General features: G+C 63.1%; 113 protein-coding genes and 1 tRNA gene (1 of these 114 running past the window's edge). 66 read left to right on the top strand and 48 right to left on the bottom strand.

All coding sequences use genetic code 11. The features are described 5' to 3' along the window. Positions 1-13 carry the 3' end of a hypothetical protein gene (locus FHS75_RS03485; protein WP_179406311.1) on the top strand. Its footprint begins 194 nt before the window's first position, so 13 of the gene's 207 nt are visible here — the last part of the coding sequence; its start codon lies beyond the left edge, outside the window; it ends in the stop codon at positions 11-13. A gap of 4 nt (positions 14-17) precedes the next feature. Here FHS75_RS03485 and FHS75_RS03480 read toward each other — a convergent pair whose 3' ends face one another. Then, positions 18-1,544, bottom strand: a complete 1,527-nt coding sequence (locus FHS75_RS03480; RefSeq protein ID WP_179406310.1) for a TadA family conjugal transfer-associated ATPase — start codon at positions 1,542-1,544, stop codon at positions 18-20. Positions 1,545-1,684: 140 nt separating this feature from the next. Between FHS75_RS03480 and FHS75_RS03475 the strand changes: the two genes are divergently transcribed. Next, positions 1,685-1,972: an HNH endonuclease gene (locus FHS75_RS03475; protein ID WP_179406309.1), complete on the top strand. Its 288-nt coding sequence runs from the start codon at positions 1,685-1,687 to the stop codon at positions 1,970-1,972. On the opposite strand, the gene FHS75_RS03470 is transcribed toward FHS75_RS03475, so the two are convergent. From FHS75_RS03470 to FHS75_RS03435, 8 genes are all read right to left on the bottom strand, one after another. Next, on the bottom strand, positions 1,969-3,486 hold the full coding sequence (locus FHS75_RS03470) for an ArnT family glycosyltransferase (RefSeq protein ID WP_179406308.1): 1,518 nt from the start codon (positions 3,484-3,486) through the stop codon (positions 1,969-1,971). The two genes, FHS75_RS03475 and FHS75_RS03470, sit on opposite strands and share 4 nt — an antisense overlap. Further along, on the bottom strand, positions 3,483-5,021 hold the full coding sequence (locus tag FHS75_RS03465) for a hypothetical protein (RefSeq protein WP_179406307.1): 1,539 nt from the start codon (positions 5,019-5,021) through the stop codon (positions 3,483-3,485). The genes FHS75_RS03470 and FHS75_RS03465 overlap by 4 nt, the downstream gene beginning before the upstream one ends. Positions 5,022-5,155: 134 nt before the next feature. Then, positions 5,156-5,413, bottom strand: coding sequence for an ATP synthase F1 subunit epsilon (locus FHS75_RS03460; RefSeq protein ID WP_179406306.1), 258 nt, complete (start codon positions 5,411-5,413; stop codon positions 5,156-5,158). A gap of 20 nt (positions 5,414-5,433) precedes the next feature. Continuing rightward, positions 5,434-6,891, bottom strand: a complete 1,458-nt coding sequence (atpD, locus tag FHS75_RS03455) for a F0F1 ATP synthase subunit beta (RefSeq protein WP_179406305.1) — start codon at positions 6,889-6,891, stop codon at positions 5,434-5,436. A gap of 24 nt (positions 6,892-6,915) precedes the next feature. Continuing rightward, a complete protein-coding gene (locus FHS75_RS03450; RefSeq protein ID WP_179406304.1) occupies positions 6,916-7,785 on the bottom strand; it encodes a F0F1 ATP synthase subunit gamma in 870 nt (289 codons plus the stop codon). Between the two features lie 4 nt (positions 7,786-7,789). Continuing rightward, entirely contained in the window at positions 7,790-8,098 is a 309-nt protein-coding gene (locus tag FHS75_RS03445) for a putative quinol monooxygenase (RefSeq protein WP_179406303.1), read from the bottom strand. Continuing rightward, entirely contained in the window at positions 8,098-9,627 is a 1,530-nt protein-coding gene (atpA, locus tag FHS75_RS03440; RefSeq protein WP_179406302.1) for a F0F1 ATP synthase subunit alpha, read from the bottom strand. Before atpA ends, FHS75_RS03445 begins: the two co-directional genes overlap by 1 nt. Positions 9,628-9,657: 30 nt before the next feature. Continuing rightward, a complete protein-coding gene (locus FHS75_RS03435; RefSeq protein ID WP_179406301.1) occupies positions 9,658-10,212 on the bottom strand; it encodes a F0F1 ATP synthase subunit delta in 555 nt (184 codons plus the stop codon). A 232-nt stretch (positions 10,213-10,444) separates the two neighbouring features. On the opposite strand from FHS75_RS03435, the gene FHS75_RS03430 reads away from it, so the two are divergent. Together FHS75_RS03430 and ada are read left to right on the top strand one after the other, a co-directional pair. After that, entirely contained in the window at positions 10,445-10,921 is a 477-nt protein-coding gene (locus FHS75_RS03430) for a DUF1203 domain-containing protein (RefSeq protein WP_179406300.1), read from the top strand. Then, entirely contained in the window at positions 10,921-11,964 is a 1,044-nt protein-coding gene (gene ada, locus FHS75_RS03425; protein WP_179406299.1) for a bifunctional DNA-binding transcriptional regulator/O6-methylguanine-DNA methyltransferase Ada, read from the top strand. The genes FHS75_RS03430 and ada overlap by 1 nt, the downstream gene beginning before the upstream one ends. On the opposite strand, the gene FHS75_RS03420 is transcribed toward ada, so the two are convergent. The 3 genes from FHS75_RS03420 to FHS75_RS03410 are packed head-to-tail and all read right to left on the bottom strand — an operon-like array spanning position 11,961 to position 16,364. Beyond that, positions 11,961-12,581, bottom strand: a complete 621-nt coding sequence (locus FHS75_RS03420) for a glutathione S-transferase family protein (RefSeq protein ID WP_179406298.1) — start codon at positions 12,579-12,581, stop codon at positions 11,961-11,963. The genes ada and FHS75_RS03420 overlap by 4 nt on opposite strands. 14 nt (positions 12,582-12,595) lie before the next feature. Beyond that, on the bottom strand, positions 12,596-14,164 hold the full coding sequence (locus FHS75_RS03415) for a cryptochrome/photolyase family protein (RefSeq protein WP_179406297.1): 1,569 nt from the start codon (positions 14,162-14,164) through the stop codon (positions 12,596-12,598). Between the two features lie 34 nt (positions 14,165-14,198). Continuing rightward, the gene (locus FHS75_RS03410; protein WP_179406296.1) at positions 14,199-16,364 is read right to left on the bottom strand and encodes a primosomal protein N'; all 2,166 of its coding nucleotides are present in this window, start codon (positions 16,362-16,364) and stop codon (positions 14,199-14,201) included. Between the two features lie 128 nt (positions 16,365-16,492). Between FHS75_RS03410 and fsa the strand changes: the two genes are divergently transcribed. From fsa to FHS75_RS03395, 3 genes are read left to right on the top strand one after another with little or no spacing between them, the layout of a single operon-like run. Next, positions 16,493-17,146: a fructose-6-phosphate aldolase gene (gene fsa / locus FHS75_RS03405; RefSeq protein WP_179406295.1), complete on the top strand. Its 654-nt coding sequence runs from the start codon at positions 16,493-16,495 to the stop codon at positions 17,144-17,146. Positions 17,147-17,157: 11 nt separating this feature from the next. Next, positions 17,158-18,975, top strand: a complete 1,818-nt coding sequence (cobT, locus tag FHS75_RS03400) for a cobaltochelatase subunit CobT (protein ID WP_179406294.1) — start codon at positions 17,158-17,160, stop codon at positions 18,973-18,975. Positions 18,976-18,979: 4 nt separating this feature from the next. Further along, positions 18,980-19,642, top strand: a complete 663-nt coding sequence (locus FHS75_RS03395) for a nitroreductase (RefSeq protein WP_179406293.1) — start codon at positions 18,980-18,982, stop codon at positions 19,640-19,642. A 27-nt stretch (positions 19,643-19,669) separates the two neighbouring features. Here FHS75_RS03395 and FHS75_RS03390 read toward each other — a convergent pair whose 3' ends face one another. After that, positions 19,670-21,220, bottom strand: coding sequence for a hypothetical protein (locus tag FHS75_RS03390; protein WP_179406292.1), 1,551 nt, complete (start codon positions 21,218-21,220; stop codon positions 19,670-19,672). Positions 21,221-21,418: 198 nt separating this feature from the next. Between FHS75_RS03390 and cysS the strand changes: the two genes are divergently transcribed. After that, positions 21,419-22,870, top strand: coding sequence for a cysteine--tRNA ligase (gene cysS / locus FHS75_RS03385; protein ID WP_179406291.1), 1,452 nt, complete (start codon positions 21,419-21,421; stop codon positions 22,868-22,870). A gap of 15 nt (positions 22,871-22,885) precedes the next feature. On the opposite strand, the gene FHS75_RS03380 is transcribed toward cysS, so the two are convergent. Further along, a complete protein-coding gene (locus tag FHS75_RS03380; protein WP_229735474.1) occupies positions 22,886-23,251 on the bottom strand; it encodes a hypothetical protein in 366 nt (121 codons plus the stop codon). Further along, positions 23,241-23,429 carry a hypothetical protein gene (locus FHS75_RS03375; RefSeq protein ID WP_179406290.1) on the bottom strand — a complete coding sequence of 63 codons (189 nt, stop codon included), beginning with the start codon at positions 23,427-23,429 and terminating at the stop codon, positions 23,241-23,243. The genes FHS75_RS03380 and FHS75_RS03375 overlap by 11 nt, the downstream gene beginning before the upstream one ends. A 104-nt stretch (positions 23,430-23,533) precedes the next feature. Between FHS75_RS03375 and FHS75_RS03370 the strand changes: the two genes are divergently transcribed. The 7 genes from FHS75_RS03370 to FHS75_RS03340 all read left to right on the top strand — a co-directional run bounded on the left by FHS75_RS03370 (position 23,534) and on the right by FHS75_RS03340 (position 28,046). Then, the gene (locus FHS75_RS03370; protein WP_179406289.1) at positions 23,534-24,181 is read left to right on the top strand and encodes a S24 family peptidase; all 648 of its coding nucleotides are present in this window, start codon (positions 23,534-23,536) and stop codon (positions 24,179-24,181) included. Positions 24,182-24,242: 61 nt separating this feature from the next. After that, on the top strand, positions 24,243-24,908 hold the full coding sequence (locus FHS75_RS03365; RefSeq protein WP_280526241.1) for an MBL fold metallo-hydrolase: 666 nt from the start codon (positions 24,243-24,245) through the stop codon (positions 24,906-24,908). 140 nt (positions 24,909-25,048) lie between these two features. Then, complete coding sequence (gene rpmF / locus FHS75_RS03360; protein WP_179406288.1) at positions 25,049-25,228, top strand: 50S ribosomal protein L32; 180 nt, start codon at positions 25,049-25,051, stop codon at positions 25,226-25,228. Between the two features lie 24 nt (positions 25,229-25,252). Further along, a complete protein-coding gene (plsX, locus tag FHS75_RS03355) occupies positions 25,253-26,317 on the top strand; it encodes a phosphate acyltransferase PlsX (protein WP_179406287.1) in 1,065 nt (354 codons plus the stop codon). Beyond that, positions 26,314-27,285 carry a beta-ketoacyl-ACP synthase III gene (locus FHS75_RS03350; RefSeq protein ID WP_179406286.1) on the top strand — a complete coding sequence of 324 codons (972 nt, stop codon included), beginning with the start codon at positions 26,314-26,316 and terminating at the stop codon, positions 27,283-27,285. The genes plsX and FHS75_RS03350 overlap by 4 nt, the downstream gene beginning before the upstream one ends. A 105-nt stretch (positions 27,286-27,390) precedes the next feature. Beyond that, positions 27,391-27,690 (top strand): integration host factor subunit alpha, encoded by a 300-nt coding sequence (locus FHS75_RS03345; RefSeq protein ID WP_179406285.1) that lies wholly within the window; start codon positions 27,391-27,393, stop codon positions 27,688-27,690. After that, complete coding sequence (locus FHS75_RS03340) at positions 27,687-28,046, top strand: MerR family transcriptional regulator (protein WP_179406284.1); 360 nt, start codon at positions 27,687-27,689, stop codon at positions 28,044-28,046. Before FHS75_RS03345 ends, FHS75_RS03340 begins: the two co-directional genes overlap by 4 nt. Position 28,047: 1 nt before the next feature. Here FHS75_RS03340 and FHS75_RS03335 read toward each other — a convergent pair whose 3' ends face one another. The 4 genes from FHS75_RS03335 to FHS75_RS03320 all read right to left on the bottom strand — a co-directional run bounded on the left by FHS75_RS03335 (position 28,048) and on the right by FHS75_RS03320 (position 33,747). After that, positions 28,048-28,602 (bottom strand): SixA phosphatase family protein, encoded by a 555-nt coding sequence (locus FHS75_RS03335; RefSeq protein ID WP_179406283.1) that lies wholly within the window; start codon positions 28,600-28,602, stop codon positions 28,048-28,050. Then, on the bottom strand, positions 28,602-31,319 hold the full coding sequence (locus tag FHS75_RS03330) for an ATP-dependent DNA helicase (protein WP_179406282.1): 2,718 nt from the start codon (positions 31,317-31,319) through the stop codon (positions 28,602-28,604). The genes FHS75_RS03335 and FHS75_RS03330 overlap by 1 nt, the downstream gene beginning before the upstream one ends. A 61-nt stretch (positions 31,320-31,380) precedes the next feature. Further along, the gene (locus FHS75_RS03325) at positions 31,381-32,820 is read right to left on the bottom strand and encodes an amidohydrolase family protein (RefSeq protein WP_179406281.1); all 1,440 of its coding nucleotides are present in this window, start codon (positions 32,818-32,820) and stop codon (positions 31,381-31,383) included. Positions 32,821-32,877: 57 nt separating this feature from the next. Then, positions 32,878-33,747: a mechanosensitive ion channel family protein gene (locus FHS75_RS03320; protein WP_179406280.1), complete on the bottom strand. Its 870-nt coding sequence runs from the start codon at positions 33,745-33,747 to the stop codon at positions 32,878-32,880. Positions 33,748-33,862: 115 nt separating this feature from the next. Here FHS75_RS03320 and FHS75_RS03315 point away from each other — a divergent pair, with 115 nt between their 5' ends. Then, positions 33,863-35,461 (top strand): lysine--tRNA ligase, encoded by a 1,599-nt coding sequence (locus tag FHS75_RS03315; RefSeq protein WP_179406279.1) that lies wholly within the window; start codon positions 33,863-33,865, stop codon positions 35,459-35,461. A gap of 13 nt (positions 35,462-35,474) precedes the next feature. Here FHS75_RS03315 and FHS75_RS03310 read toward each other — a convergent pair whose 3' ends face one another. After that, positions 35,475-36,158, bottom strand: coding sequence for a prolyl hydroxylase family protein (locus FHS75_RS03310; protein ID WP_179406278.1), 684 nt, complete (start codon positions 36,156-36,158; stop codon positions 35,475-35,477). A gap of 117 nt (positions 36,159-36,275) precedes the next feature. Here FHS75_RS03310 and FHS75_RS03305 point away from each other — a divergent pair, with 117 nt between their 5' ends. After that, entirely contained in the window at positions 36,276-36,824 is a 549-nt protein-coding gene (locus tag FHS75_RS03305; protein ID WP_179406277.1) for a cytochrome b, read from the top strand. A gap of 68 nt (positions 36,825-36,892) precedes the next feature. Here the strand turns inward: FHS75_RS03305 and FHS75_RS03300 are convergent, their stop codons facing one another. Beyond that, positions 36,893-37,786, bottom strand: coding sequence for an RcnB family protein (locus FHS75_RS03300; protein ID WP_179406276.1), 894 nt, complete (start codon positions 37,784-37,786; stop codon positions 36,893-36,895). A gap of 174 nt (positions 37,787-37,960) precedes the next feature. Between FHS75_RS03300 and FHS75_RS03295 the strand changes: the two genes are divergently transcribed. Beyond that, positions 37,961-38,530: a pyridoxamine 5'-phosphate oxidase family protein gene (locus tag FHS75_RS03295; protein ID WP_229735473.1), complete on the top strand. Its 570-nt coding sequence runs from the start codon at positions 37,961-37,963 to the stop codon at positions 38,528-38,530. Here the strand turns inward: FHS75_RS03295 and FHS75_RS03290 are convergent. Next, positions 38,527-38,793 carry an acylphosphatase gene (locus FHS75_RS03290; protein ID WP_179406275.1) on the bottom strand — a complete coding sequence of 89 codons (267 nt, stop codon included), beginning with the start codon at positions 38,791-38,793 and terminating at the stop codon, positions 38,527-38,529. The genes FHS75_RS03295 and FHS75_RS03290 overlap by 4 nt on opposite strands. A 7-nt stretch (positions 38,794-38,800) precedes the next feature. Further along, the gene (gene ettA / locus FHS75_RS03285) at positions 38,801-40,480 is read right to left on the bottom strand and encodes an energy-dependent translational throttle protein EttA (protein ID WP_179406274.1); all 1,680 of its coding nucleotides are present in this window, start codon (positions 40,478-40,480) and stop codon (positions 38,801-38,803) included. Between the two features lie 120 nt (positions 40,481-40,600). On the opposite strand from ettA, the gene FHS75_RS03280 reads away from it, so the two are divergent. From FHS75_RS03280 to FHS75_RS03265, 4 genes are all read left to right on the top strand, one after another. After that, positions 40,601-41,143 (top strand): peroxiredoxin, encoded by a 543-nt coding sequence (locus FHS75_RS03280; RefSeq protein WP_179406273.1) that lies wholly within the window; start codon positions 40,601-40,603, stop codon positions 41,141-41,143. A gap of 111 nt (positions 41,144-41,254) precedes the next feature. Then, positions 41,255-42,382, top strand: coding sequence for a peptide chain release factor 2 (gene prfB / locus FHS75_RS03275; protein WP_179406272.1), 1,128 nt, complete (start codon positions 41,255-41,257; stop codon positions 42,380-42,382). A gap of 19 nt (positions 42,383-42,401) precedes the next feature. After that, on the top strand, positions 42,402-43,181 hold the full coding sequence (locus FHS75_RS03270; protein ID WP_244958962.1) for a class I SAM-dependent methyltransferase: 780 nt from the start codon (positions 42,402-42,404) through the stop codon (positions 43,179-43,181). A gap of 32 nt (positions 43,182-43,213) precedes the next feature. Next, positions 43,214-44,620 carry an NAD(P)H-dependent flavin oxidoreductase gene (locus tag FHS75_RS03265; RefSeq protein ID WP_179406271.1) on the top strand — a complete coding sequence of 469 codons (1,407 nt, stop codon included), beginning with the start codon at positions 43,214-43,216 and terminating at the stop codon, positions 44,618-44,620. A 42-nt stretch (positions 44,621-44,662) separates the two neighbouring features. Here FHS75_RS03265 and FHS75_RS03260 read toward each other — a convergent pair whose 3' ends face one another. Continuing rightward, entirely contained in the window at positions 44,663-45,967 is a 1,305-nt protein-coding gene (locus FHS75_RS03260) for an ammonium transporter (RefSeq protein WP_179406270.1), read from the bottom strand. A gap of 75 nt (positions 45,968-46,042) precedes the next feature. After that, a complete protein-coding gene (locus FHS75_RS03255; RefSeq protein WP_179406269.1) occupies positions 46,043-47,062 on the bottom strand; it encodes a 2-hydroxyacid dehydrogenase in 1,020 nt (339 codons plus the stop codon). An 81-nt stretch (positions 47,063-47,143) separates the two neighbouring features. On the opposite strand from FHS75_RS03255, the gene FHS75_RS03250 reads away from it, so the two are divergent. Next, the gene (locus FHS75_RS03250; protein WP_179406268.1) at positions 47,144-47,617 is read left to right on the top strand and encodes an SH3 domain-containing protein; all 474 of its coding nucleotides are present in this window, start codon (positions 47,144-47,146) and stop codon (positions 47,615-47,617) included. A gap of 6 nt (positions 47,618-47,623) precedes the next feature. Here the strand turns inward: FHS75_RS03250 and FHS75_RS03245 are convergent, their stop codons facing one another. After that, positions 47,624-48,814: a thiolase family protein gene (locus FHS75_RS03245; RefSeq protein ID WP_179406267.1), complete on the bottom strand. Its 1,191-nt coding sequence runs from the start codon at positions 48,812-48,814 to the stop codon at positions 47,624-47,626. 211 nt (positions 48,815-49,025) lie between these two features. On the opposite strand from FHS75_RS03245, the gene FHS75_RS03240 reads away from it, so the two are divergent. From FHS75_RS03240 to FHS75_RS03125, 24 genes are read left to right on the top strand one after another with little or no spacing between them, the layout of a single operon-like run. Continuing rightward, positions 49,026-49,400, top strand: coding sequence for an NADH-quinone oxidoreductase subunit A (locus FHS75_RS03240; protein WP_179406554.1), 375 nt, complete (start codon positions 49,026-49,028; stop codon positions 49,398-49,400). After that, the gene (locus tag FHS75_RS03235) at positions 49,397-49,957 is read left to right on the top strand and encodes a NuoB/complex I 20 kDa subunit family protein (RefSeq protein WP_179406266.1); all 561 of its coding nucleotides are present in this window, start codon (positions 49,397-49,399) and stop codon (positions 49,955-49,957) included. The genes FHS75_RS03240 and FHS75_RS03235 overlap by 4 nt, the downstream gene beginning before the upstream one ends. A 10-nt stretch (positions 49,958-49,967) precedes the next feature. Next, positions 49,968-50,819 carry an NADH-quinone oxidoreductase subunit C gene (locus FHS75_RS03230; protein WP_179406265.1) on the top strand — a complete coding sequence of 284 codons (852 nt, stop codon included), beginning with the start codon at positions 49,968-49,970 and terminating at the stop codon, positions 50,817-50,819. Positions 50,820-50,830: 11 nt separating this feature from the next. Further along, a complete protein-coding gene (locus FHS75_RS03225; RefSeq protein ID WP_179406264.1) occupies positions 50,831-51,382 on the top strand; it encodes a hypothetical protein in 552 nt (183 codons plus the stop codon). Then, positions 51,379-52,593 carry an NADH-quinone oxidoreductase subunit D gene (locus FHS75_RS03220; RefSeq protein ID WP_179406263.1) on the top strand — a complete coding sequence of 405 codons (1,215 nt, stop codon included), beginning with the start codon at positions 51,379-51,381 and terminating at the stop codon, positions 52,591-52,593. Before FHS75_RS03225 ends, FHS75_RS03220 begins: the two co-directional genes overlap by 4 nt. Continuing rightward, positions 52,593-52,781 (top strand): hypothetical protein, encoded by a 189-nt coding sequence (locus FHS75_RS03215; RefSeq protein WP_179406262.1) that lies wholly within the window; start codon positions 52,593-52,595, stop codon positions 52,779-52,781. The genes FHS75_RS03220 and FHS75_RS03215 overlap by 1 nt, the downstream gene beginning before the upstream one ends. A gap of 38 nt (positions 52,782-52,819) precedes the next feature. Further along, positions 52,820-53,020: a hypothetical protein gene (locus tag FHS75_RS03210; RefSeq protein ID WP_179406261.1), complete on the top strand. Its 201-nt coding sequence runs from the start codon at positions 52,820-52,822 to the stop codon at positions 53,018-53,020. Further along, on the top strand, positions 53,013-53,186 hold the full coding sequence (locus FHS75_RS03205; RefSeq protein WP_179406260.1) for a hypothetical protein: 174 nt from the start codon (positions 53,013-53,015) through the stop codon (positions 53,184-53,186). The genes FHS75_RS03210 and FHS75_RS03205 overlap by 8 nt, the downstream gene beginning before the upstream one ends. Continuing rightward, positions 53,179-53,847, top strand: a complete 669-nt coding sequence (locus FHS75_RS03200; RefSeq protein WP_179406259.1) for a complex I 24 kDa subunit family protein — start codon at positions 53,179-53,181, stop codon at positions 53,845-53,847. The genes FHS75_RS03205 and FHS75_RS03200 overlap by 8 nt, the downstream gene beginning before the upstream one ends. After that, entirely contained in the window at positions 53,847-53,987 is a 141-nt protein-coding gene (locus tag FHS75_RS03195; RefSeq protein WP_179406258.1) for a hypothetical protein, read from the top strand. Before FHS75_RS03200 ends, FHS75_RS03195 begins: the two co-directional genes overlap by 1 nt. A gap of 18 nt (positions 53,988-54,005) precedes the next feature. Then, the gene (nuoF, locus tag FHS75_RS03190; RefSeq protein ID WP_179406257.1) at positions 54,006-55,310 is read left to right on the top strand and encodes an NADH-quinone oxidoreductase subunit NuoF; all 1,305 of its coding nucleotides are present in this window, start codon (positions 54,006-54,008) and stop codon (positions 55,308-55,310) included. Then, entirely contained in the window at positions 55,307-56,035 is a 729-nt protein-coding gene (locus FHS75_RS03185; protein ID WP_179406256.1) for a hypothetical protein, read from the top strand. The genes nuoF and FHS75_RS03185 overlap by 4 nt, the downstream gene beginning before the upstream one ends. Then, positions 56,028-58,046, top strand: a complete 2,019-nt coding sequence (gene nuoG, locus FHS75_RS03180; RefSeq protein WP_179406255.1) for an NADH-quinone oxidoreductase subunit NuoG — start codon at positions 56,028-56,030, stop codon at positions 58,044-58,046. The genes FHS75_RS03185 and nuoG overlap by 8 nt, the downstream gene beginning before the upstream one ends. Further along, entirely contained in the window at positions 58,043-59,089 is a 1,047-nt protein-coding gene (gene nuoH / locus FHS75_RS03175; RefSeq protein ID WP_179406254.1) for an NADH-quinone oxidoreductase subunit NuoH, read from the top strand. The genes nuoG and nuoH overlap by 4 nt, the downstream gene beginning before the upstream one ends. Then, positions 59,086-59,571, top strand: a complete 486-nt coding sequence (gene nuoI, locus FHS75_RS03170) for an NADH-quinone oxidoreductase subunit NuoI (RefSeq protein ID WP_179406253.1) — start codon at positions 59,086-59,088, stop codon at positions 59,569-59,571. Before nuoH ends, nuoI begins: the two co-directional genes overlap by 4 nt. 15 nt (positions 59,572-59,586) lie before the next feature. Continuing rightward, positions 59,587-60,204 carry an NADH-quinone oxidoreductase subunit J gene (locus FHS75_RS03165; RefSeq protein ID WP_179406252.1) on the top strand — a complete coding sequence of 206 codons (618 nt, stop codon included), beginning with the start codon at positions 59,587-59,589 and terminating at the stop codon, positions 60,202-60,204. 12 nt (positions 60,205-60,216) lie between these two features. After that, entirely contained in the window at positions 60,217-60,522 is a 306-nt protein-coding gene (nuoK, locus tag FHS75_RS03160) for an NADH-quinone oxidoreductase subunit NuoK (protein ID WP_179406251.1), read from the top strand. Between the two features lie 4 nt (positions 60,523-60,526). Further along, positions 60,527-62,593 carry an NADH-quinone oxidoreductase subunit L gene (gene nuoL / locus FHS75_RS03155; RefSeq protein ID WP_179406250.1) on the top strand — a complete coding sequence of 689 codons (2,067 nt, stop codon included), beginning with the start codon at positions 60,527-60,529 and terminating at the stop codon, positions 62,591-62,593. Between the two features lie 4 nt (positions 62,594-62,597). Next, positions 62,598-64,142 (top strand): NADH-quinone oxidoreductase subunit M, encoded by a 1,545-nt coding sequence (locus tag FHS75_RS03150; protein ID WP_179406249.1) that lies wholly within the window; start codon positions 62,598-62,600, stop codon positions 64,140-64,142. After that, entirely contained in the window at positions 64,142-65,605 is a 1,464-nt protein-coding gene (nuoN, locus tag FHS75_RS03145; protein WP_179406248.1) for an NADH-quinone oxidoreductase subunit NuoN, read from the top strand. The genes FHS75_RS03150 and nuoN overlap by 1 nt, the downstream gene beginning before the upstream one ends. 17 nt (positions 65,606-65,622) lie before the next feature. Then, positions 65,623-66,351, top strand: coding sequence for a biotin--[acetyl-CoA-carboxylase] ligase (locus FHS75_RS03140; protein WP_179406247.1), 729 nt, complete (start codon positions 65,623-65,625; stop codon positions 66,349-66,351). Between the two features lie 8 nt (positions 66,352-66,359). Beyond that, positions 66,360-67,139 carry a type III pantothenate kinase gene (locus tag FHS75_RS03135; protein WP_179406246.1) on the top strand — a complete coding sequence of 260 codons (780 nt, stop codon included), beginning with the start codon at positions 66,360-66,362 and terminating at the stop codon, positions 67,137-67,139. After that, entirely contained in the window at positions 67,136-68,776 is a 1,641-nt protein-coding gene (locus FHS75_RS03130) for a ribonuclease J (RefSeq protein ID WP_179406245.1), read from the top strand. Before FHS75_RS03135 ends, FHS75_RS03130 begins: the two co-directional genes overlap by 4 nt. Then, positions 68,773-69,063 carry a DUF1467 family protein gene (locus tag FHS75_RS03125; protein ID WP_179406244.1) on the top strand — a complete coding sequence of 97 codons (291 nt, stop codon included), beginning with the start codon at positions 68,773-68,775 and terminating at the stop codon, positions 69,061-69,063. The genes FHS75_RS03130 and FHS75_RS03125 overlap by 4 nt, the downstream gene beginning before the upstream one ends. A 5-nt stretch (positions 69,064-69,068) precedes the next feature. Here FHS75_RS03125 and FHS75_RS03120 read toward each other — a convergent pair whose 3' ends face one another. Beyond that, positions 69,069-71,954 (bottom strand): coiled-coil domain-containing protein, encoded by a 2,886-nt coding sequence (locus FHS75_RS03120; RefSeq protein WP_179406243.1) that lies wholly within the window; start codon positions 71,952-71,954, stop codon positions 69,069-69,071. A 69-nt stretch (positions 71,955-72,023) separates the two neighbouring features. Here FHS75_RS03120 and FHS75_RS03115 point away from each other — a divergent pair, with 69 nt between their 5' ends. From FHS75_RS03115 to FHS75_RS03100, 4 genes are all read left to right on the top strand, one after another. Then, positions 72,024-72,320, top strand: coding sequence for an Hpt domain-containing protein (locus tag FHS75_RS03115; protein WP_179406242.1), 297 nt, complete (start codon positions 72,024-72,026; stop codon positions 72,318-72,320). 67 nt (positions 72,321-72,387) lie between these two features. Beyond that, positions 72,388-73,596, top strand: a complete 1,209-nt coding sequence (locus tag FHS75_RS03110) for a hypothetical protein (RefSeq protein WP_179406241.1) — start codon at positions 72,388-72,390, stop codon at positions 73,594-73,596. A 23-nt stretch (positions 73,597-73,619) separates the two neighbouring features. Continuing rightward, positions 73,620-74,588 carry a hypothetical protein gene (locus FHS75_RS03105; RefSeq protein ID WP_179406240.1) on the top strand — a complete coding sequence of 323 codons (969 nt, stop codon included), beginning with the start codon at positions 73,620-73,622 and terminating at the stop codon, positions 74,586-74,588. Positions 74,589-74,590: 2 nt separating this feature from the next. Next, positions 74,591-75,985: a sensor histidine kinase gene (locus tag FHS75_RS03100; protein WP_179406239.1), complete on the top strand. Its 1,395-nt coding sequence runs from the start codon at positions 74,591-74,593 to the stop codon at positions 75,983-75,985. Position 75,986: 1 nt separating this feature from the next. On the opposite strand, the gene FHS75_RS03095 is transcribed toward FHS75_RS03100, so the two are convergent. The 3 genes from FHS75_RS03095 to gltX are packed head-to-tail and all read right to left on the bottom strand — an operon-like array spanning position 75,987 to position 78,937. Continuing rightward, on the bottom strand, positions 75,987-76,184 hold the full coding sequence (locus FHS75_RS03095) for a hypothetical protein (RefSeq protein WP_179405674.1): 198 nt from the start codon (positions 76,182-76,184) through the stop codon (positions 75,987-75,989). A gap of 5 nt (positions 76,185-76,189) precedes the next feature. After that, positions 76,190-77,473, bottom strand: a complete 1,284-nt coding sequence (locus FHS75_RS03090) for a citrate synthase (RefSeq protein ID WP_179406238.1) — start codon at positions 77,471-77,473, stop codon at positions 76,190-76,192. A gap of 18 nt (positions 77,474-77,491) precedes the next feature. After that, a complete protein-coding gene (gltX, locus tag FHS75_RS03085) occupies positions 77,492-78,937 on the bottom strand; it encodes a glutamate--tRNA ligase (RefSeq protein WP_179406237.1) in 1,446 nt (481 codons plus the stop codon). A gap of 28 nt (positions 78,938-78,965) precedes the next feature. On the opposite strand from gltX, the gene FHS75_RS03080 reads away from it, so the two are divergent. After that, positions 78,966-81,161, top strand: a complete 2,196-nt coding sequence (locus tag FHS75_RS03080; RefSeq protein WP_179406236.1) for a ComEC/Rec2 family competence protein — start codon at positions 78,966-78,968, stop codon at positions 81,159-81,161. Positions 81,162-81,247: 86 nt separating this feature from the next. Here FHS75_RS03080 and lexA read toward each other — a convergent pair whose 3' ends face one another. From lexA to FHS75_RS03035, 9 genes are all read right to left on the bottom strand, one after another. Next, on the bottom strand, positions 81,248-81,940 hold the full coding sequence (lexA, locus tag FHS75_RS03075; RefSeq protein WP_179406235.1) for a transcriptional repressor LexA: 693 nt from the start codon (positions 81,938-81,940) through the stop codon (positions 81,248-81,250). 69 nt (positions 81,941-82,009) lie between these two features. After that, a complete protein-coding gene (locus tag FHS75_RS03070; RefSeq protein ID WP_179406234.1) occupies positions 82,010-83,224 on the bottom strand; it encodes a molybdopterin molybdotransferase MoeA in 1,215 nt (404 codons plus the stop codon). Continuing rightward, the gene (moaC, locus tag FHS75_RS03065) at positions 83,221-83,694 is read right to left on the bottom strand and encodes a cyclic pyranopterin monophosphate synthase MoaC (RefSeq protein WP_179406233.1); all 474 of its coding nucleotides are present in this window, start codon (positions 83,692-83,694) and stop codon (positions 83,221-83,223) included. The genes FHS75_RS03070 and moaC overlap by 4 nt, the downstream gene beginning before the upstream one ends. Then, positions 83,687-84,475, bottom strand: a complete 789-nt coding sequence (gene trpC / locus FHS75_RS03060) for an indole-3-glycerol phosphate synthase TrpC (protein ID WP_179406232.1) — start codon at positions 84,473-84,475, stop codon at positions 83,687-83,689. Before trpC ends, moaC begins: the two co-directional genes overlap by 8 nt. Further along, entirely contained in the window at positions 84,472-85,446 is a 975-nt protein-coding gene (gene trpD / locus FHS75_RS03055) for an anthranilate phosphoribosyltransferase (RefSeq protein ID WP_179406231.1), read from the bottom strand. The genes trpC and trpD overlap by 4 nt, the downstream gene beginning before the upstream one ends. Next, entirely contained in the window at positions 85,443-86,027 is a 585-nt protein-coding gene (locus FHS75_RS03050) for an anthranilate synthase component II (RefSeq protein WP_179406230.1), read from the bottom strand. The genes trpD and FHS75_RS03050 overlap by 4 nt, the downstream gene beginning before the upstream one ends. Beyond that, complete coding sequence (locus FHS75_RS03045; protein ID WP_308420077.1) at positions 86,024-86,602, bottom strand: phosphodiester glycosidase family protein; 579 nt, start codon at positions 86,600-86,602, stop codon at positions 86,024-86,026. The genes FHS75_RS03050 and FHS75_RS03045 overlap by 4 nt, the downstream gene beginning before the upstream one ends. Before the next feature lie 332 nt (positions 86,603-86,934). Next, positions 86,935-88,452: an anthranilate synthase component I gene (gene trpE, locus FHS75_RS03040; RefSeq protein ID WP_179406228.1), complete on the bottom strand. Its 1,518-nt coding sequence runs from the start codon at positions 88,450-88,452 to the stop codon at positions 86,935-86,937. A gap of 10 nt (positions 88,453-88,462) precedes the next feature. Next, the gene (locus FHS75_RS03035; protein ID WP_179406227.1) at positions 88,463-90,406 is read right to left on the bottom strand and encodes a peptidylprolyl isomerase; all 1,944 of its coding nucleotides are present in this window, start codon (positions 90,404-90,406) and stop codon (positions 88,463-88,465) included. Between the two features lie 187 nt (positions 90,407-90,593). On the opposite strand from FHS75_RS03035, the gene tpiA reads away from it, so the two are divergent. From tpiA to FHS75_RS03020, 3 genes are all read left to right on the top strand, one after another. Next, positions 90,594-91,358: a triose-phosphate isomerase gene (tpiA, locus tag FHS75_RS03030; RefSeq protein WP_179406226.1), complete on the top strand. Its 765-nt coding sequence runs from the start codon at positions 90,594-90,596 to the stop codon at positions 91,356-91,358. 88 nt (positions 91,359-91,446) lie between these two features. Next, on the top strand, positions 91,447-91,854 hold the full coding sequence (gene secG / locus FHS75_RS03025) for a preprotein translocase subunit SecG (protein WP_179406225.1): 408 nt from the start codon (positions 91,447-91,449) through the stop codon (positions 91,852-91,854). 117 nt (positions 91,855-91,971) lie between these two features. Beyond that, the gene (locus FHS75_RS03020) at positions 91,972-93,603 is read left to right on the top strand and encodes a CTP synthase (protein WP_179406224.1); all 1,632 of its coding nucleotides are present in this window, start codon (positions 91,972-91,974) and stop codon (positions 93,601-93,603) included. 254 nt (positions 93,604-93,857) lie between these two features. On the opposite strand, the gene FHS75_RS03015 is transcribed toward FHS75_RS03020, so the two are convergent. After that, a complete protein-coding gene (locus tag FHS75_RS03015; protein ID WP_179406223.1) occupies positions 93,858-94,328 on the bottom strand; it encodes an Hsp20 family protein in 471 nt (156 codons plus the stop codon). 155 nt (positions 94,329-94,483) lie between these two features. On the opposite strand from FHS75_RS03015, the gene grxC reads away from it, so the two are divergent. The 7 genes from grxC (at position 94,484) to FHS75_RS02980 (ending at position 99,180) form a co-directional block, all read left to right on the top strand. Then, positions 94,484-94,747, top strand: a complete 264-nt coding sequence (gene grxC, locus FHS75_RS03010) for a glutaredoxin 3 (protein ID WP_179406222.1) — start codon at positions 94,484-94,486, stop codon at positions 94,745-94,747. 3 nt (positions 94,748-94,750) lie between these two features. After that, complete coding sequence (locus FHS75_RS03005) at positions 94,751-95,587, top strand: carbon-nitrogen hydrolase family protein (RefSeq protein ID WP_179406221.1); 837 nt, start codon at positions 94,751-94,753, stop codon at positions 95,585-95,587. An 8-nt stretch (positions 95,588-95,595) separates the two neighbouring features. Next, positions 95,596-96,069: a DUF1178 family protein gene (locus tag FHS75_RS03000; RefSeq protein WP_179406220.1), complete on the top strand. Its 474-nt coding sequence runs from the start codon at positions 95,596-95,598 to the stop codon at positions 96,067-96,069. 54 nt (positions 96,070-96,123) lie between these two features. Beyond that, positions 96,124-96,200: transfer RNA gene (locus tag FHS75_RS02995), tRNA-Arg, on the top strand. Between the two features lie 116 nt (positions 96,201-96,316). Beyond that, entirely contained in the window at positions 96,317-96,601 is a 285-nt protein-coding gene (locus tag FHS75_RS02990; RefSeq protein ID WP_342355999.1) for an FtsB family cell division protein, read from the top strand. A gap of 105 nt (positions 96,602-96,706) precedes the next feature. After that, positions 96,707-97,786: a pyruvate dehydrogenase (acetyl-transferring) E1 component subunit alpha gene (gene pdhA, locus FHS75_RS02985; RefSeq protein ID WP_179406218.1), complete on the top strand. Its 1,080-nt coding sequence runs from the start codon at positions 96,707-96,709 to the stop codon at positions 97,784-97,786. After that, complete coding sequence (locus FHS75_RS02980; RefSeq protein WP_179406217.1) at positions 97,783-99,180, top strand: pyruvate dehydrogenase complex E1 component subunit beta; 1,398 nt, start codon at positions 97,783-97,785, stop codon at positions 99,178-99,180. Before pdhA ends, FHS75_RS02980 begins: the two co-directional genes overlap by 4 nt. Before the next feature lie 13 nt (positions 99,181-99,193). Here the strand turns inward: FHS75_RS02980 and FHS75_RS02975 are convergent, their stop codons facing one another. The 6 genes from FHS75_RS02975 to FHS75_RS02950 form a co-directional block, all read right to left on the bottom strand. Further along, positions 99,194-99,871 carry a TadE/TadG family type IV pilus assembly protein gene (locus FHS75_RS02975; protein ID WP_179406216.1) on the bottom strand — a complete coding sequence of 226 codons (678 nt, stop codon included), beginning with the start codon at positions 99,869-99,871 and terminating at the stop codon, positions 99,194-99,196. Next, positions 99,871-100,455: a TadE family protein gene (locus tag FHS75_RS02970; protein WP_179406215.1), complete on the bottom strand. Its 585-nt coding sequence runs from the start codon at positions 100,453-100,455 to the stop codon at positions 99,871-99,873. Before FHS75_RS02970 ends, FHS75_RS02975 begins: the two co-directional genes overlap by 1 nt. After that, positions 100,452-102,389 carry a TadE/TadG family type IV pilus assembly protein gene (locus FHS75_RS02965; protein WP_179406214.1) on the bottom strand — a complete coding sequence of 646 codons (1,938 nt, stop codon included), beginning with the start codon at positions 102,387-102,389 and terminating at the stop codon, positions 100,452-100,454. The genes FHS75_RS02970 and FHS75_RS02965 overlap by 4 nt, the downstream gene beginning before the upstream one ends. An 81-nt stretch (positions 102,390-102,470) precedes the next feature. Then, positions 102,471-102,911 (bottom strand): TadE/TadG family type IV pilus assembly protein, encoded by a 441-nt coding sequence (locus tag FHS75_RS02960; RefSeq protein ID WP_179406213.1) that lies wholly within the window; start codon positions 102,909-102,911, stop codon positions 102,471-102,473. Further along, positions 102,911-103,372 (bottom strand): TadE/TadG family type IV pilus assembly protein, encoded by a 462-nt coding sequence (locus FHS75_RS02955; protein WP_179406212.1) that lies wholly within the window; start codon positions 103,370-103,372, stop codon positions 102,911-102,913. Before FHS75_RS02955 ends, FHS75_RS02960 begins: the two co-directional genes overlap by 1 nt. After that, positions 103,369-104,961, bottom strand: coding sequence for a TadE/TadG family type IV pilus assembly protein (locus tag FHS75_RS02950; RefSeq protein WP_179406211.1), 1,593 nt, complete (start codon positions 104,959-104,961; stop codon positions 103,369-103,371). The genes FHS75_RS02955 and FHS75_RS02950 overlap by 4 nt, the downstream gene beginning before the upstream one ends. A 138-nt stretch (positions 104,962-105,099) precedes the next feature. Between FHS75_RS02950 and FHS75_RS02945 the strand changes: the two genes are divergently transcribed. Together FHS75_RS02945 and FHS75_RS02940 are read left to right on the top strand one after the other, a co-directional pair. After that, positions 105,100-105,765 carry a hypothetical protein gene (locus tag FHS75_RS02945; RefSeq protein WP_179406210.1) on the top strand — a complete coding sequence of 222 codons (666 nt, stop codon included), beginning with the start codon at positions 105,100-105,102 and terminating at the stop codon, positions 105,763-105,765. 32 nt (positions 105,766-105,797) lie between these two features. Next, a complete protein-coding gene (locus FHS75_RS02940; protein WP_179406209.1) occupies positions 105,798-106,268 on the top strand; it encodes an EF-hand domain-containing protein in 471 nt (156 codons plus the stop codon). A 1-nt stretch (position 106,269) separates the two neighbouring features. Here the strand turns inward: FHS75_RS02940 and trmFO are convergent, their stop codons facing one another. After that, complete coding sequence (gene trmFO, locus FHS75_RS02935; RefSeq protein WP_179406208.1) at positions 106,270-107,604, bottom strand: methylenetetrahydrofolate--tRNA-(uracil(54)-C(5))-methyltransferase (FADH(2)-oxidizing) TrmFO; 1,335 nt, start codon at positions 107,602-107,604, stop codon at positions 106,270-106,272. Positions 107,605-107,672: 68 nt separating this feature from the next. On the opposite strand from trmFO, the gene FHS75_RS02930 reads away from it, so the two are divergent. After that, positions 107,673-108,341 (top strand): lysoplasmalogenase family protein, encoded by a 669-nt coding sequence (locus tag FHS75_RS02930; RefSeq protein WP_179406207.1) that lies wholly within the window; start codon positions 107,673-107,675, stop codon positions 108,339-108,341. A 2-nt stretch (positions 108,342-108,343) separates the two neighbouring features. Here the strand turns inward: FHS75_RS02930 and gyrA are convergent, their stop codons facing one another. Continuing rightward, the gene (gyrA, locus tag FHS75_RS02925) at positions 108,344-111,142 is read right to left on the bottom strand and encodes a DNA gyrase subunit A (RefSeq protein WP_179406206.1); all 2,799 of its coding nucleotides are present in this window, start codon (positions 111,140-111,142) and stop codon (positions 108,344-108,346) included. 299 nt (positions 111,143-111,441) lie between these two features. Between gyrA and FHS75_RS02920 the strand changes: the two genes are divergently transcribed. Continuing rightward, positions 111,442-112,737 carry a hypothetical protein gene (locus FHS75_RS02920; RefSeq protein WP_179406205.1) on the top strand — a complete coding sequence of 432 codons (1,296 nt, stop codon included), beginning with the start codon at positions 111,442-111,444 and terminating at the stop codon, positions 112,735-112,737. Positions 112,738-112,768 lie beyond the last annotated feature (31 nt).

Below are 112,768 nucleotides of genomic sequence, written 5' to 3'. Positions count from 1 at the left end.
GTTCGCCGGCTAATGCGTCAGAGGCAGGCTTCCAGGTAGGCCTGGTCGAAGCCGAACTGGCGGGCCTTTTCCAGCGTGTAGGGACGCAGGCCCGATGCGCGGAACTCGCCGAGGATCTTGCCGTCTTCGGTTTCGTCCAGGTATTCGAACTTGAACAGTTCCTGCGTCACGATCACTTCGCCTTCCATCCCGATCACCTCGGTGATGTTGGTCGTGCGACGCGAACCGTCGCGAAGGCGCTTCACCTGGACGATGAGGTCGACCGATTCGGCGATCTGGCGGCTGATGGCTTCCTTCGGGATCTTGATGTCGCCCATCAGGATCATGTTTTCCATACGACCGAGGCATTCGCGCGGGCTGTTGGCGTGAAGCGTACACATCGAACCATCGTGGCCGGTGTTCATCGCGGCGAGGAGGTCGAAGCATTCGGCGCCGCGAATCTCGCCGAGGATGATGCGGTCGGGCCGCATACGCAGGGCGTTCTTGACGAGGTCGCCGATGGTGATTGCGCCCTGGCCCTCGAGGTTCGGAGGCCGCGTTTCGAGCGGCAGCCAGTGCGGTTGTTGCAGCCGGAGTTCGGCCGCGTCCTCGATGGTCAGCACGCGCTCGCCCGGATCGATCATCTTCGACAGGGCGTTGAGCATGGTCGTCTTACCCGAACCGGTACCGCCCGAGATGACGACATTCATCCGGCACGCACCCGCGATCTTGAGCGCCGTGCACATCTTCTCGTTCATCGAGCCGAAGTCCTTGAGCATGTCGAGGGTAATCGGCTTTTCGGAGAACTTACGAATGGAGATCGCCGTGCCGCGCAGCGAGAGCGGGGGGACGATCACGTTGACGCGGCTGCCGTCCTTGAGGCGAGCGTCGGCGAGGGGCGTGGTCTGGTCGACGCGGCGGCCGACCTGGTTCACGATCCGCTGCGCGATCTGGAACAGGTGCTGTTCGTCGCGGAACTTGATGGTCGAGACCTGCAGCTTGCCCTTCTTTTCGACGTAGGTCTGGTCGGGTCCGTTGACCATGATGTCCGACACGTCGGGGTCGTTGAGCAACTCCTCCAGCGGCCCGAAGCCGAGCAGTTCGTCGATCAGCACCTTTTCCAGAGCGAACTGCTCGCGCCGGTTGAAGGTGATCTTGAGCTCGGCGAGCACCTCCATGATGATCGGCCGGAATTCTTCGGACAGCTCTTCCTTGGTCAGGGTCGCCGCCGCTTCGGGATCGACGCGTTCGAGCAGGCGCGGGAGGACCTGTTCCTTGATCTTGTGGACCGAGGCTTCGAATCCCGATTGCTCGCTCAGATCCTCGTGCACGGCATTGGCGCGGTCGTGCAGTCGGGTCATCGCATCCGACAGGATCGGCGGCATCGCCTCTTCCTGATCGGTTCCGGCACCGGGAATCGGCGGGAACTGGTCGCCCGGGACCGGAGGCTTGGCGGCGGGTGCTTCCGGTTGCGAGCCGCCCTTCATGGGCCGGGCGACGCCGAATGCCGGACGCGCGCCCGCTCCCATGCCGCCCACGCCGTTGCGTCGCCCGAATGCACTCATCTTGAGACCTGCCTTCTCGTCGGTACCGGCGCCGCTTCGCAACGATGCACGATGCAACGCCCTGGTTCGAAGGGCTTTGATAAGGTTGAAACTTTGATAACTCCCTAATGGGACGGGCGCAGCAAGCCTACGGAGTAGCCATGTCGGAAAAGCCCGATGCCGCCACCTGCTGGCTCTGCGAGCGGCCGCTCGGCCTCAGGATCGAATGGCACCATCCGGTTCCCAAGAGCCGCAAGGGGCGCGAGACGGTGCCGGTGCATCCGATCTGTCACCGGAGGCTCCATGCGAATTTCAGCAATGCGGAACTGGCGAGATTCGGAGGCGATGCGGCCTTTGTGCGCAGACAGCCTGCTATCGAGCGCTTCCTGAAATGGATTGCGAAGCGACCGCCGGACTTTCATTCGCGTACCGCCAGGCCCAGGCGCTAGTCCCTGCCTTTTGCGCAATCGCCATAGATTTGCACGTCGTAGCGCGAGTAGTAGTCGATTACCTCTCGCGTAAACCATAGCCGGCAACCTTCGACGTAGGCGTTCACTTTCCGCGAGGTTTCAAGGTTCAGCGCGCCCTCCGGAAACTCGGCCGCCTTGATGACGACGCTCGGACGCCAGTCAAGGATGCGGTCCGTTTCCTCGCCCGTGTCGAGATGGCTGACGTCGTTCTCGGGGCGGTGAAACAGGTGCGCGGGAAAGGTGAGCGGACTCGGCGGATGGGAGCCGGCGAGCGTATTGAGGTAATTCGGTCCCTGGTAGACGAACAGCCGAGGGGCCGCGTCGCGGGCGCGAATTTCGTCCACGATCCGCGCCATCGCGGCACGGGATTCGCGATGCTTTGCAAAGTCGTGCGTCGGTCCGACCATCCATGCAAAGACGATGACGAATATCGCAAAGACCGGTCCGGCCCTGCGCCATTCCAGCGCAGGCGCTGCCATGACCGCCAGCGGCAGCATGAGGGGCAGCGCATAATGATCGATGTAGTTCGGCACCAAGGCAAAGCCCACGAACGCGGCTGCCAGCCACCCGGCGAGAAACGGCCGGTACGGCGCGTTGCGCAGCAGCGCAAGCCGGGCGATGGCCGGGAGCAGCGCCGGGCTGGCTATGATGGCGAGAGCGCGTAATCTTGCCGCCGCGTCATTGTCGGCATCGTAGGCCTTGTCGAGGTTCGAGGTGACCAGAGCGTGCCAGAACTCGGCGAAATGCCCGATACCTGCATAAAAGAGCGCAAACAGGACCATCGGTGCGGCGCCGGCCGCGGCAAGCCGAAACCCGGACCTGAACAGCGCGGCAGGTGAGACGGCGCGGCTTAGCTGCCAAAGGACAAAACAGCCCAGAAACACGCCTTCGACGGCGGCAGTCAGCTTGAAGGTGATCGCGAATCCTGCGCTCGCCATCGAAAGCCAGACGCGTGGCGGGATCCTGCCTTCTCGCAAGTCTCCGATACCGCTCATTACGCCGAGTGCGGAGAGGGCTACGAACAGATTGTAAAAAACCGGCGCCTGTCCACCCCCGCCACCGAACAGCGGCAGCATCGCGAGGTATAGAAGGCCCGCGAGTATGGCCCCGACCCGGCCTGCGGACCGCTCCGCGATCATGTTGACGACGAATGCGGTCGTCGCCGCGAACAGGGCCGCCGCGAACTGGTACGCGACGACTGCGGACGAGAAGGCGGCGATACCCGCGTAGGTCAGGAACAGGCCGGGCCCCTTGCGATCCCACATGTCGACGTAGGGTAGCAGCCCTTCGTGCATGCGCTGGCCGATCGTGAAGTACAGCAGCTCGTCGCTGTGGTAATTTGTATCGCCGAACATCGCGACGCGCGTCGCCAGAGAGGCGAGCAGGAACAGTGCGAACTGCGCCGCGCGCGACGCGAACGCCCGCGAAACGGCAGCGCCCAGGTCGAAGCCGGACTGACGATCCACAGCGATGTCCTGTGCAGCGGCGGTCATCCGGTCTTTCCTTCCGAGCGTCCACACCCGGTGTGGACCGTGATTTCATACGGTCCCCGCAAGTCCTGCAAGCGGTGGTCGAAAGAGACCCGGCACCGCGCCGAGATATATGCGCGCACAAGGGCCATCGTCTCGGGATTGTAAAGGTCGGCTCCCTCGCGCTTCCTCCAGACAACGGTCGTCGGACGGGCGGCCAGCATACTTTGAAACGCGGTCGCCGTATCGACATGGCTGACGTTTCGCTCGGGAAGGTAATTGGTGTGCAGCGGGAAGATCAGCGGCGATACGGGGTGGGAGCCGGTCAGCTGGTAGAGGTAGACCGGACCATCGAAAACGAGCAACCGGGGCGCGGGATCGGCTGCTTCGATGCGGGCCGCAAGCGCTGTCATTTCACTGGCGGAGCGGAATCCGCGACCGAAATCGGTGACGGGAACGGCGGATAGGTAGAGAGCTATCAGCCCCGCAGCTACCGTCGGCCCGACCATACGGCGCGAGAAAAATGCGGCGCCGGCGAGGGAAAGCGGGACCAGAAGCGGCAGGACATAATGGTCGATCAGGTTGGGTACCGCGAGAAAACCCGCCGCAGCCGCAGCCAGCCAGCCGTAAAGGAAAGGAAATTGCGGGTGTGCTAGTTGTCCGAGCCTGTGCAGGCTCAGGACGGCAACGACCAGCAAGGGCGCAAGCTCGATCGCGAAGATCGCCAGCCTCCCGGTCCAGTTCCCGCCCGCGTCGTATTGCTTTGCAAGGTTGGCCGTCACCATCGCGTGCCAGAACTCCGCGAAATGACCTTGGAGCGCAAAGAACAGTGTGAAGGCCAGCATCGGCAACGCCCCGGCGAGCGCGAGCCTTGCTCCGCGCTTCACGAGGCTTGCTGCCGAGAAGCCGGAGGAGCGCAGTAGCCACAGGATGTAGAGGCCGAGAAAGCCGCCTTCGAATATCGCGGTCTGCTTGAAGGAGATCGCGATCCCGGCGAGCACCATCGCCAGATAGCATGCGTGATCGATCCGACCACGGCGGAGTTCGCCGCTCTTGCGAAGCACCAGAAGCGCCGAGATCGCGATGGCGAGGTTGTAGAAGACTGCCGCCTGGCCTCCGGCGCCGCCGAATTGCAGGATCGCGGCTGCATAGACCGTACCTGCTGCAACAGCGCCGAACGCCGAAGCGAACTCGCGCGCCAGCAGGGCAATCACATAGCCGGTCGCGGCAACGCTCAGCGACGCGGCGACATGAACGACGGAGATCGAGGACGATATCGCAGCCAGCAGGTAGAAGAACGCAAAAAGCCCGGGTGGCTTCCGATCCCACAGGTCGACGTAGGGGAGCATGCCATCATGCATCCGCTGCCCGACGAGGAAGAACAGAAGCTCGTCCTCCTGGTAGGAAAGATCGCCCAACGTCCACAGCCGGGTGAGGATCGCGAAGGCAAGGAACCAGACAGCGGCCCAGGCGCGCCAGGCGCTCGCGCGATCGGACGGGAGCCGTGCATGCCGGAGACCGCCGCGCCCGTCGCTCGATATGGCGGCCGTGCCTGCCAAATTCCTTAACCCCCCGGAGCCGGATCGGCTCGTCCGGGAATGGTTAATAGGCGGCAAATCTTGCCAAACCGGAAACGAATAAAGGCGCCGTCCGCTTCCGGACGACGCCTCCCGAATTCACAATCTGACGACTGTCAGCCTTCGACCTGCTCTGCCAGAACGGTCAGCCCGCTGGCGCTGACTTCTGCGAAGCCGCCCTGGACCTGGATTTCCTCGGGCGCACCGTTCTCGGTCTTGTAGACCTTGAGCGCGCCGTCGCGGATCGTGGACATGAAGGGCGCGTGGCCGTCGAGCACGCCGAACTCGCCCTCGGCGCCGGGAACAACCACCATGTGGACGTCCTCCGAACGAACGAGCCTGGCCGGCGTGACGAGTTCGAAATGCAATGCCATCGTGTCGTTATCCCCGGTAATCAGGCTTCGTCGGCGAGCTTCTTGGCCTTTTCGACCGCTTCGTCGATGCCGCCGACCATGTAGAACGCCGATTCGGGCAGGTGGTCGTACTCGCCATCGACGACCGCCTTGAACGACTTGATCGTGTCCTCGAGCTGGACGAACTTGCCCGGAATGCCGGTGAAGACCTCGGCCACGTGGAACGGCTGCGAGAGGAAGCGCTGGATCTTGCGCGCGCGCGCGACGGTCAGCTTGTCCTCTTCTGAGAGCTCGTCCATGCCGAGAATGGCGATGATGTCCTGCAGCGACTTGTATTTCTGCAGCGTCTCCTGAACTTCGCGAGCCGTCTCGTAGTGTTCGTTGCCGACGACGCGCGGCTCGAGCACGCGGCTCGTGGAATCGAGCGGATCGACCGCCGGATAGATGCCGAGTTCGGAAATCGCGCGGCTCAGCGTGGTCGTCGCATCGAGGTGGGCGAACGAGGTGGCAGGTGCCGGGTCGGTAAGGTCGTCGGCCGGCACGTAGATGGCCTGCACCGAGGTGATCGAGCCCTCGGTCGTCGAGGTGATGCGTTCCTGCAGCTGGCCCATGTCGGTCGACAGGGTCGGCTGATAGCCCACGGCGGAAGGAATACGACCGAGCAGCGCCGAAACCTCCGCGCCCGCCTGCGTGAAGCGGAAGATGTTGTCGACGAAGAAGAGCACGTCCTGGCCCTCCTGGTCGCGGAAGTACTCGGCCATGGTCAGGCCGGAGAGCGCGACGCGCGCGCGCGCGCCCGGAGGCTCGTTCATCTGGCCGAAGACCAGCGCAACCTTCGATCCTTCGGAAGTCGCGTTGCCCTCGGCGTCCTTGGCGATGACGCCGGCATCGAGGAACTCGTGGTAAAGGTCGTTGCCCTCGCGGGTACGCTCACCAACGCCTGCGAACACCGACACGCCGCCGTGGCCCTTCGCGATGTTGTTGATCAGTTCCTGGATAAGCACGGTCTTGCCGACGCCCGCACCACCGAACAGGCCGATCTTGCCGCCCTTCGCGTAAGGGGCGAGCAGGTCGATGACCTTGATGCCGGTGACGAGGATCTCGGCTTCGGTGGACTGGTCGATGAAGGCAGGGGCCTCGGCGTGGATCGGAGCGGAAAGCTGCGCGTTGACCGGGCCTCTTTCGTCGATCGGGGCGCCGACAACATTGAGAATGCGGCCGAGCGTTTCCGGACCGACAGGCACCGTGATCTGGCTGCCGGTGTTGATCACGTCCTGGCCGCGGGTAAGACCGTCGGTGCCGTCCATCGCGATGCAGCGGACAGTGTTCTCTCCGAGGTGCTGCGCAACCTCGAGGACGAGTTCCTGCCCGTTGTTGTCGGTGGTAAGTGCCGTGAGAATGGCCGGCAGCTCGCCTTCGAAGGTCACGTCGACGACGGCGCCGATGACCTGGCTGATCTTGCCGGTGGTGGTCTGGTTGAGCACGGGTGCGGTGGCCATGTTCGTTTCCTTGCCTTCGATGCCTTAAAGCGCTTCGGCGCCGGCGATGATTTCAACGAGTTCGGTGGTGATCGCGGCCTGGCGGCTGCGGTTGTACTGGATGGTCAGTTTGCTGATGAGATCGCCGGCATTGCGCGTGGCGTTGTCCATGGCGGTCATCGAAGCGCCCTGTTCGGAGGCCTCACGCTCGAGCAGAGCGCCGAAAAGCTGCGTCTTGACGTAGCGCGGGAGCAGCTCGGCCAGGATTTCCTCCTCACCCGGCTCGTACTCGACGACGGCGCCGGTATCGGCGGCGCTTGCGGGCGCGGGGACGGGGATGAGCTGCTGGACCGTCGGGTCCTGGGCGAGCGCCGACTGGAAGATCGGATAGACGAGATGCGCGACGTCGAATTTCGCACTTTCGAACATCTCGATCAGCTCGGCCGAAATGGCCTCGGCTTCCTCGAAACCCGGCGTGCGCACGTTGCTGGTATCGAATTGCGCGGCGATCTGCTTTTCGTAGTCGCGCTTGATCGGCGCGCGGCCCTTCTTGCCGACGAGATAGAATTCGACAGTCTTGCCGGCCGCCATAAGTTCGCGCGCCTTGGCCTTCGCTGCCTTGACGAGATTGGCGTTGAGACCGCCGCACAGGCCCTTGTCGGTATTGACCACCACGAGCAGATGCTTCTGGTCGTTGCCGTTCCCGGCAAGCAGCTTGGGCGCGTCGTCGCCCGAGACCTTCGCCGCGAGCGAGGCCATGACCTCGGCAAGCCGCTCGGCATAGGGGCGCGCGGCCTCGGCCGCCGATTGCGCCTTGCGCAGCTTGGCCGCCGCGACCATCTGCTTGGCCTTGGTGATCTTCTGGGTCGACTTGACCGAGTTGATCCGGCCCTTGAGTTCCTTGAGACTTGCCATTTCCTCAGCCTTCCACCGGCTCGTTCTGCAGGGTGCGGGCGATCGTCACCTGCGGCGGAGCGGTCAGCCAGCCGGGCAGCTTGCCCAGCAGGTCCTGCATGAAGTCGCTGGCGACATGAGCATCGAGCGCGTCCTGCGAGGACCACTTCTCGTACAGATACATCACCGGATCGTCATTGGCCGCGAGCGTCACGTCGATCATCGCGCAATCGGGCTTGGCCGACGCGACATCGATAGCCTCGCGCATGGTCGCGCTAATGGCGTCCATGCTTTCGGGCTTAACCTCAAGCCTGACGATCGCGGTAATCTGCATCAGGCGAACTGCTTCGCGAACGTGTCGAGCGCGGCGACGACCTTGTCCTTCGTGCTGTCCTCGAACTTTCCGGTCGTGCGGATTTCCTCGAGAACGTCGGCGTGTTCGGAGCGCATGAAGCTGAGCATGGCGCCTTCGTACTCGGTGACGCGGTCGACGGCGATCTTGTCGAGGTAGCCGTTGGTGCCCGAGAAGATCGACACGGTCTGCTCCTCGAACGGGAGCGGCGAGAACTGCGGCTGCTTGAGCAGCTCGGTCAGGCGCGCGCCGCGGTTGAGCAGGCGCTGCGTCGCCGGGTCGAGGTCCGAACCGAACTGCGCGAAGGCAGCCATCTCGCGGTACTGCGCGAGCTCCAGCTTGATCGAGCCGGCGACCTTCTTCATCGCCTTGGTCTGGGCGGCGCCGCCAACGCGGCTGACCGACAGGCCGACGTTGATGGCCGGACGGATACCCTGGTAGAACAGGCCGGTCTCGAGGAAGATCTGGCCGTCGGTGATCGAGATCACGTTCGTCGGAATGTACGCCGAGACGTCGCCTGCCTGCGTTTCGATGACGGGCAGGGCGGTCAGCGAGCCTGCGCCCATGTCGTCGTTCATCTTCGCCGCACGCTCGAGCAGGCGGCTGTGCAGGTAGAAGACGTCGCCCGGATAGGCTTCGCGGCCCGGCGGGCGGCGGAGGAGGAGCGACATCTGGCGATATGCGACGGCCTGCTTGGAAAGGTCGTCGTAGACGATCACGGCATGCATGCCGTTGTCGCGGAAGAATTCGCCCATCGCGCACCCGGTGTAGGGCGCAAGGTACTGGAGCGGCGCGGGCTCGGAAGCGGTCGCGGCAACTACGATGGAGTATTCCATCGCGCCGTTTTCCTCGAGCTGGCGGACGATCTGCGCGACGGTCGAGCGCTTTTGCCCGACAGCGACGTAGATGCAGTAGAGCTTCTTGCTCTCGTCGTCGCCGGCGTTTGCTTCCTTCTGGTTGATGAAGGTGTCGATCGCGACGGCGGACTTGCCGGTCTGGCGGTCGCCGATGATCAGCTCGCGCTGGCCGCGGCCGATGGGGACGAGCGCGTCGATCGCCTTGAGGCCCGTCTGCACCGGCTCGTGGACCGACTTGCGCGGGATGATGCCCGGTGCCTTCACTTCGACGCGGCGACGTTCGGCTGCCTCGATCGGGCCCTTGCCGTCGATGGGGTTGCCCAGAGCGTCGACCACGCGGCCGAGAAGGCCCTTGCCGACGGGCACGTCGACGATAGTGCCGGTCCGCTTGACGGTGTCGCCTTCCTTGATGCCCGCGTCGGAGCCGAAGATCACGACGCCCACGTTGTCGGCTTCGAGGTTGAGCGCCATGCCCTGGATGCCGCCGGTGAATTCGACCATTTCGCCGGCCTGGACCTTGTCGAGGCCGTGGATGCGGGCGATGCCGTCTCCGACCGAAAGCACGGTACCGACTTCCGATACCTGGGCCTCGGTGCCGAAGCTGGCGATCTGGTCCTTGATGACCTTCGAGATTTCTGCGGCGCGGATATCCATGACGTAAGCCTTTCTAGGAGCCTTCTGGCGTCAGCCCTTCATAGCCTGGGCGAGGGAATTGAGACGAGTGCGGATCGAGCTGTCGATGCGCTTGGAACCGATGGTGACCACGAGGCCACCAAGCAGGTCGGGATCGACGTTCGTCCTGACCTTTACATTGCGGCCCTCGCGCGCCTCGAGCTTCTGGCGCAGCGCTTCGACCTGCTCGGGCTGGAGCGGGTGCGCGCTCGTCACTTCTGCGGTCGCCTCACCGCGCGAGGCGGCTGCGATCGCGTCGAAGGCGCGGATGATCTCGGGAAGCACGCCGAGGCGGCGGTTGGCGGCGAGAACGCCGAGGAAGTTGCGTGTGAGCGGGCTCAGGCCCAGAACTTCGGAGACGCCGTTCATGGCGCGACCCAGCGCGTCGCGGCTGACCTCCGGATTGCGAATCAGCGATGAGAGATCGTCGCTTTCGTCAAGCGCCTGGTCGAGCCTGTCGAGATCGGTCTCGACCGCCGTGACGGTGCCGTTCTCGCTGGCGAGGTCGAACAGGGCGGAAGCGTATCGCCCCTGCAAGCTGGCCGTGATGCCGCCGGAATTCTCCACGCGCGTCCTATCCTTACATCGGGTGGGCTGAGGCACGAAAAACCGGACGAAACCGCCCGTTGGCCCGCAGACGGGGCGCGCATAGCGACGATTGTGACACTATGCAAGGAGGCCTTGCCGCAATGCGGAAAACTCTCGCGGAGCATGGCGCTTCGAGTTTGAGCGCAAGGCGCGGGAAGCGTGGGTCGACAGCCGGCTCTATGCGTGCCGGGCAACCACCGGAGTCCATCAGATGACCTATCGAGTTACCGGCCTACGGCACGCCGAATTCGCTCCGTACTTCACGATGAGCGACGACGAGCTGCTGGACCATCGCGCCCGCCGCCTCCTCGCCGATACGGAGCCGGGCTTCCCATGCCGGGTGAGCCTGCGCGATGCCGGCGAGGGTGAAGAAGTGCTGCTTGTCAATTTCACGAGCCATCCGGTCGAGACACCTTTTCGATCAAGCTACGCGATATACGTTCGCAAGGGCGCGACGGCGCCTGCCGAGTACCGCGACGAACCGCCGCCATTCTTCGGGCACCGGAACCTGTCTCTTCGCGCCTTCGACGAGGAGGGCATGCTCGAGACGGCCATGCTCGTCGCTCCCGGCGAAGCCGACGAAGCGATCCGTACGTTGTTCGACCGGAGCGAAGTCGCCTATATTCACGCCCACTTCGCGGCATACGGCTGCTTTGCCGCGCGAATCGACCGGGACGGGGACGCCTGATGGGAACGGCACATCGAGTCGAGGACGACCGCGCATGGCGTGCGGTGATGGAGCGTGACCGGTCCTTCGACGGTCGCTTCGTGACCGGGGTGCATTCGACCGGCATCTACTGTCGCCCGTCCTGCGCGGCGCGGCACCCCAGCCGCAGGAACGTCCGGTTCTACGCGACGACCGGGGAAGCAGAGGCCGCGGGACTGCGTCCCTGCAAGCGATGCCGCCCCGGCGAGGTTTCGCGCGACGAAGCCGCCGTGGCACTGACCTTGAAAATCCTGCGCGAATGCGAGGATGCACCGACGCTCGATGACCTCGCAGTCGAAACCGGCTATTCGCCCACGCACTTGCAGCGGGTCTTCAAACGCGCCACCGGGCTGAGCCCTTCGGCCTACCTGCGGGCGTTGCGCATGGAGCGTGCAACCGATGCACTGAGCGAGGGCGGGGCAGTGACGAGCGCCATCTACGAAGCGGGCTACGGCGCGGCCTCGCGCTTCTACGATGACTGGGAAGGGCGAAGCGGGATGCGACCATCGACATGGGCCGACGGAGCACGCGGCGTGACGATCCGGTGGGCAGTCGTCGCTACGACACTCGGCGACATGCTCGTCGCTGCGACGGACAAGGGTGTTTGCCGTCTTTCCTTCGGGGAAGGCCGTGACGAGCTCGAGCGCCGTTTTCCGAACGCCATGCTCGAGGAAGGTGGAAGCGATTTCGCGCGACTGGTCGAGCAAGTGGTCGGCGCGGTCGAGCGGCCCGGTCCGTCAGGTAACATACCGCTCGACGTGAAGGGCACGGCATTCCAGGAAGCGGTGTGGCGTGAGTTGCGGCGCATCCCGCCGGGGGAAACCCGCACCTACGCCCAGATCGCCGCCGCTGCGGGCAAGCCAAAGGCGGTTCGCGCCGCCGGTTCGGCAAACGGCGCGAACAACGTGGCCGTGCTGATCCCCTGCCACCGCGTCGTGCGGTCGGACGGTTCGATCGGCGGCTATGCCTACGGGCCGGAGATAAAGCGCGAATTGCTGCGCCGCGAAGCCGACGCGAAAGACTAGCCCGCCATCTCCGGTTCCGCCTTTGCCATGGCCCGCTGGTAGGCGGGCCGCGCCTGGATGCGGTCGATGTATGCTCGGATATTGGGGCGACTCTCGAGATCGAACGGCATGAACGCTCGCACCGTTGTCAGTTCGAAGCCCATCATGATGTCTGCGGCGGTCAGCTCGTTCCCGGCCAGATAGTCGGACTTTCCGAGCTGGTCTTCCAGCATGGCAAAGCCGCGTTCGATGCGGTCGTCGAGAAGCGCGCCGCGATCCGCGCTGCCTTCCCCGATCATCATCTTCGCCAGCAGTACCGCCATGAACGAGGCATTTGAGTAATGGTACCAGAACAGGTAGTCGGCGAAATTCGGGCTGGACGGAGAGGGGACCAGACCGCCGTCACCGTACTTCGCGGTGATATAGTCGATGATCGCGCCGCTTTCGGGCAGAGTCACGTCTCCGTCGGTGATGATCGGTGCCGTGCCGGCCGGATGAAGTGCCTTGTAATCGTCGGGCGCAAGCGCGTTGTCCGACCGCCGCTGGTAGCGCTTGAATTCGTAGTCGATGCCCAGTTCCTCGCAGAGCCAGACGATGCGCTCCGACTGTGAAATGCCAAGATGGTGTACGGTCAGCATGATTATCCTTCCCTTCAGGTTCGGTTGTCGGCGCCCGCCCAGGACTTGTCCGCCGGTTCGAGCGAGTCGAGGAATTCTTCCGCCGTTTCGAGATAGGCTCTTCGCTTGTCGGCATCCATCCGGTCCCACGTCGAGTAGACGCGCGCAATCCGGCGGTTGTTCTCGAACAGTTTCCGGTGGCGGTCCATGAAGTGCCAGTAGAGCGAATTGAACGGGCAGGCGTCTGGCCCCGTCTTCTTGGAGACGGTGTAGCGGCAATCGCCGCAATAGTCGGACATCTTGTTGATGTAGTTCCCGCTCGCCGCATAGGGTTTCGAGGCGAGCCGGCCCTTGTCGGCCCATAGCGCCATCGCGGCCACGTTTGGCAGCTCGACCCATTCGTAGGCATCGGCATAGACGACGAGGAACCAGTCCTCGAGCTCCTGAGGCTTCACGCCAGCGATCAGCGCGAAATTGCCGAGCACCATGAGCCGCTGGATATGGTGCGCATGCGCATTCTCACGGGTCGAGCGGACGCAATCGGCAAGGCAGCGCATGTCCGTCTCGCCGGTCCAGTAGAATTCGGGAAGCCCCCGCTGCGCGTTGAGTGCGTTGGCATTGCGCAACTGCGGCATTTCCAGCCAGTACATGCCGCGAATATACTCGCGCCAGCCGATGATCTGGCGGATGAAGCCTTCGACCGCGTTGAGCGGTGCCTTGCCAGCGCGGTAGGCCTTCTCGGCCCTTTCACAGCATTCGAGCGAGTCGAGGATCCCGAGATTGATCGAGGTCGACAAGAGCGAGTGGAACAAGTCGTCCTGTCCGCAGACCATCGCATCCTGGTACTTGCCGAAGCAGGCCAGCCTCTCATCGATGAAGGCGTCGAGGGCCCTGCCGGCCTGATCGGACGTCACCGGCCAGCCGAACCTCTCGAGTTCCCCGAAGTGGTCGGAAAATCGGGCTTCGACGAGTTCGAGGACTTCAACCGTGATCTCGTCGGGTTCGAAACGAGGCGTTGCCGGGGGTGACATCCCGTCGTCGGGAGACGCGCGATTGTCCTTGTCGTAATTCCACTGGCCGCCTTCCGGTTTGCCGCCGTCCATCAGGATGCCCGTCTTGCGGCGCATCTCGCGATAGAAGTTTTCCATGATCAGGCGCTCGCGTCCCTGTGCCCATGCGTAGAACTCCTCGAGAGAACAGAGGAAGCGATCGTCGGGCAGAATCTCCACGTCGACGCCCAGTTGCTCCCGCCAGTCCTCTATCGCCTTCTGCACGCGCCATTCCCCGGCCTCGACGATGCGGACGCGATCGGGAGAGTGCCTCGCGACTGCGCGTTCGACTTCACCCGAGAAGTGTCCCGTATTCGCTTCGTCGGTGAGCCGCACGTAATCGACCTGCCAGCCGGCATTCTCTAGTTCCGCCGCGAAGTGCCGCATTGCCGACAGGATCAGCGCGATCTTCTGCTTGTGGTGCTTGACGTAGGTGGTCTCCTCGCGAACCTCCATCATCAGCACGACGGTATCGGCCTTTGCCTGCCCACGCAGGCTCGCGATGGTGCGCGTCAGCTGGTCGCCCAGGATCGGTACGAGAGTCTTCCCCGCCATGACCTGCGAACGCGCGAGCGGGCCGGAGGTGCCCTCAGACGAAGCTGTAGGGATCGATATCGATGTTGACGCGAACGCCCGGCGGGAAGTCGAATGCGCCCAGCCATTCGCGGATGACGTCCTGCAGTTCGGCAGACCGGCGCGCGTTGATCAGCAGGCGATAGCGGTAGCGGTTTCGCAGCAGCGCCATCGGGGCGGGGGCCGGGCCGAGTATCGCAATATCGGGATGGTTCGGCCGCCGGCCGCCGATCGCACGGGCGGTATCGCGCGCTTCGGCTTCGTCCTCGGACGATACGATGATTGCTGCCCATCTCCCGAAGGGCGGGGCCCCTGCATGTCTGCGCGCTTCGGTCTCGGCATCGTAGAAGGCGTCGCGATCGCCTGCGGCCAGCGCCGCGATGACCGGCGCTTCGGGATGGCGTGTCTGGATGAGGACTTCGCCCGGTTTCGATGCACGACCTGCCCGGCCCGCGACTTGCGCGATCTGCTGGTACGTTCGCTCGCCGGCACGCAGGTCCCCTCCTTCCAGTCCGAGGTCGGCATCGACCACGCCGACCAGCGTCAGCTCGGGGAAATGATATCCTTTCGTCACCAACTGCGTCCCGATGATCACGTCGATCGCGCCTTCCTCTGCAGCTGCGACGAATTCGCCGATCCTCTCGGGCGTGTTCAGCGTATCGGAGGTGACGAGCGCGGTGCGCGCTTCGGGCAGGATTTCGGCTACCTCGTCCGCGATCCGCTCGACGCCGGGTCCGCAGGCGACGAGGCAATCGGGCGTACCGCATTCGGGACAGGTTTCGGGTACGGAAGTCTCGTGGCCGCAATGGTGGCATGCCAGCCGCTGCGAGAAGCGGTGCTCCACAAGCCACGCCGTGCAGTTTGGGCACTGGAAGCGGTATCCGCAGTTCCGGCACAAGGTCAGCGGGGCATAACCGCGTCGGTTGAGAAACAGGAGCGACTGTTCTCCGCGCGCCAGCCTCTTGTGCATCTCCTCGACCAGTCGCGGAGCCAGCCAGCGGCCGCGCTCCGGCGGTTCGGCTCGCAGATCGATGGTGTCGATTCCGGGCAGGCTGGCACCTCCGAACCTGTCGGCAAGCTCGACGCGCCGGTACACTCCCGCTTCGGCAAGCTGCATCGATTCGAGCGCGGGCGTGGCGCTGGCAAGCACTACCGGTATTTCCTCGAACCGTGCGCGGATGACCGCGACATCGCGCGCATTGTAGCGGACGCCGTCGTCCTGCTTGAACGAAACTTCGTGCGCTTCGTCGACGACGATCAGGCCGAGCCGGGCATAGGGCAAGAACAGTGCCGAACGCGCTCCGACGACTACCTCGGCGGTGCCTTCGGCGATGGCCCGCCAGGCGCGGCGGCGCTCGGTCGACTTGAGCGAGGAATGCCACAGGACGGGCGGTACGCCGAAGCGATGCTCGAACCGGCGCAGGAAGTTTTCGGTAAGTGCGATCTCGGGCAGGAGGACGAGGATCTGGCGGTCCTGCCGCAAGGCTTCGGCAATCGCTTCGAAATAGACTTCGGTCTTGCCCGACCCTGTAACCCCGTCGAGCAGGAAGGGCGCAAAGCCGCCACTGCGGAGGGATTGGGTGAACAGGCCGGCTGCCTCGGCCTGCCCGGCAGTGAGTTCCGGCACGGCAAACGAAGCGTCGGCGCGCGGGTAGGGGCGGTCGATATCGACCGTCACCGGCTCGATCAGCCCTGCCCCGACCATGCCTCGCAGGACGCCTTCCGAAACGCCGGCAATTTCCGATAGCTCGCGGATCGTGGCCTGCTCGCCGTGCAGGAGGTCCAGCGCCTGCGCGCGCTGCGGGGTGAGGCGTGCCGGCTCCTCGCCGGTCAGGCGATACTCGGTCGTCGTGCCGCCGCCCTTGAGGGCGGACCCGCTGGCGAGCGTCATGCGGGCGACGGCCGAAACCGGCGCGCAATAATAGTCCGCCGTCCATTCGATCAGCCGTCGCAACGACGTGTGCAAAGGCGGTACGGGCAGGACTTCGAGAAGCGCCCGCAATTTCGAGGCCGGCACGTCCTTTGCCGCCAGCCGCTCCGCCTCCCAGACGATGCCGACGATCTGGCGCGGACCGAGCGGCGCGACGACGACGGACCCGGGCTCGACCGCCATGCCCTCCGGAACGCGATAATCGAGCGCGCCGAGCGCGGCATTGAAGACAAGGACTCGGACGCGTTCCATTACCGATCCTATAGTCGCCGGCGTCGCCCGACCGATAGTGCAGCGACGATGCGATCGTGCCGCCTTGCCCTAGAACAGCCGGGCACCTGTCCCTATAGGGGAGCGGAATCGCCCTTCAAGGAGCCGCCATGAAGTTCTTCGTCGACACCGCAGACACCAGTGAAATCGCCGAACTCGCCGAAACCGGCCTGCTTGACGGTGTCACGACCAATCCCTCGCTGATCCACAAGGCGGGGCGCGACTTCCTCGAGGTGACGAAGGAGATTTGCGACCTGGTGGACGGTCCTGTCAGCGCAGAGGTCGTCGCTCTCGAGCACGAGGAGATGATGCGCGAGGCCGAAGTCCTGCGGAAGATCGCCGACAACGTCTGCATCAAGGTCCCGCTGACGTTCGACGGGCTGAAGACCTGCAAGAAGCTCACCGGCGACGGCACGATGGTCAATGTGACACTCTGTTTTTCGGCCAACCAGGCATTGCTGGCCGCAAAGGCCGGCGCCACGTTCGTGTCCCCGTTCATCGGACGCCACGACGACAACGGCTTCGACGGGATGGACCTCATCCGCGACATCCGGCTGATCTACGACAACTATGCCTACGAGACCGAAATCCTTGCCGCGAGCATCCGCCACGCCGTGCACGTGCTCGAAAGCGCGCGAATCGGGGCCGACGTCGCGACAATGCCCCCTGCGGTCATTCGCGGCCTCGTGAAGCACATTCTGACCGACAAGGGTCTCGATGCCTTCCTCGCCGACTGGAACAAGACCGGCCAGAAGATCGGGTAAGCGGCAAGACATTGAGCGACGAATCACCGACAGACCGCTTCAAGGGTGCCCTGACCGGCGCCTCGCGCGCGCTTGCCGCCGATGCCGAGGTGGAGGTCAGCTGGACCGCCGACGCCCCGGTCCAGTCGGGCAAGGGCTTTCGCGTGCCGATGCCCGGGCGAACGCTTTCGAGGGAAGCCGCCCGTCAGGCCCGCGGCGTTGCCGACAGTTTCGCGCTTCGCCTTCGCCATCACAACGAAGCGCTGCATTCGAGGAATGCCCCTGCCGAACCGATTGCGCGCGCCTGCTACGACGCCATCGAGAACGTCCGCTACGAATCGATTGGGGCGAATGGCTATGCAGGCATTCGCGACAATCTCGACGCGGCCATGCAGCAGCGCATCGCGACCGATCCGATTGCGCGTGCCAAGGGTTCGAACGACGTCCCCCTGCAATCTGCGATCTCGCTCCTCCTGCGTGAGAGGCTGACCGGGCAGCCGGTGCCAGATTCGGCACGCGAGGGCGTCGACATGGTGCGCAGCTGGATCGAGGAGCGTACCGGCGGCGATTTCGACGCACTTGCCGAAGCGCTCGACGATCAGGAGGCATTCCAGGCGCTTTCGCTCGACATGCTCCAGCACCTCGAACTGACGCAGGCCGAAGACACCATCGATCCCGAGGACGATGGCGACGAGGACGAGGGCGAGGAGGATTCGGACGACGAAGAGGAAGGCGCCGACGAGAGCGACGGGGATAACCAGCCCAACGAGATGGCCGCCGAACCGGTCGAGTCGGACGACGACGGCGAAGGCGAGGCCGAGCGCGAAATGGGCGACGATGCCGACGAGGCGCAGCCCGGCGACGAGGGCGAGGAGGGAATGCTGCCCGTTCGCCCGAACCGCCCGTGGACCGACTTGCCCGAGGGCTTCGACTACAACGTTTTCACTTCCGATTTCGACGAGATCGTGGAGGCCTCGGACCTGTGCGACGACGAGGAACTGCAGCGCCTGCGTTCATACCTCGACGCACAGCTGAAGGGCTTGCAGGGCTTCGTCACCAAGCTCGCCAATCGCCTGCAGCGTCGCCTGATGGCGCAGCAGAACAGGTCCTGGGATTTCGACCAGGAAGAAGGCCTCCTCGATGCCGCGCGGCTCGCCCGCGTCGTCGTCTCGCCCGGCCATTCGCTCAGCTACAAGGTAGAGCGCGACGTCGAGTTCAAGGATACCGTCGTCACCCTGCTCATCGACAATTCGGGCTCGATGCGCGGTCGTCCCATTTCCATCGCGGCGATCAGCGCCGACGTTCTGGCGCGCACGCTCGAACGGTGCGGGGTGAAGACCGAGATTCTCGGGTTCACGACCCGCGCATGGAAAGGCGGGCAGTCGCGCGAGGCGTGGCTATCGAACGGCAAGCCCGCCAATCCCGGTCGCCTCAACGACTTGCGCCACATCGTCTACAAGCAGGCCGACGAGCCCTGGCGGCGGGCGCGCAAGAACCTCGGGCTGATGATGCGCGAGGGCCTGCTCAAGGAAAACATCGACGGCGAGGCGCTGATCTGGGCGCACAACCGGCTCCTTGCCCGGCCCGAGGATCGCCGCATCCTCATGGTCATATCGGACGGCGCGCCGGTGGACGATTCGACGTTGTCGGTAAACAGCGCCGGCTACCTCGAGGCGCACCTGCGCAAGGTCATCGAATGGGTGGAGCGCCAGTCGCCTGTACAGCTCGTGGCGATCGGGATCGGCCACGACGTCACCCGCTACTACCGCCGGGCAGTCACGATCATGGACGTCGAGCAACTCGGCGGCACGATGATCGAGCAGCTTGCCGGACTATTCGAGGAGGAGTGAGGCGATGAACGTATCCGAGGCAGTCGCAACTCGCAGGTCGATCCGTGCGTTTCTGGATACGCCGGTGGACCGCGCCACTCTCGAGCGTATCCTCGATAAGGCTCGCATGGCGCCGTCGGGCTGCAATTTCCAGCCGTGGAAAGCAACCGTGCTGACCGGCAAGCCGTTGCGCGCGCTCCAGCAGAAGATGCTTGCCAGCGTGCCGCAGGATCCCATCGAATACAGCTGGTCCGATCCCGAGCAGTCCGACAAGCACCTTAAGCGCCTGCAGCAGACCGGGGCGAGCATGTACGGCGCGATGGGCATCACGCGACAGGACGAGGAGTCGCGGCGCCGCTTTTCCGAGGCGAACATCTACAGTTACGGCGCGCCGGTGCTGCTGCTCTGCTATTTCGAGCGCTTCATGGGGCCGCCGCAATGGTCGGACGTGGGCATGTGGTTGCAGACCATCATGCTCCTGGCGCGCGAGGAAGGCCTGGATACATGCGCGCAGGAATGGATGGCGTTCTATGCGCGGCTCATCAAGGAACACATCGGCGTCGACGACGAGACCGACATCCTTTTCTGCGGTATCGCCATCGGTCACCGCGATCCTGACGCGCCGATCAACAACTTCGAGCGCGACCGCGTTCCCTTGAGCGAGCAGATCGTTTTCGACGGGTTCTGATCGCGACGCGTCACAGCCTCGCCGATGTCAGGAGCCTCCCTGCGCTTCCTTCGCGACACCTATGCTGGCTCCGGCAGAATTCGGGGCAGGCTCCGCCACCTCGATTTCTTCGAGCATGGCTTCGGCCGCTTCGGCCAGCGATCCGCCGTGCGGATTGAAGGCCACCGGCCGCAGGTGAGCACGAGCGAAATCGAACTTGAATTCGTTCGCATACATCTGCGCAAGCTGCATGTGCAGCCCGAGGTCGAAGGGGGCCAGTTGAGAGGCTCGTGCCAGACCCTGCTTCGCAATGTCCGGTACGTTCACGCCCTCGGCAGCGAATGACCGGTAGTAGTATATGAGCGGTAGCGGATGGTCGTTCTCCAGCCGGTTGAGGGCAACGAAGACCTTGCGGACCCGTTCGAACGCGGCCTTGCGCTCGTCGCCCTCGGTATTCTCGGCGATGCGGAACAGCGCGAAGCCTTTCTGGACGTAGGCGTCGGTTTGCCGCGGATCGAGCGCAAGCGCCTTGTCCGCCGCCGCGACCGCCAGCTCGTCGTTGCCTGCATCGTGCTCCGCTTCTGCAAGCGCCGTCAGGACCATCGGATCGCTCGGGTATGCGCTGGCGACTTTGCGTGCATCGGCCAGGACGTCTTTCGCCGTTTCCTCGTCCACGCCACGTCTGGAGCGAATGCGGACCGGCATCATTTCCGCCTCGCCCTCGCGGAGGGGGCGAACGTTGATAGGGCCCGGTTGCAGGCGGTCGGCCGAGAGCTTGAAGGCAGGCATGCGCCGCTGCTTGTAATAGGAATCGAGATCGTCCTCGAGCTGCTGGATATTGCCGAATGCCTGTTCGGCCGCGGCCAGCGGCTCCGCGCCTCCGGCGAGCAGCCGCGAATAAGTGTCGAGCTGGCCCTTTCGGGATTCGTCGAAGACCAGGTAGTGATAGAGCAGCCAGGATCGCCCGTAGAAGGCATCGTACAACCGGCTGTTGCGCTTGTTCTTCGCGTAGACGGCGGGGTCGAGAAGTTCCTCAACCGACACGTCTTTCGCGTAGAGCAGCTCTCCGGCGCGGTGGGTTGCGGGTCGCCCGAGCCAGACGCTGTCGTCCTTTTCGAACTTGGCCGATGAGAAGAATTCGGCTGAGCCTTCTCCCATCCACCGAGGCATCGGAAAACTCGTCACCGACCGGGTGAAATGGTGCGCGTATTCGTGAAGCAGCGTCACCATCGAGAAGGTAAGTTCGCGCCGCGAATCCTCTACTTCAGGGACGATCGCGATCGATCCTCCCGCCCGAGGGATATAGAAACCGTTGACGAAGCTCGAGCCCGAGCCGTGGAGTTTGCGAACGGCCTGCCCGCTTCCGACGACATAGATGGTGACCCGGTTCGATGGCGTCGGCTTGGTCGATTTCGTCTTGGTAACGAACGCCATCGCCGAATTATAGCGTTCCAGCTTTTCGGCGAAGGCCCTCAGCTTGCGCTCGCTTTCGTCGGCGTAAATAACGAAATGGTCGCTGGTTGCTTCCATCCATTCGGCCCGTGCCGAGCTTGCGGAGAACAATGCGATTGCTGCCAAGGCAACGCGGGAAAATTTCATTGCGACCCCCTGTGAACTCACTGTCGACAGGAGCATCCTCCGAAATAATTGCATTTTCAAGGCGATAGAAGTTTTATCAGCTCGCAGGCGAAGCAGCGCCGTGCGTCACCCGTGCCGAAAGGCTGGCGGATACCGCCGCGCCCAAGCATCGCAATCGCACGAGTTGATTCCGCGCTGGGCATGTCGCATCAGCGGCGCATGCAGAAACCCGCCCTTTCGCTTTTCAACAGCCTGACTCGTCGACACGAGGCATTCGAACCAGTCCACCCGGGCGAAGCGCGGGTCTATTCGTGCGGACCGACAGTCTACAACTACCCTCATATCGGCAACATGCGCGCATACGTGTTCGCAGACATCCTGGGCAGGACGCTGAGCTACAAGGGATACAGGCTCACTCACGTCATCAACATCACCGACGTCGGGCATCTCACCGACGACGCCGACGCGGGCGAGGACAAGCTCGAGAAGGCGGCGGCGGCAAAGGCGCAGTCGATCTGGGAAATCGCGCGGCATTACACCGAAGCGTACTGGCAGGATGTGCGGTCGCTCAACATTCGCCAGCCGGCGCACTGGTCGGTCGCGACCGATTACATCGAAGAGATGATAGCCTTCGCCGACGAAATCGCGGAACGCCACTGCTACGAGATCGACAGCGGTCTCTATTTCGATGTGTCCACCGTGGCCGATTACGGTCGGCTTGCCCGCGCCGCGACCGGGGAAGGCGAAGGGCGGATCGAGCAGGTCGAGGGCAAGCGCCACGCCGCCGATTTCGCAATCTGGCGCAAGACGCCGCCCGGTGAGATGCGCCAGATGGAATGGGATTCGCCATGGGGCAGGGGCGCGCCGGGCTGGCATCTCGAATGCTCGGTGATGTCGGGCAAGCTTCTCGGCTTCCCCTTCGATATCCATACCGGCGGCATCGACCATCGCGAAATCCACCATCCGAACGAGATTGCGCAGAACCAGGCGTTCTGCGGGTGCGGATCGCTGGCCGAGCCCGTGAATTCGGGCGCGCGCATCTGGATGCACAACAACTTCCTCGTCGAACGTACCGGGAAGATGTCGAAAAGCTCTGGAGAGTTTCTGCGTCTGCAACTCCTCATAGACCGGGGCTACCATCCGCTGGCCTACAGGATGATGTGCCTGCAGGCGCATTACCGGTCCGAGCTGGAGTTCTCGTGGTCGGGTCTGGGCGCGGCACTGACGCGATTGAAGCGGCTCGTCATTGCGGCAGAGCGCCTGCACGACCTAGAGAGTACCGAAGAAATACCCTCGAAGCTTCTGCCTCTCATCGAGAAATTCGATGCAGCCATTTCCGATGACCTGAATACGCCGGTCGCCCTCACTGTTCTCGAGGAAATTCTCGCGATGAAAAAGGTCGCGCCCGAAGGGAAGCGCGCGGCGGTCGAGCTGGTCGATTCGGTTCTTGGACTCGACCTCATGTCGATAATCCGGCGAAACCTTCGCCTGCGTCCGGTCTCAACGATCATGTCCGAGGAGGAGATCGAAGCCGTCCTGACCAGGCGTGACGCAGCGCGCGCGGCAAAGGATTTCGCGAAGTCCGACGCCCTTCGCGAGCAATTGGCTGCGAAGGGCGTGGAAGTCATGGACGGTGACCAGCTTCGCTGGGACTGGGTGCTCGCCGAATAACGGATGAAAGCCCGTTCAGGCGTCTTCGAGCAACAGCAACTCGCATGCGACGGTCAGGACGGCGGCAGGCTCGCCGGTGTGATCGACAGACGTGACGGTAGCATCGGCGACCAGCTGGCCCGAGATTTCGAATTCGTGGTCGGGCAGGGCTGCGATGAAGCTTTCGCCCGCTTCGACTGCTTCGGCGCCCGCGAATGTAAGCTCTATCGTATGCCGCGTTCCAGAGAATGTGACGCTTGCCCACGGTTTTTCTGAATGGCGCAAGAGTTCGGCTCTCGGCCCGGCGAGTTTGAGGATGGCGGAGAGAAGCTGGATCCATGGTCTGCGACCGCGCCTCGTTGCGGAAATCATCTGGCGATCGGTCTCGACGTCAATCTGCACGGCTTGTCTCCGAATAAGTGTTCATGAAATGTTCTATCCGCTTCGCCGTGTCGGGGCGAGGCGTGCGGCCGTTTCGCAGATCGCCGACGAATCTGGGATCGTGAGCGGCAAGGCGGCCGAATTTGGTCCAGGGCATTCCGGTATCCCTCAAAAAGCGCTCGATCCGGCGAATCAGCATGGGCTCTCCTTTGTTTTTGCGTGACGAATCGCATTGGAACGAGCCTATTCCTCGTCGTCGAAATCCTACTTGTCTAGGAGTTTTACATCATGTAGGAAGCCGATATGGCAATAACCGATCCCCGCACCCGCCTGCTCGATCTATCGGAGCATCGCGGCGCGAGCCTGTCGCAGCTTTCGCGCCTGATCGGCAGAAACCCGACGTACCTTCAGCAATTTGTCCGCAAGGGAAGCCCCAGGAAGCTCGAGGAGAACGATCGCAGGACCCTTGCCGCGTTTTTCGGGATCGACGAAACCGAGCTTGGCGCGCCGCAGGAAATTTCCGACAGCACGGCTCCTGCCAGGCAACGCGAGTGGGCCGATGTGCCCCGACTGGCCGTAGACGCGTCTGCCGGGCCGGGCGCTCTGGCGGCGGGCGGCGAGGCGCTGGGCGCGATCAGGTTCTCGACGCGCTGGCTGCGCGAACACGGACTCGATCCCGGCATGCTCTCGGCCATCGCGGTCGCGGGCGATTCGATGGAGCCGACCCTGCGGGACGGGGACGAGATTCTCGTCGACCGCAGTCCGCGCCCCTTGCGCGACGGAATTCACGTCGTGCGGGTCGACGATACCTTGCTCGTCAAACGCGTAGAGGTCGGCAGGCCGGGCCGGGTTGCGCTGCTCAGCGACAACCAGGCCTATCGTCGCATAGAACTCGATCCCGGTGAGTTCGAGGTGATCGGACGCGTCGTGTGGAAGGGCGGGCGCCTGTGACGAAGCGATCGCCCGCTACCATTGCATTGCAATCCCGGACGCGCGCGGCCATCTCCCGTCCATGACCGAAACCAGCCAACCTCCGATGCGCGCCGCCATCGTTCCGGTGACGCCTTTCCAGCAGAATTGCTCACTGATCTGGTGCACGAACACTAACAAGGGCGCTTTCGTCGATCCGGGCGGCGATCTCGACCGGCTACGGCAAGCGCTGGTCAAGTCGGGCGTGGAGCTCGAGAAGGTGCTCGTGACTCATGGTCACATGGACCATTGCGGGCTCGCGGGCGAATTTGCAAAGGACATGGGCGTGCCGCTCGAAGGTCCGCATGAGGACGACCGGTTCTGGATCGAGGGGCTGGACAATCCGTCGATGCGGATGGGCCTTGAGGGCAAGAGCTTCGAGCCCGACAGGTGGCTTCGCGATGGCGACACGGTGACTGTCGGCGATCTCGAGCTCGATGTGATCCATTGCCCCGGCCATACGCCCGGCCACGTGGTTTTCCACCATGCGCCATCGCGATTCGCGATCGTGGGCGATGTCCTGTTCCAGGGGTCGATCGGGCGTACCGACTTTCCGAAGGGGAACCACCAGGATCTCATCGATTCGATTACCGGCAAGCTCTTCCCGCTCGGCGACGAGATCACGTTCATCCCCGGACACGGACCGACGAGCACTTTCGGTCATGAGCGCAAAACCAACCCCTTTGTCGCCGATGCGAAGTTCGGATGATGCCTTCGGCTTGCAATCCGAATGCTCAGACCTTGCAACCTCCGGTAAATCCGTTATAGGCGCGCCTTCGCTGCCGCCAGCCGGGAACGGCTCAGGGCGGCTTTTTTGCCAGTGTAATATTTGCAGGAACAGGTGCCGAAATGGCTGTCCCTAAGAGAAAAGTCTCCCCGTCGCGTAGGGGTATGCGTCGCAGCCATGATGCGCTGAAGCCCGAGGCATTCCACGAATGCCCGAACTGTGGCGAACTCAAGCGTCCGCACAACCTGTGCCAGGCGTGCGGCCACTACAACGGACGCGAAATCATTTCCGTCGGGCTCTGAGCCCGGCAGTTTCGGAGTAACGTGATGACCTTGCCGCGTATCGCCGTAGACGCGATGGGCGGTGACGAAGGCGTGCGTGTCATGATTGAGGGCGCAGCCCTTGCTCGACGTCGTCACGAGAGGTTCAAGTTCCTCCTTGTCGGGGACCAGCCCGCGATCGAGCAGGCGCTCCAGCGCCACCCGAACCTTCGCGCTGCATCCGAGATTCTCCATTCCGACGATGTGATCTCGGGCGAAGACAAGCCGAGCCAGGCGCTTCGCCGCGCCAAGACGACGTCGATGGGCATGGCGATCCACGCGGTAAAATCCGGGGATGCCGGGGCTGCGGTGAGTGCCGGCAATACCGGCGCCCTGATGGCCATTTCCAAGCTTGCTTTGCGCACGATGCCCGGCATTGATCGCCCGGCATTGGCGGCACTGCTGCCAACTCTGGGGGACAACGATGTCGTCATGCTCGATCTTGGCGCGAACACCGATTGCGACACGCGCAATCTGGTTCAGTTCGCGGTCATGGGCGCGGCCTACTCAAGAGTGGTGACAAACAGGACTTCGCCACGCGTCAGGTTGCTCAACATCGGCACCGAGGAGATCAAGGGCACCGACCTGCTCCGCGATGCGGCCACGATCCTGAAATCTGCGGCGGAGGAGCTGTCGATCGATTTCGACGGGTTCACGGAGGCCGACAAGGTTTGCCAGGGTGACGTCGACGTCGTGGTGACCGATGGGTTTTCCGGCAACATAGCTCTCAAGGCGGTGGAGGGGACGGCCCGCTTCGTCGGAGACCTCCTGCGTCGCAGCTTCTCGAGTTCGCTCCGTTCCAAGATTGGATTTCTGATCAGCCGCCCTGCTACCGAGCTTCTCAAGCATCATCTCGATCCCAACAACCATAACGGGGCAGCATTTCTGGGACTCAATGGCCTCGTGGTCAAAAGCCACGGTAGCGCCAATGCCGTGGGCGTTGCCAATGCGGTCGCCGTGACCGCGCGACTGATCGAGGAAAACGTGACAGAGCGCATCACCGCGGATCTCGCCCGCATCGGCGAGGACAGCCTGCGCTTCCGCAATGAAGCTGCCGGCGGTGCGGCATGACGCGCCGGTCGGTTCTGCTCGGCACCGGCTCCGCGCTGCCGCGGCGCGCCGTATCCAATGCGGAATTGTCGGAACGCGTGGACACCAGCGACGAATGGATCGTCGAGCGTACCGGTATCCACAACCGGTACATAGCCGACGCTGACGAGACGACGTCCACGCTGGCGATCGAGGCAAGCCGCAAGGCGATCCTTACGGCAGGTGTGGAAGCATCGTCGATCGATCTGATCATCCTTGCCACGGCAACACCGGACCAGACCTTCCCTGCAACCGCCACCCTCGTGCAGGACGCCCTTGGTTGCAACGGGGGCATCGCATTCGACGTGGCCGCGGTCTGTTCGGGCTTTCTCTATGCTGTCGGCGTAGCCGATTCGATGTTGCGCTCTGGCATGGCGAGCCGCGCACTGGTCATCGGTGCTGAGACGTTCAGCCGCATTCTCGACTGGGAGGACCGCGCGACCTGCGTACTTTTCGGCGACGGGGCAGGCGCGGTGGTGCTCGATGCACAGCAAGCCGACGTCGCAGGAAGCAGGGGTATCCTTGCGTCCCGTCTCCACGCGGACGGGGCGCACAACCAGCTGCTTTACGTCGACGGCGGTCCGTCGACGACCGGATCGGTCGGCAAGCTGCGCATGAAGGGCCGCGAGGTGTTTCGACATGCGGTGACCAATCTTGCCGAAGTCCTGGGAGAAGTGCTGGCCGAAGCTGGGTATTCGTCCGAGGATATCGACTGGCTCGTGCCGCACCAGGCAAATGCCCGGATCCTCGATGCAACCGCGCGCAAGCTGGGTCTTCCCGTCGAAAAGGTGATCATGACGGTGGGCGATCATGCCAACACGTCGGCCGCCTCGGTTCCGTTGGCGCTCGACGTCGGTATCAGGGACGGCAGGATCAAGTCCGGCGACCTAGTCATGCTCGAGGCGATGGGCGGCGGCTTCACGTGGGGGGCGAGCCTCGTCCGGATTTGATCCGGCTTAGTGCAAAAGTGAACAATCGGGGCGCATGGCATTGCCATTGCTGTGAAATCCCTTACTATCGCAGGTCGGGGTCGCGCTAACTTGATTGGGGGCTTGATGCGCTCCACGGAGACTCTTACGCGCGCAGCGATCGCCGAGGCGATCCACACGAAGCTGGGTATTTCCCGGGCGGAGTCGCTCGCGATGGTCGAAGCCATTCTTTCGCACATGTGCGAGGCACTTGCCGAAGGGCAGAACGTCAAGATTTCCGGCTTCGGCACCTTCCTCTTGCGCGACAAGGGTGAACGGATCGGTCGCAACCCGAAGACCGGCGTGGAAGTGCCTATCACGCCGCGCCGGGTTCTCACCTTCCGCGCGAGCCAGATGCTGAAGAACCGCATCGCCGACGGATCATGAGCGAATCCGAAGTTTTATTTGATGACGGCAAGGCGCCTGACGCGCTGCGAACCATTGGCGAAGTGTCACGGGCGCTAGGCATCAAACAGCACGTGCTGAGATACTGGGAAGACCACTTTCCGAGCCTGAAGCCGGTCAAGCGCAGCGGAGGGCGGCGTTACTACCGCCCCGAGGACATCGCTCTCATCCGCAGGATAGATCGCCTTGTCCATCGCGAGGGCTATACGCTTCGCGGTGCCAGGCAGGCGGTCGAGGGAATGCGAAGAAAGGCTGACGACTCCGCCACACCCACCACCGATCCGGCAGAACTCAGGGCTATCCGCGACATCCTTGCAAGAGCGCTGGCGGCGGCCTGAGCTAGTCTTCGCGCGGCGACGCCTTCGGCCCTAATGCGGGATCGAGGTCGCGCGGACGCATCAGGTGCACCAGCCTGGCGCAACCCCCCTCGACATCAGCCCAGTCATCGATTTCGAGTTCGAGCACGGCATAAGTCGCGGTGGGAAACTTTTCCTCTACGATATTGCGCAGGGCATCCTGTCCGTCTTCGGGCACGAGATCGAAGATCAGATCCTCGAAACCGGGGTTGTGCCCTACCATTATGATCGCGCCGGGATCGCCCTCCTGCTCGCGCAGCAGGTCCATGAGCGTCGCGGAACTGGCGAGGTAAATGCGGCGGTCCCATTCGACCGGCAGTCGCGACTTGCTGCCTTCGCCTGCGATCTCGATCGTCTGCGCCACGCGCACCGCGGGCGAGGCCAGTACGCGGTGCCATGTCCGCCCATCCTCCCGTATGTGGCGGCCCATCAGCTTCGCGCCCTTCCTGCCGCGTCCGTTGAGCGGGCGGTCGAAATCGCGAGCGACGGCGTCGTGCCAGTCGGATTTGGCATGGCGAAAGAGGCCGAGTGTTTTCATCAGGTCCGTGAGGAAAGCGCGCCGCTGCGGGTCTTCACACCTGAAGCACTCTCGGACACACGTTGTAAAGCCTCGTCCAGAGAAATCCTCGAAACCGGCGCTCCCGAGGGAAAGGCGGACAGCAAGCGCGAGGGAAAAGCCGCAGACAGGACGACGAACTGACCGCGATCACCACGACTGCGGATCAGGCGGCCGAATGCCTGCGCCAGCCTCGCGCGAATGATCCGGTCGTCATAAGCCGAACCCCCTCCCGCCGCGCGACGCGCCTTGTGCAGGATCGAAGGGCGTGGCCAGGGCACCTGCTCCATGACAACGAGCCGCAGCGAATGGCCTGGAACGTCGACACCGTCGCGCAGGGCATCGGTCCCGAGCAGCGATGCACGCGGATCGTCGCGGAAGATGTCAACGAGCGTCCCGGTGTCGATGGGGTCGACATGCTGCGAAAACAGCGGCAGCCCGGCGCGCGCCAGCCTGTCGGCGATGCGGCCGTGCACCGCGCGCAATCTGCGAATGGCGGTGAACAGGCCGAGTGCGCCGCCGCCCGATGCCTCGATCAGGCGTGCATAGGCCGCCGCCAGTGCCGCGATGTCGCCGCGCGGGATGTCGGTGACGATCAGGACTTCGGCCTGGCTAGCGTAATCGAACGGACTCTCGAATGCGGACAGCCGGGGGAGGGTTTCGACATGCCGGGCGCCGCTCCTGTCAAGCGCGGTCTCCCAGTCTTCGCCATCCTTCAAGGTCGCCGAGGTCATCACGACGCCGTGCGCCGGTTCGAGCACGACCTTCGCGAAAGGTTTCATCGGGTCGAGCCATCGCCGTTGGATGCCGACATCGAATTCGCGCGCATCGGCGCGTTCGACTGCCAGCCAGTCGACGAAATCGGGGTCGGCCGGTCCGCCGAGACGGTCCAGAAGCGCTTCCCAGGCCGCCAGCAGGTCGATCCTCCAGGTCAGGGAAAGGCGCGCACCCTCGATCCGGGCGCGCCCTTGCGCATCGAGCCAGTCCGGCGGGTCTTCGGTGATAGATTCGAGCCGGATACCGAGACGCATCAGGGGCTGCCTCAATTCGGCGAGGGCTGCGCGGGCAGCCTGCGCCAGTTCGATGAAAGACCCCTCAAGGCCCGCCGCTTCTGTCTCGAGCCCGTATCCAGCGTCCTGCCCGCCACTTTCGTCACGGGCGAAAACCGTCGTGCGGACCGCCGCGAACACCTCCTCGAGAGGTCCTGACGGTGTGCCTTCGACGAGGCGCTGGAGCCAGCCTTCGCCCGGAAGAGCTTCAGCGGCGGACCGCGCCGCCGCAATCGCGCGACCGGCGGCCTCGTCGTAGCTGCCCACGTCGGCAAGGCGAGCGGAGAGGCCGCGTCGGCGGCCCTTCGAAGCGCGTTCGGGCCCGATCACCCAGCGCCGCAACTCGATCGTCTCCGCACCGGTCAGCGCCGCCGCGAACGTCGAATCCGCCGCTTCGAAAACGTGGTGCCCCTCGTCGAAGACGATGCGCGTCGGGGCATGTGCCACATCCCGGCCACGCGCCGCATTGACCATGACGAGCGCGTGATTGGCGATAACGAGGTCGGCCCCGGCCGAAGCTCGCGCAGATCGTTCGATGAAGCATTTGCGATAGTGCGGGCAGCCGGCATAAACGCACTCCCCGCGCCGGTCGGTCAACGAGGCGATGCCGCGTTGGCGGAACAGCGTGCCCAGCCATCCCGGCAAGTCGCCCCCGATCATGTCCCCGTCGCGCGTGTACGCGGCCCATCGGGCGACGAGTTGCGCCAGTATCGCGGCCCTGCCGCCGAAGCCGCCCTGAAGCGCGTCCTCTAGGTTCAGGAGGCACAGGTAATTCTCACGCCCCTTCCTGACGACCACGGGTTGCGACCCGTCGGGACGGACTTCCGGCCAGGCGCGCGCGCTTTCGTGCCGTAGCTGGCGCTGCAGGGCCTTGGTATAGGTCGATATCCAGACCGTTCCGCCCGACCGCTCGGACCATAGCGAAGCGGGCGAGAGATAGCCGAGTGTCTTGCCGATGCCAGTGCCTGCCTGCGCTAGCAGAACGTGCGGCGACCCCTCACGCTTGCGCGGGCTGAACGCCTTGGCCGCTTCCACGGAGTAGCCGCGCTGGCCCTGTCGCTGCTCCGCTCTGCTGCCGGTCAGTCCACCCAGTCGACCGAGCACCGCATCGTCGTCGAGTTCGACAGGCGACGGCTGGGGGCGGGGCGGCGATTCCTCCCACTCGGGGAGGCGGGCGAACAGCCAGCGCTCTGCCCGTTGCGGCTTTGCGATCAGGCCTGCCAACGCCGCGGCCCAAGGCCAACGCATGCGGGTGAGCGACTGCAGCGCGCTCCATGCGCCCTCACGTTCGGCCCAATCGTCCGCGGTGCAAGTGGCGAGCAGGACTCCGGCTGCGGCCTGGAGCGTTTCGGGCACGTCCGCATCGCTTTGCGGGTTGGCAATGCCGAGGGCGTCGGCGAGCCCCTTGGGCGTCGGCACGACGAAGCGGGCAGGATGCACGAAGGCGTAAAGTTCCAGCAAGTCGAGACCCGACAGGTCCGGATAGCCGAGCCTCGTCGCCACCAGCGGCGCATTCAGGATGAGGTGCGGAGTGTCGGCGGCAGCGACGATCGCTTCGCCCTTTCCCGCTCCCCGTGTCGCCGCGCTGCCGTCGCGAAGCCAGCAACCGCCATGGCTGGCGTGCAGCGCGGGAAGTGAAAGGCTTTCCATCGGCGGCAGCCTAGCTGCAGTGGAACGAAATGGAAACGCGCTTGCTTCGAGCCTGGCCGATCTATTGCGCCAGCAATGCCGGATCGATGGGTGTGCCCTGGGCCGCCATGCCCTCGACGATGTTGTCGATGGTCCTCGCTGTATCGTGTTCCGAGGCTCGTTGCAGGAGGACGTCGAGTGCGGGCCTGTTGTAGTAGTGACCCTTGCGGATGACGACTGCGGGGCGATCGAGACAGGAGAGATCCTCCGAAGGATCGCAGCGGTAGAGTGCGATGTCCGCGATGCATCCTGCCTCGAGACAGCCGCTCTTGCCTTTCTCTCCAAGTACCTGCGCAACATTGGCCGTCGATGAGAGCAGCGCCTCGCGCGGGGAAAAGCCCGCTCTTTCCAAAAGATCGAGTTCCTTGAGGAGCGATCGTCCGGGCACGTTCGAGAATATACCGGCATCGCTTCCGCTTACGAGAAGAACTCCCTCGTCCGCCATTATGCGGGTGAGACGCCCGATAAAACGATCCTTGTCTTCGTGGTCCGCAGGATCCTGCCCCTGCCAGAACGCGATCGCACCCTGTTCGGTGGCCTGTGTTACAGGATTGAGCCAGTCGGTGCCCTGCCGCGTGGCGAACACCTCCTTGCCTGCGGCCATGCGAACGAGGTTGTGATGGGCGACCAGCGTCGGCGTGACCGGAACCCCGGTATTTGCGATCCTGCTTGCGACCACACGCGCGGCTGTTTCGTCGAGTTTATCGGAAAGGCCGTGCCAGAGAATCGATTCGCTGTGCTCGATCGTCTCGAAACCGTCGTCGAGTATCTCGTCGAACGCGATCACGAAGGGCTGTTCGGTAGGAATGCCTTCGAGACGTTCGCCTTCCGGCGTGTGTCCGGTGATGGCGATCCCGAGCGTTTTCGCCTCGTCCAGCAGGGCCTCGTAGGGCTCGCGGCGGAGATTCGAATAGACCTTCAGGCGTTCGTATCCGGCGGCGTGGTGAGCCTTCACGGCGGCACGGGCGGACGCCGCGTCCATCAGCATCTGGTGGTTGATCTGTTCATTGGGGCCGGGGCTGTTGAGGATCGGGCCGGTAGTTAGAAGGCGAGGTCCCGAAACCTCGTCGGCCTCGATCCGCTTCGCAAGCCGCAGGTGGAACGGCATTCCGGACATGTTGCGGACCGTCGTTACGCCGTGGGCGAGGTATGCTCCCAGCTCCGCTTCGTCCCAGATGTGGACATGCATGTCGGCAAGCCCGGGAAGGGCGAAAAGCGCCTTGCCATCGATACGCCTTGCATGCGGCATGCGAGGAGCCGTCCCGGCAGGCCCGGCGTAAACGATCTCGCCTCCGCGGATCGCAATGGTCTGCGCTGGCGATGTGCCTTTCGAAGGATCGACGACAGACACGTTCTCGATGAGAAGAGGGCCGATATTATCGCGTGCCGATGTCGATCCGGGAAATAGACAGGCCGACGATGCAAGGATCGCAAGACAAACTGATCTAATGCCGGTCGCCATCGGTCCACTCCCGCTGCCTTGCCGCACCATGCAGCGGGCGCTCGCCATAGACAAGCGTCAGGCCGCGTCGTTCAACGGCTCTGCCAGCGGGACGCGCTCCTTGAAGGTATGCGTGACGTAGGGGAACGGAATCTCGACGCCCGCATCGTCGAGCGCTCGTTTGACTGCCATCACGATGTCGCTCTTGGTCAGCCGCAGGTCGCGCGGAGCCGAATCGGCCCACCACTGGACGAGGAAGTCGATCGAGCTCGAGTTGAACTCCTGCGCAAAGACGAGGACGGGCTTGTCCTTCTTAACGCTATCGAGCGCCTCGACAGTATCGATGATGATGCGCTGCGCCTTTTCGAGGTCGGTATCGTAGGCCACGCCGACGACGATCTCGTTTCGGCGGATCGTCTCGTCGGTGAGGATTTTCACGGGATTCTTGAACAGCAGCGAATTCGGAACGACCGTGAGTTCGTTGGACAGCTGCCGGATGTAAGTCTCGCGCAGCGTGGTTTTCTCGACCCTGCCGATAATACCCTCGCACTCGATCACGTCGCCGATCCGCATCTTCTCCCGCAGCATCAGGAGCACGCCGGCGAGGAAGTTCTCGAAGATGTCCTGAAATGCAAAGCCAATGGCCAGTGCACCTACGCCAAGGCCCGCGAAAGCCCCGGCCGGCGTGAAGCTCGGGATGGCAACGGTAAGTGCGATCACGATGCCGACGATCCAGATCGCCAGCTTCACGAGCGTTTCGACGAGCTGCTTCAGGTCGTCGCGGATCGAAGCCCTGTCGGTAATCTTGTCCGCGATACGGACCGCAAACTTCGCGACGAGCCAGGTCAGGAATAGGATGACGAGTGCAATGGCAAGCGACGGCAAAGCCTGCACGAACCCGCGCGCCATCGCGTTGACCTGTTCCTGCAGCGTTTCGACGTAATCCAACTGTAAGTCCTTCCAACGAATTCACATTGATTAACCGTTCCCTCCGGCTTCGGTTCCGACAGGCGCATCGCTTCGCACTTGCGAAACGGCGACATTCGGGCGAAAGGCGCTGGCAATGACCGACACTGAACTGCAAGCCGCCGCCCGCACGTCCAAGGCATGGCCCTTCGAGGAGGCTCGCAAGCTCCTGAAAAGGTATCCCGACGGGAAGGACGGAGCTCCGATCCTGTTCGAGACCGGATACGGACCGTCGGGTCTGCCCCATATCGGAACCTTCCAGGAAGTGCTGCGCACGACGCTCGTGCGCAATGCCTACCATGTCCTGACGGGGGGAGCGCCGACCCGGCTGGTCGCCTTTTCGGACGACATGGATGGCCTGCGCAAGGTCCCCGACAACATTCCCAATCCGCAAATGCTCGCCGCGCACATGGGCAAGCCGCTGAGCCGCATCCCCGATCCGTTCGGAAAGTTCGAGAGCTTTGCGCATCACAACAATGCGATGCTGTGCGCCTTCCTCGACCGGTTCGGATTCGACTACGAATTCGTCTCGGCTTCGGAGCGATACAACTCCGGTGCTCTCGACGATGCGCTGCGCAATGTGCTGCGCAATTTCGATGCGATCATGGACGTCATGCTTCCCACCCTGCGCGAGGAACGGCGCAAGACCTATTCGCCGGTGCTGCCCGTCTCGCCGTCGTCGGGGCAGGTGCTGCAGGTACCGGTCGAGGTGGTCGACGCCGAAGCCGGGATCGTCCGCTTCGAGGACGAGGGTAAGCTCGTCGAGCACACTATCCTGTCCGGCTGGTCCAAGCTGCAATGGAAGGTCGATTTCGCGATGCGCTGGGTCGCGCTCGGCGTGGATTACGAGATGTCGGGCAAGGACCATACCGACACCGTGGTGCAATCCGGCAAGATCGCGAAAATCCTCGGCGGGCGCCGTCCGGAAGGAATGATCTACGAACTCTTTCTCGACGAGAAGGGAGAGAAGATATCGAAGTCCAAGGGTAACGGCCTGACCATCGATGAGTGGCTGACCTACGGCACCGAGGAGAGCCTCGGGTTCTATCTTTTCCGCGAACCGAAGAGCGCAAAGCAGCTTCACATCGGCGTGATACCGCGCGCCGTCGACGAATACTGGCAGTTCCGGGGCAACCTGCCCGACCAGGCACTCGACAAGCAACTGGGCAACCCGGTCTGGCACCTGTTGCGCGCGACCGGCGACGGTTCGGGCGCGGGCGACACACTGCCGGTCACATTCGGGCTGCTGCTCAATCTCGTCGGCGTGCTCGGCGCGGAAGCGAGTGCGGATCAGGTCTGGTCCTACCTTGGAAACTATATCGCCGATGCGACGCCAGAGGCGCACCCCGACCTCGCGCGCCATGTCGAGGCGGCGCTGGCTTACAACCGGGATTTCGTCGCGCCGACGCTGAACAAGCGCGCTCCGGCCGAGAACGAGGCGGAGGCTCTGAAGGCTCTCGATGCCGAACTTGCCGCCGCCGGCGAGGATACTCCGGCCGAGGACCTCCAGACCAGCGTCTACGAGATCGGCAAGCAGGATGAATTCGCATTCGAGAACCTGCGTGACTGGTTTCGCGCGCTCTACGAAACCCTGCTTGGATCGAGCCAGGGCCCTCGGATGGGAAGCTTCATTGCCCTTTACGGCGTCTCGAACACGCGCAAGCTGATCGCGGAAGCATTGGCCCGCCGTACCTGATCAAATCAGGGGTTCAGGACCAGGGGCGTGTCCGGAACCACTTGGTGATGACGTATTTGACCCCGCGTTCGACGGGCAGGGCGGCGTGCATCGTAAACTCGTTGGGCGACCCATCGGGCAGGGCGTTGTTCCACAGCAGCAACGCGCCGCGCTGGGGCGGGACTTTCACTCCGACCTTGACGAACTGGGTGGTTCCCCCTTCCTCGACGTCGTTGAGGAACACCATCGCGGTCCAGCTTCTCTGCCCGCCGCGTCGCTTCTCCTCCTTCCAGTAGGGCGCACGCGTGTCGAACCAGTCGTTGTGCTCCTTGAACTCCTGACCAGGAAAGTAGCGCTGACCCTGGATCGTCTCGCTCCAGGCGAGGTCGATGCCCAGCAGATCCGACAGCCGCCGCTCGATCATCCGCACGAAGCTGTCATCCGGGTTCACGTCGCCCGAATAGCTCGTTCGATAGGCGTAGTGATCTTCGGCATCGAACGTTTCGGACGGTCGCGCGACTTCGTCGATCATGGCGATGAGCCGGTCGCATTCGGCACTGCTCAAGAAGTCGGAAGAAGCGAAGATCTCGGCCTGATCGATGGGCACCCTGTAGATCGACGGATCGGCGGCCAGTCTTGCGCGCACGAATTCGCCGACGCGCTTCAGAGCGGTCTTGTCCGGATTGGGGGCGATAAGGGCAGCATCTTCGTCGCTCACGCGCCCTGCCTATCGCCTCGCTCTGCGATGGCAAGACCGGACGCGAGTCATGCCCCGTCTTGTCGACCCGCGAGCTTTGCGCCACGTTCGTATTTCAAGTCCTTGGGGAGCAAGACCATGACAGCAGCCACGCGCTACAATTCCGGCGCAATCGCATTCCATTGGATCATTGCCGCGCTGATCGTCCTGAACTTCATCGCCGTGTGGGTCGCGGAGGACATGCCGAAGGAAGACGCCTCGCAATTGATGGGTATCCACAAGGCCGTCGGAATCTCGATCCTTGTCCTCACGGTTCTGCGGATTCTCTGGCGACTGACGCACAGACCGCCGCCGTTCCCGGAGAACATGAAGGCCTGGGAAGTTGCTCTCGCGCGCGTTGTCCACTCGCTGTTCTATTTCCTGATGGTCGCCATTCCGTTCACCGGCTGGTCGATGGTCTCGGCCTATTCGGGCAAGCCAGTCAGCTTTTTCGGCCTGTTTGATGTCCCGGCGCTGCCCTATCGCGTCAACGAGGCTAGCGGCGAGATCCTGCATGAGGTCCATGAAACGTTCGGAGCGATCATGCTCGTGCTCCTTGCGCTGCATGTTGCCGGGGCGCTCAAGCATCATTTCGTCGACCGCCACGGCGGTCTCGCGCGGATGATACCGGCGCTGCGAAGGGATTGACGATGCGAACGAGCCCCCGCTCAAGGGGAAGCGGGGGCTCTCTTTCCGGTCGATGCCGGAAACGGTTGTTACCAGAAGAAGTCGTAGATCACGTCGACCACTTCGCCGGTGTATATGTCGACCAGCAGCACGTCATCATAGTAGCGCACCCAGCGATAGGGGCCGTAGACTTCGGGCAGGCGGTACTGCCAGGGATCGTCGATCCAGTAGCGGCTCGAATAGAACAGCGAATTCAGCGAGAACCCGATGGAGAGCCGGCGATAGGACCACGAATTGTACGGCGAATAGTAACGTCCCACCCGGTAGAGGCGACGGTTGTTCGCGCGATAACGCTGCCAGTCGTACCGATTGTTGCTGCGCCATTGGCGGTTCCAGCGACGGTAGTCGCGACGCGCCTCGCGGTAATTGCGACGTTCGTCGTAGCGACGCTGATCGCGATAATTACGACGATCATCATAGCGGCGCTGGTCGCGATAGTCGCGGCGGTCGCTATAGCGGCGCTGGTCGCGAGCACCGTCCCTGTAGGCCCGGCGCTGGTCGCGGTAATCCTGCCTCGCATCGGTCCGGCGACCGTCGCGATAGCCGCGGCGATCATCGCGCGCCTCGCGGCGGGCGTCCCGATAGGTCCGGTTGCGCTGGTCTCGCGCCGCTTCGCGAGCGCGGTTGATGGCGGGGCGCTCGACATTCTGCGAACGACGTTCGGTACGCTGCGGACGGCTTTCGGTCCTTTGCGAGCGGCGCTCTGTCCGCTGCGCACGCTGGGCAGCACGGCCTTCCTGCGTGACACGTAGGCGTTGCGAGCGATACTGTCCGCCGCCATTGCCGCGCGAGCGCTCGGCTTGCGAGCCGCGATCACCGCCGCGGTTCTGCGCATAGGCATCCACCGGCATCGCCATCATTGCGACCGCAGCGGCCATAGCGCCCCATGCGCTCGATTTCAGAAATGCACTAGGTTTCATCATGTTCTCTCTCGCCAGTTGCGGTTTTTCCCGCGCTCTCGGCTCAGCGGCGGTACACTTGCTTTCTAGACCAGTCGCACTGACCCGAAGGTGAACCGTGCAGAAGTCCTACGTTAAGGTTTCCTCTCACTTTTATGAACGTAATGTTTGTGCCGCGGAAACGCAAGGCCGGGTGCCATGAGCGAGAATCTCGAAGCGATCTGGACCGGGGTGCTTTCGGCGCTAGCAAGGGGCGCGATCGACAGGCGTTCGCCAATGCACACCCCGGTAGTCTCCACCGCCGATGCCGACGCCCGCGTGATGGTGCTTCGCCATCTTGACACCGCAGAACAGACCGCTCGCTTCCACACCGATGCGAGGGCGCCGAAAGTTGCGGTCATCAAGCGCGACCCGGATATCGGCCTGCTGTTCTACGATCGCGAGGCAAAGCTCCAGATCCGTTGTCGCGGGCGCGCACGGATCGAAAACGAAGGTCCGTCGGCCGACCGCGCCTGGCTGGAAAGCACCAATTTCGCAAGGAGGTGCTATCTCGGCGCAGCGCCCGGCGCCGTGTCGAACGCGCCGACGTCGGGTCTTCCGGATTGGGCGGAAGGGATCGAGCCGAGCGACAGCCAACTGGAAGCCGCTCGGCAGAATTTCGCCGTGCTGCTCGTCGACCTGATCGAGATCGACTGGTTCAGCCTGGCCCACACCGGTCACAGGCGCGCGATCTTCGTGCGGGGTGAGGGACGCTGGATATCGCCCTAGCGCCGGCGAAAATCCCCGAGTTCCTCCGGTACCGCTTCGACTACATCGATCTGTTCGACACGCGCCGCCGGCGGACCGTCATGCATTCGCGCGATCATCTGGTCGAGCCTATCCGCATCGCCTTCGAGGTGGGCTGAGACCGTGCCGTCCGGCTCGTTCCTGACCCACCCGGAAACATCCAGATCGCGTGCGGTCCCGACCGTCCAGTCGCGATAGAATACGCCCTGTACCCGGCCCCGGACCGTTAGAAGCCGAGCGACCAAGCCGCCGTCACCGCGTCAGTTTCTTGTAGGCGAGGCGTGTGGGTCTGTCCGCCGCATCGCCAAGCCGGCGGCGCTTGTCTTCCTCGTAGTCCGCGAAGTTGCCTTCGAACCATTCGACGTGGCTGTTGCCTTCGAATGCGAGGATGTGCGTAGCGAGCCGGTCGAGGAAGAAGCGATCGTGCGAGATAACCACGGCGCAACCGGCGAAATTCTCGATCGCGTCCTCGAGTGCCCCGAGCGTCTCGACGTCGAGGTCGTTCGTCGGCTCGTCGAGCAGGAGGACGTTGCCGCCCTCTTTCAGCATCTTGGCAAGGTGTACGCGATTGCGCTCGCCACCGGAAAGCTTGCCGACGTTTTTCTGCTGGTCCTGACCCTTGAAGTTGAATGCGCCGACATAGGCGCGGGTCGACATGTCATGGCCGTTGACCTGCATGTAATCGAGCCCGTCCGAGATTTCCTCCCAGACATTGTTCTTGCCTTCGAGATGGTCGCGGCTCTGGTCGACGTAGCCGAGACGAACCGTTTCGCCGACGTCGATCTTGCCGTCGTCGGGCTCTTCCTGGCCGGTGATGATCTTGAACAACGTCGACTTGCCGGCGCCGTTGGGGCCTATGACGCCGACGATGCCGCCCGGCGGAAGCGTGAAGGACAGGTCCTCGAACAGCAGCTTGTCGCCATAGGCCTTCGAGATGTTCTGCGCCTCGATCACCTTGCCGCCCAGGCGTTCGGGAACCTGGATGACGATCTGCGCCTTGCCAGGGCGCCTGTCCGCCTGGGCATCCTGAAGCTGCTCGAACTTGCGGATACGCGCCTTCGACTTGGTCTGGCGTGCCGACGGCGTCTGCCTGATCCACTCCAGCTCGCGGCTGAGCGCCTTCTGGCGGCCGCTTTCCTCTCGCTCTTCCTGTGAAAGCCGCTTGGCCTTCTTTTCGAGGTAGGTCGAGTAGTTCCCCTCGTAGGGGAAGTACTTTCCGCGATCGAGTTCGAGAATCCAGCCCACCACGTTGTCGAGGAAGTAGCGATCGTGGGTGATCATCAGCACCGCACCCGCGTACTCCTTGAGGTGGTTTTCAAGCCATTCGACACTTTCGGCGTCGAGGTGGTTGGTCGGCTCGTCGAGCAACAGGATCGAGGGCTTCTGGATGAGCAGCCGGGTGAGGGCGACGCGACGTTTTTCACCGCCCGACAGATTTTCGACAGACCAGTCAGACGGCGGGCAGCGCAGCGCTTCCATCGCGATTTCGAGCTGGTTGTCGAGGGTCCAGCCATCGACCGCGTCGATCTTCTCCTGGAGTTCGCCCATCTCCTCCATGAGCTTGTCGAAGTCCGCGTCCTCGGGCGGATCGGCCATCAGCATGGAGATCTCGTTGAAGCGGTCGACCATGTCCGCGGTTTCGCGCGCGCCGTCCTTGACGTTTTCGAGAACGGTCTTGTCCGGATCGAGTTCGGGCTCCTGCGGGAGATAACCGACCGTGATGTTCTCCCCCGGCCAGGCTTCGCCGGTGAAATCGGTGTCGATCCCGGCCATGATCTTCATCAGCGTCGACTTGCCGGCGCCATTGGGGCCGACGATGCCGATCTTCGCACCCTGGTAGAACTGCAGGTTGATGTCGGAAAGCACAGGCTTCTGCGCACCGGGAAAGGTCTTGGTCATGCCCTTCATGACGAAGGCGTACTGAGCGGCCATCGGGGTCCTCTGGAAATTGACTTATCTGGAAATCGCGCCCGCTCTACAGTCCGGCACGCAACCTCGCAAGCGGGCTGGCGACCCCTCGACAAGAAGCATTGCGGCGTCCACATAGGATGCATGACCAAGATTGCCGCAGTGCTTGCCGCCCTTGCCACGCTCGCCTTTCCGGCGTCCGCGTTTGGCGAATTACCCGCAGGATCGAAGGCCCCGATGTTCTCGACGCAAGGTGCACTTGCGGGGAAGGGCTATGCATTCAACTTGCAGGCAGCTCTGCGCAAGGGGCCGGTCGTGCTCTACTTCTACCCGAAAGCGTTCACGCACGGTTGCACGCTCGAGACCAAGGCCTTTGCCGACGCGCACGACGAATTCGCCGCAGCCGGGGCGACGGTCATCGGCATGTCGGCGGACGATCTCGACCTGCTCAAGCGCTTCTCGACCGAGGCATGTCGCGACAAGTTCGCAGTAGCGACGGCCAGCCCCGCCATTATCGATGCGTACGATGTCGCGCTCGAACTGGAAGGCAAGGCTTCGGGAATGGCCGACCGGGTAAGCTATGTCATCGGGCAGGACGGCCGGATCGCGTTCGTTCATTCCGACATGGACTATCGCGATCATGTCCGGCTCACTCTGGCGGCGGTGAAGCGACTGGCCGCAAAGTAGCCGATCGGGTCGCGACCGGATGGCCTTTGGCGGCCTCCGACCTCGCCGAATTGTTTACATTCTGCGACGCTTCGCTAAGCGGAGCGGCGGATTTTTCGGAGTTTGAGTACTATGCGTGCCGAAGGGCAGGCTCATATCGAGAGGATAGAAGCGGCGCTCGGACTTATCCGGCAGTCGCTTGACTGGGATCGTGCGGTGCGGCGCCTCGACGAGCTCAACGCGCGCGTCGAGGATCCTACGCTCTGGGACGATCCCAGGGAAGCCGAAACCGTGATGCGGGAACGTCGCCGGCTGGAATCGGCGATCGGCACGGTCAACGAGATCAGCCAGGAAATGACCGATGCTGTGGAGTTTGTCGAACTTGGCGAGGCCGAAGGCGACGACGACACTGTGAACGAGGGACTTTCGACACTCGAAACGCTCGCCGAGCGTGCCGATTCCGACAAGGTCGATGCGCTGCTTTCCGGTGAGGCCGATAGCAACGACGCCTACCTTGAGGTCCATGCCGGCGCAGGCGGCACCGAGAGCCAGGACTGGGCGGAAATGCTGCAGCGCATGTACACGCGCTGGGCTGAGCGGCGCGGCTTCAAGGTCGAGCTGGTAGACTATCACGCGGGTGAGCAAGCCGGCATCAAGAGCTGCACGCTCCTGATCAAGGGCGAAAACGCATACGGGTATGCGAAGACCGAAAGCGGTGTGCACCGCCTCGTCCGCATCAGCCCCTACGACAGCTCCGCGCGCCGTCACACGAGCTTTTCGAGCGTCTGGGTCTACCCGGTCATCGACGACGACATCGAGATCGAGGTCGTCGATTCAGACCTGCGCATAGACACCTATCGCGCTTCCGGCGCGGGCGGCCAGCACGTCAATACGACGGACTCTGCGGTTCGTATCACGCACATCCCGACCGGCATCGTGGTCGCAAGCCAGAACGACCGTTCCCAGCACAAGAACCGCGCGACCGCTATGAACATGCTGAAGGCGCGACTTTTCGAAAAGGAACTGGCCGAACGCGAGGCTGCGGCTTCGGGCGAATACCAGGCCAAGACCGAAATCGGATGGGGGCACCAGATTCGGAGCTACGTCCTCCAGCCCTATCAGCAGGTCAAGGATCTCCGCACCGGCGTCGTCTCGACTTCGCCGGGCGACGTTCTCGACGGAGACCTCGATCGCTTCATGGCCGCAGCGCTGTCGCAAAAGGTCACGGGCGAGAAGGTCGAAGTGACGGACGACGATTGATCCCGGCATGCTTGGCAGGATGGCAACCCGAGGTCTGATGGACCGCATGCAGTTTGCGATGCGTCCGCTTGCCTGCATTCTCCTGATCGCTGCGCTGCCGCTTTCAGGGTGCCAGGGGCGTACCGCCGATCCCGACCGTCCCGAAAGCGCGCTCGCGTTCCCAAAACCCGACAGGCCGGTATCCGAGCTCGGCGCCAACCAGTTCTCGACCGAGACCGAGCGCGACAGCGTCAACGAAGCCCAGACGGTGATGGACCTGGCGCAGATCGAGTCCGGAATGACGGTTGCCGATATCGGTGCAGGTGAGGGTTACTACACTGTCCGGCTGGCAGAGCGGGTCGGGGCCGAAGGGCGCGTGCTGGCGCAGGATATCGACCGCCAGGCCCTTCGCCGGCTGGGCGCCCGCGTCGAACGCGAGCGGCTGGACAATGTCTCGATCAAGCTCGGCGCCGAGGACGATCCGCGTTTGCCCGAGGCAAGCTTTGATCGGGTCTTCCTTGTCCACATGTACCATGAAGTCGCCGAACCATATGCCTTCCTTTGGCGCCTGCGACCTGCGCTCCATCCCGGAGGCAAAGTCATCGTGGTCGACGTCGACCGACCGACGGACCGACACGGTATCCCGCCGACGCTGCTTTTCTGCGAATTTTCTGCCACGGGCTTTCGCTTGACCGAATTTGTGCGTAAGCCCGACCTTCAAGGCTATTATGCTCAATTCGAGGCTGCGGAAGAACAACCGGCGCCTTCCGAGATAAAGCCCTGCCAGCAGCCAGGTAACGGCGACGCGAACGGCAAGTGAGCCGGGCGGTCAGGGGAAAGACTGATACTGTAATGAGTTTCAAGGGTTTACAGCCGATCATGTATGGCGGCCGCGAGGTCTGGCCGGTCATTGAAGGCGGGAAGGGTGTTTCAGCGACGAACCACGCGTCGTCTGGAGCATGGGCCGCCGCCGGGGGCATCGGCACGGTCAGTGCGGTCAATGCCGACAGCTACGACGCCGAAGGGAAGATCATCCCCCAGGTCTACGACCAGCTCACCCGCAAGGAACGTCACGAGCAATTGATCCGCTACGCTATCGACGGCGGCGTCGAGCAGGTTCGCCGTGCCTACGACATTGCCGGTGGCAAGGGTGCCATCAACATCAACGTATTGTGGGAAATGGGGGGTGCGCAAGCCGTGCTTGAAGGCGTTCTCGAACGCACGAGAGGGCTTGTGGCAGGCGTGACCTGCGGCGCGGGCATGCCATACCGGCTGAGCGAGATCGCCGCGCGCTTCAATGTTAACTACCTGCCCATCGTGAGTTCGGGCAGGGCCTTTAGGGCGCTGTGGAAACGCGCTTACCACAAGGTCTCGGACCTCATGGCCGCGGTCGTCTACGAAGATCCCTGGCTGGCTGGAGGGCACAACGGCCTGTCGAATGCGGAGGATCCGACGAAGCCGGAGGATCCCTATCCGCGGGTCAAGCAGCTGCGCGACATGATGCGCAAGGAAGGCGTTTCGGACGACGTGCCGATCGTGATGGCGGGCGGAGTCTGGTACCTGCGCGAGTGGGACGACTGGATCGACAATCCCGAGCTTGGTCCCATCGCCTTCCAGTTCGGCACGCGTCCGCTGCTTACGCACGAAAGTCCCATCCCACAGGAATGGAAGGACGAACTGCGCAATCTAGAACCCGGCGACGTGCTGCTGCACAAGTTCTCGCCGACCGGATTTTACTCATCGGCGGTCAGGAACTCATTCCTTCGCAACCTCGAGGCTCGATCGGACCGTCAGATCCCCTATTCGCGTGTCGAGGCGGGCGAGCACACCGTGCAGCTCGATGCCGGAGTGAAGGGCAAGAACTTCTGGGTTACGCCCAAGGACCGCGATCGTGCCCGCTCGTGGGTGGCCGAGGGACATACCGAAGCGCTCAAGACCCCCGACGATACCGTGGTTTTCGTTTCCACCGAAGAACGCGCCACGATCCGCAAGGACCAGGCCGACTGCATGGGCTGCCTGTCGCATTGCGGCTTCTCTGCGTGGAAGGACCACGACGACTACAGCACGGGAAGGCTGGCCGATCCGCGCAGCTTCTGCATCCAGAAAACGCTTCAGGACATCGCCCACGGCGGCCCGGTCGACGAGAACCTGATGTTCGCTGGCCATGCCGCGTACCGGTTCAGGCAGGATCCGTTCTACTCGAACAACTTCACGCCGACGGTGAAGCAGCTGGTCGAGCGGATCCTGACCGGCGACTGACAGGGCAGGGAGCCGCTTTACGGCGCGGCTCCCGCCTCGACCTCAATCGAATTCCCAGGCGCGCTCGCCATGGCTCGAGATGTCGAGCCCGTCGCGTTCTGCATCTTCCCCGACCCTCATCGGGAAAAGCAGAGACACCATCAGCGCCACGATGACAGTGGCAATCGCCGACCAGACAAGGACGACAACCACACCGACAAGCTGTGCGACGAACTGACCGCCCATGGTCATGCCGTCAGCAAAACCGATCCCGCCGAACGAGGAGGCGAGGAACACGGCCAGCAACAGCGATCCTGTCATCCCGCCGACTCCGTGGACGGCAAAGACATCCAGGGAATCGTCGATCGTCAGCTTGAACTTCACGACCTGGATCGCGCCGTAACAGATCGCGGCACCGGCAACTCCGAAGAGGATGGCCGCACCCGGAGAGATGAAGCCTGCGGCAGGCGTTACGGTGGCAAGTCCGGCAATGGCGCCGGTGGCGAAACCTACGCTCGTCGGCTTGCCCAGCGCGAAGCGCTCGATCAGCAGCCAGGTGAGGGCCGCCGCGCTCGCCGCAGCGTGGGTGTTGATGATCGCCGCCGCGGCATCGTCATTCGCGGCGAGGGCGGAACCGCCGTTGAAGCCGAACCATCCGACCCACAGCATCGCCGCGCCAGCCATGGTCAGCGAAGGGCTGTGCGGCAGCAGCGGCGTCTTGGGGAAGCCTTGCCGCTTCCCGAGCAGCATTGCCACGACCAGTGCGGACACGCCCGCCGTCGTGTGGACGACGATACCGCCTGCGAAATCGAGCGTACCGAACGCGCTCGAAAGCCAGCCGCCGCCCCACACCCAGTGCGCGACAGGCGCATAGACGATAAGCCCCCACAGGGCGCAGAAACCTATGACCCAGCCGAACCTCGCCCGGTCGACCCACGCACCGACCATGAGCGCGGGCGTAATAGCGGCGAAAGTCATCTGGAACAGGGAGAATGCGCTCTCGGGCACGAGGAGGCCTTCGCGCACGTTGCCGAGGTCGATCAGCATCCAGGCGTTGCCCGCTCCGAGCCAGCCGTTCGACACCTGACCGAAAGCGAGCGTGTAGCCGACCACGATCCAGAGCAGCGAGGCTACACCCGCGATCGCGCCGCACTGAACCAGGACCGACAGAAAATTTTTCGAACGGACAAGGCCGCCGTAAAAGAGGCTGAGGCCCGGCGCCGTCATCATCAGGACGAGCGCAGCGGAAACAAGGATCCATGCGGTGTCGCCACTGTCGGCGACGTCGATCTGACCTGCCTGCGCGAAAGCCGCAGCCGGCCAGCCCATCGAAAGAAGCGCAAAAAAGAGCGCACGCGCCTGACGCATGAAAATCCTCCCCGTTATCCCAGCTGAGGCTCTAGGACAATTTTGAGAAAACAAACAAGCGCTTTTGCGCAAGCATCATATCAGGGTGTCGAGAACCTGGTCGGGAGGACGGTGCCCGTCTGCCCAGAATCGGATATTGGCGATGATCTTCTCGCCTGCCGCACCGCGACCTTCCTCCGTCGCACTTCCGAGATGCGGCATCGCGATGACGTTCGGCAGTTTCAGAAGCGCAGCCGGAACGTCCGGTTCGTTTTCGTAAACGTCGAGACCGGCCCCGCCGAGCCGTCCCTCGGCCAAGGCCGCTATCAGCGCTTTCTCGTCGACCAGTTCGCCTCTGCCGGCATTCACCAGGTACGCGCCCTGCTTCATGAGGGCGATGCGACGCGCATCGAGGATGTGATGGGTTTCCGGGGTTGCCGGGCAGTTCAACGAAAGAATGTCTGCCTCGGCGACGAGTTTGTCGAGATCGGGCTCGAAGCGCGCGGCGAGCATGTTTTCCACTGCCTCCGGCAACGGATGCCGGTTGTGATAGACGATCCGCAAGCCAAACGCGCGGGCCCTGTGCGCGACGGCCTGCCCGATGCGCCCCATGCCGACGATGCCGAGCAGCTTGCCGCCGATCCTGTGTCCGAGGTAGGCGGAGGGCGACCAGCCTGACCAGCGTCCTTCCTGCACGGCCCTGAAACCCTCGGAAAAACGACGCGTCGTCGAAATGATCAGCGCCATCGTCATGTCGGCAGTGTCTTCGGTAAAGACGCCCGGTGTGTTGGTGACCATGATCCTGCGCTGGCGCGCCGCGGCGAGATCGATGTGATCCACGCCCGCTCCGAAATTGGCGATCAGTCCGAGCCGTTCGCCGGCGGCATCGATCAGGTCACGATCGATAGTGTCCGTAACGGTCGGAACGAGTACGTCGCAGGAGCGTACCGCATCGATGAGCTCGGCTCGGCTCATCGGCTTGTCCTGTTCGTTCAGGGTCACATCGAACAGGTCGCCCATCCTCGCCTCGGTATCGGGCAGGAGTCGCCGCGTCACGATGACCCTGGGCTTGCCGGACACGCGCCGGGTATCTGATTTGTCGGTCACGACGGTCATAACGGTACCGCGCTATTCGCTGGCGGCCCATGAGGTCAAGCCGGCTTGAACGGGTAATCGTGCTAAGGCTATGGACGACCCATGGTCCGGGTTTTCAGCATAATCGTTGCAGCCGCGCTCTGTGCGCTCGTTTCTCCGGCGAGCGCGCAGGACCGGGAAGTGCCTTACTGGGCATCCATTCGCGCCGATGAAGTGAACATGCGTGTCGGCCCTGCCGGCACCTATCGCATTGCCTGGGTCTACAAGCGCCGCGACTTGCCCGTGAAAGTTCTCAGGATCAAGGAGGGCTGGCGCCTTATCGAGGATCCCGACGGCGAGCAGGGCTGGATGGTCGCCCGGTTCCTTAAGCGTGAGCGCACCGCCATCGTCACCGGCGAAGAGCTCGTCGAAATGCGCGCCGAACCCGATGCGGCAGCGCGCCTCCTGTGGAAGGTCGAGCCGGGAGCGGTCGGGCTGCTCGGCGATTGCGAGGCGGGCTGGTGCAGCTTCGATGTCGGCGGAAACAGGGGCTTTGCGCCCGCAGACAGGTTGTGGGGTGCCAGCGAAGCGCCCTGATCGCTTTCAGACCATCTCCACTGCGATCGCCGTTGCTTCTCCGCCGCCGATGCAGAGGCTGGCGACACCGCGCTTCTTTCCCTGACGCCTGAGGGCATTGAGCAGCGTGACCACGATCCGGGTCCCGGATGCTCCTATCGGGTGTCCAAGTGCGGTCGCGCCGCCGTTCACGTTGATCTTGTCGTGAGCGATCCCGATGTCCCGCATCGCGAACATGGCAACGCAGGCGAATGCCTCGTTGACTTCCCACAGATCCACGTCGTCGACCGACCAGCCCGCCTTGTCGAGAAGCTTCTCGATCGCGCCGACAGGAGCGGTGGTGAACTGGGAAGGCTCCTGAGCGTGCGCAGCCGTCGCCACGATGCGGGCGAGGGGCGTGAAACCCTTTTCTTTCGCCAGGCCCTCGCGCGTCAGCACGACTGCTGCCGCTCCGTCCGAAATCGAGGACGAGGTCGCTGCCGTGATCGTACCCTCCCTGGCGAAGGCGGCCCGCAATTCGCGAATCTTGTCCGGCCGTCCGCGGCCTGGCTGTTCGTCGGTTTCCACGACGGTGTCGCCCTTGCGGCCCGAAACGGTGACCGCCACCACTTCGTCCGCGAAATCCCCGTTCTCTATCGCCGCATTGGCACGGCGCAAGGACTCGATGGAATAGTCGTCCATCTCCTCGCGGGTGAGCTGGTATTCGTCGGCGGTGCACTGGGCGAAGGTGCCCATGGCGCGTCCTTCCTCGTACGCGTCTTCGAGGCCATCTAGGAACATGTGGTCATAGGCCGTATCGTGCCCGATGCGCGCACCAGACCGATGCTTTTTCAGGAGGTAAGGCGCGTTGGTCATGCTCTCCATGCCGCCGGCGACGATCACGTCGGCATTGCCGACCGCCAGCGCCTCTGTCCCCATGATGATCGTCTGCATGCCCGAACCGCAAACCTTGTTGACTGTCGTCGCCTGTACCGACTTCGGAAGGCCCGCCTTGATTGCCGCTTGCCGGGCGGGAGCCTGCCCCAGGCCGGCGGGAAGGACGCATCCCATGTAGATGCGATCGATGGAATCGCCGGCGATGCCCGCGCGCTCCACGGCGCCCCTGACCGCGGTTGCTCCAAGCTCGGTCGCAGATGCTCCCGAAAGCGAACCCTGCATCGACCCCATGGGGGTGCGAGCGTAGGAAAGGATGACGATCGGGTCGGTCGGAACTGGCATGGGAGATGTCCTCCATTCGCGGTCGGGAAAGGTGGCCCAAAGGTAGTGTCGCGCGAGTATCACTGCAATCGATTGCGCTTTGGCGAACCGCAGTTGCGCGCAGTGCAACCAATGGCCCGCAAGTTGCCATCCGGGCCGCGCCTGCCCTTGCGCAGCGGCGCTGCCGGGACTAGGGCGCGCATCATAGAAGCAATCGATGAGTCAGCACCCAGTGGTCGACCTTTCCCAATATCTGCCGATCCTGCTCTTCCTGGCGATCGCGATGGTCCTTTCGGCAGCGTTCGTGTTCCTGCCGATGGGGGTCTCTCGCCTTACCGGCGCGCACAATCCGAATGCCGAGAAGAACAGCGAGTACGAGTGCGGCTTCCCGGCGTTCGAGGACCCGCGCAGCCAGTTCGACGTGCGTTTCTACCTCGTCGCGATCCTCTTCATCGTGTTCGACCTCGAAGCGGCGTTCCTGTTTCCGTGGGCCGTCTCGCTCGATCTTACGGGCTGGCCCGGCTGGATCACGATGATGGTCTTCCTGGGAGAGCTGGCGGTCGGCCTTGCCTATGCATGGAAGAAGGGAGCTCTGGACTGGGAATGAATACGCCGCAGAACCCCTCTCTCAATCCCGCGCTGCACCCGGAAGCCGCTTCGACCGCTCCCGATCGGGCCTACTTCGATGCGGTGAATCAGGAAGTCTCGGACAAGGGCTTTCTCGTTACCTCGACGGAAGAACTGTTCCAGTGGGCGCGCACCGGGTCGCTGTGGTGGATGACCTTCGGGCTGGCGTGCTGCGCCGTCGAGATGATCCACGTCAACATGCCGCGCTACGACATGGAGCGCTTTGGCGTGGCCCCGCGCGCATCGCCGCGTCAGTCCGACGTGATGATCGTTGCCGGAACGCTCTGCAACAAGATGGCTCCGGCGCTGCGCAAGGTCTATGACCAGATGTCGGATCCCAAGTACGTGATCTCGATGGGATCGTGCGCAAACGGCGGCGGGTACTATCACTACAGCTACTCGGTCGTGCGCGGATGCGACCGCATCGTGCCGGTCGACATCTACGTCCCGGGCTGTCCGCCGACTGCCGAAGCGTTGCTCTACGGCGTGATGCAGTTGCAACGCAAGATTCGCCGCTCGGGCACGATCGAACGCTGAGGACGTGGCTATGACGGTACTTCACCCAGCGCCGCGCTACGCGTCCAATGAGGGCGTTTCCGCCGCGATTTCGGCGGCGCTTGGCGACATGCTCCTTTCGACCAAGGAAGAGCACGGCGAAATCCTGCTGACCGTAGCGCGCGACCGGATCGAGGATGTGCTTCGCCTCCTGCGCGACGAGCACGAATACCAGCAACTCATGGAAATCGCGGGCGTGGACTACCCTTCGAGGCCGGAGCGTTTCGAAGTCGTCTACATGCTGCTTTCGCTGACCAGGAACCACCGGGTAATCGTCAAGGTCACGGCCGGCGAGAAGACTCCGGTGCCGACCGTCACGACATTATGGCCCAATGCCGGCTGGCTGGAGCGCGAAGTCTTCGATCTTTACGGCGTGCTTTTCTCGGGCAATCCCGACCTTCGCCGCATCCTCACCGACTACGGGTTCGAGGGCCATCCCTTCCGCAAGGATTTCCCGCTGACCGGCTACGTCGAGCTGCGCTATTCCGAAGAGGACAAGCGCGTGGTGTACGAGCCTGTGCAGCTTGCGCAGGACCTTCGCCAGTTCGACTTCATGAGCCCCTGGGAAGGCGCCGACTACGTGCTTCCCGGCGACGAGAAGGCCGACGTTCCGCCGGTTGCCGATCCGAAGACCACCGATGGTCCCAATAAAACGGGTGCGGGGGCGAAAGCCGACGCCAAGGCGGCCAAGCCGGTGAGCGAGGGCGCTCCGGCGGAAAAGGAAGCTGCTGCCAAGGAGCCCGGTGCGCCGAAACCGACCGAGGATCGGCCCGACGAATTGCCGCGCTCCGAAAAGAGCCGCGACACAAAGGGCGCGACCGAGACCGACAAGGACATAGAATGAGGGTTGCCGCGATGACCCTATCCCTTTGCATGCTCGCCGCCTGCGACATGACGGTGCCGTCCGATGGCTCCGGAGAGGCAACGGTTGAGCCCGGCGCTGAGCCCGACATCATGGCAAAAGCGCTTCCGCCGACCGGCAGGCCGGGTGCAGGGGCCGATGCTCCTTCACTCCAGCCGCTTGGACAAAACGACGGCACGGCGATTGCGGGCCGAATGCAAAACATCGGTGGCTGCGCCTTCCGCGACGAGGGCGGTCGCGAACTGCTTTCGGTAGGGCGTCCCGACACGTTCGACCGGGCGGCTGGCTCGGCGGGTCCGGCGTTGGGCGTCGCGCGGATTGGCGGCGAAGTCGTCGAACTCGAAGCGCAGACCGCCTCCGCACAGTATGTTGAGGCGGGACCCGTGCTCGTGGGCGGCGGCTACACCCTGCGGGTGGATCGCGCCGAGGGCGAGGGCAGTCCGGTCGGGGTGGAAAGCAGCGAATGGCCTGCCGACCTTACCGTCATCGCCGCGGACAGTGCGACCACGATCTATTCACCCGGAACATGGAGGTGCGGCGCATGAGCGGCCTCGAACTCGAACAGTCCCCCACAACGGGCGACGACACGATCAGCAACTACACGATCAATTTCGGTCCGCAGCACCCCGCTGCGCATGGCGTGTTGCGCATGGTCATGGAACTCGACGGCGAGATCATCGAGCGCATAGACCCCCACGTCGGCCTGCTGCATCGCGGGACCGAGAAGCTGATCGAGCACAAAACCTATCTCCAGGCGCTGCCCTACTTCGACCGGCTGGACTACTGCTCGCCACTATGCATGGAGCACAGCTACGTCCTGGCGATCGAGAAGCTGCTGAACATCGAGGTACCGCTGCGCGCGCAATATCTGCGCGTCCTGTTTGCAGAACTCACCCGCATTTCGAACCACATGCTCAATCTTGGCAGCCACGTGATGGATGTCGGCGCCATGACGCCGAACCTGTGGATGTTCGAGATCCGCGAAGATTGCATGAACTTCTTCGAGCGGGCTTCGGGCGCGCGCATGCACTCCGCGTACTTCCGGCCGGGCGGCGTGCACCAGGACGTTCCGCTCAAGCTGCTGACCGATCTTGCCGACTGGCTGGACGGACGTGCGCCCGAACTGTTCGACGACGCTATGAGCCTCGTTGTCGACAACCGCATTTTCAAGCAGCGCAACGTCGACATTGCCAAGGTCAGCCGCGAGGACGCGATTGCCTGGGGCTTTTCCGGTCCGATGATCCGTGCCGCGGGCATTCCGTGGGACATCCGCAAGTCCCAGCCCTATGACGTATACGGCCGCATGGACTTCGAAGTGCCCGTTGGCACGAACAGCGATTGCTACGACCGCATGCTCGTGCGCGTCGAGGAAGTGCGGCAGTCGATGCGCATCATGAAGCAGTGCCTGGCCGAGATGCCCGACGGCCCCATCGCCAGCGACGACCGCAAGGTCGTTCCGCCCAAGCGCGGCGAGATGAAGCAGTCGATGGAAGCCCTGATCCACCACTTCAAGCTCTATACCGAGGGCTTCCATGTGCCCGCGGGCGAAGTTTACGTCGCAACCGAGAGCCCCAAGGGGGAATTCGGCGTGTACCTCGTGTCGGACGGATCGAACAAGCCGTACCGCTGCAAGATCAGGCCGACCGCGTTCAGCCACCTCCAGGCAATGGATTTCATGTGTAAGGGGCACATGTTGCCCGACGCCACCGCGATTCTCGGCGCAATCGACGTCGTCTTCGGGGAATGCGACAGGTGATGCGCGAAGTCTTCATCCTCGTGGCTGCCTTCGCTGCATTCGCATCCGCCATCGCGGCCTATCTTCTTGTCTTTCATGGCGAGGTCCCGCTGAAAGACGTGCTTTCGAATGCCTTTGCTGCGGTCGCTGGCCTCTACGCCGGTCGCTGGATCGAGCGCCGTCTGAACCAAGCCGGAGCAGCAGCGTGAGCAGTGTGAACAAACGTCCCGGTCACGGAAGGGGAGCGATGAGGTTGCAGACATTCGATCTCATGCGCGTGTGGGCTGCGATTACCGGCATCACCCTTGCGCTCTGGTATTTCTTCGAGGTCTGGTCGGGCGTGCGGCCTGCCGACCTTGTACCGATGCTGGTAGCCGGTATCGGCGGCTTCGAACTGTTCCTCTATGGCCAGGACGTCTGGCTGAAGCGAAAGGGCCGACATGGCTGAGCGTTCCCCTCTCTGGATTGTCGGTGTAGCTGCGCTGCTCATCGCGGCGATTGCGTTCGGGATCGGCCAGGTCTTCGAGGGCGGGGGCGTCATGTTCGTGATCCTCGCGACCTCGCTCATGACGGTTTACTCGCATCGCAAGTGGAGGGCCAAGGGTAATGGCTGACCGTTATATCGAGCCCGATACTCCCGAACTGCGCGAACGCTGGGGCGGCTTCTCGTGGAAACCCGCGTGGGCCGAACGTGCACGATTCGAGATCGCGAAGTATCCCGAAGGCCGCCAGCGTTCCGCCGTGATGGCGCTGCTCGATTTCGCCCAGCGCCAGGTCGGGGAGGAAACGAGCACGCAGGGCTGGCTGCCGATCCCGGTGATCGAATTCGTCGCGAGAGAGCTCGACATGCCGGTTATCCGCGTCCTCGAGGTCGCGACCTTCTACACGATGTACAATCTCGTGCCGGTGGGACGCTTCCACGTCCAGGTTTGCGGAACGACCCCCTGCATGCTGCGTGGCTCCGACGATATCCTTGCCGCCTGCAAGGCGCGCGGCATGAAGAAGGGCCACACGACCGATGACGGCATGTGGACCCTGACCGAAGTCGAGTGCATGGGCAACTGCGCCACTGCCCCGATGGTCCAGATCAACGACGACAATTACGAGGACCTGACCACCGAGCGCTTCGATCACGTTCTCGACGAGCTTGCCGCCGGTCGCCAGCCCAAGACGGGCACGCAGGAGCCGGGCCGCCACACCAGTGAACCGCTCGGCGGGCCGACCACGCTCGAGGCAATGGTTCACGAGAACCACGATTACCGGAGCGAGTGGTAATGGAGCCCATTCTCGTCATCGTCCTGGCGATCGCGGCCATCGCGCTCGCATGGAAGTTGCTGGCGGGACTGGTGAAAACGCTTGCGCTTGTCGCGATCCTGGTCGTCGCGGCGATATTCGTATTTGGAGTTCTGGGCTGATGTTCGCCGGAGTGTGTCATGCTTGAAGATCGGGATCGCATCTTCACCAATCTCTACGGCTATCAGCCGTGGAACCTGAAAGCTGCGCAGGCGCGTGGCGACTGGGACGACACCAAGGCAATCCTCGCCAAGGGGCAGGACGCGATCATCGAGGAGATCAAGGCCTCCGGGCTGCGCGGCCGTGGCGGTGCGGGCTTCCCCACCGGCATGAAATGGTCGTTCATGCCCAAGGAACCGCCGAAGGATCGCGCCGGCAATCCGCGTCCGAGCTTCCTCGTCATCAACGCCGACGAATCCGAACCCGGTTCGTGCAAGGATCGCGAGATCATCCGCCACGATCCGCACAAGCTTGTCGAAGGTGCGCTGGTCGCGGGCTTCGCGATGCGCGCGCGTGCCGCCTACATCTACATTCGCGGCGAATACATCCGTGAGGCCGAAACCCTCGCCGCCGCCGTTCAGGAAGCTTACGACGCGGGCCTGATCGGCAAGAACGCGAGCGGCTCGGGCTACGACTTCGACGTCTTCGTCCATCGCGGCGCCGGGGCCTACATCTGCGGTGAGGAAACCGCGATGATCGAGAGCCTCGAGGGCAAGAAGGGCCAGCCCCGTCTCAAGCCGCCGTTTCCGGCGGGTGCCGGGCTCTACGGTTGCCCAACCACGGTCAACAACGTCGAATCCATCGCCGTCGCACCGACGATCATGCGGCGCGGCGCAAGCTGGTTCGCCTCCTTCGGGCGCGACAAGAACCACGGCACCAAGCTGTTCCAGATTTCCGGCCACGTCGAGAAACCCTGCGTTGTCGAGGAAGCGATGAGCATTCCCTTCCGCGAACTGATCGAGAAGCATTGCGGCGGTATTAGGGGCGGGTGGGACAACCTGCTCGCCGTCATTCCGGGTGGTTCTTCGGTCCCGCTCGTTCCGGCGGCCGAGATCATGGACGCGCCGATGGACTTCGACGGACTGAAGGACCTCAAGTCGGGCCTCGGCACCGCGGCGGTCATCGTGATGGACAAATCGACCGACATCGTCCGCGCAATCAGCCGCCTTTCCTACTTCTACAAGCACGAAAGCTGCGGCCAGTGCACGCCTTGCCGGGAAGGCACGGGCTGGATGTGGCGCGTGATGGAACGGCTGCGCGAAGGCGAGGCGAATGTCGAGGAGATCGACATGCTGCACCAGGTCACAAAGCAGGTCGAAGGCCATACGATCTGTGCGCTTGGCGACGCTGCCGCATGGCCGATCCAGGGCCTTATCCGTCACTTCCGCCCCGAACTGGAGCGGCGCATTGCGGAACGCCACGGCGTTCGGGAAGCAGCGGAATGAAGCGACTGGGACTTTTCCTTGCCTGTCTTGCAGCGGGGGGTGTTGTCGTCAGCCCCGCCAATGCGCAGCGCAAGATGGGCTTTCGCTTCGGTCAGGAGCAGCGCGACTGGCGGGACATCGGCGCGGATACGCCGCCGAACCTGGCGCTATTCTGGACAGCCAGGTGCCTGGTGACCAAGCACAGGAACGAGGTGAAACTCTATCTTGCCACGGTGCCGGGCAATTTCGAGGAGCAGCTTCGTTACGAACCGATCGGTAAGGACTTTTGGGACTGCACGCCCGACATGGCTTTCGATGGCGTCGGCAACATGCGATCGGCCACCGGAACGATGCGATTCAAGTTCGAACATGCCGATTTGCGAGGTGCGTTGGCAGAGGCGCTCACGCGCAAGGAAGATATCGAGATCAGATCGGAAAAGATCGCACTGGGCGACGACGGGATGTACGTCGCCGAGAAGTTTCACGGTGCCAGATCAAGCGTACCTGCACGTGCTTTCGCGCTAGGTTTCGCAGGTTGCGTCATGGGTCACAATCCCGACGGGATCGCCAAATTGCTTTCGACCGAACCGGGCGGAAAGCAGGAAAACGAAGCGGTTATGGAGATGGCACCGAGCTTTTCCCAGTGCATCATGGAAGGGCAGAAACTCTCGGTTACCGCGCCTGCCCTGCGCAACCAGATCGCCGAAGTAGTCTATTACGCAATCGGAAAGCCCGACGATGCCTAAAGTCACCGTAGATGGCGTGGAACTCGAGGTCCCGGCCGGCGCGACCGTGCTTCAGGCCTGCGAACTGGCGGGCAAGGAAATCCCGCGTTTCTGCTATCACGAGCGCCTGTCGATCGCAGGCAACTGCCGCATGTGCCTCGTCGAGGTGAAGCCGGGGCCGCCCAAGCCGCAGGCGAGCTGCGCACTCCCCGCGACCGAGGGGCAGGAAATCCGCACTGACAGCGAGATGGTGAAGACCGCGCGCGAAGGCGTGATGGAATTCCTTCTCATCAACCATCCGCTCGATTGCCCGATCTGCGATCAGGGCGGTGAGTGCGACCTCCAGGACCAGGCGATGGCCTACGGCCGCGGCGCGTCGCGCTACGACGAGAACAAGCGCGCCGTCACCGAGAAGTACATGGGTCCGCTGATCAAGACGATCATGACCCGCTGCATCCACTGCACCCGCTGCGTACGCTTTTCCGAGGAAATCGCGGGCGTGGACGAGATCGGCGCGCTTTATCGCGGCGAGAACATGCAGATCACGACCTATCTCGAGCATGCAGCCAAGCACGAGATGTCGGCGAACGTCATCGACCTTTGTCCGGTCGGCGCGCTGACATCGCGGCCGTACTCGTTTGAGGCGCGTCCGTGGGAGCTCAAGAAGACGCTCTCGATCGACGTTTCGGATGCGGTTGGCGCCAATATCCGGCTCGACAGCCGCGGCCGCGAGGTCATGCGCGTGCTCCCGCGCGTCAACGACGACGTCAACGAGGAATGGATTTCGGACAAGGCGCGTTACCAGGTCGACGGCCTCACCCGCCGCCGGCTCGACAAGGTATGGATCCGCCGCGACGGCAAGTTGCAGGCGGCAAGCTGGCAGGACGCTTTCGATGCGATCGCTTCGGTCAATGCAGGCGCCGGCGTTGCCGCGGTCGCGGGCGACATGCTCGATTGCGAGACTATGTTCGCGGCGAAATCGCTTCTCGGAGCGCTAGGCTCGACGATGCTCGAAGGTCGCCAGACCGGCATGGACTACGACGTCTCGAACCTCGCTGCGGTCAACTTCAACACCACGCTCGGGGGCATCGAGCACGCCGATGCGGTCCTTGTCGTTGGATCCAATGTGCGCTGGGAAGCGCCGCTCGTGAACGTGCGGCTGCGCAAGGCGGTGAAGCGGGGCGCCAAGGTCTTCATAGTCGGCCCCGAATGGGACACCACGTTCGGCGGCGAATTCCTCGGATCGGACCTTTCTGTGCTCGGATCGCTCCCGTCACACGTCGGCGAAGCGATGTCGAAGGCAGCGCGGCCCGCGATTATCGTCGGCGGAGCAGGACTGGGAAGCGGTGGCCTTGAAGCCTCGCTCGCGCTCGCGAAGGGCTGGAACCTCGTTCGCGACCTCGAGGACGGCGAGCGCTGGAACGGTTTCAACGTCCTTCACATGGCGGCGTCGCGCATGGGCGGGCTGATGCTCGGCTTCGCGCAGAAAGGCGGCATCGCGGACATCGTCGCGGCAAGACCGAAGCTGATCTTCGCGCTCGGCGCCGACGAAGTCGATTTCGCGAAGTTCGCGGATTCGACCATCGTCTACGTCGGCCATCACGGCGACAAGGGCGCGCATGCGGCGGACATCGTCCTTCCCGCAGCCGCGTTCAGCGAGAAGCCCGGGACTTACGTCAATACCGAGGGCAGGGTGCAATTCGCCGACAAGGCCGTCTTCGCTCCCGGAGAGGCGCGAGAGGACTGGAAGATCATGCGCGCGCTCGCCGATGCGCTGGACGTGACCGTGGGCTTCGACAGTTTCGAGGAGCTGCGCGCGGAGATGATCGCGCAAGTTCCGGCCCTTGGCATCGAAGGCCTTGCCGACTACGGGCATGACCTGCCGGCGGGCGGGGGCGCGGCTTCCGGCGAGATCGCTTACCCGATCGGGGACTTCTACATGACCAATCCCATCGCCCGCGCGAGCGCGACGATGCAGCGCTGCTCGGCCGAACTGGTTCACGGTGAGGATATGGCGGAGGCCGCCGAATGACCGACTTCTTCATGGGCCTGGGCATGTCCTACGAATGGGCATGGTTCGTGGCAACCGTCAGCGGCATCCTGCTGATCGCGTTTCCGCTGATGCTGGCAGTCGCGCTCATCATCTACGTCGACCGCAAGGTCTGGGCCGCGATCAACCTGCGGCGTGGCCCGAACGTGGTCGGTCCGTTCGGCATCCTGCAAAGCTTTGCCGACGGCCTGAAGGTATTCCTGCAGGAAACCATCATTCCGTCGGCAGCGAACAAGGGTATCTTCCTGCTCGCGCCCATCGTGACGTTCACTGTCGCGCTGGCGGCATGGGCTGTGGTGCCCTTCGGACCCGAGGCGGTGCTGGCCGACATCAACGTCGGCCTGCTCTATATTCTCGCGATCAGTTCGCTGTCGGTCTACGGCGTCGTCATGTCGGGCTGGGCTTCGAACTCGAAGTACCCGTTCTTCTCGGCAATGCGCGCATCGGCGCAGATGATCTCCTACGAGGTCTCGATCGGGTTCATCCTCGTGTGCGTCGTCCTGTGGGCCGGCACGTTCAACCTGAACGAGATCGTGCTGGCGCAGAAGGGTCATGGCCTCGGCTTCATAAACGGGTACTTCTTCAACATCCTGCTGTTCCCGATGTGGGTCGTGTTCTTCATCTCGAGCCTTGCAGAGACACAGCGCGTTCCCTTCGACCTGACCGAAGCGGAATCCGAACTCGTCGCCGGTTACCAGACCGAATATTCCTCGATGAGCTTCGCGCTGTTCTGGCTGGGCGAATACGCCAACATCCTTCTGATGTGCACGCTCAACGCCATCCTGTTCTTCGGCGGCTGGCTGCCTCCTGTCGACTGGGAGCCGCTCTATGCCGTGCCCGGGATCGTCTGGCTGCTGGTCAAGATATTCTTCTTCTTCTTCATGTTCAGCTGGGTCATGGCCACCGTGCCGCGCTATCGCTACGACCAGCTGATGCGGCTCGGCTGGAAGGTCTTCCTGCCGATGAGCCTGATCTTCATCTTCGTCATTTCCGGCTACCTGATGGCCACTGGACATTTCGCATGACCGTCGCCCAACTCGTCAAGAGCTTCACCTTGTGGGAGTTCGTGAAGGCCCATGCCCTCACGTTGAAGTACTTCTTCAAGCCCAAGGTGACGATCAACTACCCGTTCGAGAAGAACCCGCTCAGCCCGCGCTTTCGCGGCGAACATGCGCTGCGCCGCTATCCGAACGGCGAGGAACGCTGCATTGCCTGCAAGCTGTGCGAGGCCGTGTGCCCGGCGCAGGCAATTACCATCGAGTCGGAGCCGCGCAACGACGGTTCGCGCCGGACGACGCGTTACGACATCGACATGACCAAGTGCATCTACTGCGGCTTCTGCCAGGAAGCCTGCCCGGTCGATGCCATCGTCGAGGGGCCGAACTTCGAGTATTCCACGGAGACGCGCGAGGAACTGCTCTACGACAAGGCCAAACTGCTGGCGAACGGGGACAAGTGGGAGCGGGCCATCGCCGCGAACCTTGAAGCCGATGCGCCCTACCGCTAGGGGCGCGCGGGGCACATGATTCAGACCTTAGCCTTTTACCTCTTCGCGGTGCTGACGATCGGGTCCGGAGCGATCACGATCCTTGCTCGCAACCCGGTGCACTCGGTGCTCTGGCTGATCCTCGCGTTCTTCAACGCCGCCGGGCTCATGGTCCTCGTGGGCGCGGAATTCATCGCGATGCTTCTCGTCATCGTCTACGTCGGCGCGGTCGCCGTGCTCTTCCTGTTCGTCGTGATGATGCTCGACATCGATTTCGCCGAACTTCGCGCCGGTTTCGTCAAGAACTTCCCGCTCGGCATGCTCGTCGCGGTCGTCCTGCTGGCCGAGATCATCTTGGGCGTCGGAGCCTATCGCGCCGGTGCGCTCCAGCTCGGCACGCCCGATGGCACGGCCAGCGCAGCGGTCGGCCTTTCGAACATCGAGGCGCTCGGCGCTCTGCTCTACAGCCGTTACCTCTTCCTGTTCGAGGCGGCGGGCATCATCCTGCTCGTGGCGATGATCGGCGCGATCGTCCTGACGCTTCGCCATCGTCCGGGAGTGCGGGGGCAGAACGTCGCCCGCCAGGTCTACCGCCGCGCGGAGGACGCCACGATCAACACCCGTCCCGAAGTGGGCGCGGGCATCAAGCTGTAAGGGGACGGCCAGGTGATCGGTATCGAACATTACGTCGTCGTCAGCTCGATCCTGTTCGTGCTCGGCGTGCTCGGCATCTTCCTCAATCGCAAGAACGTGATCGTCATCCTCATGGCGATCGAGCTGATCCTGCTGGCGGTCAACATCAACCTCGTCGCTTTCAGCGCCTTCCTCGGCGACCTCACTGGCCAGGTATTCGCGATGTTCGTTTTGACCGTCGCTGCAGGGGAGGCGGCCATCGGGCTGGCGATCCTCGTCATATACTTCCGTAGCCGCGGCACGATCGCGGTCGACGACGTCAACCGGATGAAGGGCTGAAACCATGAGCCCGATCCTCGTCATTGTCTTCCTGCCCCTGCTCGCCGCGATCGTGGCGGGGCTTGGCAACCGTGCGCTCGGCAACACGATCGCCAAGGCGCTCACCACGGGCGCGCTGTTCATCGCCTGCGTGCTCTCGTGGCCGATATTCCTCGGCTTCCTTTCGGGCGGAGAGGCCTATGTCGTTCCGGTGCTGAAATGGGTGCAGTCGGGCTCGATGAGCTTTGACTGGGCATTGCGTGTCGATGCGCTCACCGCCGTCATGCTGGTGGTCATCACCACGGTTTCCGCGCTCGTGCACCTCTACTCGTGGGGCTACATGGACGAAGATCCGGACCAGCCCCGGTTCTTTGCCTACCTCTCGCTGTTCACCTTCGCGATGCTGATGCTGGTTACTGCGGACAACCTCGTCCAGATGTTCTTCGGATGGGAAGGTGTCGGCCTCGCTTCCTATCTGCTGATCGGCTTCTGGTTCAAGAAGCCGAGCGCCAACGCCGCCGCGATCAAGGCTTTCGTGGTCAATCGCGTAGGTGACCTCGGCTTCATGCTTGGAATTTTCGGCGTCTTTCTGGTCTTCGGAACGGTCTCGATCCCTGCAATCCTCGAAGCAGCTCCGGGCATGGCCGGATCGACCATCGGCTTTCTCGGTTATCGCCTAGATACTCTGACCGTCCTTTGCATCCTTCTGTTCATCGGCGCGATGGGCAAGTCGGCGCAGCTCGGGCTGCACACCTGGCTGCCGGACGCTATGGAAGGCCCGACGCCCGTTTCCGCGCTGATCCACGCCGCAACCATGGTCACCGCGGGCGTCTTCATGGTCTGCCGCCTCTCACCGCTGTTCGAAGCGAGCCCCGTCGCCCTCGGCTTCGTGACTTTTATCGGCGCTGCCACCTGCTTCTTCGCCGCGACGATCGGCACCACGCAGTGGGACATCAAGCGGGTCATCGCCTATTCGACCTGCTCGCAGCTGGGTTACATGTTTTTCGCCGCCGGTGTCGGAGCCTATGGCGCGGCGATGTTCCACCTGTTCACGCATGCCTTCTTCAAGGCGCTGCTCTTCCTCGGCGCAGGCTCGGTCATCCACGCGATGCACCATGAGCAGGACATGCGCTATTACGGTGCGCTGCGTAAGCAGATTCCACTGACGTTCTGGGCCATGATGGCGGGTACGCTTGCGATCACCGGTGTCGGCCTGGTGGGCATTTTCGGATTTGCCGGCTTCTATTCGAAGGACGCGATCATCGAGGTAGCGTTCGCGAGCGGTACCGAGCTTGGCGGTTTCGCTTTCACGATGGGTATCATCGCGGCCCTGCTGACGAGCTTCTATTCCTGGCGTCTGATGTTCCTTACCTTCTGGGGCAAGCCGCGCTGGGCAGGTTCTGAACATATCCGGCATGCCGTCCACCATGGTCACGACGAGCCGGAAAACCACAATCCGGCCAGTCAGGAAGATGCCGGCGATGATGTCGCCCACCACGTTCCGGCGCCTGAACACGAAGACGGCACTGCCGGGTATCACCCGCACGAATCTCCGCTGACGATGCTGGTGCCCCTTGGCGTGCTGAGCCTTGGGGCCGTGCTGGCTGGCTTCGTCTTCCACCATGCCTTTGTCGAGGCGGAGGAGGGCGCGCTGTTCTGGGGGGCAAGCATCTACTTCGACGAGCACCTGATGCATGCGATCCACGAAGTCCCGACCTGGGTGAAGTGGTCGCCGTTTGCAGTGATGGTGCTTGGCTTCGTGGCCGCCTGGTACGCCTATATCCGCAACACGAGCCTGCCCGGCCAGTTCGTCGAGCAGTTCGGAGCGCTTCACCAGTTCCTGCTCAACAAGTGGTACTTCGACGAACTTTACCACTATGCGTTCGTCGTTCCTGCAGGCTGGCTTGGACGGGTCTTCTGGAAAGCCGGCGACGTCGGGACGATCGATCGCTTCGGCCCCAATGGCGCGGCGTGGGTCGTCTCCAGGGGTTCGGTGCTGGCGCAGAAGGTGCAGTCGGGCTTCCTCTATTCCTATGCGCTCGTGATGCTGCTCGGCCTCGTGGCCGCGGTTACCTGGGTGCTGGCGGGCTGATACGATGAACAGTTTTCCCATCCTCACCCTGATGCTGCTCGTGCCGCTCGCCGCGGCAGTTGCCTGTCTCTACCTCGATGCCCGGGCCGCACGGGTCACCGCGCTCGTCGCGACGCTCGTCGACCTGGCGCTTGGCATCGTGCTGTGGGCCAGCTTCGACATCGGCGGAGCGCAATGGCAGTTCACCGAGCGTTTCGAGCTGTTCGCGGGTTTTTCCTGGGCTCTGGGTATCGATGGCATCGCGCTGATGCTGATCATGCTCTCGGTCTTCCTGATGCCGGTGTGCATCGGGGCGAGCTGGTCGTCGGTCAAGTCGCGCGCCGGCGAGTACATGGCTGCGTTTCTGCTGATGGAGACGCTGATGATCGGCGTCTTCGCGGCGCAGGACCTGTTTCTGTTCTACATCTTCTTCGAGGCCGGCCTGATCCCGATGTACCTCATCATCGGCATCTGGGGTGGGGACAACCGCATTTACGCCAGCTACAAGTTCTTTCTCTACACGCTGCTCGGCTCGGTGCTGATGCTGATCGCCATGCTCTGGATGGTGAACGAGGCCGGCACGACCGACATCCCTACGTTGATGGCCTACGACTTCAGTCCCGAAGCGCAGACCTGGCTCTGGCTGGCATTCTTCGCAAGCTTTGCGGTCAAGATGCCGATGTGGCCGGTTCACACCTGGCTGCCCGACGCGCACGTTCAAGCGCCGACCGCGGGCTCGGTCATCCTGGCTGGCGTGCTTCTCAAGATGGGCGGCTACGGGTTCATCCGCTTTTCGCTGCCCATGTTCCCCGAAGCATCCGCGCAGTTCGCATGGCTTGTCTTCGTGCTTTCGATGGTGGCGGTGGTCTACACGTCGCTGGTCGCGCTCGTTCAGCACGACATGAAGAAGCTGAACGCCTATTCTTCGGTCGCGCACATGGCCATCGTCACGGTCGGCCTGTTCGCATTCAACGTGCAGGGCCTCGAAGGCTCGATGATCATGATGCTCAGCCACGGGCTGGTATCGGGCGCGCTGTTTCTTTGTGTTGGCGTGATCTATGACCGGCTGCACACCCGCGAGATCAGTCGGTACGGCGGCCTCTCAATCAACATGCCGCAGTATGCGATCTTCTTCCTGCTGTTCACCATGGCGTCGATCGGCCTGCCCGGAACGAGCGGCTTCATCGGCGAGTTCCTCAGCCTTGCGGGCATCTACCAGGTCTCGAGCCTCGTGGCGCTGGTCAGCGGTCTCGGCATCATTCTCGGCGCCGCTTACATGCTCTACCTCTACCGCCGCGTCGCTTATGGCGAACAGCGAAATGCCGATGCCGCCGCAATGCCCGATCTGAGCTGGCGCGAGTTTGCATTGCTGGCGCCTGTCGCCGCGGCGGTCCTGTGGATGGGAATCTATCCCGAAAGCTTTCTTGCGCCCATGCGGCAGGACATCGCAGCTCTCGAAGCGAGGATCGCGCGATCCGCACCCGAAGGCGACGCGCAGGTGACGCCCGGTAATCCGGAAATGGCCGCGTCAGCAGAAGGCGAAGCTGCTGGGCACGGGGGAGCTCACTGATGGACTTCAAAGACTCTCTGGGCCTCGTCGCCCCCGAATTGCTGCTGTCTGTTGCGGGTCTGATCTTGTTGCTCGTGGCGGCCTGGGTTGGCGACAAGGCGAGCAAGGCCATCAGCATCGCCGCAGTCGCGGTGCTTGTCGGCGCGTCCTTCCTCGTCGGGCCAGCGCTGGCGAACGGCGCGGTAGGGCCCGATACGGTTGCCTTCATGGGGCAGTTCCGCGCGGATGCGTTTGCCGCTTTCGCGAAGATTTTGATCTACCTCTCTGCAGGCGCCTGCCTGATGATCGCGCCGTCGTTCTTCGACCGGTACGGTGCGATGCGCGCCGAGTATCCGATCCTCGTGCTCTTTGCCGCGTTGGGAATGGGCATCATGGTTTCGGCCAGCGACCTCCTGACGCTTTACATCGGGCTCGAACTCAACTCGCTCGCAGCGTATGTTCTGGCATCTTTCCTCCGCACAGATGCCCGGTCGGCCGAAGCCGGCCTCAAGTATTTCGTGCTCGGCGCGCTGGCGAGCGGCATCCTCTTGTTCGGAATGAGCCTGACTTACGGCTTTACGGGGACGACCTCGTTCGAAGGCATCCGCGTTGCACTTGCAGGCGACATGTCCACAGGCGCGCTGTTCGGTGTCGTGTTTGTCCTGGCGGGCCTGGCCTTCAAGATCAGCGCCGTGCCCTTCCACATGTGGACGCCGGACGTCTACGAAGGTGCGCCCACGCCCGTCACGACCTTTTTCTCGACCGCTCCCAAGGTCGCCGCGCTGGCGCTCACCATGCGCGTCGCGCTCGACGCCTTCGGGCCGCAGGCAGATGCCTGGCAGCAGATCGTGATCTTCGCGGCCCTTGCTTCGATCGTCGTTGGTGCGCTCGGTGCGATCGGGCAGGCGAACATCAAGCGGCTTCTTGCCTATTCGTCGATCAACAACGTCGGCTTCATGCTGATCGGCCTTGCCGCGGCGACGCCGGAGGGCGCATCCGCAATGCTCGTCTACCTTGCGATATACGTGGCAATGTCGCTGGGCGGCTTCGTCGCGGTCCTCATGCTGAAGGGCGAGGATGGCGAACCGGTCGAGGCCATCGCCGACATCTCAGGCCTGTCCGCGACGCGGCCCGGCCTCGCGGCTGCGCTGGCGATCATCATGTTCAGCCTCGCCGGCATCCCGCCGCTGTTCGGCTTCTGGGGCAAGTTCGTGGTCTTCCAGGCGGCGGTCCAGGCAGACATGATCGCGCTGGCGGCTATCGGCATCGCGGCCTCGGTGATCGGCGCGTACTACTACCTAAAGGTCGTCAAGATCATGTACTTCGACGAGCCGGCTGGAGTCGTTACCGGGAAGAGCGACTGGGCGCATCAGGCGATTCTCGTTATCACGACGGTGTTCGTCTCGCCGCTTGGCTTCCTGCTCACGCCCTGGCTCGGCGCGCACGCCGATGCCGCGGCAACGGCCCTGTTTCTCGCCGTGTGACCGGCACTCGCGGGAACGTGGCGCGCGTACAATCCGTCGAAAGCACCGGATCAACGAATGCCGATCTGGCCCGACGTCTTCGTGCGGGTGAAACGCCCGGCGAAGGGGCCTGGCTCGTCGCGGACCGGCAGGCGGATGGGCGGGGACGGCTCGGCCGTCCGTGGTTTGACGGTGCCGGGAATTTCATGGGCTCGACGGTCGTGCATCTGCGCCGGACCGATCCGGAACCGGCCATGCTCGCCCTGGTCGCAGGTCTCGCCGTACGGGACGCGATTTGCCAGTCAATGTCGCTATCGACCGAGCCGGTGCTCAAGTGGCCGAACGACCTCCTAATCGGAATTGCCAAGCTCGGCGGAATACTGCTGGAGCGGAGTTCCGATTCCGTCGTCGTCGGAGTTGGCGTCAACCTCAAGGTAGCGCCCGTGATCGACGGGCGCGAAACGATTGCGCTCTCCGCGCTGGGTACAGCGCCGGAACGAGATGCTTTTGCGCAGGTTCTCTCTGCGACGTTCGATGCGGAGCTTGCCAGATGGCGCGATGCCGGAACCGCACAGGTCATACGCAGGTGGAGTGCGGCCGCTCACCCGCCGGGAACGAAACTGGTGGTGACCGGGGCCGACGGCAAGGGTCTGGAAGGGACATTCGTCGGACTCGACGATGCCGGTGCCATGCAACTGCGACTTGGAGATGGTAGGGTCGAGACGATACTGAGCGGCGAAGTCCTCCTCGCCGACACGAAAGGATAGGATTGGCGATGTTGCTAGCCATCGATGCCGGAAACACGAATGTCGTGTTCGCAGTGCTCGAAGGGTCGGAAATCCGTGCTCGCTGGCGCATTGCCACAGAGGCACGCCGAACGGCCGACGAATACGCGGTGTGGCTGCTTCGCCTGCTAGAGATAGAAGGTATCCCGCGCGAGGCGATCACCAACATCATCGTTTCGACCGTGGTTCCGCGCGCGCTGCACAACCTGCAGGTTCTCGCCAATCGCTATTTCGATGTCGATGCGATGGTCGCGGGGCAGGGCAACGTCGCCTACGCCATTGATATCGACGTAGACGAGCCGGGCTCTCTTGGCGCCGACCGCGCGGTCAACGCCGTCGCCGCTCACGCCAAGTATCCGGGCGATCTCATCGTGATCGACTTCGGCACTGCCACGACATTCGACGCGATCGATTTCAACGGAGCCTACAAGGGCGGTATCATCGCGCCAGGCATCAACCTCTCGCTCGATGCCCTTGTCGGTCACACCGCGATGTTGCCGCGCATCGCCATCGAGGTTCCGAAGAGCAACAGCATCGTCGGTCGCAACACCGAGGACCAGATGCTGATCGGCGTCTTCTGGGGCTACGTTGCAATGATCGAAGGCCTCGTTTCAAGAATGCGGAGCGAAATCGGAAGGCCGGCGAAAGTGGTCGCAACGGGTGGTCTCGCGATCCTGTTCGACGAAGCGACCGACCTTTTCGACGCGGTCGATGCCGACCTCACGATCGAAGGGCTTGGCATCCTGGCGAGCCGGGCGGGCGCAACGTGAAGCCCGGCAAGGAACTCATATTCTGCGCGCTCGGCGGATCGGGCGAGATCGGCATGAACGTCAACCTCTACGGCTGCGACGGCAAGTGGCTGATGGTCGATCTGGGGATGACCTTCGGCGGCACGGAATATCCGGGTATCGACCTTGTCTTTGCCGACCCCGAGTTCATCGAGGAGCGCCGCGAGGACCTGCTCGGCATCGTCCTCACCCACGCGCACGAAGACCACATCGGCGCCGTGCCCTATTTTGCGGAAGAGCTTGGCGCGCCGCTCTACGCCACACCTTTCACCGCGCGTCTCGTTCGCGCCAAGCTCGAGGAGGCGGGTATCGCCGACCGGGTCGAACTCATCGTGGTCGACGACCTCGAAGACTTCGCCATCGGTCCGTTCGGTATCCGGTACGTCCCGCTCGCTCACTCGATTGCCGAGGGAAATGCGCTTCTCATTGAAACGCCCTACGGGCGTGTGTTCCACACCGGCGACTGGAAGATCGACGAGGAACCTCAGATCGGCACTCCGACCACAAAGGCCGAACTCTCGCGAATCGGCGACGAGGGCGTCCTCGCACTGGTGTGCGATTCGACCAATGCCTTCAATCCGGAGTCGTCCGGTTCGGAAGGCGAAGTGCTGCGCGGATTGCTGGACGAGGTCGCGCTCCACAAGGGATGCCGCGTTCTCGTCACCACCTTCGCCTCGAACGTTGCGCGGCTGCAGACGCTCGGCGCGGTCGCAAGATCGACGGGCCGCAGCCTCTGCGTGGCCGGGCGCTCGCTCGACCGCATTATCGAGACCGGCAAGGCAAGCGGTTACCTACGCGATCTTCCCGACATCGTAGACTTCGACACCGCGATGAGCCTGCCGCGCGGAGAAGTCCTCATTCTTGCGACCGGAGGGCAGGGCGAGCCCCGCGCGGCCCTGTCTCGAATTACCGAGGGAAACCACCCGATCGCCCTGGAAGCGGGAGACGTCGTTCTCTTTTCTAGCAGGCAGATTCCCGGGAACGAGATCCCGATAGGCCGTATCCAGAACCGGCTGGCCGAGCGCGGGATCGAGATCGTCACCGACCGGCAAAGCATGATCCATGTCTCCGGGCATCCCGGCAGGCCCGAACTGCAGGCGCTGTATCAGTGGCTCCGTCCCGATATCCTGGTTCCGGTCCACGGCGAGATGCGACACATGCGCGAGCAGGCGAGGATCGGTCGCCAGTCGGGTATTCCCAAGGCCGTGATCCAGCAGAACGGTGACCTGGTCAGGCTTGCGCCGGGAAAGCCCGGCAAGTTCGGGGAGGTTCGCGCCGGCCGTCTCGTCCTCGACGGCGATATCATCGCCCCTGCCGATGGCGAGGCCGTCGTGATGCGCAGGAGGTTGGCCTACAACGGCGTGGTGATGGTTGGCATCGGCCGGGGAGAGGTCGTCGAGATCGCTGCGATGGGCTTGCCGCTTGACGAGGACTTCCAAGAGTTCGCCGAAGAAGCGCGAAACGATGTGGCTCACGCGCTCGGCAAGTTGAAGGGCAAGGATGCACGCGATGCCGCGGCGCGCATCGAAGCGGCGCGACTGGCGGCCCGCCGGGCGGCTCAACGCTGGTCGGGGAAGAAGCCCCAGGTACAGGTCATGTTGCTGGACGGCACCGCGTGAACTGGACCTCTATCATCGCGATCTACAGTCTGTTCTGGGTGCTCAGCGCCTTCCTCGTCCTGCCGTTCGGCATTCGCACTGCTGACGAAGACGGTGCTGAAAAGGTGCGGGGACAGGCCGACAGCGCGCCGACGAACTTCCGTCCGCGACGGATCGCCATACGCGCGACGATCCTCGCGGCGGTTCTGTTCGGGCTCTATTACGCGAACTACGTCAATGGTTGGCTGATGCCCGAGGACGTCAACTTGTTCGGTCAGCCGCCGGGTTACGAGGACCCCGCCGACTAACCGGATCAATTCCGCAATCTCTCGATCGCCTGCGCAAGTGCGACGTAGAGCTTTCCCATGTCCGACGAAAGCAAGGTGACGCCCAGCGCGTGGCCGTCCCTCGTCGACAGGACCTGACGCAATATAGCTTCGAAGTCGTGAATGTAGCGGCTGACATGCTCGCGGAATTCATCGTCGCGCTCGTAAATCTGCACGATGGCCTTCGTTTCGCTCGGCTCGAGGAGGGCAACGGCACGCCGGGTGAAAATGCCGCGATCCCCTCTCAGGTAAGCCGACCAGGCCATATCGGAGACGTCGGTGGACAGGGCTTTGGCAATGTCGATGGCATTCGAATTGAGCGATTCGGTGATGAGTGCAACGCGCCGTGTGAAATCGTTGTCGACCTGCTCCTCCGCGCGCTCCCGCGCATGCGCCACCCGGCGCTCGAGGTTGCCGACGAGTTCATCCACTTTGGCGAGCTGGTCGCGAAGCTGGATCGCCGCTTCGCGACTGACACCGGACGCATGGGAGGCAGCCTGTTCGAGTTGCCCCGTCGCTTCCGCCGCCTTGGTCCGGACAACCCTCTCCAGCGCTTCGCCGCTTTCCTCCCCGAGCCGGGCTGCGAGTTCGGAAATCCTTGCAGGTCCTTCTTCGCCGATGGCGGAGACAGCATCGCGGGCCGAGCTGGCAAGCCGCTCGATCGCTTGGGCCAGTTCGCCGTCCGCCCGTTCGGCGAGACGCACATAGATCGCTTCGATTTCCGAGACGCGCTCGCGCAGCGCTGCGAGGCGCGCCTGTTGCTCATCATCCTGCGAGCCGAGCAGGGCCTGCATTCTGTCCAGCTCGCCTGCAATCTTACCGAGATTGTTATCCGCAGTGCCGAGTGCACTCGACAGGGCATCGCCGCCAGCTTGCGCCGCCTGCACCGTCTCGCGTATCCTGGTGACGCGGTCCTCCATCGACGCGAGCGTGTCCTCGCTCTCGGACAGGACGGCCGGGATACGAGTGTTTGCGTGTTCCGCGCTCGCCTCGATCAGTTCCAGAAGCCGGACACTGGCCTCGTTCAGGCCGCCGACCTGAGCTTCGGTACCGTTCAGTGCATCGCGCGCGGCAGCAAGGTTCTGCGACAATGTGTCGACGCTTGCCGCCATTCGCGTCTCGATATGACCGCCCTGCGTAGCGATTTCGGCCATTCGCGCTTCGTATGCTTCGAGCTGAGCCGCCATTGCCTCGGCATGGGCCGTAAGGGCCGTGACATGCCGCTCCTGGGCAGTGCGACGTTCGGCCAACTCTTCATCGATGGCCGCAAGCTTGGCCTCGAGGCGCAAGGCGGCTTCGGCATCGTCGGTCTCGAGCCTTTCGAACCGGGTGCCGAGTTCGTCGCCAAAGCGCTGGCTTCGGGCCGCGACGCCCTCGTCGAAAATGCGCAGGCGATCGTCGAGACGCGACAGCATCTCCCGGCCGGCCGCTTCCGCTTCAGAACGGCGCGTTTCGATATCTCCGACAAAGCTGAGGCTTGCTTCGGCCAGCCTGTCGCGCAGGCCCTCGATCCGTTCGGCAATGGCATCCACGCTTTGGCCGTGCCCTTCCTCGATCTCGACGCGGATTTCCTCGATCTGGTCACGGAAAAACCGGTTTCGTTCCTCGATCCGGGCTCCGGCGCGTTCGGACTGATCGATGAGTGCCGCGAACCTCTCCTTCGCATCTTCTATCGCGGCCGCGCTTCTCGCTTCGATCAGGCCCGCGGCCGAAGCGGCGCTTTCCTCGATGATCGCGATGGCATCGCGCCAGTTTTGAGCGGCTCGTTCCTCGCTTTCGCGGATCGAGCGGGCGATCGTGCCGCCCTCGTCGCGCAGGGTTGAAAGGCGGGCTCGGAGCGACTTCAGGCTCTCGCCTTCCTGATCGTCGAGCATGGCGCGTGTGGCATCGAGTTCTTCGGCCAGCGCAGTCGCACGTTCCCGGATTGCCGCAAGCGCTTCGGCCTCGTGCGCGTCGAGGCTGTTCCGAAAGTCTAGCCCGCGTTCTGCCAGCGATGCGAAGCGGGAGTCGGCCATATCGCCAATCTGGTCGCATTGCCTTGTGAACTCGCCGACCACATCTCCGAAAACGGTGCGCAGCTTTTCGACCTGCCGCTCGCTGGCCTCGCCGAACTCGTTGAGCCGGCGAAAGCCTTCGAGCATTTCCTCGAGCTGGCCGTGCGCCGTCCGACCGGCATTTCCGATATTGTTCGTTACGTCCTTCGCCGAGTTGGCGATGACAGGCAACTGGCCTCGCAACTTCTCCATGTTGTCGAGTGCGGCCTCGCTGACCGTGCCGATGGTTTCCACGCGGTCGCCATTGTCGCGGATGAGGCTTTGCAACCGGTCCGCGTTCGTGGACAGGCGTTCGACCGCCACACGGCCCAGCATCTCCAGGTCGCGCGATTGGGACGCGATGAATTCCCGGGCGAGGCTCAGTTCGCGGTTCACCGCGACGAGCCGCTCTTCGAGGCGCATCGATTCGTCGGAAAGCACTCGTGCGGCGTCGCCGAAGCGCGTTGCCTCCCGACGACTGTTACGCATCGCAATAAGCCAGACGACCCCGATCAACAGAACCGGAACCGCCCACTCGGAAATCACGGAAGCCCAGTCCCCCGGTACCATCGAAGCAATATCGGCGGAGCGAGCCCAGAAATAGAAAGCGGTCCATGCGAGAGCCAGCCCGACAGCGATCGACGGGAATAGCCAGTCAGGCCGCCCGACCTCCTCTGCGCTCTCTCCATCGTCATCGAAGCTGACGTAACTCTCCTGCAATGCATCGTCAGGGTCGGGTTGGCTTTCCGCCTCCGCAACCTCTTCAGTGAGCAGGAATTCGTCGCGCCCGGCTTCTTCGCCACCCGCACCGAAAGCGATGATCCGTGATCCCCCAACCATTTGCCAACAATACCATGACCGCAAACGCAATAAACCCCGATTTAACCAGTTGCCGCGTAAGCGGGTCACATGGCCTACGAATCCGGCGACCTCGATGCGACCCTGGCGGCGGCAGCCGGCGACGATGCCGTGCTCGTCGCCGAATTGCGCGCGGCGTTTCTCGAAAGCGCCGGCAGGCAAGTCGACCTGCTCGAGAGGTCGCGATGCGATGGCAACTGGCAGGTCGCAGCCATGCGGCTCAAGGGGCTGGCCAGCAGCTTTCATGCCGAGCCGCTCATCACTCTTGCCGACGAGGCGGTCGAGGCTGCTCCGGGCGAACCGACTGTCCTGCGCAAACTGAACGAGTATCTGGCCCGCTTCTCCTGAGACAGGCTCGCTTGGCGAGCGCGGCGATTGAACCTATCATGGCGCTCCGATTGCAAGAGGAGCCCGCTTGCGCATCGCGCTTTTGACCATGATCGAGCCTGCCGGTGCAGGTGACGGCGAACGGCGCGCCTTCCTGCGCATCGGTGGCCAGACGATCGCGCGGCATCAGGTAGCGCTTGCCCTGAAACTGGAATGCCAGCGCATCATCTGCGTGGGCGCCGGGATCGGTGGCAGGACCACCGAGCTTCAGAAGATGGCGGAAGGATCCGGAGCGCGCTTGGAGGTCGTCGCGAATGTTCAGGAAGCAGCGGCGGGCATTTCCGACAACGACGAGATGATCGCGCTCGCAGACGGCCTGTTTGTCGGACCGGGCGTTCCCACTTCGCTCCGGGAACAAGGCTTCGCGGTGTATGTCCTGCACGCCGATGCCGCGAGCAAAGGTTTCGAACGTCTCGATCTGGAGGCCGCAGCGGCAGGGATCGTGCACGTTCCGGGCAGGCTTGCCACGCGATTGCGAGAGCTACCGGCCGACTACGATGCCGTCTCCGGTCTGACCCGGATCGCGTTGCAGAGCGGTATCGCCAGGCGGAAGCTCGCTGTGGAGGACCAGATCGGCACAATCTGGAAGCTGGTGAGTTCGGAAACCGAAGCGCAAGCTCTCGAACCCGAATGGCTGCGCCTCCAGCTTGGCAATTCAAGTGGCGGCGAACCTAGTCGCTGGTTGGCGCGCAATGCGGTGATGGCCTTCGGCCCTTCGCTGCTGCATGCTGGCTCGGGAAGCAGGATATCGCTCGCTGCATTCGTGGCGGCGCTGTTGATCGGTGCGTTCTCTATCTGGTTCGGGCTGGTCTGGCTTGCCCTGATCGTCGCCGCTTTTGCATGGATTCTCCATCATGCGGCATTCATGCTCGTCGGTGCGGAGGAAGCAACGCATCCGGGACGCAACTGGACCCCGATCGCCAGCCTGATGGCCGGTTGCCTCGTGGACCTCGAAATACTCTTCATCGTCATCACCGCATCGGGAATGACCGAGTGGCCGGGGCTGTTCGGACCGGCCTTCCCGCCAATCGCACTCCTGCTCCTGATGCGGATCGTACCCAAGATCATCGGTCATGGCGGACGAGGCTGGATGGAGGACAGGGCAGTGCTGTGCCTTGTCCTCGTTGCAGCGCACGCATTCGGCATCGTTTTGCCGTGCGTTGAAATCCTCTCCGTACTGTTTCTGATCGCCGCGCTGGCATCAATCGGGGCAAGGCCGCGGCTAACGACAGCTTAACCATGGCGCGTTATGGCGATGGCATGATCGACGCAGTTGTCACCAGAAACGATGCGGATTCGCTCGAGGCCGTGATCCGGCACGACCTCGCACGGGGCGACGCGATGGCCGGCACGGTGGTGCCGATCCTGCGTCACCTGCTGGCCAACGACGACAGTTCTCTTTTCGGCGACGAGATCATCGCGCGCGTACGCGGGATGACGACCGACGTGGCAAGCCAGTTGCTCGACAACCTCAAGTCCGAGGGCGAAGGGGTGGAACGGTTCGAGCACGATCCCGCAGAACTCGCGTCGCTCGGTGATACGATTATCGCGAATTCGGCGTTCCTGACGCACGTCCACGGTCTTGCGCTCGAATGGCAGCTCACCGAGCGGTTGCAGGCACGGATCGGACTCGATCCCGTCCTGCCTCCGCTCTTGCAAGCCCTAATCGCGGCCCGCGACGAAAGTATCGCCACGATCGCGATGAACTTCCTGACGGCGCAGGCCCGTTTCTGTCAGGCGCAGCGGCGAATGCGGTTGCCGTTGTCCGAGTTGCCAGGCGATCTGCTTCATGCAGCAATCGTGGCGATGCGCACCATCGCCGAGGCATCCTCCGATAGCGAGGCCAAAGCGCGAGCGGCCGAGCAACGCATACGTGGCAGTTTCGATGAAAGCCGGACCCGCCTCGGTCTCGTATCGCGGCTCGTATCCGGCATGGGAGGCGGAGCGATCGCGGCGCTTTCGGCAAGCCACGCAGGGGTCGCGACCTTCCTGACCGCACTTGCCATGGGCGCTGGCCAGGACCGCGATGCAGTAGCTCTGTCGACCAACGAATCCCAGTGTATCCGGCTCGCACTTTCGCTCCGCTGCGCCGGCGTGAAGCCTGCGGCGATCGAAGAGCAGTTCGTACTGCTTCATCCCGAGGCCACGCTTCCCGAAGGCTTCGGCTCGCTCGGTCCCGACCGGGCGGCGGCGATCCTGTCTTTCGGCAACTACTACCCGGGAGAGTAGGAATGGCCTCCGACGGGTCAGGGTCGGCCCGAGCCCGAAGCGATGCCGACGACCGGCTCATCAGCGCCGACAAGCCGATTGCCGTCTTGCAGGCGCGCTGCGGTGGAGAAGTCGGTGGCACCATCGCGGTCCCGGCGCTGCTCGAGACGGTGCGCAAGGCACGGCGGTACGGCCTGAAACTCGCGCGGACGATCACCGCCAACGACGGCGAAAAGGCGATATCGGCATGGGCCGAGGTCGAACCACGGGGCGGCGAGGAAGAAGGCTGCGAGATCGTCCTACACAACTGGCAGGCGGTCGCGCTGCCGCGCGAGGACGAACGCGAGACCTATCGACGGCGCATCCAGGTAGACCGCGACCTGGCGGACCTATCGGCAAGGCTCGATCCCGATCAGCTTGTTCTGGCCGTCGAGAGCCAGAGCCCGGACCTCCAGCCCCTCACCGAAGCGATGCTGGCAGGATCGGGCAGGCCATGGACCGACTTCGTGACGATCCAAGGCAGTACGCACCGACAGCCACTGCATTGGCGGCTCCTCGACGGGGCGGACTGTTCCGTTGCGGGTTCGACCCGACCGTGGCGCGCGACGCTGGTGCCTATCGAGGCGCATGACGGAGCGCTTTCCGGCTTTGAGCTTCTGCTGAACTCTCCCGAACCCGCACCCGAGCATCCGAAACGTCGTGCGGGCGATCTCGCCGTGCAAGAGCCTGAACGCCCGAACGGAATGCGACTGATCGGTAGCGACCTGGCGCCGGTGCTGCGTCAGCCCATCGCAAGGATCGTCGCTAATGCGGAGACGATCAGGACACGACTGGCCGGTCCGCTGGACGATGCATACGCCGAGTACGCGGCGGACATTGCCGCGGCCGGGCAGCACCTCCTTGGACTTCTGGAGGACTTCTCGGATCTCGAGATCATCGAGTCCGCCGATTTCCGGACGGCACCCGACCGGATCGATCTCGCGGAAGTAGCTCGCCAGGCCGCCGGGATCCTCGGAGTACGGGCGAAGGAGCGCGAAATTGCGCTCATCGCACCGGGTCTGGAGGACAGTGTTCCGGCCATCGCCGAATTCCGGCGCGTGCTTCAGGTTCTGCTGAATGTCGTGAGTAACGCCATAAGGTATGGCCCGCCCGAATCCGCTGTCAGGATCAGTCTGGAAAATCGTGGCGAGCGCGTTGCCGCCATTGTCGCCGACGAGGGCAGGGGGCTCGACGAAGAAGAACGCGAGAGGGTCTTCGAGAAATTCGAGCGGCTCGGTCGTAGCGGGGACGGCGGTTCCGGCCTCGGTCTCTACATCTCGCGTCGCCTGGCCCGAGCAATGGGCGGCGATCTAAAGGTGGAGAGCGAGGCCGGCGAGGGGGCGCGTTTCGTGCTGACCTTGCCTGCCGACCCCGACTGACTTAGCGCCGTCGACCGGCCCAGATCAGCACAAGCCCGACACCGGCGAGCACCGCGCCATTTATCGCCCAGCGACGGTCTGCCAGCATGAAGCTGGATTCGGGCCACATCACCAGACCCAGACCCTGTCCGATCCACAACAACCCCATTCCCAGCGCGAGAGCGCCGGCAACGAGGAGGACGCCGCGAAGCGCCTTCACTGTGTTCAGCGCTTCTCGATCGGCACGTAATCGCGCTGCGTCGGACCCGTGTAGAGCTGGCGCGGACGTCCGATCTTCTGGCCGGGATCGGAAATCATCTCGTTCCACTGCGCCACCCAGCCCACGGTCCGGGCGAGTGCGAAGAGCGCCGTGAACATGGTGGTCGGGAAACCAATGGCCGAAAGAATGACGCCGGAATAGAAGTCGACGTTCGGGAAAAGCTTCTTCTCGATGAAATACTCGTCGTTGAGAGCGAGTTCCTCGAGGCGCAGGGCGACCTCGAAAACGGGATCGGAGACCTTCAGCGCATCGAACACCTCGCGCACGGTCTTCTGCATGACCGTCGCGCGCGGATCGTAGTTTTTGTAGACGCGATGCCCGAAGCCCATCAGGCGGAACGGATCGTTCTTGTTCTTGGCGCGCTCAAGATAATGCGGGATCTTGTCCGGCGTACCGATTTCGCGAAGCATGTTGAGGGCGGCCTCGTTCGCACCGCCATGCGCGGGCCCCCAGAGGCAGGCAATGCCCGCCGCGATGCACGCGAAGGGATTGGCGCCGGACGAACCTGCAAGCCTTACGGTCGAGGTCGAAGCGTTCTGTTCGTGGTCGGCGTGCAGGATGAAAATCCGGTCCATCGCACGTTCGACGGCGGGGTGCAGGTCGTACTCCTCGGCCGGTACGCCGAAGGTCATCCGCATGAAATTCCCGGTGTAGCTGAGCGAATTGTCCGGGTAGAGGAAAGGCTGGCCGATCGCGTACTTGTAAGCCATCGCCGCGATCGTCGGCATCTTGGCAAGCAGCCGGTGCGAGCTGATCTTACGATGCTCGGGATCCGAAATGTCGGTGCTGTCGTGATAGAAGGCCGAAAGCGCCCCCACAACGCCGCACATGATCGCCATCGGGTGGGCATCGCGCCGGAAGCCCTGGTAGAAGTTGCGCAGCTGGTCGTGCAGCATCGTATGGCGGCTGATCGTCCAGGTGAACTCCTCGTACTCCTTCCGGGTCGGCAGTTCGCCGTTGAGGAGCAGGTAGCTGACTTCCATGAAACTGGAATTTTCGGCGAGCTGCCCGATCGGATAGCCACGGTGAAGGAGAACGCCCTCGTCGCCGTCGATATAGGTCAGCGCGCTTTCGCAGCTCGCCGTCGAAGTGAAGCCGGGATCGAACGTGAACATCCCGGTTTGCCCGTAAAGCTTGCGGATATCGACCACGTCTGGGCCGACGCTCCCCTTGAGGACAGGGTAGCCGTAATCGTTGCCTCCGACTGAGAGCTTCGCTTCATCACCCACGTGTTCTATCTCCTAAACCTACGACCCTGCCGGAGCCTTAGCCTGCGCCTTTATCCGCGCCAGACTTTCGTCTCGGCCAAGCAGGACCAATACATCGAAAATTCCCGGCGAGGTTGTCTGCCCCGTCAGGGCTGCGCGCAAGGGTTGCGCCAGCTTGCCGAGGCCCAATTCGAGCTCGCCGGCCATTTGCTTCAGACTGACTTCCAGCATCTCGGTTGTCCAGTCCGTTTCCGCCGCCAGACGGTCATGGATTTCGCCAAGCCGGTCGCGCGCCTCGTCGGTCAGCAACTTCTCCGCCTTCTCGTCGATTTCGAGCGGGCGCTGGGCAAAAAGGAAAGCCGCGCCCGCAGCAAGATCGTTCAAATCCTTCGCGCGCACCTTGAGATGCGGCATCGCGGCCTCGAGCATGGCGAGATCGGGAGATCCCGCGATGCGCGCCGCGACGAGGCTCGCCAGACGGGCGTCGTCCCCCTCGCGCAGGTAATGGCCATTGAGGTTCTGCAACCTGGCGAGATCGAAGCGCGAAGGAGACTTGCCGACATGCGCCATGTCGAACCAGGCGACGGCCTGCTCGCGCGCGATGATCTCGTCGTCTCCATGCCCCCAACCGAGCCGGAGAAGATAGTTGAACAACGCTTCGGGAAGGATGCCGAGTTCGTCGCGGTATGTATCGACGCCAAGCGCGCCGTGCCTCTTCGACAGCTTCGCACCGTCGGCGCCATGGATGAGCGGTACATGTCCATACTCGGGCATCCGCCAACCCTCCTCGACATCCTGCATCGCGCGGATGATCGAAATCTGCCGGAAAGCGTTATTGAGATGGTCGTCGCCGCGAATGACATGGGTGATACCCATGTCCTGATCGTCGACGACCACCGCCAGCATGTACGTGGGGCTGCCGTCCGAGCGCAAGATCACGAAGTCGTCGAGTTCCGCATTCTGAACGCGAACCTCGCCCTGGACCATGTCATGGATCACGGTTTCGCCTTCGCGAGGCGACTTGAGCCGCACCACCGCGGGCGCGTCGGCAGGCGCGCTGGCGGGATCGGCATCGCGCCATTCGCTGTCTATCCGGAAAGTCCGGCGCTCTTCCTGGGCCTTCCTGCGCCGCTCGGCGAGTTCTTCGGCCGACAGATAGCATCGATAGGCATGGCCGGATTCAAGCAGCTTCCGCGCGATTTCGGCGTGACGGTCGGACCGGGAAAACTGGAAGACCGGGGCCTCGTCACCCTCGAGGCCGAGCCAGGAAAGACCATCGAAGATCGCCGCGATGGCCTCGTCGGTGGAGCGGGCGCGGTCGGTATCCTCGATGCGCAGCAGGTACTTCCCGCCGTGCCTGCGGGCGAAGAGCCAGTTGAACAGGGCGGTGCGCGCGCCACCGATATGCAGGAAGCCGGTAGGAGAGGGCGCAAAGCGAGTGACGACGGGGCCGGGGGCTGTTTCCGCTCCGCTGCCGCTTGCCATTCCCGCTTCCTTCCTTTCCTATGGAAGCATGGCCAGCGACGCCAAGCTTCCCGATTCCCTGCCAGACTACCCCGAAGCCGGTGAATCCGGCCTCGACGCTGCATTGCAACAGGGGCATTGGCGCACGTGGCGCGGCTTGTCGAGGGGGTTGGACCGAATAGAGCGATTTCTCGCCGCCTCGGGCTTCGATCGCGCGCCTTGGCTGGCGGTGGCGTTCGGTTCCGGGGTGTCCGCCTGGTTCTTCCTCGACAACAAGTGGCAATGGCTGGGGCTGCTTTGCTGTTGCATTGCGCTTGTCGCGGGAACTCTCGCGTCGATGCGGTCCGACGGCAGGTATCCTTACCTGCGGCAATCCCTGATCTGGCTGCCGATGCTCGTCGCGGCCGGAAGCATAGTCGTCTGGAGCAAGTCGGCGCTTGTCGGCGCCACGCCGATCGACCGTCCCGTGGTGGCACAGTTCGATGCCGTGATCCTCGAGCGGGAAGCACGACCTGCCGAACAGCGGGTCAGGCTGGTTCTTGCAGCACGCAACATCGGGGGCGAAGCGACCGCGAAGGTTCGCGTGAACCTCCCGCAAGAAGATGACCGGCCCGAACTGGCGGCCGGAGCCGTGATCAGCCTGAAGGCACGGTTGATGCCGCCTGCGCCGCCTATGCTGCCCGGAGGCTACAACTTCGCGCGCACTGCATGGTTCGAAGGGCTGGCAGCCACCGGCAGCGTGATCGGCCCGGTGACGATCAACGCTCCCTCGACAAGCGGCGGCTGGCTTGCCGGGATACAGGCAAGGCTTTCGGAGCATGTCAGGGAGCGACTGCCGGGTTCGAGCGGCGCGATCGCGGCTGCGCTTGCAAGCGGCGACAGGGGAGGCATCGCCGAGGACGACGCGCAGGCGATGCGCGACGCCGGCCTTGCACACCTGCTCTCCATCAGCGGTCTCCATGTCAGTGCAGTCATCGCAGCGGCGTATTTCCTTGCACTGAAGCTGCTTGCACTGTGGCCGGCGCTCGCCCTGCGCGTGCGCTTGCCGCTGGTGGCTGCGGGGGCCGGCGCGCTGGCGGGGATCGCCTATACCCTGCTCACCGGGGCGCAGGTGCCAACGGTGCGAAGCTGCCTGGGCGCGCTTCTCGTCCTCGTCGCGATCGCTATAGGGCGCGAGGCGCTATCGCTGCGTATCCTTGCCGTCGCGGCGTTCTTCGTCTTGCTAGCCTGGCCCGAATCTATTGTCGGCCCGAGTTTCCAGATGAGTTTCGCGGCAGTCATGACCATAATTGCACTGGGAAGCAGCGAGGCTTCCCGGCGTCTGCTCGCTCCACGCGAAGAAGGCATGCTTTCGCGGGGCATACGCTATGTCGTGGCCCTCTTCGCGACAGGCCTGGCGATCGAGATCGCGCTGATGCCGATCGGCCTCTATCATTTCCACAGGGCCGGAGCTTACGGCGCGTTCGCGAACGTCATCGCCATTCCCCTGACGACCATCGTATCCATGCCGCTGATCGCCATCGCGCTTTTTCTCGATGCGGCCGGTCTCGGTGCCCCGGCATGGTGGGCCGCCGGCAAGTCGATCGATTTCATGCTGCAAATGGCACACTGGGTCTCGTCGCGTCCCGGAGCGGTCACAGTGCTGCCTGCCATGGGGCGCGGCAGTTTTGCGCTGTTCGTTGCAGGAGGGCTGTGGCTCGCACTGTGGACCAGCAGGATGCGCCTCCTTGGACTGGTGCCGGCAGCTGCGGGAGCCTTGTCGCTGGTTCTACTTCAACCGCCCGATATTCTCGTTTCGGGTGACGGGCGCCATGTTGCCCTGCCGCAGGGTGATGGACGCGTCATAGTGCTGCGCGAAACGCAAAGCGATTACGTAAGAGACAACCTCACAGAGCTTTCGGGGAGCAACGGTAACCTCGTTCCGTTGCGAGAATGGGATCGAGCGCGCTGCAACCGTGACTTCTGTTTTGCCGAGATCGTACGGGACGGCACGTCATGGACACTGCTTCTCTCGCTGGGCAGGGACCGGGTGGCCGAGCGTGCTCTGGCCGCCGCTTGCGACCGAAGCGATATCGTAATCGCGGATCGCTGGTTGCCGCGTAGCTGCAGGCCGCGCTGGCTGAAAGCGGATCGCCGCATGCTCTCACGCACGGGAGGTATCGCAATCGACCTTTCAACGCGAAGCGTGGACAGCGTCGCGGCAAGGGAAGGTCACCATGGCTGGTGGCGCGGACGAGACGACTGAACTCGCCGATCATCGATTCATGATCCTGCCATGGCTCCGGGGGACGGAGGTCTGGCGCTAGTAGTGAAAAACCCGGCTCTACGCGATCAATGATACCGGCGAAGAATTCCCGCCAGACGACCCTGAACGACGACGTCTCCGGGACTGTAAACCTGAGGCTCGTAAGCTGCGTTCGCCGGGTCGAGGCGAACGCGCCCGTCCTCCCGCCGCAAGTACTTGAGTGTCGCCTCCTCGCCACGGACAAGAGCTACCACGATCTCCCCGTCACGCGCGGTATCCGTGCGTCGGACAAGAGCGTAATCCCCATCGAGAATTCCCGCCTCGATCATGGAATCACCCGATACCTCGAGCGCATAGTGCTCGCCCGATCCCAGCAGCGCCGAGGGCACCGAAAGCGTGGACTGCCCTTCGAGCGCCTCGATCGGAACACCGGCGGCAATGCGTCCGTGCAGCGGAATTTCGAGGACGTCGTTCGCCGGTTCGGGAACGGCCTTGGCAGCCAGAACCGGACGGTCGGGCCGATTACTGTTCGCCGGTTGGCCTGTCTGCGGTGTTCGCAGGACATCTTCCGGCTGTCTCAGAACCTCGAGCGCGCGAGCACGGTTCGGCAAGCGCCGGATGAACCCGCGCTCCTCAAGCGCCGATATGAGCCTGTGGACGCCCGATTTCGACTTGAGATCCAGCGCCTCCTTCATTTCCTCGAACGAAGGCGAAATCCCGGTTTCCTCAAGTTTCGTCTGGATGAATCTCAGAAGTTCGTGCTGCTTTCGCGTAAGCATCCCTGCCGACCTCCCTCTTCGGGTCGATGTGAACGAATGCGGAACAAGTAAGCAACGATTCGGAACACGTCAAGCATTTCCAGCACTTGCGAAAGGGTATATCGAAACAGTCGCTCCGGCCTCTGCTTCGTGAGAGCCGGCCGGCCGATCAATGAGAACGTTGCTTTCGGCAAGGGCGGCCAGCGCGCCGCTGTCCTGGACCTGCTGCACCCGGACTTGCGTCCCGTCCCACCGTCCCCTGAGGAATTCGCGGCGTTTGCCCGTTGCCGGGACAGGTGTCGCAAGCTGCGCCTTCACTGCGACGGGGAGAGGGCGTTCGGCACCGCTCGCCGCCCGGATCAGCGGCAGCAGGAAAAGATGCGCGGTGACAAATGCGGAAACCGGGTTCCCCGGCAATCCGAGAACGAACTGCTCCCGGTTTCCGGATTGCCGCCTCGCCACGAGGATCGGCTTTCCCGGCTTGATCGCCACTCTCCAGAAATCGAGCGTCGCCCCCCAATTCTCCAACGCGGGCCGGATCAGATCGTGATCACCAACGGACGCGCCACCGGTTGTCACCACGATGTCTGCTTCCTGCGCCTCAGCAAGAACATGGCTCAGTGCGGTCATGTCGTCCGGAACCGGTCCGAGGCGTGTGACCCGACATGGCAATCCGGCTATCATCGCCGCGAGCATGATGCCGTTGCTTGCCGGGATCTGATGCGAAGGGCACTCCAAACCGGTGGCAAGCTCGTCTCCGCTGTCGATCACGGCGACGCGAACCACGCGATGGACCGGAATGTGGCGATGGCCCGATGTCACCGCCAAGGCGATCTGCGCGGGACCGAGGAGTACGCCGCGCTTCAGCACGGTGTCGCCGGAGCGAAAATCCATCCCGTTCCGGCGGATGTGTTTACCGGGTGGCGACGGAAGCGCTCCAGCCAGGCTGATGAAATCGTCGCTGCGTGCGACATCCTCCTGCAGGATCACGCAGCCCGTGCCATCGGGCACGAGTGCGCCGGTGGCGATCCTGATCGCTTCGCCCTTGCGCACCCGCGATGAATATGGATGTCCTGCGGCGCTTTCGCCGACGAGTCTCCATGGGCCGTGAAGGTCGTAGGACGAGACCGCATAGCCGTCCATCGCCGACAGGTCCGCGGCCGGTTGCGTACGGCGCGCCAGCAGTGGTTCGGCAAGGTATCGACCCATCGCACCCTCGGGGTCGACGTTTTCAATCGAGACAGGGGCTGCGGCAGCCAGCAGGCGCGCCTGCGCTTCCTCGAGCGGTATCGGCCCTGCGGTCAACGGGAAGACCGCCAGGTCCCGGATTTGCCCCCGAACTTTTGGAGTAGCCGGACTTCTTCGACGACCATGCCCTTGTCTAGCGCCTTGGCCATGTCATAGATTGTGAGGAGTGCGACGCACGTCCCTGTCATTGCTTCCATTTCCACGCCGGTCTTGCCGGTAAGGGTGGCCGTGCAGCGGGCTTCGACAAAGCTTTCCCCAAAGGTGAAATCGATTTCAACAGCCTCGATCGCGAGCGGGTGGCAGAGGGGTATGAGTTCAGCGGTCTTTTTTGCCGCCATGATACCGGCCAGTCTTGCGGTCCCGAGTACGTCACCTTTCGGTGCGTTACCTTCGCGAATTGCGGTCATCGCTTGCGGGGACATGCGAATGCGCCCCCCGGCAATCGCGCTACGCCGCATTTCAGGCTTGTTTCCGACATCGACCATGTGGGCGTTGCCTTCATCATCCAGATGAGTGAGTTCAGCCATAAAGGAGTTTTCTGGTTGCGGACTCCACGTCGGACTGGCGCATCAGGCTCTCACCCACGAGGAAGCAACTGATGCCCGCAGGTTCGAGGCGACGCAGATCGTCATGAGCGACAATTCCGCTCTCGCTGACAATCAGCGCATCGTTTGGAGCCAGGGCGGCAAGTCTCTCGGAAACCGCGAGATCGGTCACGAAGCGTTTCAAGTCGCGATTGTTGATGCCGATGAGCCGCGACTTCAGGCGGCTCGCACGGTCCATCTCTGCTTCATCGTGCACCTCGACCAGCACGTCCATTCCGCGCTCCAGCGCTGCGCTCTCGATTTCGATCATGGCGACATCATCGAGGGCGGCGACGATTATCAGGATGGCATCCGCCCCGATGCTGCGCGCCTCGGCCACTTGCCAGGGATCGACCATGAAATCCTTGCGCAAAACGGGAAGTGAGCAGGCTTCGCGAGCCTCGACGAGGAAATCCTCGTGACCCTGGAAGTAAGGAGCGTCGGTGAGAACAGAAAGACAAGCGGCCCCGCCGGCTGCGTAGCTTGCGGCGTGCCTGGCGGGGTGGAAGTCCTCCCGGATCAATCCTTTCGAGGGAGACGCCTTCTTTATTTCCGCGATGAGGCCGAAACCGTGTGCAGCCTTGCGTACCAGCGCAGCTTTGAAGCCGCGAGGCGCGCTCTGCCGTGCAGCGTCCCGATCGAGGGCGTCGAGCCCGCGGGAGGCCTTGCGCTGAGCGACTTCGCGGCGCTTGGTTGCGCAAATCTCGGCAAGTTTGTCGCTCATCGCGCCATTTCGATCCATTTTCCGAGCAGTTCGGCTGCCAGCCCCCGGTCGATGGCTACTGCCGCTGCGTCGACCCCATCTCGCCAGTCGGATGCTTCCCCCGCCACGAGAAGGGCTCCCGCTGCATTTATCAATACGGCATCGCGATATGCTCCGGTCTCACCGGAGAGCAGTCGCCGAAGGGCCGCCGCATTGAATGCGGCATCGCCCCCGCGCAATGCCTCGATCGGGTGACTGCCGACCCCGGCCATATCCGGATCGACGGAACTGCCGACTCCGGACAAGCCAATCGAGGCGAGCCTGGTCGGCCCCGCGACCGAAATCTCGTCCAGTCCCTCTTCGCCTGAAACGACAAGACCGGATTCGCTGCCGAGCATTGCCATCGCGTCCCTGTAGGTCTCGACAAGTTGTGGGCTGGCAACGCCAACCAGTTGCCGCCTCACCCCGGCAGGGTTTGCGAGGGGTCCGGTCAAGTTGAAGATCGTTCGGCGTCCCAACGCCTTGCGGATCGGTGCCACCCGGGCCAGCGCCGGGTGATAGGACTGCGCGAAAAAGAAGCATATGCCGAGTTCCCCCAGCGTCCGCTCGGCATGCAGGGCTGCGGCGGTAAGGTCGAGCCCGAGGGCCTCGAGAGTGTCGGCAGCGCCGGCTTTACTGGATGCGGCCCGGTTGCCGTGCTTGGCGACAGCCACGCCCGACGCCGCGACAACGATAGCGACCGCGGTCGAGACGTTGAGGCTATGCTGGCCGTCGCCGCCCGTTCCGCAAACATCGATCGCGCTGGCCGGAGCTTCGACACGCTTCATGCGCTTCCGCATCGCAAGCACAGCGCCGGCAATATCCTCTGCGGTTTCTCCCCGGTCGGCCATGCCGACGAGCGCCTCGGATATCTCCTCTTCCGAAAGCTCTCCGTCCAGCATCCCGGCGACGAGTTGCTCCGCCTGCGCAACCTTGTCTGCTTGTCCGGTCATGCCGGAATGCGGGCATCGGTCCCGCAAAGGCGAAGGAAATTCGCGAGCAAGTCGTGTCCGTATTCGGTGGCGATGCTCTCGGGATGGAACTGCACGCCGTGAATGGGAAGCTCCCGGTGCCGGAAGCCCATGACGTGGGTATCATCCGATGTTGCGTTGACCAGCAAATCCCGGGGCGTGCCCCGCACGACCAGCGAGTGGTAGCGCGTCGCCGTGAAAGGGGAGGGCAGACCCCCGAAGACCCCTGTGCCGTCATGCGTGACGGGAGATGTCTTGCCGTGCATCAGACCACCGCGCACCACTTCACCGCCAAAATGCTGGCCGATCGCCTGGTGGCCCAGGCACACGCCGAGAAGCGGTCTCTTTTCCCGCGCACATGCGGCCACGAGTTCCAGGCTAACGCCAGCTTCGTTAGGTGTGCATGGCCCCGGCGAAATGAGGAACCCGTCGGCTTTCGTGCCAAGCGCCTGCGACGCCGAGATAGCGTCGTTGCGAACGACTTCGACATCGGCGCCAAGCTCCATCAGGTAATGGACCAGGTTCCAGGTGAAACTGTCATAATTGTCGATGACCAGGATCATTCGGGCGCGGCCTTCTTCTCGGCAACCGGCTTCGCGCGATTTTCGACGACGATCAAGGGACCGAGTGGCGGGCTGGCATCCATCCGCGCGCCGAGCGGCTCCCAGAGAGCGGACACGTTGCCGTCGAGATAGAGCGCATTGTCCGTTTCCAACTCGTCGCGAAAAAAGCGAGCAAGCTTGCCGAATGAAAGCGGCGCTTCGCTGATAACGAAGTGGGCGCGGCCCTCGGCATCGGTTCCTACCCCGTTGCGGATGTAGCGCGAGATGCCATCGCGTGAGAGCTTGGGGTGAAGTTCTCCATCGATCACAAGCATGGGCCCTGACTGGGTGGCGAAATCCGGGGCGTAGCCGTCGGAGGCGGTGTCCTTCTCGCGGTCTTCCTGCTCTTCGACGAAATTCTCGAACGCGTCCGCGCTCACCACATGCCAATCGCCATCCTTGCCGAAGAACACGCCGTTCGGAAGGAGGTGGAAGTTTCCAATGCCTTCGTTCGTGTTGAGTGTTTTCAGAACCTTACCGCTCTCGGCATAATATCCGATGGGCAGCCCGGCATCGTCGAACATCCCGGCATTCATCGCAAAGACCAGTTCCTCGGCCGGCGGGTTCTCGCCGCGCGAGACGGCGTATTTTCCGAGCCCGCGGTATGGATCGCCGCCGCCTCTGGGGCGCAGCACCGTCCGGATCACATGTCTTCGGGGATTGGCGATGCAGTGGGTCAGCAGGACATCCTCGAAAGAGTCCTTGTGGCAGGCCCGCCCTTCCTCCGAAGCCACATGTGCATTCGCCGCCTCCGACGAGGCCTGCTCCGTCGGGAGTTCTGAAGGTCGAGGCGCGGCCTCGTCCGCTCCCGGTCCCTCGCTGCCGCATGCCGTTATGGCAAAGGCGAGGAGCGTGGCGACGAATTGTTTCACTGACCGAATCCCGGCTCGCTCGCAACCCGGACCGCTTCGCGAGCGGCCGCAAAGAGCGCTCCCGCTTTCGCTTCGCACTCGCGCTGCTCGTAGGCGGGATCCGAATCGGCCACGATTCCGGCGCCAGCCTGGACATGCATGACGCCGTCCTTGAGCACGGCGGTGCGCAGGACAATGCAGCTGTCGAGGTCCCCATCCGGGCCGAAGTAACCCACTCCCCCTGCATAGGCGCCGCGCGTTTCGGGTTCGAGTTCGGCGATTATCTCGCAAGCGCGAACCTTGGGTGCTCCGCTGACGGTTCCTGCGGGAAACCCTGCAAGAACGGCGTCGATGGCATCGTGGTGGGCGGAATCGAGGCGCCCCTCGACATTCGATACGATGTGCATGACGTGACTGTACCGTTCGATCGTGTAGCTGTCAGTCACCGTGACCGAGCCGCGCTCCGCCACCCGGCCTACATCGTTCCGCCCGAGATCCAGCAGCATCAGATGCTCCGCGCGTTCCTTGGCGTCGGCCAGCAGGCTGGCCTCGTTCGCCTTGTCCTCCTGTGAGGATGCACCACGCGGGCGCGTCCCGGCAATCGGGCGAATCGTGACCTTGCCCGAACGAACGCGCACCAGGATTTCAGGACTGGACCCGATGATCGAGAAGCCCGGCATATCGAGGAAATAGAGGAAGGGCGAGGGGTTCACTCTTCGCAGAGCCCGGTACAACGAGAGCGGGGGCAACTCGAAAGGACATGTGAAACGCTGCGCCAGCACTACCTGGAATATGTCGCCCGCCTCGATGTATTCCTTCGCGGCCAGCACGTTCCTTGCGTATGTGCCGGACGAGAGGACGGGCTGCGGCACCGGTTCGGGCAAATCGGCGGGGGCTGTCGGTTGTTCCAGAGGACGAGCGATCCTGCGCAGCGTTTCATCGATCCTTTCGGCCGCATGCTCGATCGCCCGGGCCGGAGCGACATCCGAAGGCCACAGCGGCGCGATGCAGAAAAGTTCCTCGCCGAGCCGGTCAAAGACCAGGATCAAACCGGGTCTTACGAAAAGCATGTCCGGCAATCCAAGCGGACTCTCGGGAGCTCTCGGCAGCTTTTCGACGAGGCCGATGGTCTCGTAACCGAAATAGCCGACAAGGCACGAGAGCGCCTTCGGCAAGGCCTCGGGAACATCGACCCGGCATTCGGCGACAAGCCGCCTCAGTTCGCCCAGGCTGCCTCCCGCGAGTGCCTCGAACCTGTCGCTCCCGGCTCTCCACTGGCGGTTGATCTCGCAGTCGTTCCCGCTTGCCCTAAACACGAGGTCGGGATCGAGACCGATGATGCTGTAGCGTCCCCTGACTTCTCCGCCTTCGACGGACTCGAGAAGGAAGTCTCCGCGTCCCGGTTGGAACAGGTTGGCGGCAGCGCCTACGGGCGTGATGGTGTCGGCGACGAGTTTGCGCCACACGAATGCGGGTTCGCCCCGTGCGAGAGTGGCTATAGCCTCGTCACGGTTTTCTGGCTGACCTCCCGCCATACAGCCAGGTTCACCGACCGCCGCTGAGCTGCTCGCGAACGGCATCGATGCCGGTCTCGTTCTTTTCCACCCCGACTTGCGACCTGATCGCCTGGCGAAGCGCCGCTCCGTATTCGTTACCGGCGACCGAGCCGAGTTCGCGTCGAGCTGTCTCAACGATCGGATCGCCATCCTCGACCTTGCCCGGCTCGATATCGTCGAGCGATACCACGAACCATCCGCGATCGTCCGGGGCGGGAATACTCTTTACCGTTCCTTCCGCCATGTTGAAAAGCAGGGCCAGCGGCGGTGCGACTTGCTGGCGCTGCTGCTGCATGCGCGTAAGTTCCTCGCGATTCATCCTGACCGGCTGCACTGGCGGAAGGCGCGTCTCCAGCGCGGCCATCGCCTGCTGCAGGGTCTTGCCCTCGCGAACCGCATCGCGAACCTTCACTGCGGCGTCGCGCGCCGCACTCGATGCCCTGTCGAGCATGTAAGCCGAGGTCACGTCATCCTTGATCTCGGCAAAAGGCGCTACGGCGGACTGGGCGATGTCGACCACCTCGAAGATCACGAATGTCTCGCCCGGGACGACTTCTGCGATCTGCGGTTCCTGGGCGTCCATGGCGAACGCGGTTTCAAGGACGCGCTCGAGGACTTCGGGGGCCTGCTCCTCTGCCTCGAGATAGACTTGTCCGTCCGCCAGCAGAGGCTTGGTGCGCTGAAGTTCAATCCCGAGACCTTGCGCAACCTCGGACAGGTTCTGACCCTCGTCGAAGCCGTCCTCGATTTCGGACAGGCGCTCGGTCACCGCGACGCGGCGCTTTTCGGCCGAAATTTCTTCCGCCAGCACTTCTCTTGCATCATCCAGCGTGCGGGCAGGACGCGCATCGATCGAATCCACACGAATGACATGCCAGCCGAGACCGCTTCGGGCCGGCGCCGCAAGCGCGCCGCTCCGAGCAGAGAATGCGGCATTGGCGACGGCCTGCGATGTCTGCCTAGCCAGATCGTCCCTGGACAATGTCCCGAGTTCGGCTGTCGCCAGGCCCTTCTCAAGCGCCGCAGCCTCCAGCGAAGTTCCGCCCGTCACCTCGGCGATGACGGCGCGGGCCGCAGCTTCGGTCGGGACAACGAGTTGGGTGAGTGCACGGGATTCGCTCGCAGCAAAACGCTCCTTGTTCTGGTTGAACCGGAACGCGATTTCCGCATCGGTAGGCTCGGGCACCTCGGACAAGGCCGTCGGGCCGAAGCTGGCATACCGGATGACGCGGCGCTCGGGCCGGATGAAACGCTCCGAATTCTCGTTGTAGAAGGCCTGGAGGGCTTTCTCGTCCGGCTCCTGCTCGGGAACGAAAAGGGCCGACGGAAGGACCGCGATCGCGCCCTGCCGCGTCTCTCGCAAGAGCGAGGCGTAGCGGAGCGCGAGCTCGCGCGGCATTACGACGCCAAACGCGGCCGGAACGATCATTTGCCGGGCAATAAGGCCTTGTCTCAGATCCTCACGCACCAGCTTCTCGCTGATTCCGCGCTGACGGATCGCCTGATCGAAGATTTCCTGACTGAAGTTGCCGTCGGGCCCTTGGAAAACGGGAAGTTGCGCGACTTCGCTGTCGATCAGCCGCTCGCTCGCCACGATGCCGTTCTGCCTGCCGAACACGGCGACCGCCATACGGTCGATCATGTCCTCCAGCACTTGTTCGAGCCCGCCGGCAGCCAGGAAACCCTCCATCGACATGCGCGGATTGTCCTGCCGGGCCCGCTCGAGCGCGGAAGTCGCGGCCTGGCTGAGGGTCGACGTGTCGATCCGGTCGTCGCCCACCGTCGCGACGCGATTGCCGCCCGCGATACCGCCGAAGTTGCCGGTGTTTGCGACATCGCCACTTGCAAAGGCCAGCGCAATGAGGACGAGGAATGCAATCGCGATGATTGCTCCCAGGCGTGTCTTGAAGAGTTTTCGGAAAAATTGAAGCATGGGCTCTGCTGTTCGCGAATTTGCACCGGACCGGTACGTATGCAGCGGCGCTTTAGGGGGCAAAGGCATTTCCCGCAATGCTTCGCACCGACATTTGCCCTCGATGATTTTGACAATGCTCGCGTTGCTGGCGTAGCAGCGCCCGCGCAACAGGGCCGAAGGGGATTCGGTCTTCAAGAGGGCTAAGATGTCGAACCTGCCATACATCGTGGGCAACTGGAAAATGAACGGGACGCGCTCGATGCTGTCGGAAGCACGTGCGATCGACCGTTCTACTCAACGGTTTCCGGGCGTTCAGGTCGCCATCGCTCCGCCGTTCACTCTGATCAACGCGATGCGCGAGGCATCGCAGATGATCGGAGTCGGTGGTCAGGACTGCCACGTCGAGGCGAGCGGGGCATTTACGGGCGATATTTCAGCACCAATGCTGCGCGATGCGGGGGCCGACTTCGTGATCCTCGGACATTCCGAACGGCGCGCGCTCCACGGCGAAACCGACGAATTGATCCGCGACAAGGCCGAGGCTGCGCAGGCTGCAGGTCTCGGTGTCATCGTTTGCGTCGGCGAGACCGATGGCGAGCGCGATGCAGGCAACGCCGAGAGCGTCGTGTCGGCGCAACTCGACGGATCGCTTCCGCGTGGCGAGAACGGCGCGGACAAGCTGTCCGTCGCGTACGAGCCTGTATGGGCAATTGGCACCGGGCGCGTCGCATCGACCGACGATATCAGCGCGATGCATTCGATCATTCGCGGAAAGCTTAAGGATGTCTACGGCGAAGCCGGCGATGAAATCCGCATCCTGTACGGCGGTTCGGTGAAAGGCGAGAACGCACCGGAAATCCTGGCTATCGATGAAGTCGGCGGCGCGCTTGTCGGCGGGGCTAGCCTTTCGGCCGAAAGTTTCCTGTCGATTGTCGGAGCGGCAGCACCCGAACGCCCGGAACGGGGCTGAACATCGAGAGGCGCAACTTGCGCGTCATCGCGCAAGCGCCTATCTGCGCGCAATCCCGATCAATGCAAGCCACGCGGACCTGTAACCAATGTCGCTATTTCTCTTCCTGACCGTCGTTCAGGCGATCGTTGCTGCGGCGCTCGTCGGAGTGATCCTGATGCAGCGCTCCGAAGGTGGCGGCCTGGGAGTCGGCGGAAGTCCTTCGGGAATGCTTTCGGCTCGCGGCGCGGCCGACTTCCTTACGCGGTCAACGGCGATCCTGGCCGCCCTTTTCGTGCTGTTGAGCATCGTCCTTGCGGCAATGGTCGTAGATGTGTCTTCGGGTCGCGAAATCGATACTTCCCTCGATCGCTCGGTCCCCGCCGCGCAGCCGCAGGCCATAGACCCGCTCGCGGGCGCCGCAGATGGTGGACTGGCGGCCGAACCGGCGCCGGCACCCGCCGCCCCTGCCGAGCAGGGTCCGGAAGATCCGCTTGCGGGCGCTGCCGCTCAGTAAAATTCGTCTGACTGCATGCGACTTGTCACCGGGGTGCAACTCCGGCCAAGGAAGATTGTGAAAAGCGAGACGGCGCGCTTGCCGAAACCGACCTTCACACTCTAAGGCCCGACTCCCATGGCGCGGTACATTTTCATCACCGGCGGCGTGGTCTCCTCGCTCGGCAAAGGCCTCATGGCGGCAAGTCTCGCAGCGCTGCTGCAGGCGCGGGGCTACAAGGTCCGTATCCGCAAGTTCGACCCCTATCTGAACGTCGATCCGGGGACGATGAGTCCCTACCAGCATGGCGAAGTCTACGTCACCGACGACGGAGCCGAGACCGATCTCGATCTTGGCCACTACGAGCGGTTCACAGGCGTCTCTGCGCACCAGGGCGACAACATCACGTCGGGTCGGATCTATCGGGATATAATCGCCAAGGAACGTCGGGGGGATTACCTCGGCGCTACGGTCCAGGTCATTCCCCATGTTACGGACGCCATCAAGGAGTTCGCTCAGGCAGACACCGAGGACCTAGATTTCGTCCTGTGCGAGATCGGCGGAACGGTCGGCGACATCGAGGGGCTTCCCTTCATCGAGGCGCTGCGACAGCTGCGTAACGAACTGGGCCGCGACGAGACCTGCTTTGTCCACGTTACGCTCGTTCCTTACATCGCGGCAGCCGGCGAGCTCAAGACAAAGCCCACCCAGCACTCGGTGCGAGAGTTGACGGGACTTGGGATCCAGCCCGACATCCTCCTGTGCCGTTGCGAAAAGCCGCTTCCTGAAAGCGAGCGGTCGAAAATCGCCCTTTTCTGCAACGTGCGCAAGGAAGCGGTGATACCTGCGCTCGATGCCTCGTCGATCTACGCGGTCCCCTTGCAATACCACGGTGAGGGCCTCGATGCCGAGGTACTGCGCCATTTCAGGATGGAAGCCCCCGGACCGAATCTTTCGCGCTGGGTGGATATCGTCGATCGCTACGAAAATCCCGAGGGCGAGGTGACGATCGGTGTGGTCGGCAAGTACGTCGGCCTTCCGGACGCCTACAAGTCGCTGAACGAGGCGCTGACGCACGGCGGCATGGCGAATCGCGTCAAGGTCAACGTCCGGTGGCTCGATGCCGAGCTCTTCGAGGAAGACGATTCGATCATTGCCGCCCAGCTTGAGCCGATGCATGGCATCCTTGTGCCGGGCGGTTTCGGAGAACGCGGTACCGAGGGAAAGATCGCCTCGGTTCGCTTTGCACGCGAGCGCGAGGTCCCCTTCCTCGGCATCTGCCTCGGGATGCAGATGGCCTGCGTCGAAGCCGCTCGCAACTCGGCAGGCATAGCGGGTGCCTCGTCCACCGAGTTCGGTGCGACGAAGGAACCCGTGGTGGGAATCATCACCGAATGGATGAGCGCCGAGGGTCTGCAACAGCGCTCTGCCGGCGGCGACCTGGGCGGGACGATGCGGTTGGGAGCCTACGAGGCCGAACTATCGGGCAACAGTCGCGTCGCCTCGATCTACGGGAGCCGAAAGATTTCCGAACGGCACCGGCATCGCTACGAGGTCAACGTCGCCTATCGCGAAGCTCTCGAGAAGGGAGGGCTGGTCTTTTCCGGAATGTCTCCCGACGGGCTCTTGCCGGAGATTGTGGAACGTGCGGATCATCCGTGGTTCGTCGGCGTCCAGTTCCACCCCGAACTCAAGAGCAAGCCTTTCGACCCGCACCCGCTGTTCTCCGGTTTCATCGGCGCTGCGCTAAGACAAGCAAGACTTGTCTGACGAGCGACGGAAGCTCTTGCAAATAGAGCCTGAGTCCGATTTAACAAATGTGATATGGAAATTCGCGTAAACAGGGTTGGCTTGTCTGCGGGATAGTCAATGCGAAAGCCGGTTCGCGAGCGTGCTAGCCTCGAATTGATCGTCACATGCGACCCGGGCGGTCATGAGGGGGCAGGCGGTGCGAGAGCATCGCGGGGGTGGGCCATCCCGGGCCCACCCCCTTTTTATTTTAGCTTATCAAGTGCTTGTGGCGATCACGCCGCTGCGCTGTCATCGTCGTTGTCGTCGACGATGGACAGGGGTTTGCGACCGCCGATGGCGATCTTCTTGGGCTTCATCGCCTCGGGCACCTCGCGCACGAGATCGATGATCAGCAAGCCATCCTCGAGGTTCGCCGAGTCGACCCGAACGTAATCGGCCAGTTCGAAACGGCGTTCGAAGCCGCGCTGCGCGATGCCGACATGCAGCATCTCGCCATCGGCAGCCTCGTCGGACTTGTTGCCCTGGACCACCAGCATGTTCTGCTTGGCAACGATATCGAGGTCGTCCGGCTTGAATCCGGCGACAGCAATGGTGATGCGATAGGCATCGTCGCCGCGGCGCTCGATATTAAAGGGCGGGTAGTTGTCACCCGAAGTGCCGCGAGCCTGGTTTTCGAGCATGTCGAACAGGCGGTCGAAGCCGACCATCGAGCGGCGATAGGGGGAAAGATCGAATCGGTTCATTTCAAAAATCCTCCAACAGAGCAATTTTCGGTTCGAGGGAGACCCGGCGTGCCGGCGCCTCCCGGTTGCGGCCCCATGCCCTTGCGGCGCATGACACCAGTCACGAGATATGATAGCGCGCCGCGCTTTCAAGAGCCCGAAAGGACCTGACGAGAATGGGATCGCCCAACGTTGAAATGTATTCGAAATGGGGCTGCCCATACTGCGTCGCGGCCAAGGCGTTGCTCGACAAGAAGGGCGTTTCCTACACCGAGCACGACGTGACCATGGACAGCGCCAAGCGCGCCGAAATGACTCAACGCGTGCCGGGCGCGCGTACGGTCCCGCAAGTGATCGTGGATGGCGAGGCTCTGGGCGGATTCGACGACATCAACGCACTGGACAGGCAGGGCAAGCTCGACGCCATATTGGGACTCTGATCGGTGACGCGTGTCGCGATCCTGCAGATGAACAGCGGGATTGATCCCGACGCCAATGCGCGGACAATGATCGTGGCGGCCCGTCGGGCGCGCAGCGATGGCGCCGAGATAATGTTTACGCCCGAGATGTCGGGACTTCTTGATCGCAAACGCGCCAGAGCTGCCCAGTCGGTTACGGTCGAGACCGAAGACCGCGTCCTTTCGGCCATGCGGGATGTTGCGGCTCGCGAGGGGCTCTGGATTGCCATCGGTTCGCTTGCCGTGGCGGTCGACGATAGCGGGCGTTGGGCCAACCGGGCTTTCGTGATCGATGGCTCGGGCAATATCGCGGCGCGCTACGACAAGATGCACATGTTCGACGTCGACCTTGACGAGGGCGAGAGCTGGCGGGAATCGAACGTGTACGAGCCGGGGAACGAAGTGGTGAGCGTCATGACGCCTGCCGGCCGGCTTGGTCTTTCGGTCTGCTACGACATCCGCTTTCCGGGACTGTACGATGCACTCGGACGGCATGGTTGCGACGTGATCGCCATCCCGGCTGCATTTACCGTCCCGACCGGCAAGCCGCACTGGCATGTCCTTCATCGCGCGCGGGCGATCGAGGCAAGCGCCTATGTCGTCGCTGCCGCACAAGTCGGCAAGCACGAGGACGGCAGGGAAACCTATGGGCACAGCCTCTTCGTCGATCCGTGGGGCGAGGTGCTGCTGGACCTTGGAGGGGAAGGGCCCGCACTCGGTTACGCGGAAATAAAGCGCGAACGAATAGCTGAAGTCAGGGAAAAATTGCCGAGTCTGGCGAACCGCCGGGACATTGCCTTTGACCCGCGAGACACCATCTAGGCAATCAAATGATAGTTTTCGATCTTGCATGCCAGCCTGCCGGGCACCGGTTCGAGGGCTGGTTCGGTTCTTCCGAAGACTTTGCCGCCCAAAAGGAGCGGGGCCTTGTCGCGTGTCCGCAATGCGGGTCCCACGATGTGGAAAAGGCCGTCATGGCTCCGCGTGTCGGTCGCAAGGGCAATCAGTCCGGCACGCGCAATGCTACATCCCCCGCACGCACCCCCGTGGCGAGCGAGGCGCTTCCACCGGAGGTCGCACAGGCGATGCAAAAGCTCGCCAGGATGCAAGGCGAGGCGCTGAAGAATTCGCGCTGGGTCGGCGACGACTTCGCGGAACAGTCGCGCGCGATGCACTATGGCGAGCGCGAACGCGAGACGATCCATGGAGAGGCAACGGCGGAAGAGGCTCACGCCTTGATCGACGAGGGCATCGAGGTTGCTCCGCTCCCGTTTCCGGTTGCTCCTCCCGACGAAACCAACTGATCGGCCAAGGCGCGATTGCATTGGATTCGTGCGCGCTCTAAACGCGTGCTGCGTGCGCCCGTAGCTCAGCAGGATAGAGCATCGGATTCCTAATCCGGGGGCCACAGGTTCGAATCCTGTCGGGCGCACCATTTGCCATCCTAGTGGCTTGTCGCAAATACGGCTTCCAAGCCCGCGAAATCGCTTGAATGCGTTTCCCAAACGTGATTCTATCGTCAAGATGAAGCATCGCCGCAGCGAACCCCGATTGATCAAGGAAGGCCTGGCCCAGGGCGCTGCTCTGATGTGTCTGCTGATGATGGCTGGCTTCGCACTTGCCGGACCGAGCGGCCTGCTGGCGTGGAGTGAAAACCAGCGGATGCTCGATCAACGCATCGATCAGATCGCCAATCTCGAGGCCGAGAGGGATCGTCTTCGCAACCGTGTCGACCTGCTCGATCCGCGCGACGCCGACCCGGATCTTGCCGGGGAATTGCTGCGCAGCAATCTCAATGTCGCGCACCCCGACGAAATGGTCATGCTTCTCGACTGACCGGATCCTGCCGCACGCGGTTTTCCGAAAAATCCGACACCGTGCTTTCGTTGACACCGGGCCGGTCCTATATCGCCTAGAAGCAACGCACCAAGGGAGCATGCATTGGCCAAGCCAGCTAGAAGCCGCGCAAAATCGTCGGAGGCATCTGAGCAGGAGGACGATTTCGCGCTGCGGAGTTTGCAGGAGGCCTACGAAAAGGATCCGCGGTTCGAGGCAGGGAAGGAACAGCTTCTCGAATTCTACGAGCAGATGCTGCTCATCCGCCGGTTCGAGGAACGCGCCGGCCAGCTTTACGGCCTCGGCCTGATCGGCGGGTTCTGTCATCTCTATATCGGCCAGGAGGCAGTTGCAGTCGGACTTCAGTCCGCACTCGACGGTGACAAGGACAGCGTGATCACGGGCTACCGCGATCACGGCCACATGCTGGCATACGGCATCGACCCGAAGGTCATCATGGCCGAGCTCACTGGCCGGCAATCGGGCATTTCCAAGGGCAAGGGCGGCTCGATGCACATGTTCAGCGTCGAGCATCGTTTCTACGGCGGGCACGGGATCGTCGGGGCACAGGTACCGCTGGGGGCGGGACTGGCCTTTGCACATCGCTATCGCGACGATGGCGGTATCTGCATGGCGTACTTCGGAGACGGTGCCGCCAACCAGGGGCAGGTCTACGAAACGTTCAACATGGCATCGCTGTGGAAGCTGCCGATCGTCTTCGTCATCGAGAACAACGGCTACGCCATGGGTACGGCGGTCAAGCGGTCGTCCGCCGAGACGGAATTCTACAGACGAGGCACCGCATTCCGCATTCCGGGCATGGACGTGGACGGCATGGATGTCCTCAAGGTCAGGCAGGCCGCCGAGGTCGCGATCGACTTCGTTCGCAAGGGCAATGGCCCGATCCTCATGGAACTGAACACTTATCGCTATCGGGGCCATTCGATGTCCGACCCGGCGAAGTACCGTACCCGCGACGAAGTGAAGGCGATGCGAGAAACCCGCGACCCTATCGAAGCCGCAAAGAAGGAACTTGTGGAAATGGGCGTGCCCGAGGACGATCTCAAGAAACTCGACAAGGAAGTCCGCGCCCGCATCGCCGAGGCTGCCGACTTTGCCGAGAGTTCGCCCGAGCCCGACATGTCCGAACTCTATACCGATGTGCTGGTGGACACCTACGAATGACCATCGAGATCCAGATGCCGGCGCTTTCCCCGACCATGGAGGAAGGCAAGCTCGCCAAGTGGCTCGTCAAGGAAGGCGACGAGGTTTCCGCGGGCGACATCCTCGCCGAGATCGAGACCGACAAGGCGACGATGGAGGTCGAGTCCATCGACGAGGGCACCGTCGGGAAGCTCGTCGTGCCCGAGGGTACCGAGAATGTGAAGGTAGGGACCGTCATCGCGGTGCTTGCCGGCGAGGGCGAGGACGCCGCGGAAGTAGAGGCTCCGGCCCCGAAGATCGAGGCGCCCGAACAGGCACAGAAAGCGGAGCATTCCGGGACCGCAAAGGCGAAGGATGCGGCCGGTTCGACTGACGGGCTGGAAACGGGCAAGAAGCCGAAAACGGATTCCGGGGTTCCGCACGGCACGAACATGAAGTCGATTACCGTGCGCGAAGCACTGCGCGATGCAATGGCGGAAGAGATGCGCCGCGACGAGCGCGTATTCATCATGGGCGAGGAGGTTGCCGAGTACCAGGGCGCCTACAAGGTCACGCAGGGCCTTCTCGCCGAGTTCGGAGCGAAGCGTGTCATCGATACGCCGATCACCGAATACGGATTTGCCGGTATCGGTACCGGCGCGGCGATGGGCGGTCTGCGTCCCGTCGTCGAGTTCATGACCTTCAACTTCGCGATGCAGGCGATCGATCACATCATCAATTCGGCGGCGAAGACGAATTACATGTCGGGTGGCCAGATGCGTTGCCCCGTGGTTTTCCGTGGCCCGAACGGAGCGGCCGCGCGCGTCGCGGCCCAGCATTCGCAGAACTACGCGCCCTGGTATGCGAGCGTACCCGGGCTGGTCGTCATCGCACCGTATGACTCGTCGGATGCCAAGGGACTGCTAAAGGCGGCGATCCGCTCGGAGGATCCGGTGGTCTTTCTCGAAAACGAGCTGGTCTACGGGCGCAGTTTCGAACTTCCCGAGCTTGACGACCATGTCCTTCCCATCGGCAAGGCGCGCATCGTGCGCGAAGGTTCGGACGTCACCATCGTCAGCTATTCAATCGGCGTCGGTGTCTCGCTCGAAGCTGCCGAAAAGCTGGCCGGGGAGGGGATCGAAGCCGAAGTCATCGACTTGCGCACGCTTCGCCCGCTCGACCGGCAAGCCATTCTCGACAGCCTCGCCAAAACCCATCGACTCGTTATTGCCGAAGAAGGCTGGCCGACCTGCTCGATCGCTTCCGAAGTCGTGGCGATCTGCATGGAGGACGGCTTCGACCAACTCGACGCCCCTGTCCTCAGGGTTTGCAACGAAGACGTGCCCTTGCCTTATGCTGCCAATCTCGAAAAGGCCTCGCTGATCGATGCGGGTCGGGTGGTCGCGGCGGCCAAGAAGGTCTGTTACCGCGATTGATTGCGCGGCGAAGTCAGACCGTGTTTACGTAGACGTCGCAGCGCGCGACCGGATCGGATGCGCTGGGACGCTGGTATATCTGGCTGAGATCGCGATCCGAGCGGACCGTGAACGACGATATGGATCTGATCTCGGGCTCTCCGACGAAGGTCGGTGAAATAAGCGCCTGGTAATCGTAGGCGACTTCGACGAACATCACGGCTTCGCCCTCGAACGCGATGACTTCCTCGTCTTCGGGTCCCATTCCGTCCAGCGAGCCGTCCGCTCCGTCGCCTTCGACACCGTAGCTCGAATCGTAGTTCTTTTTCCCCATGCAGCGCTGCCAGGCGATGTACTGCCGGTCGTCATCGTGGTCGGGATGGACCTCGAGGCTGCTGATGATGGCGCGACCGTGCTCGAAGAACTCGAGGCGATTGCCTCCCTGGAGGCTTGCACCGAGGAGCAGGTCGTTGATGTCCGCCTCGTAGATCTTGCGATTGTCGAGGTTGGAGGTGTCGCCGATGCGCGAGGCGTTGTCGGCAAGCTGCATAGCGATCTGGCTGACCCGCATGTTTATGAGCGCATAGTTCGCAAGTTCGACGCCCCACAGCCCTGCGGTCATCATGAAGGGCAGCGACAGCGCGAACTCGGTCATCGCAACGCCCGAGGAATTGCCCGAGAGCCTGCCGAGCAGGCGACGAAGTCGACGCATCAGCATGTTCCGGTGGCCGCACGGTCGCCCTGGAGATCGTAGGGCTGGTTGCGCAGGACCGTCCGCGCGGTCATGCTGAAGTTGCGATCCTGATCGATCAGCTTCCAGATCGGGAAAAGCCGCGGGTAGCTTACGGTGACCTCGTAAAGGACCGCGTCCCGAGCACCGCCCAAACCGGTCGAGCCTCTGTCGGCGTCCCATGTGCCGTTTCCATTGGCGTCCTCGAAAGTCTCGCCGTTGTTGCATACCCCATCGGAATCGCCGTCGATGAAGTCCTCAGGCCTGCTCACGTCGGTGTAGTCAGCATAGGACTTGCGCGCGAAATTGATGGTCGATCCCGGCACGAGATTGCGGACCGCCTTGGTTACTTCGTTGTCGAGGCCGGACGTGCTCGACGCAGCGCCCTCGATCGTGGAATCGCGCGCGGCCTTCTGGATTTCGCCGTGCAACAGCGAGGCGGTGTACATGTTGTATCCCATGTCGAAGACGCCGAGCAGGAGCATGAAGAAGACCGGCGCGATCAGCGCGAACTCGACCGCCGCCGTGCCCCTGCGGTCGCGCACGATGTCGCGACGGCGGATCACTTGGAAATCCTCAGGTCGCCCATCGCCTTGGCGATCTTGTTGAAGACGTCGTTCAGTTGCGCGGCATCGTCCGCCTGGAACCAGTGCCCATCGCCTGCACACGTCTTGAGCATATCGGTCATCACCGTTCCGAAGCCGACGACCCAGACGGTGATGTTGCGCTTCTTCACTTCGTTGCAGGCGACCGAGAAGCGCGCCTCGACCGTTTCCGGCAGCGAGTCCGAGCTTGTCTTGTCCCAGCGACGCGTGTCGAGCGGTTCGATGCCGTACGCACTGTACGCGATGTCCAGCGGCTGGGTGACGCCGTCCGTCAGAAAAATGAGGTGACGGCTGGTCGGACGCCCCGGCTCGTCGGCATTTTCGGTCGAGAATAGTCCGGTCGGCGAAATCAGACGTCCGCCCCAGATCATGCCGATATCGTGATAGGTCTGGCCGCTGACGCTAAGGCTCGCGAGGTAGGAGTCGATCGCTGCCTCGTTCATTTCGGCAAGGTTGCGGGCCGGCGTGGGGCAGGCGATCAGGCCGGGGGCCTGCTTCGGCTGAAAGTAGTTCTTCTTGTCGACGTCCTCGGGGATCGAGAAGGCGTTCGAGGTCGCGCTGTTGAGTTTGCGGATGTAGATTATGTTCGGATACATCGGGCGCCACTGCGTATCGGCATTTCCCGCAGTCGGCACCGTGTCGAGGTCGAGATCGAGCGCGCGGGTGAAGTCGACGTTGCTGTAATCGTCGATCTGGTAGGTCGAGCGTTCCTCGATGCAGCCTGCGGTTTCGGAGCGCCAGTTGCTCACGTCGCGCGAAAGCGGGGCATAGCGCCAGTACGTTACGGTATTCCCCGGCTTGGGCTCGGTAATTTCGTCGAATTCGTCGGTATAGTTGTCGTAGATGGCCTTCACGACGTTGCAGGTCGAGCCCGAGCGCGAGACCCAGTAGTTCGTGCCGTTTATGACGCGACGATAGTGGCGGATCGTGCGGGTGCCGTCGGTTGTCTCGGAGATGAGCGTGTAGTTTGCGCTGTACCCGGTTGCGTTCGGCGCGGGCTCGTCGCAACTGTACCAACCGGAGCCATACTCGAACGAGGGGTGATGATAGGTTGCCGGATAGGAATCCTGGACGAAGATGTTCTGGCTTCCGGAAACGTACGAGAAATTGTCCCAGTAGGTGCGCGTTCCTGTGCCGGGCTCAGTCACCTCGTGGTCGAATTCGCGCGACTGGTAGGTCCAGGTGTCAACGACCCAGTCGTCCGCGAGCAAGTGACCCACGTTTACGTTAGTTGAATAGGGTACGAAGCCGTAGCGGATGCGGATGCCCGGGGCCTTGGCGCCCTCGAGCTGATTCCAGAACGATTTCACGACTGTCCTCAGCACGCCGATCCGCGTATCGGGGTCGCCGGGATTTGTCTGAGCCATGGACCCTGTCGTATCGAGCACCATCATCACGTCGGTGTTCGAGAAATTCAGTCGCGCCTCGCAGTTCACGCTGACCGGCACGTTCGTGTTGCCGAAGATCTGCATGATCGTGGTCGGCACATCGACGGTGGCAGTGCCGCTGATCGAGTAATCCTGTTCCAGCGACATCGTGAACTGCCGGTTCTCGGTGCCATAGGCACCGTCGCGGAAATTGAGGTTGAAGAAGCGATAGCCGACGTCCCCGACTTCGCTCGGGACGTTGCCGTCGGTGACCACCGCGGAGCCGAGCTTCTTGCGCGCGGCGAGTACGCCTGCATCGCATGCCTGCTGAAGGCGCGATTCGGACAGGTAGCTGCGCCCCATGTCGATTCCGCCGCCGATCATCGCGAGCAGCGGCGCGGCCGATGCGGCGACCATCATCAGCGTGTTGCCCGAGCGATCGCGCGCGAGACGCGAGAGCAGGCGCACTGTCGACCGCTTGCAGGAATGCAGCGTCTTGCGAGTCGAAGAGGGCAGAATCCCGTTCATCATCCACTGCAATAGGTCGCGCGCGTAACGGCTTGCTCAACGGCAATGGTTAATTTGGAAACACTTTTGGCCGGACGGGCGTCAGCTGTTCACGACGAAGATCGGTCGCGAATACGAGATGTGGAAGTCATCGATGCCGATCAGCTCCAGAAGGCTCGTAACCTTGGTCCGGATGAACAGGTTCAGCTCCAGCGCGCCGGTAACCCGCTGGTTGGCTGCAGTGGTGACCGTAACGGTCATGCCGGTGGCCGGAAGCGCGTAGGGCGGGTTCGTCGCGCGCGCGCGCGCCCAGGTCTCGATCTCCGTGTTCGTGAGCTCGTTGTCATTCTGGTACTGAACGACTGCATGGCGCGATACGTCGGCGGAGATACCGCGCAGCGCGTTGTAGTTCTGCATGGCGATCCCGATCTGCAGGACACCGAGCAGCAGCGCGATCATGAATGTGCCGAGCAGGCCGAACTCGACGGCCGTCGATCCGCCCTCGTCACGGGCGAGCCGGCGCAGCAGGGAAGGGACGCGCATCACGAGATCTGCACCGCCCGGTCGACGTCGAGGCTGATGTCGGAGCCGATGCCGAACTTGCTCCAGATCGGCGAGTACGTCGTCTGCAGCCGGATGTTCATGTAAGTCCACACCTTCACGCCGCTTCCGCAAGACGTCGGGTCGGTTACGCGGGCGGTCGCGTTGCCGCAGCGATAGACCATCGACACCGTGACATCCTCGTTTCCGAGGCCGGTAGATGCTTTCATGATATCGCGCACGGTGTTGAGGTCGGCTTGCGATTCGGGCGGGGCAGCAAGGCCGATAGCCGCTCCTTCGGCAGCGGCGCTTTGCAATTCGGTCTGGCGCGCGACGAGCGAGCTGATCTGAAAGCTCCCGACCGCCATGAGGATCAGCACGGGCGCGACGAGCGCAGTCTCGATCGCCATTGCGCCGCGCTCGTCCTGGCGCAGCCGCCGGATCAAGGCAGGAAAGGCGGTCAAGCGACCAGCCTTACCTGGCCGGCGCCGCTGGAGATCGTGGTATCCTCCAACATACCCGGCGGGCAGAAGGTTTCCATGTTTACGTTGCCCAGGAGGCTGATCGTGTTGGCGGCAATCATCAGGCACTGGCTGGTAACGGTGATGGTCCCGCGGAAGTCCATGGCGCTGACCGGCATGTAGATCGTGCCGTTGAGCACGGTGTTGGCATTGCCGGCTATCAGGTTGCCGTTGTTGCCGCTGGACGAGCGATCCTCGAAGAACAGCATGCCCTCGAGACCGTTGGCCGTAGCCGCGTCGAGCGGCGGATCGGCGTAGATGTTGAGGAGCTGGCTCGTGGTCATGGCAGTAAGGTTGATCGACGCTCCGCCGTTGATGCGCATGCCCGCGCCGTTCTTGAGCACGAACATGACGCCGTTGCCCTGAACGCTGTACTGCGCATTGGTTTCGAAATTGCCACCGTCGATGACGTAGATGCCCGGGTTGAGCACCGTGTCGCACTGAAGCGTCAAATCGGTGTAAGTTCCGGGATTGATCGTGGCGATATCGGACTGGCTGGTCGTGGAAACCGTGACGTTCTTCTCAATGGTCGTGGTCGTCTGGGTCATGATGTAGCGCGGCGACTGGCTGTTGCCGCGATCGTCCCAGTTCTCGTCGGTATCGGTGACCGTGTACTGACCGCTCTGTTCGTGCTTGTAGGCCGGGCGGTTGACGTTTCGCGTGACAGGCCCGTCGACGGTGCTGCTGTAAAGCGTCATCTCGTTCTTCTTGTCGCCGGTGTAGACGTTGACCGTCGTGGTCGTGGTCTCGGTACCGGTCGTCGTCGTGTTGGTGCCGCCCTTGCAGTCCTGGTTCTTGCTGTAGGTCCTCTCGGTGGGATCGTTCGGGGGAGTAAGGTCCGCGAAGGGATCGGTCAGGTCGTCGACATACTCGTGGATCTCGGCATCGGTGTTTTCACCCAGCCAGTCGTCGATGCCACCCCTTGCGACGACCCAGCCCGGATCGACTTCGGGGTTGCCGTTGATCGTTACGGCTTCTGCCGCGTTCGAAAGCGCCGCGATTCCGCAGCGCGCGGCAAGTTTGACGCTGCCGCCGATGGTGATCGCGCCCTCTTCGTCGTCATCGACGGCGATGATGCAGCTGGTGAACGGAGCACCGCGGCGGAACGAAGCCTGCGCCGTTGCATCGATCACAACACCGCGACCGGTGACAAAGCTCGAGAACGGCAGCGTGTCGCTGACCTGTGCCCGGACGATGACGCTGTTGTTCGAACCGCCGTTGTAGTTCGCAAGGATCACGTTGGGCGTAGTGGCAGCGCCCGACGCGACGGCCATGTTCGCACTGAATTCCTGGATCGCCCGGTCCGAATAATCGTCTTCGGTATCCTCGCTCAGGCGGGCGAATGCGCCTGCAAGGGCAGCCTGGTCCACGGCATATTGCAGTTCGCGCTTCCACATGTACCACTGGGACATGTCGACGGCGAGGCCGGACCCGCCGATCAGCGCGGGAACGCCGATAGCGACCATCATCGTCGCGTTGCCGCTCCGGGCGGAGCGTACCTCGCGCAATATCCGGCGTAGCCTTTCGAACATATGCGATTCCCGAAAATGCCCCTTACGAGTTTCCACGGAATAGGCAGGTCTGGTTTTCGCGAATCCAACGATTACGGTTAACAGGTGCTAAATGCGCATTTCTGAACAGTATTTTGCTCTCCGGAAAGTTGCCGCGGCATGAGCGACGTGTATCCCTCTGTCGAAGAGCTCCCCGTTCTCTCCCGGCTCGCGCTCTCGTACGCACCGAAAGTAGCTCGGGAGAAAACGCTTGGGCTGCTGGCGCTGGATGCGCGGCTGGCCGGGATCGTCCGCTCAGCTAGCGAACCGATGCTGGCGCAGTTGAGGCTCGCATGGTGGCGCGATCAATTCGCGAAACCGATTTCCGACTGGCCCGAAGGCGAGCCGCTCCTGGCGACCCTGAAGGCCTGGCGGGAGCAGGCCCGAGCGCTCGGAGGCCTTGTCGACGGATGGGAGCATCTGGCCGGGGAAGGGCCGCTGCCGGCAAACGATTTCTCGGCGCTTGCATCCGCTCGCGGCGACGCTTTCGGCGCACTCGCCATCCTCCTTGGTGCCGACGATGCCAGGGAAGAATGCAAAGTGGCCGGGCGGGAATGGGCGCTTGCCGATCTGCTTTCGCGGGTGAGCGCGCCAGAGGAGACGGTTGCCCTTCGCGAACTGGCAGGAAAGGCTGCTTTCGGTCCGATACGCCTCCCGCGCGCGATGCGTCCGCTCGCGCTGCTTCACGGGCTTGCCCGTAAGGCGATGGACAGCGGGCGTAGTCTCGACGACCTGCCGCCCTCGGCGCTTCTCAAGGCATTGCGCATCGGACTGGTCGGACGCTAGACCCCTGAATGGAAGGGCAAAAGGGGCAAGCAATGAACCGTGTACTGCTGGGCGCGCTTTCCGCGCTCCTCCTTGTCGCTGCCGGTGTGTTCTGGTGGCAGGGACGCGCCGCGACCGAGGTCGGGCTACCGCCGCCGCCCGAAGACGTCGCATCCGCAAGCCGCAATGCTCCCGATGCACTGCCCAGCGCGGATGTGGCGGATCTAGTCGGACCGGCGCCGCCGGAAGCTACCGAGCTGACCCGCGAGCAGCGGCGCTTTGCCAGTTATGACCGTGACAGCGACGGACGGATCACCCGCAACGAGATGATGTCGCGCCGGACGTCCTCGTTCAAGCGCCTGGATACGGACGGCAACAACCTGCTGACGTTCGAGGAATGGGCGATCGCGACCGGCAGCAAGTTCGCAGAGGCCGACGCCGACGGAGACCTCTCGCTGACACCGGATGAGTTCGCGACTACCCGTCCGAAACGGCGGACCAGGAAGCCGTCCTGCCGCTGCTAGGTCAGACCTGCGCGGGAGAAGAAATCGTAGGGAGCCAGGCGCCCAGGTCTTGCTTCGCGCGCGAGGTATAGGCTTCCTTGCGCTGTTTTTTCTTCACGTCGGGCAGGGGTGGAAACAGGCCGAAGTTCACGTTCATGGGCTGATAGTCGTCTGCCTCTGCATCGCCGGTTATGTGTGAGAGCAGGGCGCCCATTGCCGTCGTCGGTGGCGGCGCGCGCCAGAACGAGCCCGAAAGCTCCGCCGCCGTCATGAGCCCAGCCATCAGCCCGACGGCAGCGCTTTCGACATATCCCTCGCAACCCGTGATCTGACCGGCAAAGCGGACATGCGAGGCGGACTTCAGTCGAAATTGGCGGTCCAGCAACTGCGGAGAGTTGAGGAACGTGTTGCGATGCAAACCTCCCAGACGCGCGAATTCTGCAATTTCGAGGCCTGGGATTGTGCGGAACAGCCGAACCTGCTCGCCATGCTTCAGCTTGGTCTGGAACCCCACCATGTTCCACAGCGTACCCAGCTTGTTGTCCTGACGAAGCTGCACGACGGCGTAAGGCCAGCGTCCGGTGCGCGGATTGTCGAGCCCCACAGGCTTCATGGGGCCATAGCGCAGCGTGTTCTCGCCACGTTCGGCCATCACCTCGATCGGCATGCACCCTTCGAAATAGGGCGTGCTCGCTTCCCACTCCTTGAACGTGGTCTTTTCGCCGGCAAGCAGGCCTTCGCGAAAGGCGAGGTACTGCTCCTTGTCCATCGGGCAATTGATGTAATCCCTGGTATCGCCCTTATCCCAGCGCGAAGCCATCCAGCAGATGTCCATGTCGATGGTGTCGCGGTAAACGATCGGTGCGATGGCATCGAAGAACGCGAGGCTGTCCTTGCCCGTAGCAACGCCTATGCTCGCGGCGAGCGCTTGTGCCGTGAGCGGTCCGGTCGCGACGATGGTAAGGCCGGCATCGGGCAGGTGGTCCACCCTTTCACGAACGACTTCGAGGGTCGGGAGGGCATTGAGTCGCTTCTCCACTTCGGCGGAAAACACGTCCCGATCGACGGCGAGCGCGGAACCAGCCGGAACGCGGGCCACCTCGGCCGCCGCCATGATCAGCGAACCGCATTCGCGCATTTCCTGGTGGAGCAGCCCAACCGCGTTCTTCTCGGCATCGTCCGAGCGGAAACTGTTCGAGCAAACCAGCTCTGCGAGGCCATCACCCTGATGGGCAGGCGTGCGCTCCCCGGTGCCCCGCATCTCTGAGAGCCTGACGCGCAAACCCCGCCGGGCGAGTTGCCAGGCCGCCTCGCTCCCAGCGAGGCCGCCGCCGATAATGTGAACGTCATGGCTCATTGCAATGCGCCTAATGCTTGTAAGGGGTGTCGGACAAGGCCTAGCAGGACGGGAAGGGGGGATCGACGATGTCAAAACGAGCTCTGGCCGAACGGCGGCCCTGGCTGCTTGGCAGTGTCGTGGCGGCGCTTGCCTACTGGCTGCTTGCTGAAAGCGACTTTCCAGGCCTTTATCTCATCGCGCTGAAAGGCGCGCCTTTCGCGATGCTCGCGATCTATGCCCTGCTGCGCTTTCCGGGCAGCGGTGCAAGGCTTGTCGCAGGCGGAATGATATTCTCCGGCATCGGAACGATGAGCATGGATTTCTGGCTCTATCCCGGGCTTCTGGCGCACGTCGTAGGCTTCGCGTTACTCATCGGCCTCTTCCTCAGGAATCCACGAGAGCGACTTACGGCCACCCAGAAGGCTGCCGCCACCGCGTTGCTGCTTCTGGTGCCGGCAATCTTCTGGTTCGTCCCTGCGGATCGAGACCTTGCCTGGACGCTTGCAAGCTACGGCATCGTTATCGGAGGGACGGGAGCGGCGGCGTGGGCCAGTGCATTCCCGCGATACCGGGTTGGAACGGGTGCGGTACTGGTCGTGCTGTCCCAGCTTGTGGCATTTGCCGGGGAAGGGCCGCTGTCCTACGGCGCGACGGGCATCCGCATCGCCTGGCCGCTCTTCTACGCCGGCATGTTCCTCATATGCACCGGCATGATCCAGACGCTGCGCCAATGGAGCGGGCGCCCGCACAACTGAAGTCAGTCCTCATCGCCCACGATGTCGGTCGGTGGAGGGTCGTCCCTGTCCTGTGTCGTGGGGATGGTCGCTTCGGGCGCATCCTTGCCGACCCGCTCCTCGATGATCGCTTCCTCGGCGTCGTTTTCGGGAGAGGCGGTGTCGTCAATGCGCACGGCGCTCACGACCTGCTCACCGGGCGAGACATCGAAAAGCCGGACGCCTGCACTGTTACGCCCGATCACGCGCAGCGAATCGAGACTGATACGGATCAACTTGGCCTGATCGGTGACAAGCATGAGCTCGTCTTCCTTCGTCGCGGCGAAGCTGGCCACGACCGGGCCATTGCGATCGATATTGTCGATGTTGACGATGCCCTGGCCGCCACGTCCGATGCGGCGGTACTCGTACGCAGATGAAATCTTGCCATAACCGTTTGCACAAACGGTAAGGATGAACTGTTCACCCTCGGCGAGCTCAGCGAAGCGATCTGCGGCAAGCTCGCACTCGCCTTCCTTCTCGCCTTTCCACGGAGCAAAACGAAGGTACTTCTCACGCTCTTCGGGCGTCGTGCCGACCCGGTGAAGGATCGAGAGCGAAACGACCTCGTCCCCGTCCCTGAGCATCATGCCGCGCACGCCTGTGGAGGTTCGCGACTGGAATTCGCGCACGTCGTCGCCGGCGAAGCGGATCGCCTTGCCTTGCCGGGATGCCAGCAGGACGTCGTCGTTCGCATCGAGAAGCTGTACTCCGATCAGGCGATCGGCTTCCGGGTCCTCGAAACGCATTGCGAACTTGCCGTTCGACGGAACGTTTGTGAAGGCATCCATGCTGTTGCGACGCACGCTGCCCTTCGCAGTTGCGAAGACGACGTGGAGCGCACCCCAGGTGCCTTCGTCTTCGGGAAGCGGCAGCACGGTGGCTATCGTTTCACCCGGTTCCAGCGCGGGCAGCAGGTTCACGATCGGTCGCCCACGTGTCGCGGGGCCTCCCTCCGGAAGCTTCCAGACCTTGAGCCGATAGACCTTGCCGGAGGTGGAGAAAAACAGCACCGGGTTGTGCGTGCTGGTGACGAACATGTCGCTGATGGCGTCTTCGTCCTTCGTCGCCATGCCCGCTCGACCCTTGCCGCCGCGATGCTGGGCGCGGAACGTCGAAAGCGGCGTGCGCTTGATGTAACCGTCCATCGTCACGGTCACGACCATGTCGTCGCGCTCGATCAGGTCCTCGTCCTCGATCCCCTCGATGGCTCCGGTGATCTCCGACACGCGGGGTGTTGCGTAGCTGTCCTTCACCTCGACGAGTTCGTCGCGCATGACCGCGTAGAGCTTCGCCCGGTCCGCGAGGATGGCGAGGTAGCCGGCGATCGCCTCGGCCAGTTCCTTCAGCTCGTCGCCGATCTCGTCGCGACCGAGGGCGGTCAGCCGGTGAAGGCGCAATTCGAGGATCGCCTTCACTTGCGCCTCGGATAGCTTGTACGTTCCGCCTTCCTGTTCGTCGGTCGGCTCGATGGCCTCTACGAGCCGGATGTACTGTGCAATGTCGCCGATCGGCCATTCCTTGCCGAGCAGCTTGGCGCGCGCCTCCTGCGGATTCGACGACCCGCGGATCATCGCCACGACCTCGTCGAGATTCGAAACCGCTACGACGAGTCCAAGCAAGATATGCGCCCTGTCGCGCGCCTTGTTCAGTTCGAACTTGGTCCGCCGGGTAATGACCTGTTCGCGGAAATGGATGAAGGCCTGGACGATGTCGCGCAGGGCGAGGACTTCGGGCCTTCCGCCGCGAATGGCGAGCATGTTGGCAGGGAAACTCGACTGTGCAGGGGTGTGCCGCCAAAGCTGATTGAGCACGACCTCCGGCGTTGCGTCGCGTTTGAGATCGATCACCACGCGCACGCCTTCGCGGTTCGATTCATCGCGGATATCCGAGACCCCCTCGATCCGCTTTTCCTTGGCGGCTTCGGCGATCTTCTCGACCAGGTTGGACTTTCCGACCTGATAGGGCATCGACGTCAGGATGACCGAGCGGCGATCGCCGCGCCCTTCCTCGATCTCGTGCCGGCACCGCATGAGCACCGAGCCGCGCCCGGTCATGTAGGCGCTTCGGCTGCCCGACTTCCCGAGGATCAGGGGTGCGGTCGGAAAGTCCGGACCGGGAATGATCTCGAAAAGTTCTTCCGACGTGATTGCAGGATTTTCGATGTAGGCAAGGCAACCATCGATCACTTCGCCCAGATTGTGCGGCGGGATGTTGGTAGCCATGCCCACGGCGATGCCGCCTGCGCCGTTGACGAGAAGGTTCGGGAAGCGCGCGGGCAGCACTTCCGGCTCCCGCCGCGAACCGTCGTAGTTGTCGTGAAAGTCGACGGTATCCTTGTCGAGATCGTCGAGCAGCGTGTTGGCGACCCGCGCCAGACGGGCTTCGGTGTAGCGCATCGAGGCTGGCGGATCGGGATCCATCGACCCGAAATTTCCCTGACCGTCGATCAGGGGGACCCTCATCGACCACGGCTGCGTCATGCGTGCAAGTGCATCGTAGATCGCCGAATCCCCGTGGGGGTGATAGTTACCCATCACGTCACCCACGATCTTTGCGGACTTGCGATAGGGCCTGCCGGCGACGAAGCCGCCTTCCTGGCTTGCAAACAGGATACGGCGATGGACGGGCTTCAGGCCGTCGCGAACGTCGGGCAGCGCCCGGGCCACGATCACGCTCATCGCGTAATCGAGATAGCTCGTCTTCATTTCATCGACGATGTCGATCCGGCTGAATTCGCCTGCCGGCCCTGGGGAATCGATAGTATCGGTGTCGTCGCTCACGCCGCTTTTTCGTTCTTCTGTTGACGGGAATGTGTCGGTCTTCCGGCCCTAGGCCAAAGGTGCGGCAAATACCAGCGAGGCGCGGGTGAACGCCCTTTGTGCGCTTGTCTTTTCCACAAGTGCCGCCCCTTCCTGAACGTGCGGGACGAAGCGCATTCAATCAGGGTTCAGTGCGCCTGCGCTATACAAGGAGCCTGTTGCCAAGCGTGCGTTTGATCGCCATCTGCTTGGCCGGAAGTTTCAAGGGGCTGTTCCGCACGATTTAGCCGCGCAGCCGAACGATTGAGGAGAGTATCGATATGATCCGTCACGGCAAGCTCAAATTCGGCAAGCTTGTTTCGCGCTCCGCACTGGGAGCGGCGCTCGCATTCGGCGTCGTTGCCGGTGGTGCGACGATTTCGACGCCAGCCTATGCGCAGAAGGGCTTCAGCAAGCCGTTCGTCGCGGCCGCGCAGCCTGTGCAGGAAGGGCTTGGACAGATTGAAACGCAGAAGAACAGCGGTGCCGACGTTTCGGCTGCCGTCTCCGCGTTGAAGCCGCAGGTCGAAGCCGCGGCAGCCGCTGCCTCGACCCCCAAGGACATGATGACGGCGGGACAGTTCCTCCTGAACCTCGGCACGCTCGGCGAGGACATGATGCTGCGTCAGCGCGGTGTGCAGATGATCCTCGACAGCGGCCAGCTCGAGGCGGCGAAGGTTCCGCAGTTCCAGTACTACCTCGGCAATTTCGCCTACTCGAACAAGGAATACGCGACTGCTGCCAGCGCCCTCAAGGCCGCGAAGGCGGGCGGATATTCCGAATCCAACCTAGTTCCGCTCATGCTTCAGTCCTACGCTGACGCGGGCCAGCCCGCCCAGGCGATCGCGGCGCTCAAGGAGCTTATTGCGACGCAAAAGGCGGCCGGGCAGCCGGTCCCCGCGGACTGGACTTCGCGTGGCAGCCTGATCGCCTACAAGGCCAACATGGGCAAGGAAGCCGCCGAGCTCGCGACGATGCAGGCGCAGGCCGATCCGACGCCTCTGAACTGGCTCAATGCGGCGCAGATGACTCGTTCGTTCAACCAGTTCGACGGTCAGATTTCGCTCGACCTGTTCCGTCTGATGGACCGCAGCGGCGCACTCGATGCCGATGCTCAGTACACCCGCAACGAGTACAAGGAATACATCGAAACCGCCGATCCCCGTCGTTTCCCGGGCGAAGTCGTGCGGATCATCGACAAGGGCGTCTCGAAGGGAGCCCTCGACGGGTCCGAACAGTGGATCAAGGAATCGCGCCAGACCGCCAGCGGTCGTGTGGCTTCCGACAAGGCGTCGCTCAGCGGCGATGTCGCTTCGGCCAAGTCGAACGGACGCTCGGCGCAGGCTTTGGCCGACGCGTTTCTCAACTATGGCGATGCGGCTCAGGCCGAAGAGCTTTACGCAGCCGCCCTTTCCGCCGGCGGGCAGATCGATCGCGACCTGATCTATACGCGTATGGGTATCGCCCAGCTCGATCAGGGCAAGATTGCCGAGGCCAAGGACAGCTTCACCAAGGTGAACGGGTCGCGTGCTCCGGTCGCCAACCTCTGGCTGGCCTACGCCGAAACGCAGGCCTGATAGCCAGACAAACCAAATCGGGAAAGGCGGC

Source organism: Novosphingobium marinum (genome assembly GCF_013408095.1).
GTDB classification, from domain to species: domain Bacteria; phylum Pseudomonadota; class Alphaproteobacteria; order Sphingomonadales; family Sphingomonadaceae; genus Novosphingobium; species Novosphingobium marinum.
The sequence above is the reverse complement of the archived record's forward strand: the minus strand, read 5'-3'. Positions and strand labels throughout refer to the sequence as shown.

Bases quoted from the DNA above. Each gene is read 5' to 3' on its own strand.
- FHS75_RS03480 (WP_179406310.1), bottom strand. From the start codon at position 1,544: ATGAGTGCATTCGGGCGACGCAACGGCGTGGGCGGCATGGGAGCGGGC.
- FHS75_RS03475 (WP_179406309.1), top strand. From the start codon at position 1,685: ATGTCGGAAAAGCCCGATGCCGCCACCTGCTGGCTCTGCGAGCGGCCG.
- FHS75_RS03470 (WP_179406308.1), bottom strand. From the start codon at position 3,486: ATGACCGCCGCTGCACAGGACATCGCTGTGGATCGTCAGTCCGGCTTC.
- FHS75_RS03460 (WP_179406306.1), bottom strand. From the start codon at position 5,413: ATGGCATTGCATTTCGAACTCGTCACGCCGGCCAGGCTCGTTCGTTCG.
- atpD (WP_179406305.1), bottom strand. From the start codon at position 6,891: ATGGCCACCGCACCCGTGCTCAACCAGACCACCACCGGCAAGATCAGC.
- FHS75_RS03450 (WP_179406304.1), bottom strand. From the start codon at position 7,785: ATGGCAAGTCTCAAGGAACTCAAGGGCCGGATCAACTCGGTCAAGTCG.
- FHS75_RS03445 (WP_179406303.1), bottom strand. From the start codon at position 8,098: ATGCAGATTACCGCGATCGTCAGGCTTGAGGTTAAGCCCGAAAGCATG.
- atpA (WP_179406302.1), bottom strand. From the start codon at position 9,627: ATGGATATCCGCGCCGCAGAAATCTCGAAGGTCATCAAGGACCAGATC.
- FHS75_RS03430 (WP_179406300.1), top strand. From the start codon at position 10,445: ATGACCTATCGAGTTACCGGCCTACGGCACGCCGAATTCGCTCCGTAC.
- ada (WP_179406299.1), top strand. From the start codon at position 10,921: ATGGGAACGGCACATCGAGTCGAGGACGACCGCGCATGGCGTGCGGTG.
- FHS75_RS03420 (WP_179406298.1), bottom strand. From the start codon at position 12,581: ATGCTGACCGTACACCATCTTGGCATTTCACAGTCGGAGCGCATCGTC.
- FHS75_RS03415 (WP_179406297.1), bottom strand. From the start codon at position 14,164: ATGGCGGGGAAGACTCTCGTACCGATCCTGGGCGACCAGCTGACGCGC.
- FHS75_RS03410 (WP_179406296.1), bottom strand. From the start codon at position 16,364: ATGGAACGCGTCCGAGTCCTTGTCTTCAATGCCGCGCTCGGCGCGCTC.
- fsa (WP_179406295.1), top strand. From the start codon at position 16,493: ATGAAGTTCTTCGTCGACACCGCAGACACCAGTGAAATCGCCGAACTC.
- FHS75_RS03395 (WP_179406293.1), top strand. From the start codon at position 18,980: ATGAACGTATCCGAGGCAGTCGCAACTCGCAGGTCGATCCGTGCGTTT.
- FHS75_RS03390 (WP_179406292.1), bottom strand. From the start codon at position 21,220: ATGAAATTTTCCCGCGTTGCCTTGGCAGCAATCGCATTGTTCTCCGCA.
- cysS (WP_179406291.1), top strand. From the start codon at position 21,419: ATGCAGAAACCCGCCCTTTCGCTTTTCAACAGCCTGACTCGTCGACAC.
- FHS75_RS03375 (WP_179406290.1), bottom strand. From the start codon at position 23,429: ATGCTGATTCGCCGGATCGAGCGCTTTTTGAGGGATACCGGAATGCCC.
- FHS75_RS03370 (WP_179406289.1), top strand. From the start codon at position 23,534: ATGGCAATAACCGATCCCCGCACCCGCCTGCTCGATCTATCGGAGCAT.
- FHS75_RS03365 (WP_280526241.1), top strand. From the start codon at position 24,243: ATGACCGAAACCAGCCAACCTCCGATGCGCGCCGCCATCGTTCCGGTG.
- rpmF (WP_179406288.1), top strand. From the start codon at position 25,049: ATGGCTGTCCCTAAGAGAAAAGTCTCCCCGTCGCGTAGGGGTATGCGT.
- plsX (WP_179406287.1), top strand. From the start codon at position 25,253: ATGACCTTGCCGCGTATCGCCGTAGACGCGATGGGCGGTGACGAAGGC.
- FHS75_RS03350 (WP_179406286.1), top strand. From the start codon at position 26,314: ATGACGCGCCGGTCGGTTCTGCTCGGCACCGGCTCCGCGCTGCCGCGG.
- FHS75_RS03345 (WP_179406285.1), top strand. From the start codon at position 27,391: ATGCGCTCCACGGAGACTCTTACGCGCGCAGCGATCGCCGAGGCGATC.
- FHS75_RS03340 (WP_179406284.1), top strand. From the start codon at position 27,687: ATGAGCGAATCCGAAGTTTTATTTGATGACGGCAAGGCGCCTGACGCG.
- FHS75_RS03335 (WP_179406283.1), bottom strand. From the start codon at position 28,602: ATGAAAACACTCGGCCTCTTTCGCCATGCCAAATCCGACTGGCACGAC.
- FHS75_RS03330 (WP_179406282.1), bottom strand. From the start codon at position 31,319: ATGGAAAGCCTTTCACTTCCCGCGCTGCACGCCAGCCATGGCGGTTGC.
- FHS75_RS03325 (WP_179406281.1), bottom strand. From the start codon at position 32,820: ATGGCGACCGGCATTAGATCAGTTTGTCTTGCGATCCTTGCATCGTCG.
- FHS75_RS03315 (WP_179406279.1), top strand. From the start codon at position 33,863: ATGACCGACACTGAACTGCAAGCCGCCGCCCGCACGTCCAAGGCATGG.
- FHS75_RS03305 (WP_179406277.1), top strand. From the start codon at position 36,276: ATGACAGCAGCCACGCGCTACAATTCCGGCGCAATCGCATTCCATTGG.
- FHS75_RS03300 (WP_179406276.1), bottom strand. From the start codon at position 37,786: ATGATGAAACCTAGTGCATTTCTGAAATCGAGCGCATGGGGCGCTATG.
- FHS75_RS03295 (WP_229735473.1), top strand. From the start codon at position 37,961: ATGAGCGAGAATCTCGAAGCGATCTGGACCGGGGTGCTTTCGGCGCTA.
- ettA (WP_179406274.1), bottom strand. From the start codon at position 40,480: ATGGCCGCTCAGTACGCCTTCGTCATGAAGGGCATGACCAAGACCTTT.
- FHS75_RS03280 (WP_179406273.1), top strand. From the start codon at position 40,601: ATGACCAAGATTGCCGCAGTGCTTGCCGCCCTTGCCACGCTCGCCTTT.
- prfB (WP_179406272.1), top strand. From the start codon at position 41,255: ATGCGTGCCGAAGGGCAGGCTCATATCGAGAGGATAGAAGCGGCGCTC.
- FHS75_RS03270 (WP_244958962.1), top strand. From the start codon at position 42,402: ATGGCAACCCGAGGTCTGATGGACCGCATGCAGTTTGCGATGCGTCCG.
- FHS75_RS03265 (WP_179406271.1), top strand. From the start codon at position 43,214: ATGAGTTTCAAGGGTTTACAGCCGATCATGTATGGCGGCCGCGAGGTC.
- FHS75_RS03260 (WP_179406270.1), bottom strand. From the start codon at position 45,967: ATGCGTCAGGCGCGTGCGCTCTTTTTTGCGCTTCTTTCGATGGGCTGG.
- FHS75_RS03255 (WP_179406269.1), bottom strand. From the start codon at position 47,062: ATGACCGTCGTGACCGACAAATCAGATACCCGGCGCGTGTCCGGCAAG.
- FHS75_RS03250 (WP_179406268.1), top strand. From the start codon at position 47,144: ATGGTCCGGGTTTTCAGCATAATCGTTGCAGCCGCGCTCTGTGCGCTC.
- FHS75_RS03245 (WP_179406267.1), bottom strand. From the start codon at position 48,814: ATGCCAGTTCCGACCGACCCGATCGTCATCCTTTCCTACGCTCGCACC.
- FHS75_RS03235 (WP_179406266.1), top strand. From the start codon at position 49,397: ATGAATACGCCGCAGAACCCCTCTCTCAATCCCGCGCTGCACCCGGAA.
- FHS75_RS03230 (WP_179406265.1), top strand. From the start codon at position 49,968: ATGACGGTACTTCACCCAGCGCCGCGCTACGCGTCCAATGAGGGCGTT.
- FHS75_RS03225 (WP_179406264.1), top strand. From the start codon at position 50,831: ATGACCCTATCCCTTTGCATGCTCGCCGCCTGCGACATGACGGTGCCG.
- FHS75_RS03220 (WP_179406263.1), top strand. From the start codon at position 51,379: ATGAGCGGCCTCGAACTCGAACAGTCCCCCACAACGGGCGACGACACG.
- FHS75_RS03215 (WP_179406262.1), top strand. From the start codon at position 52,593: ATGCGCGAAGTCTTCATCCTCGTGGCTGCCTTCGCTGCATTCGCATCC.
- FHS75_RS03210 (WP_179406261.1), top strand. From the start codon at position 52,820: ATGAGGTTGCAGACATTCGATCTCATGCGCGTGTGGGCTGCGATTACC.
- FHS75_RS03205 (WP_179406260.1), top strand. From the start codon at position 53,013: ATGGCTGAGCGTTCCCCTCTCTGGATTGTCGGTGTAGCTGCGCTGCTC.
- FHS75_RS03200 (WP_179406259.1), top strand. From the start codon at position 53,179: ATGGCTGACCGTTATATCGAGCCCGATACTCCCGAACTGCGCGAACGC.
- FHS75_RS03195 (WP_179406258.1), top strand. From the start codon at position 53,847: ATGGAGCCCATTCTCGTCATCGTCCTGGCGATCGCGGCCATCGCGCTC.
- nuoF (WP_179406257.1), top strand. From the start codon at position 54,006: ATGCTTGAAGATCGGGATCGCATCTTCACCAATCTCTACGGCTATCAG.
- FHS75_RS03185 (WP_179406256.1), top strand. From the start codon at position 55,307: ATGAAGCGACTGGGACTTTTCCTTGCCTGTCTTGCAGCGGGGGGTGTT.
- nuoG (WP_179406255.1), top strand. From the start codon at position 56,028: ATGCCTAAAGTCACCGTAGATGGCGTGGAACTCGAGGTCCCGGCCGGC.
- nuoH (WP_179406254.1), top strand. From the start codon at position 58,043: ATGACCGACTTCTTCATGGGCCTGGGCATGTCCTACGAATGGGCATGG.
- nuoI (WP_179406253.1), top strand. From the start codon at position 59,086: ATGACCGTCGCCCAACTCGTCAAGAGCTTCACCTTGTGGGAGTTCGTG.
- FHS75_RS03165 (WP_179406252.1), top strand. From the start codon at position 59,587: ATGATTCAGACCTTAGCCTTTTACCTCTTCGCGGTGCTGACGATCGGG.
- nuoL (WP_179406250.1), top strand. From the start codon at position 60,527: ATGAGCCCGATCCTCGTCATTGTCTTCCTGCCCCTGCTCGCCGCGATC.
- FHS75_RS03150 (WP_179406249.1), top strand. From the start codon at position 62,598: ATGAACAGTTTTCCCATCCTCACCCTGATGCTGCTCGTGCCGCTCGCC.
- nuoN (WP_179406248.1), top strand. From the start codon at position 64,142: ATGGACTTCAAAGACTCTCTGGGCCTCGTCGCCCCCGAATTGCTGCTG.
- FHS75_RS03135 (WP_179406246.1), top strand. From the start codon at position 66,360: ATGTTGCTAGCCATCGATGCCGGAAACACGAATGTCGTGTTCGCAGTG.
- FHS75_RS03120 (WP_179406243.1), bottom strand. From the start codon at position 71,954: ATGGTTGGGGGATCACGGATCATCGCTTTCGGTGCGGGTGGCGAAGAA.
- FHS75_RS03115 (WP_179406242.1), top strand. From the start codon at position 72,024: ATGGCCTACGAATCCGGCGACCTCGATGCGACCCTGGCGGCGGCAGCC.
- FHS75_RS03105 (WP_179406240.1), top strand. From the start codon at position 73,620: ATGATCGACGCAGTTGTCACCAGAAACGATGCGGATTCGCTCGAGGCC.
- FHS75_RS03100 (WP_179406239.1), top strand. From the start codon at position 74,591: ATGGCCTCCGACGGGTCAGGGTCGGCCCGAGCCCGAAGCGATGCCGAC.
- gltX (WP_179406237.1), bottom strand. From the start codon at position 78,937: ATGGCAAGCGGCAGCGGAGCGGAAACAGCCCCCGGCCCCGTCGTCACT.
- FHS75_RS03080 (WP_179406236.1), top strand. From the start codon at position 78,966: ATGGCCAGCGACGCCAAGCTTCCCGATTCCCTGCCAGACTACCCCGAA.
- lexA (WP_179406235.1), bottom strand. From the start codon at position 81,940: ATGCTTACGCGAAAGCAGCACGAACTTCTGAGATTCATCCAGACGAAA.
- moaC (WP_179406233.1), bottom strand. From the start codon at position 83,694: ATGGCTGAACTCACTCATCTGGATGATGAAGGCAACGCCCACATGGTC.
- trpC (WP_179406232.1), bottom strand. From the start codon at position 84,475: ATGAGCGACAAACTTGCCGAGATTTGCGCAACCAAGCGCCGCGAAGTC.
- trpD (WP_179406231.1), bottom strand. From the start codon at position 85,446: ATGACCGGACAAGCAGACAAGGTTGCGCAGGCGGAGCAACTCGTCGCC.
- FHS75_RS03050 (WP_179406230.1), bottom strand. From the start codon at position 86,027: ATGATCCTGGTCATCGACAATTATGACAGTTTCACCTGGAACCTGGTC.
- FHS75_RS03045 (WP_308420077.1), bottom strand. From the start codon at position 86,602: ATGAATGCCGGGATGTTCGACGATGCCGGGCTGCCCATCGGATATTAT.
- trpE (WP_179406228.1), bottom strand. From the start codon at position 88,452: ATGGCGGGAGGTCAGCCAGAAAACCGTGACGAGGCTATAGCCACTCTC.
- FHS75_RS03035 (WP_179406227.1), bottom strand. From the start codon at position 90,406: ATGCTTCAATTTTTCCGAAAACTCTTCAAGACACGCCTGGGAGCAATC.
- tpiA (WP_179406226.1), top strand. From the start codon at position 90,594: ATGTCGAACCTGCCATACATCGTGGGCAACTGGAAAATGAACGGGACG.
- secG (WP_179406225.1), top strand. From the start codon at position 91,447: ATGTCGCTATTTCTCTTCCTGACCGTCGTTCAGGCGATCGTTGCTGCG.
- FHS75_RS03020 (WP_179406224.1), top strand. From the start codon at position 91,972: ATGGCGCGGTACATTTTCATCACCGGCGGCGTGGTCTCCTCGCTCGGC.
- FHS75_RS03015 (WP_179406223.1), bottom strand. From the start codon at position 94,328: ATGAACCGATTCGATCTTTCCCCCTATCGCCGCTCGATGGTCGGCTTC.
- grxC (WP_179406222.1), top strand. From the start codon at position 94,484: ATGGGATCGCCCAACGTTGAAATGTATTCGAAATGGGGCTGCCCATAC.
- FHS75_RS03000 (WP_179406220.1), top strand. From the start codon at position 95,596: ATGATAGTTTTCGATCTTGCATGCCAGCCTGCCGGGCACCGGTTCGAG.
- FHS75_RS02980 (WP_179406217.1), top strand. From the start codon at position 97,783: ATGACCATCGAGATCCAGATGCCGGCGCTTTCCCCGACCATGGAGGAA.
- FHS75_RS02975 (WP_179406216.1), bottom strand. From the start codon at position 99,871: ATGCGTCGACTTCGTCGCCTGCTCGGCAGGCTCTCGGGCAATTCCTCG.
- FHS75_RS02965 (WP_179406214.1), bottom strand. From the start codon at position 102,389: ATGAACGGGATTCTGCCCTCTTCGACTCGCAAGACGCTGCATTCCTGC.
- FHS75_RS02960 (WP_179406213.1), bottom strand. From the start codon at position 102,911: ATGCGCGTCCCTTCCCTGCTGCGCCGGCTCGCCCGTGACGAGGGCGGA.
- FHS75_RS02950 (WP_179406211.1), bottom strand. From the start codon at position 104,961: ATGTTCGAAAGGCTACGCCGGATATTGCGCGAGGTACGCTCCGCCCGG.
- FHS75_RS02945 (WP_179406210.1), top strand. From the start codon at position 105,100: ATGAGCGACGTGTATCCCTCTGTCGAAGAGCTCCCCGTTCTCTCCCGG.
- FHS75_RS02940 (WP_179406209.1), top strand. From the start codon at position 105,798: ATGAACCGTGTACTGCTGGGCGCGCTTTCCGCGCTCCTCCTTGTCGCT.
- trmFO (WP_179406208.1), bottom strand. From the start codon at position 107,604: ATGAGCCATGACGTTCACATTATCGGCGGCGGCCTCGCTGGGAGCGAG.
- FHS75_RS02930 (WP_179406207.1), top strand. From the start codon at position 107,673: ATGTCAAAACGAGCTCTGGCCGAACGGCGGCCCTGGCTGCTTGGCAGT.
- FHS75_RS02920 (WP_179406205.1), top strand. From the start codon at position 111,442: ATGATCCGTCACGGCAAGCTCAAATTCGGCAAGCTTGTTTCGCGCTCC.